The following is a 91,078-nucleotide window of genomic DNA, read 5'->3' as shown; positions in this document are numbered from 1 at the left end:
CCGCCCGCCCGCCCGCATCCGTCATCAGGGAGGACCGCATGGCGCACAAGCCCGATGCGGTCACCCGCTGGTGGCGGGGGATCAGCCTGCGCGCGAAGGTCACCGGCGTCACCGTGGCGGTGCTCGCCCTCGGCCTGCTCGCCGCCGGCATCGGCACGGTGCCGATCCTGCGCAACGCGCTCATCGCCAACATCGACGCGCAGCTGCCGGCGCTCGTGTCCCCCGACCTCGCCGACCGGTACTTCGACATCACCAGGGTCGACGGTGAGACCGTGTACACGCGGTCGGAGTCGCCGCGCGACTTCTTCGTCGCGATCTACGACGGCGAGGGCGTGCTGCAGACGACCACCGGCACGTCCGCCAACGGCGGCTCGCCGCTGTTCCCCTCCTCGTTCACGCTCCTCGACGTGCAGGCCAAGGGAGAGAGCGTGTTCACGCTCGACGGCACGAAGGGCGCCAGCTTCCATGCCGCCGTCGCCAGTCAGCCCGGTGAGGGCGGAGGATCGCTGCGGATCCAGATGGTCGCGATGCCGCTCGACTCGGCCGACCGGATCATCGGCCAGTACTTCGGCATCTATCTCACCGTCGCCTTCGTCACGATCTTCATCGCCGCCGCGCTGACCCGCGGGCTGGTCACGCTGACGTTCCGACGACTCGGGCAGGTCGAGTCGACGGCGATGTCGATCGCCGCCGGCGACTTCAGCCAGCGTCTCACCGACCTCGAGCCGACCACGGAGGTCGGCCGCCTGAACGCGGCGATCAACACCATGCTCGATCGCGTCGACGGCTCGCTCGCTCAGCGCGACCGCACCGTCCGCCACATGCGCCGATTCATCGGCGACGCCAGCCACGAGCTGCGCACACCGCTCGTGAGCGTCCGCGGCTACGCCGAGCTGTACCGGATGGGCGCCATCAAGGGCGAGGAGGACACCGCCCGGGCGATGGAACGGATCGAGAAGGAGGCCATCCGGATGGGCGTCCTCGTCGAGGATCTGCTCGCGCTCGCGCGCCTCGACGAGGAGCGAGAGCCGGAGATCGAGGCCCTCGACCTCCGGCCGATCGCCAGGGACGCCGCCCTCGACCTCCGCGCCGCCGCGCCCGCACGCACCGTGACCGTGGTCGATCGCACGGTCGAGGCTCCGCTGATCGACGTGACGACCAGGACGACGCCGATCATCCCCGCGCCGAGCCTCCCGGCGCCGCGCGGTCTCTCGCGCGGCACGCTCTCGCGGCTCCGCCGGCGCCCGCGGGCATCAGAGAAGGTGCCTGCGATCGACTTCACCGAGGCGACGGACATCCCGGTGCGCACGCCGCCGATCGTGCTCGGGGAGGAGAACAAGGTCCGCCAGGTCGTGACGAACCTGCTCGGCAACGCCCGTCGGTTCTCGCCCGAGGAGAGCCCGATCGAGCTCGTGGTGGATGCCGATCGCGTCCGCGGCACCGCGAGCATCGCGATCGTCGACCACGGCGAGGGCATCCCGCCGCAGATCCGCGAGCAGATCTTCGAGCGCTTCTGGCGGGCCGACACCTCGCGAGCGCGCGAGACCGGCGGATCGGGGCTCGGCCTCGCGATCGTGTCGTCGATCGTCAAGGCTCTGCACGGCGATGTCACCGTGTCGGAGACCCCGGGCGGCGGAGCGACCTTCACGGTCACGCTCCCCCTCGCCCCGTCCCGTGCGACGCCCGCGCATCTGCTCGAGGACACGCAGCCCCTCGAGCCGCTCGATCTCGACCTCTGAGACCTGACCGCTCCTCCACGGTCGACGCGGCACACCCCTTGCCCACAGCCCCTGAGATCCTCGGGCCGGGCGGGCGGTCCTGTCGCGGCGCGACTCCTATCGTCGGAACCCCATCGAAAGGAGTTCTCATGTCCGTCTTCACCGTCGACACCGAAGCCGTGGGTGCCGCGCAGTCCTCGACGCTCGCCACCATGGAGCGCGTCAGGGCCGAGTCGGCGACCCTCATGGCGCAGCTGTCGCAGCTGCAGTCATCGTGGGTCGGCACGGCCTCGACCGCGTTCCAGTCGTGCGCCGAGCAGTGGCGAGGCGCGCAGCTGCACGTCGAACAGGTGCTCGAGTCCATCGGCACCTCGCTGGGGAGCGCCGCGACGCAGTACGCCGACGCCGATCAGTACTCGGCCAGCCTGTTCCGCTGATCGCGTTCCGCCGCCGAACGCAGAAACGCCCCGACCGAGGTCGGGGCGTTTCCGCTGCTACGGGACGCTGGGTCCCTGAGCCTGTCGTGGGATCAGAAGTCCATGCCACCCGACGGGTCGCCGACGGGAGCGGCGGCCTTCTCGGGCTTGTCGGCCACGACGGCCTCCGTGGTGAGGAACAGAGCCGCGATCGAGGCCGCGTTCTGCAGCGCCGAGCGCGTCACCTTGGCGGGGTCGATGATGCCGGCCGAGAACAGGTCGACGTACTCACCGGTGGCCGCGTTGAGTCCCTCGCCCGCGGGGAGCTCGGAGACCTTGTTGGCGACGACGCCCGGCTCGAGACCGGCGTTGAGGGCGATCTGCTTCAGCGGAGCCTCGATCGCCACGCGGACGATGTTCGCACCGGTCGCCTCGTCACCCGAGAGCGAGAGGCTCTCGAGGGCCTTGGTGCCCGACTGGATGAGCGCGACGCCACCACCGGGGACGATGCCCTCCTCGACGGCTGCCTTCGCATTGCGGACGGCGTCCTCGATGCGGTGCTTGCGCTCCTTGAGCTCGACCTCGGTCGCCGCACCCGCCTTGATGACGGCCACGCCACCGGCGAGCTTCGCCAGGCGCTCCTGCAGCTTCTCGCGGTCGTAGTCGCTGTCGGTGTTCTCGATCTCGCGACGAATCTGCGTGACGCGACCCTCGATCTGGTCCGCCTCGCCGGCACCCTCGACGATGGTCGTCTCGTCCTTCGTGACGATGACCTTGCGAGCGCGACCCAGCAGGTCGAGCGTGGCGTTCTCGAGCTTGAGGCCCACCTCTTCGGTGATGACCTGGCCACCCGTGAGGATCGCGATGTCCTGCAGCTGAGCCTTGCGACGGTCGCCGAAGCCGGGAGCCTTGACGGCGACCGACTTGAAGATGCCCTTGAGCTTGTTGAGCACGAGGGTCGCGAGAGCCTCGCCCTCGACGTCCTCGGCGATGATGACGAGCTCCTTGCCGTCCTGGATCACCTTGTCGACGATGGGCAGAAGGTCCTTGATGTTCGAGATCTTCTGGTTCGCGATGAGGATGTACGGGTCCTCGAAGACGGCCTCCTGGCGCTCCGGGTCCGTGACGAAGTACGGGTTCAGGTAGCCCTTGTCGAAGCGCATGCCCTCGGTGAGCTCGAGCTCGGTGCCGAAGGTCTGCGACTCCTCGACGGTGACGACGCCTTCCTTGCCGACCTTGTCGATCGCCTCGGCGATCAGCTCGCCGATCGCGGGGTCAGCGGCCGAGATGGACGCGGTCGCGGCGATCTGCTCCTTGGAGTCGATCTCCTTCGCGCTGGCGAGGAGCTCCTCGGTGATGGCGGCGACGGCCTTCTCGATGCCGCGCTTCAGCGAGATCGGGTCGGCGCCGGCCGCGACGTTGCGCAGTCCCTCGCGGACGAGGGCCTGGGCGAGCACCGTGGCGGTGGTGGTGCCGTCACCGGCGACGTCGTCGGTCTTCTTCGCGACCTCCTTGACGAGCTCCGCGCCGATCTTCTCGTACGGGTCGTCGAGCTCGATCTCCTTGGCGATGGACACACCGTCGTTCGTGATCGTGGGGGCGCCCCACTTCTTCTCGAGCACGACGTTGCGACCGCGCGGGCCGAGCGTCACCTTGACGGCGTCGGCGAGGATGTTGAGGCCGCGCTCGAGGCCGCGACGGGCCTCCTCATCGAAAGCGATGATCTTTGCCATGAGTTTTGTCGTCCCTCCTGGACGTAGACGGTGGGTTTAGCACTCAGAGTGAGAGAGTGCTAACGCCATTCTGGCACTCGACCCCATCGAGTGCAAGCCGCCGGAGGGACTACGGGGCGGGGGTGTCCTCAGGGGCGGACGGGGCCTCGTCCGTGCGGTCGAGACCGATCACGACCGTGAGCTGCTTCTGGGCGGTGTCGTTGAGATCGGCGTAGAAGTCGCTCTGCTCGACCTCCGCGCCGCCGATCAGGCCCGCGAGCCCGATCGCCGCCAGCTCGTCCTCCGCGGCGACGTAGTAGACGGTCGTCGTCGAGAAGTCCTGGCTCGTGCTGTCGCTCGCGAAGACGGTCTCGGCCGGCCAGCCGTTGTTGATCAGGACGTCGCGCATCTGCTCGTCGAGGCCCTCGTCGGCGGTCGCGTTGAGGATCATGACCGAGAACGTCGTGTCGATGACGCCCGTCTCCTCCGGCACGGGCGTCGACGACGCCACGGGCTCGGGGAAGAGCGAGATGCGCCCCATCACGACCAGCGATCCGAAGATGCCCGCGATGATCAGCACCAGGGCAGCGACGAAGGACCACAGCAGCACGACCCATCCGTTCATCCCCGGGGCCTCGGCGCGGTGGGCGCCCACGCGTCCCGAGGAGCGGGGCACGTCGTCGAATCGGTCTCGGATGGGCTTTGACACCCCTCGATGCTAATGGCACGCGCCTGGGGATCCGCGCCGGGCGCGCTGGCGCGCGGTGCCGCTCGTGGTCAGCCGACGAATCCGGGAGTGCGCGCGGATCGCTGGACCGCACGCGCATCGCGGATCCGGCGCAGACGACGCACGAGCATCGGGTCGTACTCGAGCGCCCGCTCGGACTCGATCAGTCGCCCGAGCAGCTGGTAGTACCGCGCGGCGCTCATGCCGAGCTGCGCGCGGATGACCTCCTCCTTGGCCCCGCCGTGCCGCGGCCAGGCGGTCTCCAGCGCGAGGATCGCGCGATCGCGCTCGGTCAGCTCTCCCAGCATGGGATCAGACTAGGTCGACGGGGCGCCGTCTTCCGCGCGCCACTCCCACCATCGCCCGAGTGGGTCGGCCGCGGCGCGCACCCTGCCGTCGAGGGCCACCACGAAACCCGGCCACGTCCCTGCGTCCACCGGCGGCTGCCAGACGTCGAGGAGCGCAGGCGGGTCGATCGTCACCCATCTCGCCGGGAGGCTGCGGATGCGATCGACCAGCGCCTCGCGCGCGGCGCGGGGGATGTGCACGAGCACTCCCGGGGTCGTGATCACGAGCGTCGCCCCGGCGGGCGCCTCGGCGGCGAGCGCCGCGATGCGGTCGAGCGCATCCCCCTCGACGAGCAGCGGCGGGTCGAGCGCCGCGATGTCGAGAGCGGCCAGGACGCGCTGCTCCCTCCCCTCCTCCCCCGGCCAGACGAGACCCTGCAGCCAGCGACGATCGCGCTCGTCCCTGGCGTCGAGCGGGGCGAGGTCGATCCCCGCCCGCCAGACGACGCGCGGGATCCGCAGCGGCGGGAGATCCCCCTCTACGCGGCTCTCCAGGACGACCGTCGACTCGCCGCCCTCCGGGTCGAGCGATGCCCGCACGGCTCCCGACGCATCCGTGAACCGATACGAGTAACGATCGGGGAACAGGCAGAGTCCGGCCGACGCCCCCACCTCGAGGAGCGCGAGGGGCCCCTCGATCTCGGCGAGCACGGCCAGCAGCGGCGCCAGGCGCAGCGGCTCGTTGGTCTGCAGCCGGCGGGACGTGCACTCCTCGACCAGCTCGTCGGCGTGGGCGTGCACGAACGACCGCCAGCGCGCGTAGTCGACGAGGCCGACCCCCAGCATCCGGCTCACCGCGAACACCAGCGGAGGCTGCCGTCGCTGCTCGGGGATGCGGGCGAGCACGGCGCGGATCTCCGCATCGGCCGCGACGCCCGCCGCCCACTCGGCGTACAGCGCGCTGCGTTCCGGCGCCTCCTCCTCCGCGAAGCGGGCGTAGCGCTGCTGCACGGCATCCGTCATGCCTCCATTGTGACGCGACCCCGACGGCGCCAGGACACGAGAGAATGGAATCCAGACCCCAGGAGGACCGATGTCGTACAGCGTGGACAAGACCGAAGACGAGTGGCGTGCGGAGCTCGGCGACGAGCAGTACGCGGTGCTGCGCCAGGCCGCGACCGAGCGCGCCTGGACGGGCGAGCTGCTCGACGAGGGACGGGCCGGCCTCTACACGTGCGGCGCATGCGGCGCCGAGCTCTTCAAGAGCGGCACGAAGTTCGACTCCGGATGCGGCTGGCCCAGCTTCTACGAGTCCATCCGCCCCGAGGCGGTCGAGCTGATCGAGGACACGAGCCTCGGCATGGTGCGCACCGAGGTGCGCTGCGCCACGTGCGGCTCGCACCTCGGCCACGTCTTCCCCGACGGATTCGGCACGCCGACCGGCGACCGGTACTGCATGAACTCGATCGCGCTGAACTTCACCCCCGACGAGTCGTGAGCGCGCTCGACGCCGTCCGCGCCCGGCAGTCCTGGTCGAAGGTCACCGACGAGGCCCCCTCCCGCGACGAGCTGCTCGAGCTCGTCGCGGCGGCCGGTCGCGTGGCCGACCACTCCTCGCTCCGTCCGTGGCGGCTGATCGAGCTGCGCGGCGCCGACCGCGAGCTGCTCGGCGCCGCGATCGCGAAGGCCGAGGGCGACCGTTCTCCGTCGTCGAAGCCGCTCAGGGCTCCGCTGCTCATCGCGGTCGTGGCGAGCTTCCGCAAGAGCGAGAAGGTGCCCGCGTGGGAGCAGGAGGCCGTGGCCTCGGGTGTCGCGCACGTGCTGAGCCTGCTGCTCGACGAGGCCGGGTGGGGCGTGCTCTGGCGCACCGGCCACTACACGCGCTCGAAGGCGGTCGCGAAGGCGCACGGTCTGAAGAAGAACGAGGTGCTGCTGGGCTGGCTGTACGTCGGTCGGAAGCCCGCCGGGCGCCGGGCCGGACGCCGCAAGCCCGTCGATGCGCGCCCGCTGCTCACGCGGATGCCCACGAAGAAGAGCGGGAAGAAGAAGTAGCGAGCGCGGGTCCGCCGCTCATCGCCGCCGACGGCGGGGCAGCGCGACGAGCACCGAGGCGACCGCGGCGACGGTCATCCCGATGATCTGCCAGAGTTCGGGACCCGACTGCGCGGGCCAGACGAGATCGATCACGACGGATGCCGCGAGCTGCCCGAGCACCGACCCCAGCCCCAGGAGCAGCACGCCGGTGTGCGCCACGATGAGGGCGCCGAGCAGGATGTATGCGAAGCCGAGGAGCCCGCCCAGGTACAGCCAGGGCTCGGCAGGAGGCGGCTCCGGGAGCCCCCGCACCAGGATGCTGATCGCAGCGGCGAGCGCCAGGGCGGCCGTCCCCGCGACGAAGCTCATGAAGGTCGCGGTGATCGGAGACCGCACGCGCTGCGCGAGACGCCCGTTGGTCGCGGCCTGCCAGGCGATGCCGACGCCCGCGGCGAAGGGCAGCAGGAGCATCCACAGCGGAGCGGTCGCCAGCACGTCGCCGCCGAGCGACACCCCGACCGCGGCGAGCGCGAGCACCCCGCCGAGCACGCGGCCCGGTGTCACCGCCACGACTCCCGCCGGACCGAACCCGATGCGGTCGAGCACGAGGCCGTGGAGCGTCTGCCCCGCCACCACGCCGACGGTGAAGAGGGAGACGCCGAGGACGCCGGCCGTCAGACCCTGGGTCGACACCGTGAGGGCCCCGCAGGCGCCGCCGAGCAGCATCCACGGCCGGATCGAGCGATCTCGGACACCGCGGCGCAGGCGGCCGACTCCGCGACGGGCGGAGGGGATGCACGCGATCACGACGATCAGCGCCGCGAGACCGACCGAGAAGGAGATCAGCCCGGCGACGATCCCGTCGTCGACGCGGACGCCGAGAACGCCGTTGATCCGGGCCTGCACCGCCGTCATGACGCCGATCGCGACCGCTCCGCCGAGTGCGACCGCAGCAGGCGGTCGGCGGGGCTCGGTCATCCGTCGACCCTATCGGAGCACGGCGGGCGCCCCTTCCTCCTCGGATGTCGGATCCCGGGCGTACGCTGGCCGCATGTGCGCGAGCTACGGACTGGATCCCCGCTTCACCGACACCGAGCTCCTGGAGGCGGCCGACGAGGCCGTGCTCGACGGGCTGCGGAGCTGGGCGGAGGAGAACGCGGGAGAGACGCTGCGCCCGACGGGGCGGAACCTCCGCAACCTCAACCCGATCGTGATGCCGTCCGAGAACGGGGGCGCGCCCGCGGTCGAACCCGCGTGGTGGGGGTTCCTGGTCGGCGGAGAGCCGTCGAAGTTCCCGTCGATCAACACCCGCTCCGAGAGGCTGCAGGACAAGCCCGGCGGGTTGAAGAGCCGGGCCCTCGTGCCGGCCACCCGCTGGTACGAGATGAAGAAGCCCGAGCGGGTCTGGCACGAGTTCCTCGTCGACGACGGCGCGCTGTTCGGCATGGCAGCCGTGACGCAGCGGGGCCGCACCGCCGACGGCGCCTCCTTCACGTGCTACTCCATCGTCATGCGGCCGGCTCCTGAGCATCTCGCCGACATCCATGACCGGATGCCTCTGCTGATCCCCGCATCGCTCAGCGAGGATTGGCTCACCGCCGAGCCCTCCCGCGAGATCATCGATGCGGCGATCGCCGCGTCGGACGAGGTGGCGGAGCGGGTGCGGACCACCCCGAGGTCGAACGACAAGGGCGCGGAACGGCTGTTCTGAGCGCATGGGACCGAACGAGCTGGTGGATGCCGCGTCGTCGCGCGCCGAGGAGCTGCCCGGGGCCGAGCGGGAGAACCCCTTCGGGCCGGAGTGGGACGTCTACAAGGTGCGCGGAAAGGTCTTCCTTCTGATCCCCCTCGACGACACCGGCCGCGTCACCCTCAAGGCCGACCCCGACGACGCGGTGGCCCTGCGCGAGACCTTCTCCGACATCGTCCCCGGCTATCACATGAACAAGAAGCACTGGCTGACCCTGCTCCCCGGGGAGTCTCTCGAGCGGGACCTCGTGAGCGAGCTGGTCACCGAGTCGTACCGACTGGTCGTCGAGAAGCTGCCCAGGGCGCGACGTCCGGTGGATCCCGACACGTTCGGCCGCACCGTCCTCTGAGCCGACACCGCCGCCTGCCGCCTCCGCCCCGCGGATGACCCGGGGTGCGCGCGGAACGGTACCCCGGGAGGACGCGGCGACCCGTCTCCGCCGCGTAGCGTCGACGACATGATCACAGCAGAGGGCCTCACGAAGAGGTTCGGAGACAAGACAGCCGTCCAGGACGTGTCGTTCACGGTGCAGCCGGGAACGGTCACCGGCTTCCTCGGGCCGAACGGCGCCGGGAAGTCCACCACGATGCGGATGATCGTCGGCCTCGACCGACCGACGTCCGGCAGCGTCACCGTCGCAGGACGCGAGTATCGCAAGCTCCGCGCGCCGCTCACGGAGGTGGGAGTGCTGCTCGATGCCAAGGCCGTGCACACCGGCCGCACCGCGCGCGACCATCTCCGCGCGATGGCGGCGACCCACGGCATCCCCTCCTCGCGCGTCGACGAGGTCATCGATCTCGCCGGCATCGGATCGGTGGCCCGCAAGCGGGCGGGCAAGTTCTCGCTCGGCATGGGACAGCGTCTCGGGATCGCGTCGGCGCTGCTCGGCGACCCGCACACCCTGATCCTGGACGAGCCGGTCAACGGCCTCGATCCGGAGGGCGTGCGCTGGGTGCGGCAGTTCGTGCGCCACGCCGCATCGGAGGGGCGCACGGTCCTGCTGTCCAGCCACCTCATGAGCGAGATGGCGCAGACCGCCGATCACGTGATCGTGATGGGCCGCGGACAGGTCCTGGCGGACGCGCCGCTGGCCGAGCTCGTCCGCGCGTGGACCACCAACACCGTGCGGGTCCGCACCCCGCGAGCGGCCGACCTCGCCGCGGCCGTCGGCGGCCCCTCCGTCGAGATCGTGAGCTCCGCGCCCGACCTGCTCGACATCGTCGGGCTCCCTGCGGCACGCATCGGCGACCTCGCGGCCGAGCGCGGCATCCCGCTGCACGAACTCACCCCGACCACGGGATCCCTCGAAGACGCCTATCTCGCCCTCACCGGCGACTCCGTCGAATACCGGACCAAGGAGATCGCATGACCGTCCAGGCTCCTCCCCGCACCCGGCAGTCCCTCGCCGACGGCCGCCGCCTGACCTTCCTCCGCGCCGTGCGCGGCGAGTGGATCAAGCTCGCGACGCTGCGCTCGACCTGGTGGTCGATCGGCATCGCCGCCGTGCTCACGATCGGCATCGCGGTTCTCATCGCGCAGGCGATCGACATGCCGGGCTTCGATCCGATCCAGGCCGTCGTGATGCCGATCCAGTTCACGATGCTGCTCGCCGGCATCCTCGGCGCCATCGCCGTGACCGGCGAGTACTCGACGGGCATGATCAGGTCGACGCTCGCCGCCAACCCGCAGCGGGGCTCGGTGCTCGCCGCCAAGGCCACGGTCGTCGCCCTGTTCCTCTTCGTCTCGTCCGTGGTGATCTTCGCCCTGGCGGCTGTCGCCGTGTCTGCCGTGGTCGCATCCCGCGACCAGAGCATCGACTGGGGCGACCCGGCCGCGTCCGTTCTGCCGATCCTCGTCTCGGCGGTCGCGATGGCCGTCTTCGCGCTGATCGGCGTCGCCTTCGGCTTCCTCCTCCGGTCGGGGGCCGGCGCGATCGCCGCCACCGTCGGGCTGCTGTTCGTCCTGCCCATCGTCGCGAGCTTCTTCGCGATCGCGGGAGAGGCGTGGGCCTGGGTGACGGATGCCGCGAACTATCTGCCGGTCGCCGCTGCGCAGAGCGCGATCCTGCCCGACGGCGCTGCTCTCGAGACGCCGGTCGCCTTCGCGACGCTGGCCGCCTGGGTCGTCGGCGGCATGCTCGCCGCCTGGGCCGTGCTGCGCGGCCGCGACGCGTGAGCGCGGCGCGCCGCCGAGCAGCCGCGTAGAGTCGGCCGGTGACCACCTCGCGCAGCCGCAGCTCCTCCGTCCGCGAGGACGAGGAGCTGCGGCTGCCGCGTCCTCCCGGCGTGCTGCGGCGCTTCTGGGCCCGGCATCCCATCGTCGCCGACGTCCTGCTCCTGCTGCTGTGCCTGGCGCTGTCGCTGCTGCCCGCCGCCACCTTCGGCCGCAACCAGCCGGACCCGGTCGCCGTCGCCCTCACCGCCGTCGCGCCGCTTCTGGTGGTCGCGGCGTGCGTGTCGCTGCTGTGGCGCCGTCGCGCGCCGCTCGTGCCGTTCGTCGCCTCGTTCGCGGTCGAGGCCGTCTTCCTCTTCGCCGAGCTGCCGGTCGGCACTCCGCTGATCTTGGTCACGAGCTACTCGCTCGCCGTCTACCGCTCGTCACGGCTCGCCTGGGCGGGACTCGGCATCGCGGTCGCCGCCGTCGCCGCGATCGCCTGGCTGCTGACTCTCGTCGGCGTGACCACGCTGCAGATCGCCGTCAACACCACCGTGTCGTCGATCGTACTCGGCCTGATCGGCACGCTGATCGGAGTGAACGTCGGCGGGCGCAAGCGCTACCTCGACGCCGTGATCGACCGCTCCCGACAGCTCCTCGTCGAGCGCGACCAGCAGGCGCAGCTCGCCGCCGCCGGCGAGCGCGCGCGCATCGCCAGGGAGATGCACGACATCGTCTCGCACTCGCTCACCGTGATCGTCGCGCTGTCCGAGGGAGCGGCGGCGACCACCGACCCGGCGCAGGCCCGGATCGCGGCCTCGTCGGCGGCGGACACCGCTCGGGGGGCGCTGACCGAGATGCGGGCCATGCTCGGCGTGCTGCGCGCCGACGATTCGCCGCTGCCGCTGGCACCGCTGGAGCCGACGTCTCCGCACGACACGGTGTCGGCCGCGCAGCGGGCGGGGTACCCCGTGACGATCGCCGTCGCGGGGACCGCCGACCTGTCTCCCACGGTCGCGCACGCGGTCGGGCGGATCGTGCAGGAGGGCGTGACGAACGCCATGCGGCACGCCCCGAGCGCGACGACGATCGCGGTCCGGCTGCTCTACTCCGCCGATGCCGTGGAGGTCGAGATCGTCAACGACGGCGTCGTGGGCGGAGACGACACCGCCGGCCGATCCGGGTTCGGCCTCCGCGGGCTCGCGGAGCGCGCGAACCACGCGGGCGGATCGATCGCGTCGTCGCGGCGCGACGACGGACACTGGGTGCTGCGCGCCACCCTGCCGGCGACGGCTCCCCCGGCGTCCGCGGACTCCCCGGACACGGCCTCCGTCGTGCTCGGCACCACCTCGAAGGAGACCCGACCGTGACCAGCCCGATCCGCCTCCTCCTGGTCGACGATCAGGAGCTCATCCGCCTGGGGTTCCGCATGGTGCTCGAGGCCGAGCCCGACCTCGTCGTGATCGGCGAGGCCCCCGACGGCCACTCGGCCATCGCGCAGGTCGCCGCGCTGCAGCCGGATCTCGTCCTCATGGACATCCGGATGCCGGGGCTCGACGGCATCGCGGCGACCGAGGCCATCGTGCGCGACCACCCGCAGACCCGGGTCCTCGTGCTCACGACGTTCGACCTCGACGAGTACGCGTTCGGAGCCATCCGCGCCGGCGCGAGCGGCTTCCTGCTGAAGGACGCGCAGCGTCACGAGATGATCGCGGCGGTGCGCGCCGTGCATCGAGGCGACGCCGCGCTCGCTCCCCGGATCACCCGGATGCTGCTCGAGCACGTCACGGCGCAGAGCGGTGGGATCACGGCGCCGAGCAGCGCGGAGCAGGTCGACGATCCCACGGGAGTGCTCACCGAGCGCGAGCGCGAGGTGTTCCTCGAGATCGCCCGCGGTCTGACGAACGCCGAGATCGCCCAGGCGCTGTACGTGAGCGAGTCGACCGTCAAGACGCATGTCGGGCGCGTGCTCGCCAAGCTCGGCGCACGCGACCGCATCCATGCCGTGATCCTCGCGCACCGTCTCGGGCTCGTGGACGACGACGCCCTGCCCCCGGGTCCGTGACCGAGGGCAGGGCGTCGTGGCGGGTCAGGCCTGAGCCGGCGTCCACTCCGAGACGCGGTTCAGAACGGCGATCTCGTCGGCCGTGAGCTGCAGTCGAGCGCCCGCCAGCAGGTCGGGCACCTGCTCGACGGTGCGTGCGCTCGCGATCGGGGCGGCGACCGTCGGCTGCGCGCGCAGCCAGGCGAGCGACGTCGCGGCGATCGACGCGTCGTGCGCCGAGCCGATCTCTTCGAGGGCGTCGATGATCCGCAGTCCGGCATCGGTGGCGTACTTCGCGGCACCCGCGGCTCGCGGCGACGACTGCCCCTCCGTCTCCACCGACCGGTACTTGCCGGTGAGGAAGCCGCTCGCGAGCGAGTAGTACGGCACCAGGCCGAGACCGAACTCCTCCGCCACCGGGATGATCGACTCCTCGACGTCGTTGCGGTGCACGAGGTTGTAGTGCGGCTGGATCGCGACCGGCCGGGGGACGCCGGTGCGCCCGGCGATGTCCATCCACTCGCGGATGCGCTCCGCCGAGTAGTTCGAGACGGCGACGTGGCGCACGAGACCGTCGGCGACCAGCCGGCCGAACGCGTCGACCGTCTCCTCGAGCGGCACGCTCTCATCGTCGAAGTGCGCGTAGTACAGGTCGATCTCGTCCACTCCGAGCCGAGCGAGGGAGGCCTCGGCCGCAGCGCGCACGTTCGACGCGGAGAGCCCGCGGAACTCGGGGTGCTGACTGACCTTGGTCGCCACCGTGACGCCGGCGGGCCGGCGCGACGCGAGCCACTCGCCGATGATCGTCTCGCTCTCGCCGCCCGAGTTGCCGGGCACCCAGGCGCTGTACGAGTCCGCGGTGTCGATGAAGTCGCCGCCGCCGTCGACGAACGCGTCGAGGACCGCGAACGAGGAGTCGCGGTCGGCCGTCCAGCCGAACACGTTACCTCCGAGCGCGAGGGGGAAGATGTCGAGGTCACTGGTTCCGATACGGGTCATGCTCGGCACAACCGCCGAGCGGCGCCGAGTATTTCGTCGCGACGGCGTACTGTGCTCACATGGGAACGCTCGAGTACAACAGCTCTCACCCCCCGATCGACATCGACGACACGACCCTCGCTCACGTGAAGGTGATCATCGGCACGAAGCTGCGGCGTCAGGAGAGCTTCATGATGAGCTGGCTGTCGCCGGCCGGCGGCTCGAGTGCGCGCATGACCGCCTGGGTGCACCCCAGCATCCCGCTCGTCCTGGCCTTCGACGAGGAGAACCCGCCTCCCGTCGACCGGGCGCGGATCGCCCGGATGATGGACAGCCTGAACGCCCGCGGCGAGCTCGTCATCGACTCACTGTCCGACACCGAGCGCCCGTAGTCGTCAGTCGACCTCGGGGAGCGCCTCGGGAGGCGTCTCCAGAGGGAGGGCCACCGGGGATTCGACGTTGCGCGCCGCCTGCAGCAGCCGCTCGACGAGGGCCGGGTCCTCGAGCTCCTCGTCGTCCGTGCCCACGCTGCGCGCGACGATCTGGCTCGCGGGACCCACGAGGAACTTCGCGATGGAGACGGCGCCGCCCTCTTCGCGGATCGGCACCTCGACGATCTCGGCCCGCTCGTTGTCGCCCAGCGCCCGGCTGTACACCAGCAGCGCATCCGCGATGTCGTCGCCCGTCAGATAGTCGTCGCCCGCGTACGTGATCACCTGCATGATCCTTTTGTACTGCAGGGCGGCGGGAAGGACCCGGTCCTTGTGTCGGCGCTCGGGTGCTGCTAGCGAGGCTCGCGCTGCGGAGGATGACCGGATCCGCGGAGAGCCGACTACGGGACTCGAACCCGTAACCCCCGTATTACAAGTACGGTGCGCTACCAATTGCGCCAAGTCGGCGGATGCCCCCAGCTTAGCGAGGGCGGCGGGCGACGCCGAACTAGGGCGCGGGCGTCTCGGTCGCGGTCGGCGCGGGTGACGGCGTCGCCGTCGAGTAGTACGCGTCGCTGGCGACCGTGAGGACGAACTGCGAGAACTCGCTCGGGTCGTCCAGGGCGCCGACGTACGCCTCGCCGTTGACGACGATCATCGGGGCCGAGGCGAGCACGAGGTCGTCCGACCCGTCGAGCGGGCCCTCGAGCGCACGGGAGGTGGCTTCCTTCGCCCAGGTGACGTAGTCCTTGTCCTCGATGCAGGAGCGGACCGTCTTCGCGTTGTCCGCGCCCACGGCGCCGGCGATGTCGGCGAGCTCGGCATCCGAGAAGCCGTCGGTGTTGACCTCGGGCTGGTCGTCGAGCAGATCGTGGTTGAACGCGTAGAACTGCGCTGGCGAGTACGTCGCCACGCAGGCGGCGGCCGCGGCGGCTCGCAGCGAGTACTTAGTGCCGTTCGAGCTCGCGGTGAGCAGGGCGACCGGGTGGTAGGTGACGCTCGCGGCGCCCTCCGTGATCCAGTTCACGAGCTGGCGGGCGTTCGCGCGCTCGAACTCCCCGGCATCCGGCGAGAGGTAGTCCACGTACACGTGGATGTCCACCGTGCTCGCGGTGGTCGGCTCAGGTGTCGGTGCGGCCTCGCCGCCCGCTTCGGTCGCCTCGGGACTCGGGGTCGCCGCTGCATCGATCGATGCGGCCGAGGCGCTGACCTCGGACACGAGGACGCCGTCGCCTTCCATCCCGGTGGGCGTGAGCTGCGGCTTCGACACCTGCGCCGACACGGCGAGGGTCACTGCGGTGCCTATCGCGCCGACGGCGACGATCGCGAGCACGCCGACGATGATCCGTCGCATGATCCGCGCCCTCGACTGCTGGGCGTGCACCTTCTGTGCCTTCTCCCGCACGACCTCGCGCGAATTGCGGGGGGTGGGGACGTTCGGCGTCTCGTCGCTCGACATCGTTCCTCTTGACAGTCTCGGTGGGGGCAGGGTGGCCCGTTCGCCACTCGGGCGGCGAACGCCGCGGAGACACGGCCGGGAACGATGTTAACCAGCCAGGCTGAGAAATACCCAGACGTGCTGGTTTCTGGCATACTGAACGCGACCCAACGACGGGTCACGGCGGGTCACTCCGCCGCTCTATCACTACGGATCGTCCGGCACGTACCTGCCGGTGAAGGAGAAACGCAATGGCATCTGTCACTTTCGACGAGGCGACCCGCCTGTACCCCGGCGGAACCCGTCCGGCCGTCGACAAGCTCAACCTCGAGGTCGGAGACGGCGAGTTCCTCGTCCTCGTCGGCCCCTCCGGATGCGGCAAGTCCACGTCCCTCCGCATGCTCGCCGGCCTCGAAGAGATCAACGCCGGCCGCATCCTCATCGGCGACCGCGATGTCACCGATGTGCCGCCGAAGGACCGCGACATCGCGATGGTGTTCCAGAACTACGCGCTCTACCCGCACATGACCGTCGCCGAGAACATGGGCTTCGCGCTCAAGATCGCCGGTGTCGGCAAGGAGGAGCGGGCATCGCGCGTCCTCGAGGCTGCGAAGCTCCTCGACCTCGAGCAGTACCTGACCCGCAAGCCCAAGGCGCTCTCGGGCGGTCAGCGTCAGCGTGTCGCCATGGGTCGCGCGATCGTCCGTCAGCCCCAGGTGTTCCTCATGGACGAGCCGCTGTCGAACCTCGACGCCAAGCTCCGCGTGCAGACCCGCACGCAGATCGCGTCGCTGCAGCGTCGCCTGGGCGTCACCACGGTCTACGTCACGCACGACCAGACCGAGGCCCTCACCATGGGCGATCGCATCGCCGTGCTGAAGGACGGCCTGCTCCAGCAGGTCGGCTCGCCGCGCGACCTGTACGAGAAGCCGAACAACGTCTTCGTGGCCGGCTTCATCGGCTCGCCCGCGATGAACCTGTTCTCGGCCGACCTCGCCGACGGCGGCGTCCGCTTCGGCTCGGAGATCGTCCCGCTCGACCGCGACACCGTCGGCCGCGCGAACGGCTCGCAGGTCACGGTCGGCGTGCGCCCCGAGGACATCACCGTCGGTCCCGCCGACGGCAAGGGCCTCTCGGTCGTCGTCGACCTCGTCGAGGAGCTCGGCGCGGACGGCTACCTCTACGGTCACACGGAGATCAACGGCAAGCGCGCCGACCTGGTCGCCCGCGTCGACGGCCGCAACCACCCGAACGCGGGAGAGACGGTCACCCTCGCGGCGAACGCGGGCCACGTGCACGCCTTCGACACCGAGTCGGGCGAGCGCCTGAACGACAAGCCGGTCGTCTCCGCCTGATCGGATCCACGGACGCGGCGCGGGCTGACTTCGGTCGCCCGCGCCGCTTCTTCTTTCCCCCCACCCCGTCAGGAGAGCCATGCAGGACGCCCTGCGCATCACCGCGAGCACCGTCGATCCCGGGCTGCTCGCCCTCCCCTGGTCGACCGGCCTCGCCACCTGGCCCTCCGAGCACATCGTGTCGCTTCCGAAGGGCCTCTCGCGTCACCTCGTGCGCTTCGCCGACCTCTCGGGACGCGTCGTCGCCGTGAAGGAGACGACCGACGAGATGGCGAAGCGCGAGTACGACATGCTCGGCAACCTGCGCCGCCTCGACGTGCCCTGCGTCGATCGGGTCGCGGTCATCGCAGGACGCACGGATGCCGACGGCGAGCCGCTGCCCGCAGCCCTGGTGACCTCGCATCTGCGCTTCTCGATGCCGTACCGCGCCCTGTTCACCCGCGTGCTCCGGCCGGACACCGCGACCCGGCTCGTCGACGCCCTGGCCGTGCTGCTGGTGCGCCTGCACAACGTCGGCTTCTACTGGGGCGATGTCTCGCTGTCGAACACGCTGTTCCGCCGCGACGCCGGCGCCTTCGCCGCCTATCTCGTCGACGCCGAGACCGGCGAGCTGCACGAGGAGGGGCTGACGGACGGCCAGCGCGCCTACGACCTCGACCTCGCCCGTACGAACATCGCCGGCGAGGTGATGGACCTCGCCGCCGGGGGCCGTCTGGAGCACGGGGTGGATGCCATCGCGATCGCCGACGGCATCGTGTCGTCGTACCGGTCGCTGTGGGCGGAGCTCACCGCCCAGGAGTCCTTCGCGGCAGCGGAGACCTGGCGCATCACCGAGCGCGTCGAGCGCCTGAACGCGCTGGGCTTCGACATCGACGAGATGTCGATGTCGACCACCTCCGACGGCACGGTCGTCGAGATCCAGCCGAAGGTGGTCGACGCCGGCCACCACCAGCGGCGGCTCATCCGTCTGACCGGCCTCGACGTCGAGGAGAACCAGGCCCGGCGTCTGCTCAACGACCTCGACGAGTTCCGCGCCCGCTCGACGAAGCAGTGGGCGGAAGAGGAGATGTACGCGCACGAGTGGCTGACCCGCGTCTTCGAGCCGGTCGTGCGGGCGATCCCCTACGAGCTGCGCGCCAAGCTCGAGCCGGCCGAGGTGTTCCACCAGGTGCTCGAGCACCGGTGGTACCTGTCGCAGGCGCAGGGCCGGTCGGTGCCCCTGGCGGAGGTGCTGACGAGCTACATCAACGAGGTGCTCCGCCATCGTCGCGACGAGGCCACGATCATGGGCCCGCCCACCGAGACGATGAGCCTCCCGGTGGTCACCGGCACGAACCCGGTGTCGGACGACGACGACGAGATCGACTGGCGCGACCTCGTCTGAGCGTCGGCGTCGGACGTCGGATCAGTAGCCGACGGTGAACCGTTCGCGGCGGTGCGCCGCCTGCTCGATCTCGTCGACGACGGCGACGGCGAAGTCGGCGCCGGAGATGAAGGACTTCCCCTCGGCATCCCGGACGAGCACGTCCCCGCCGTCCCGGTAGTGCCCGGTGCGCTCCCCCTCGGCCCACGGTCCGAAGACCTCGGCGGGGTGGATGAAGAACCAGTCCAGCGCCGGGTCCGTCTCCTCCAGCAGCGCGAGCGAGTCGATGCCGACCTGCGCCTCGTGCTTGTACTCCTCGGGGAAGTCCAGGTCGAACAGCCGCGGTCCCTCCGGGGCGACGAGACTGCCGCCCGCTCCGCCGACGACGCCGAGTCGGATCGGGGTGCCGGTCAGCAGCCCGACGACGCCGGTGAGCGCGTCGAGCACGCTGTCGGTCATGTCCCCGCGCGGCGAGAGGGCCGAGACCACGGCATCCGCCTCGGCGATCGTCGCGGCGAGCGGCGGCAGGTCGAGCGCGGAGCCCTGCACGTACGTCGCGCCCTCGACGGGGTCCGTGGGCGCCGATCGCGAGACGGCCGTCACGGCGTGTCCGCGACTCACCGCCTCCGCGACGATGTGCCGACCGGCGTATCCGGTTCCTCCGAGGACGACGATGCGCGCCATGATGCTCCTACTTCGCGTTGCGGACGGTCGAGACCTGGTACAGCGCGACCGAGGTCGCGATGCCGGCGTTGAGCGATTCGGTCGCGGTCGAGATCGGGATCGACACGATCTGGTCGCAGGTCTCGGCGACCAGGCGCGACAGCCCCTTGCCCTCGGAACCGACGACGATCACGACGGGGCGGTCGGCGAGCTGCAGATCGGGCAGCTGCACGTCGCCGCCGCCGTCCAGACCGAGCACGAAGACGCCCTGCTTCTTGAACTCCTTGAGCTGGGTCGTCAGGTTCGTGGCGAGGGCGACGGGCAGCCGCGCCGCGGCTCCGGCGCTGGTCTTCCATGCCGCGGAGTTGACGCCTGCCGAGCGGCGCTGCGGAAGGATGAGCCCGTGACCGCCGAACGCGGCGGCGGATCGGATGATCGCGCCGAGGTTGCGGGGGTCGGTGATGCCGTCGAGGGCGACGAACAGCGGCACCTCGCCGCGGTCGATGACCTGCTCGAGGAGATCCTGCGGGTGCGCGTACTCGTACGGCGGCACCTTGATGGCGACGCCCTGGTGCACGCCGTCGAACCCGGCCATGCGGTCGAGCTCCTGCCGGGTGACCTCGAGCACGGGGATGCCGCGGTGGGTGGCGATCGACAGCATCTCCTTGACGCGGTCGTCCATCTCGACGCGCTGGGCGATGTAGAACGCCGATGCGGGGATCTTCGCGCGCAGGGCCTCGAGCACCGAGTTGCGGCCGGTGACGACCTCGGTCTCGGTGGTGTTGTCCTTCGCGCGCGCGGAGCGGTTCGGGTTGCCGCCCGAGGCCTGACGCTGCCCGGGCCTTCCCCGTCCGCCGGCCGCGGCGTAGCGCTCGGCGGCGGCCTTGCGCTTGCCCGCCGGGTGCCAGGCGCGATCCTCCGCCTTCGGGGTCGGTCCGCGGCCCTCGAGCGAGCTGCGGCCCTTGCCGCCGGAGCCCTTGGTGGGGCCCTTCTTGCCCTTGCCTGCTGACGGGTTTCCTGGCTTAGCCATCGATACTCCAATGAGTTCCGGCCGGAGTGTCCTCCAGCGTGATTCCTGCGGCGGCGATCGCGTCACGGATGCGATCCGCCGCCGCCCAGTCCTTGTCTGCGCGCGCCTGCGCGCGCTGAGTGATCATCTCCTGCACCAGGGCGTCGAGAGCGGATGCCGTCGCGCCGCCGCCGGATGCATCCGGCGCCTCGTCGAGCCCGAGGACGGCGATCATGGCCCGCACCTCGATGAGCGACCGTTCGACGACGCCCGGGGCGTCTGCGCTGTCGAGCGCCTGATTGCCGCGTCGGACCCGGTCGTGCAGCACGGCGAGAGCCTGCGGCACGCCGAGGTCGTCGTCCATGGCGCGCGCGAACTCCTCCGGCAGCATCGGGATGTACTCGGCGTCCTCGGCATCGACGACGCCCGACGCGGCGAGCGCGCTCTGCGCCGGGGCGCGCTCCGCGACCCGCTCCGCCCGCTCGATGAAGGTCCGGATGCGCCCGAGCGCCGCCTCCGCCTCGGTCCACGACGACTCCGACAGGTCGAGACTCGAGCGGTAGTGCGCCGCGGCCAGCGCGTACCTGACGACGAGGGGGTCGCGTGCCGCGAGCACGTCGGCGGCCAGCGTGAAGTTGCCGAGCGACTTCGACATCTTCTGCCCGTCGACGGTCACCAGGCCGTTGTGCACCCAGTACCGGGCGAACGCGTCCCCCGCCGCCGTCGACTGCGCGAGCTCGTTCTCATGGTGCGGGAAGCGCAGGTCGAGACCGCCGCCGTGGATGTCGAACTCCGCGCCGAGGTACCGCTTCGACATGGCCGAGCACTCGATGTGCCAGCCCGGGCGGCCCGCTCCCCAGGGCGACTGCCACGTGGCGTCCGCCGGCTCTCCCGGCTTGGCGCCCTTCCACAGCGCGAAGTCCTGCGGGGCCCGCTTGCCGCGGGGGTCGGCGTCCTCCGCCGCCTCCATGGCGTCGACCGACTGATGCGTGAGCGAGCCGTACTCGGCCCATGAGCGCACGTCGAAGTACACGTCGCCGGAGCCGTCGGGAGCCGGGTACGCGTGTCCGCGCTCGATCAGGGCCGCGACGATCTCCTGCATCTGCGGGATGGAGGCCGTCGCCCGGGGCTCGTAGGTCGGGGGGAGGATGCCGACTCCGGCATACGCCGCCGTGAACTGCTGCTCCATGCGGAACGCGAGCGCCCACCACGGCTCGGCGTCCGTCGCGTTCGCGAGCACCTTGTCGTCGATGTCCGTGACGTTGCGCACGAACGTGACGCGTCCGAAGCGGTGGCGGAGCCACCGTCGCAGGAGGTCGAAGCTCAGCGCCGCTCGGACGTGCCCGATGTGCGGGCCGGACTGCACCGTGGGTCCGCAGACGTACATCGTGATGTTCTCGGGGTCGAGAGGCACGAAGTCGCGCAGCTGCTGTGCGCGGGTGTCGTAGAGGCGGAGTGTCACCGCACAAGCCTACCGGGCGCCCGCGTCGGAATCCTGGACGAGTCGGGCCTCAGCCCGCGACGAACGACAGCCGTCGGTTCGCGAACTCGCCGATGCCGAGGGGACCCATCTCGCGGCCGAAGCCCGAGCGCTTGACGCCGCCGAACGGCAGCTCGGCGGCCTCGGCCGCGATGATGTTGACGTGGGTCATGCCGACCTCGAGCTGCGCCGCCACGCGGGCCGCTCGGGCGTCGTCGGTCGAGAACACCGAGCCGCCGAGCCCCATGTCGCAGTCGTTGGCCAGCTCGAGGGCCTCCTCCTCGCTGGACACCCGGTACACGGTCGCGACCGGACCGAAGATCTCCTCGCGATACGAGTCGGACCCCCGGGGTACGCCGACGAGCACGGCGGGCGAGTAGTACGCGCCGGGACCGTCGGAGAGCACCCCTCCGGCCGCGAGGGTCGCGCCCGCCGCCACGGCGCGCTGCACCTGGTCGTGGACGGTCTCGGCCGCCGTGCGCGTGGACAGCGGCACGAACTCCCCGTCCGCGAGGTCGAGCTGGTCGCCGGGCACGAGACCGTCGGCGAGACGCACGAGCTCGGCGACGAACTCGTCGTGGATGTCGTCCATGACGATGAGGCGCTTGTTCGAGTTGCAGACCTGTCCGCCGTTGTAGACCCGGAAGTCCCAGGCTTTCCTTGCGACCGCGGCCACATCGTCGGCGTCCAGCACGATCATCGGATCGATGCCCCCGAGCTCCAGCACCGCCTTCTTGAGGTGACGGCCGGCCTGCGCTCCGATGATCGCTCCCGCCCGCTCCGATCCGGTGAGCGAGACGCCCTGGACGCGCGGATCGGCGATCATCGCGGCGATCTGGTCGTGGGACGCGAAGACGTTGCGGTATCCGCCCGCCGGGACGCCGGCGTCCTCCATGATCGTCTGGATGGCGAGCGACGATCGCGGACAGATCTCGGCGTGCTTGAGCAGGACGGTGTTGCCCAGGAGCAGGTTCGGCGCCGCGAAGCGGGCGACCTGGTAGTACGGGAAGTTCCAGGGCATGACCCCCAGCAGCACGCCGAGCGGGCGGTGCTCGATCACGGCCTTGCCGGGAATCGTGCTGGGGATCTCGTGGTCGGTGATCAGCGACGGTCCGTGGACGCCGTAGTAGTCGACGATGGATGCCGCGAAGTCGACCTCGTCGAGCGCCTCGGCGCGCGACTTCCCCATCTCGACGGCGATGTGCTCCGCGAGCTCGTCCCGACGTTCGACGAAGAGTGCGGCGGCCCGTCGGACCACCTCGGCCCGCTCCTGCACGCTGCGGCCGCGCCACCCGCGGTATGCGGAGTCGGCCGCTGCCACGGCATCCTCGATCTCCGCGTCCGTCGCGGTGTCGAACGACTCCACGACCTCGCCCGTCGCAGGATTCTGGACTCGGTACCCGCTCATATCGTTCCTCACTGTGTCAGGATCACGGCGCATCGTCGGGGCCGTCCGTCCGATCGTCGCGCGGGATCCCCGTCGGACGCAAGCCGATGGTCCGCGGCTCAGTCGACCGCGAAGACCCGACCGGTCTGCACGCCCAGCACGCTCTTGGCGTACGCCTGCCCCACCCGATGCGACGAGACCGGCACGAATCCCGGGAACGACGAGTGGTACGCCGGCGCGTCCTCGAGCACGGACGGGCTCACGGCGTTGATGCGGATGCCGCGGGGCAACTCCGCCGCCGCCGCGAGGACGAACGACTCCAGGGCGCCGTTCGCGAGCGACGCGGCCGCGCCGGTGGCGATCGGCTCGCGCGCGAGGACTCCGGAGGTGAGGGTGAACGAGCCGCCGTCGCGGACGAACGGCGTCCCGATGCGCACGACGTCGACCTGCGACAGCACCTTGCCGCGGAACGCCGACTCGTGATCGGCTGCCGAGAGCTCGGCGAGCGGGCGGAACGGCACGGAGCCGAGCGCGGAGATCACCGCGTCGACCTCGCCGACGGTCTCGAACAGCCGCTCGATCGACGCGGCGTCGGTGACGTCCACCGAGGGCTCGCCGCTGCGCGAGGCCTCGACGATCTCGTGGGCGCGCAGCGCGTCGACCGCCGTGCGGCCGACGTGGCCGCTCGCTCCGATGATCAGGATCCTCATGCCGACTCCCCGCCCTTCTCACGCGGGACGACCAGCGCGACCGCCGTCACCGCGACGCCTTCGCCGCGCCCCGGGAACCCGAGGCCGTCGGTCGTGGTCGCCGTCACGGTCACCGGCGCCCCTCCGAGCGCCTCCGACAGCACCTGCTCGGCCTCGCCGCGGCGCGCGCTGAAACGAGGCCTGTTGCTCTGGAACTGCGCCGAGACGTTGCCGATCGCGAAGCCGGCCTCCTCGACGAGCTGACGGGTGCGCGCGAGGAAGACGTCGGCGTGCGCACCGGCGTATTCGGGGTGCGCCGTGCCGAAGTGCTGTCCGATGTCGCCGAGCCCCGCTGCCCCGAGCAGGGCGTCGACGATCGCGTGGGCCACCGCGTCCCCGTCGGAGTGGCCGGAGAGCGCGGCCTCGTCCGGCCACTCGAGGCCGGCGAGCCACAGGCTCCCCTCGCCGCCGAACGCGTGCACGTCGGTGCCGAGTCCGATGCGGGGCAGGGCGCCCGACGGTCGCGCGCCGCGCACGGGCGACGAGTCGGCCTCGGCGGATGCCGCGGAGAGCAGGTGCCGAGCCCGGTCCAGATCGGCCGGAGTGGTGATCTTGAAGCCGCGCGCCGACCCCTCGATCCTCCGCACGGCGTGGCCCGCAGCGGCGAACAGCGCGGCGTCGTCGGTGTAGTCGGCGCCCGCCGTGCGCGCGGCGTCGTACGCCCGCTCCAGGAGCTCGCGCGGGAAGCCCTGCGGGGTCATCGCCGCCGCCAGCTCCGACCGGTCGACCGCGCCGACGACGTCGTCCTCGTTGACCCGCTTGAGGGTGTCGACGACCGGGAGCGCCGGGATCACCCCGGTCTCCGAGCCGACGGCCGCCACGACCGCGTCGATCGTCTCGGGCGGGGTCAGTGCCCGAGCGGCGTCATGCACGAGCACCGTGCGCACGTCGCCCCACAGTGCCGCGAGGCCCGCGGCCACGGACTGCTGCCGGGTCTCGCCGCCGGTCACGACGCGTCCGAGCTCGGCGCGATCACCGGCCGCCGCGCGGAGCTCCGCCTCGGCATCGCCCTCGAAGCCCGGCGGCGCGACGACGACGACCTGTGCGGGTGCGGCCGCGAACACGCCGTCGAGGGCATGACGCAGGATCGAGTGCGTGTCGATGCCGACGAACGCCTTGGGCGCTCCGGCATCCAGCCGAGTGCCGGAACCTGCGGCGACGACGATGATCGCGGTGTGCGGGACGGGAAGCATGCTCACGCCCCTCACGTTACCGGCGGAACGAAAGAAGGCGGATGCCGAAGCATCCGCCTTCCTCCACAGATCCGCTCAGGACGCGAGGACCTCGTCGAGCAGAGCGCCCGCCTTGTCCTCGTCGATCTTCTCGGCGAGCGCGAGCTCGGAGATGAGGATCTGGCGAGCCTTCGCCAGCATCCGCTTCTCGCCCGCGGAGAGCCCGCGATCCTGATCACGACGCCACAGATCGCGCACGACCTCGCTCACCTTGATCACATCGCCGGAGGCGAGCTTCTCGAGGTTCGCCTTGTAGCGGCGCGACCAGTTGGTGGGCTCTTCGGTGAACGGCGCACGCAGCACCTCGAACACATGGTCGAGGCCCTCCTTGCCGATCACATCGCGAACACCCACGAGATCGACGTTCTCAGCGGGCACCTCGATGATGAGGTCCCCCTGGGTGACGTTGAGCTTCAGGTACTTCTTCGCCTCGCCCTTGATGATGCGCTCCTTGACCTCGATGATGGTCGCAGCGCCATGGTGCGGATAGACGACAGTCTCGCCAACCTCAAAAAGCATAAAAACGTGTCCTTTCGGCAACCTCAAGGATACCACAGGGGTCATGCGCTAAGGTTCGCGCCTCCACGTCCTGAGGCGCTCCTCCGCGTACGCATAGAATGGATGCGGATATCCCGTCGGACCTCAGGAGGACCCGTGAAATCGCGCCTCGTCGCATCTGCCGCCATCAGCGCCCTCGTTCTTCTCGGCGCGACCGGCTGCACGTTCATCTCGCCCCAGGCGACGACGATCGAGTACTCCGCCTCCGACGGCGTCAACGTGTCGGACTCCGACGGCCCCATCGACGTGCGCAACGCCTTCATCGTCGCGAACGAGGACGGCTCGGTCGGCAACTTCATCGCCGGGGTCGTCAACCCCACGGGCGACGAGGCCACGCTGACCATCACGATCGCCGGCCTCGACCCGATGACCGTCACCGTGCCGGCGAACCGCACCATCAGCTTCGGCGCCGACGGCGAGGAGCCGCTGCGCATCGACGGCCTGGACACCATGCCGGGCGCCACGATCGAGATGCACTTCCAGTCCGGCGACGGGGCCGGCACCAAGACCGAGGTCCCCGTGCTCGACGGATCGCTGTCGTACTACGCCGACCTCGTGCCGACCGAGTCGACGCCGGAGCCCACTCCGAAGCCGATGCCGACCGACACGGCAGCACCTGCTCCGCAGGAGTGATCGCAGACCATCGCAGCGAAGAGGCCGGCACCCGTGGGTGCCGGCCTCTTCGCGTATCGCGGCCGCGGCGCGCGGTCGCCCGCCTCATCCCTCGAAGCGATACCCCAGCCCGCGCACGGTGACGAGCATCACGGGCTCCCCCGGGTTCTCCTCGATGCGCGAGCGGATGCGCTTGATGTGCACGTCGAGCGTCTTGGTGTCGCCGAAGTAGTCGCTGCCCCAGACGCGGTCGATCAGCTGGCCGCGGGTCAGCACGCGACCCGAGTTTCGCATCAGCACCTCGAGCAGCTCGAACTCCTTGAGCGGCATGTTGATCTGCTCGCCCGCGACCGACACCGTGTGCCTGTCGATGTCGAGCGAGACGCGGCCGCCGTCGAGGACCCGCTCATCGAGCTCGCTCTCGGCCTGCACGACGCGCCGCAGCACGGCGCGCATGCGGGCCAGCAGCTCGCGCGAGGAGTACGGCTTCGTGACGTAGTCGTCGGCACCGAGCTCGAGCCCCACCACGATGTCGACCTCGGAGTCCTTGGCCGTCAGCATGATGATCGGCACCGCGGAGGTCGAGCGGATCTGACGGCAGACCTCGGTGCCCGGCATCCCCGGCAGCATGAGGTCGAGGAGCACGATGTCGGCGCCCCGCTCGCGGAAGGCCGTCAGGGCGCCGGGGCCGTCCTCGGCGATCTCCACCTCGTAGCCCTCGCGGCGCAGGAGGTACGCCAGCGGGTCGGCGAGGTCGGGTTCGTCTTCGACGAGAAGGATGCGGGTCATGCGTTCTCTCCGTTTCGGACGCGGGCCGCGGCCTTCGCCGCCTTGCGCTCGCGCTTCTTCTTGCTCTTCCTGTCGCTCTCGATGCTCGGGGGAGCATCGATCCGCGGAAGCCTGATGGTGAAGGTCGATCCCCGGCCCGGCCGCGACCACAGCAGCACCTCGCCGCCGTGCCGCTGCGTCGCGTGCTTGACGATCGACAGGCCGAGTCCCGTGCCCCCGGTGCGGCGGGAGCGCGCCTCATCGGCGCGGTAGAAGCGCTCGAAGATCCGCTCCCGATCCGCCTCGGCGATGCCGATGCCCTGGTCGGACACCGCGATCTCGACCACGTCTCCGTCGGCCTTCACTCCGACGCCCACGCGCGACCCCTTCGGGGAGTAGACGATCGCGTTGGCGATGAGGTTGCCGAAGGCCTCGATGAGGATCTGCGAGTCGCCGCGCACCCACACGCCGCGGTCCCCACCCCGCGCGAGCTCCACCCCCGCGGAATCGGCCTGCACCACGTGCGCCTCGAGGGACGAGGCGATGACTTCGTCGATCGACACCGCACGGACCTCGGACAGGGCATCGTCGGCCTGCAGCCGCGAGAGGCTCATGATGCGGCCGGTCAGCTGGCCGAGGCGCGACGCCTCGGCGGAGATCCGCGTGGCGAAGTGACGCACCTGCGCCGGATCGTCGGCCGCCGACTCGATGGCCTCGGCCAGCAGCGTGACCGCGCCGACGGGCGTCTTCAGCTCGTGGCTGGTGTTCGCGACGAAGTCGCGTCGCATCTGGTCGAGGCGCTCCTGCTCGGTGACGTCGCGGATGATCAGCAGCGACATGCGCGGGCTGATCGCACTCGCGCGGGCCGAGACGAGCCGGGGGTCGAGGCTGAGCCCGCCGCGCGTGATGCGCAGCGACTCCGTGGCCGACCCTCCTTCGTTGCGCACGCCGCGCACGAGCTGTCGCAGCTCGGGATTCTCCAGGGGCGCGCCCACCTCGATGCCGAAGCGCGCCGCGGCCTTCGACGCCGCGAGCACCAGACCCGACGTGTCGACGACGCACGCCGCATCGTCCATGCTGCGCAGCACGGAGGAGACGCCGTCGGGGACGACGAGCGATGACTCGTCGGCGATCCGCGCCCTCGCGCGGTACGCCCAGATCACCAGGAGGGAGAGGCCGACGCCGATCACGAGGCCGGAGGCCAGCGCGAGCAGCGCGATCTGCGGCAGGGTCATGTACTCAGCGTAGAGTGCGTTCACCCGCGGATCGGCGGGTTGCCCGGCGCCTGCGGCAGCCGGAGAAGTACTATTCACGTGCTGGGCACCGTTCGTTAACCTTCGGAGCAGACAATCGCTTCGGGCCTGTGCGGGAGCGCGGACCTCCTCTCGCGCGGACGACTCAGCCGTCTCGCGCTGGCATCACAGCCGAGACCCGAATGAAAGGTTGCGCCCATCATGCGCGAAGTCTTCCACCAGTCCCTCGAGGACCTGCAGTCTCGCCTCGTCGAGATCGCGGACCTCGTCACGGTCTCGATCGACAAGGCCACGCGCGCGTTCGCGACGAGCGACGTCGCCCTCGCCGAGGAGGTCATCGAGGACGACGCGAAGATCGACGAGCTCGCGGTCGCCCTCGACGAGCAGGCCATTGAGATCCTCGCCCGTCAGCAGCCGGTCGCGCGCGACCTGCGCATCGTCGTCTTCGCCCTGCGCGTCAGCGCCTCGCTCGAGCGCATGGGCGACATGTCGGAGCACATCGCCCAGCTCGCCCGCCTGCGGTTCCCCGAGCGCGCCATCCCGCGCGGTCTCAAGGGCACGTTCACGAAGATGGGCGAGCTCGACGTCGAGATCGCGCGCACGCTCACCGAGCTGCTGCGCACGCAGGACCTGCGTCTCGCCGACACCATCCGCAACACCGACGACGACATCGACGAGCTGCACGCCAGCGTGTTCGAGAAGGTCCTCAGCGACAACTGGAAGGGCGAGGCGACCGCGACGGTCGACGCCACGCTCGCCAGCCGGTACCACGAGCGCTTCGCCGACCACGCGGTCGCCGTCGCCAAGAAGGTCGTCTACCTCGCGACGGGCGACTGGCACGTCGACGAGGAGGACATCCCCTTCGCCGCCGAGCAGCAGGAGCTCGGACACGCCTGACGCGCGCAGCGCACACGAAAGGGGGCGGATGCTGACAGCATCCGCCCCCTTCTCGTGTGTCTGCGACTACTTCTTGCCCTGCGCGGCGACCGCGGCGGCACCCGCAACGGCGGCCTCGGGGTCGAGGTAGCGGCCGGGACCCGTGGGCACGTTGTTCTCGTCCAGCTCGTAGACGAGCGGGATGCCGGTGGGGATGTTGAGCTCGGCGATGTCGGCGTCGCTGATGCCCTCGAGGTGCTTCACGAGGCCGCGCAGCGAGTTGCCGTGCGCCGTGACGAGCACCGTCTTGCCGGCCTCGAGGTCGGGGACGATCGCGCTCTCCCAGTACGGCAGCAGGCGGTCGATCACGAGCTTGAGCGACTCGGTGCGGGGCACCTCGCCGTCGATGCCCGCGTAGCGCGGGTCGTGCACCTGGCTGAACTCGCTGTCGTCGTCGAGCACGGGCGGCGGCACGTCGAACGAGCGGCGCCACAGCTGGAACTGCTCGGGACCGAACTCCTCGAGCGTCTGCGCCTTGTCCTTGCCCTGCAGCGCGCCGTAGTGACGCTCGTTGAGGCGCCACGAGCGGGTCACCGGGATCCAGAGACGGTCGGCCGCGTCGAGCGCGATGTTCGCGGTCTGGATCGCACGGCTGAGCAGCGAGGTGTGCAGGACATCGGGGAGGATGCCGGCCTCGGCCAGCAGCTCGCCGCCGCGACGGGCCTCGTTCCTGCCCTGCTCGTTGAGGCGGACGTCCACCCAGCCGGTGAAGAGGTTCAGTTCGTTCCACTCGCTCCGGCCGTGACGGAGCAGGATCAGGGTGCGGTTCGCAGTCATGGCCCCAGTTTATCGAGGCGGCGTCGTCGCGTCCGGCGACGTGCTGGGAGGATGGACGCATGGCGTCATCTCCTCTCGGTCGGCCCACCCGCGGCACCACCGGGACGAACCGGCTGCGGCGGAACGATCGCTGGATCGCGGCCGCGGACGCGTTCCGCCGTGCGGCCGATCCGCTCGTCGTGGATCTCGGCTACGGCGCGAGCGGCGTCACCGCGTTCGAGCTCGCGACCCGGCTGCAGCGCGTGCGCGCGGACGCCGAGGTGCGCGGCCTCGAGATCGATCCCGCGAGGGTCGCGACCGCCACGGCGCAGCTGGAGGAGGTGCGCGCCGGTGCCACGTCGTTCCCGGCGGACCTCCGCGTCTCCTTCGCGCGCGGCGGCTTCGAGGTGCCGCTGCCGGACGGACGCCGTGCCGCCGTGATCCGCGCGATGAACGTGCTCCGGCAGTACGACGAGTCGGATGTCGCCGCCGCCTGGCGCGCCATGGCCGCTCGGCTCGCTCCCGACGGACTCCTCGTCGAGGGCACCTGCGATGAGATCGGCCGCGTGGCGAGCTGGATCGACGTCGACGCCGCCGGAGCACCGCAGCGCTTCACGCTCTCGCTGCGACTGGCCGACCTCGAGCGACCGAGCATCGTGGCCGAGCGCCTGCCGAAGGCGCTGATCCATCGCAACGTCCCCGGCGAGCGGGTGCACGCGCTGCTCGTGGACCTCGATCGCGAATGGGACCGCGCCGCCGCGCTGTCGACCTTCGGGGCGACGCAGCGGTTCCTCGCCGCGGTCTCGGCCCTGCGCGACCAGGGCTGGGCGGTGCAGGGCGGCCGGAGCCGGTGGCGTCTCGGCGAGCTCACGCTCCCCTGGGCCGCGGTCTCGCCACTGCCGTGAGGTAGCCGGTCAGCCGGCGTTCCGGGGGTCCGGCGCGCTCGGACGGCGCGACAGGCGCGTGATCCGGGGGATGTCGGCCGTGGCCCCGGCGTCGGCGGGGACGATCACCTGCTGGGCGGCGGCGACGTCCGCGCCCTCCGTCCGCACGATCAGATCGCCGACCGGAGCGCGGCGCGACAGGATCGCGAGCGCGATCGGCCCGTCCTCGTGGTGTCGCGCCACCGAGGTGATGCGGCCCACCTCGTCGTCTCCGGCGAACACGGCGTCGCCCGAGGCGGGCAGCACGGCCTCGCTGCCGTCGAGCTGCAGCGCGGCGAGCCGGCGCGGCGGGTGGCCGAGGTTGTGCACCTTCGCGACGGTCTCCTGGCCGCGGTAGCACCCCTTGTTCAGGTGCACGGCGGTGCGGATCCAGTCGGACTCGTGCGGCAGCGAGCGCTCGTCGACCTCGGCCGACCACCGGGGTCGCCAGGCCGCGACGCGCAGCGCCTCGGCGGCGAGCAGGCCCGCCAGCTCATCGGCCGCGACCGTCGTCGCGAGCTCGTCGGCGGCGTCGCCGGAGACGATCGCCACGCGCCAGGCGAGCTGCGCGCCGGGATGCTCGGCGACCTCCGCGTACTGGTGACCCCCCGCGCTCACGTGCTGCCAGGGATCGCTCCAGACCAGCGGGACACCCGCGGGTGCGGCGGCCGCGGTCATCGCGCGCGCCGCCGCGGCGCCGCCGTCGACGAAGCCGAGGAGCACGAGGTCGGGGCGCACGTCGACCGTCGCCTGGGTGCGGAACTTCATGCGCTGGAGCCAGGCGGCGAGCGCCTCGGCATCCGCGGCGTCGGCGATGAGCCAGGTCGACGATCCGTCGTCGAACACCCCGGCGGCGTGCTCCACCCGACCCTGCGGATCGAGGACGAGCAGCTCGGTGCTCTCGCCCGCGGCGAGCCTCCCCACCGACTGCGACGTGATGGAGTCGAGCCAGCTCAGGCGCTCGGGCCCTGCGACCTCGATGACGGTGCGGTCGGCGAGCGGTGCGAGGGCGGCGCCGTCCTGGAGACGACGCTGCTCACGGAACGCGTCGCCGAAGTGCTCGACGCCGCGCTCTCCGGAGATCGCGCCGGGGACGTCCGCGAAACCGGTCATGTCAGACCCTCGCCAGACGGGCCGACGCGTGCGAGCGCAGCGGCGTGCCGAGAGCGGCGATGTCCCACGCCCACAGCAGATGCGCGTCGACGAGGCCGTACATGCGCGATGCGCTGCCGTACTCCTTGGCACCGGCGCCGCGGACCACGGCATCCGTCGCGATGTCGATGCGCGGCCCGTTGATCTCGCCGAGGTAGAGCTCGAGCATTCCGTCGGAGTGGGCGATCGAGACCTCGAGCGGGAAGCCGCCGGATGCCGCGCGCAGGGCCTCGACGTCGTCGACGCCGCGCTCCACGGCATCGCCCGAGGGCGGGAGAAGACCAGGGCCGGCGTCCGCCTCCGTCGCCGCGCGGCTGACGCGCCAGAAGCCGGACTCGGCCACGAGCGGGACGGCGGTCGATCCGGCGTCGCCGGTGAAGGTCGCGGTCGCCGCGTAGTTCAGGAAGGGGCCGCCGTCATGGCTGAAGCTCACGCGGTGCGTGAACTCGCCCTGCAGCCGCTCGTCTCCGACCGGGTAGTCGATGACCCCGGTGCCCTCCCACACGCCGATCAGCCACGCCAGCGGCGCGAGGTCGGCGGGGAGGTCGGTGGGCAGCTCGAGCACGGTGCGCTCAGCGCTGGCCGCGGAAGAGGTTGCGCAGCACCACGACCGAGACGAAGGCGATCGCGAGGCTCGCCAGGCCCAGGAGGCCGATGTAGAAGAGTTCGAGCGCCATGAGGTCCATGGCTCCACACTACCCTCCGCGCGGGCGGGTGTCTCGCGGGGCCTCCGTGACGCGCGGCGTCAGGAGACGAGCGCGGCGAGCGCGAAGCCGACCGAGATCACGCCCATGAGCAGCAGGGCTCCGATCGCGCTTCCGCCGACCCGGAAGATGAATCCCTGCGTGCGTCCGTACCAGAGCTGCACGGCGAACGAGAGCAGGACGACCGCCCCGAACGCGACCAGGAGCCACGGGATGCGCCACTCCTCGGGCACGAAGATGCCGACGCCGACGGATGCCACGAGCGCGACCGCCCAGACGACGAGCACGCCGACGAGCGCGTTGCGCGGAGCGAGGGCTGGTTCCGTCATGCCTCCATTGTGACCCATCGGCGCCCGGTATCATTGCGGCACGGCGTCCCCCAGCCGTCCGGAAGGAGTGCGTGTGGCCCAGGTCCTGGTGTTGACCAACGCTCCGGTCTCGGAGCAGGTCCTGCCCGCCCTGGAGCTTCTCAGCCACCGCGTGCGTCAGATCCCCGCCGAGCCCGCTCAACTCGTCAGCGCGCCCGAGTGCGACATCGTGATCGTCGACGGACGTCTCGACCTCGTCGGCGCCAAGTCGCTGTGCCGCCTGCTGCGCGCGACGGGGCAGGACGCGCCGCTGCTGCTCGTGGTGACCGAGGGCGGCATGAGCGCCCTGTCCGGCGACTGGGGCATCGACGACGTCCTGCTCGCGACCGCGGGCCCCGCCGAGACCGATGCCAGGGTGCGGCTCGCGCTCGCCCGTCGCGACGAGGCCGCCGAGCCGACCCGCGTGCAGGCGTCGGGCGTGTCGATCGACGAGCAGTCGTACTCCGCGAAGCTGCACGGAAGGCCGCTCGACCTCACCTACAAGGAGTTCCAGCTGCTGCACTTCCTGGCGACCCACCCGTCGCGGGTGTTCACCCGAGAGCAGCTGCTCAGCGAGGTCTGGGGCTACGACTACTTCGGCGGCACGCGGACCGTCGACGTGCACGTGCGACGACTGCGCGCCAAGCTCGGCGACCAGGAGCAGATCATCGGCACGGTGCGCAATGTCGGGTACCGATTCAACGTGTACGACGACGAGACGATGGCGGCGGCGCGGTAACCGAGCGGGTCCGTTCACACGCGCGTCACCTCTCGGTGCTTAGATGTACCCCATGATCGATCCCGCTCTCGCCGACGCAGGTCTCGGCGACGCCGAAGACGACGACTTCGACGCCATCGAGTCCCCGGATTCGCTGCTCCCCGACCACCGCTACCTCGACCGCGAGATCAGCTGGCTCGCGTTCAACCAGCGCGTCCTGGAGCTCGCTGAGGATCCCTCCCTGCCGGAGCTGGAGCGGGCGAACTTCCTGGCGATCTTCGCGAGCAACCTCGACGAGTTCTTCATGGTGCGCGTCGCCGGGCTCAAGCGCCGCATCGTCACGGGGCTCGCCGTGCCGACGAACATCGGCCGCTCCCCCGTCGACGCCCTCGCCGACATCTCGCGCGAGGCGCACGCCCTGCAGCTGCGCCACGCCGACGCGTGGACCTCCCTCGTGCGGCCCGCTCTCGCGGACGCCGGCATCGAGATCACCGACTGGTCGGAGCTCACCGACGAGGAGCGCGCCAAGCTGTCGGAGTACTTCGGCGCCCAGGTGTTCCCGGTGCTGATGCCGCTGGCCGTCGACCCCGCGCATCCGTTCCCCTACATCTCGGGCCTGTCGCTGAACCTCGCGATCCGCATCCGGAACGCCCGCACCGGGCGCCAGGAGTTCGCGCGCCTGAAGGTCCCGCCCATGCTCCCCCGCTTCGTCGAGGTGCCGGGCGCCGGCGAGATCAAGCGCTTCCTCCGCCTCGAGGAGCTCATCGCGAACCATCTCGGCGATCTGTTCCCCGGCATGGAGGTGCTCGACCACCACGCGTTCCGCCTCACCCGCAACGAGGACGTGGAGATCGAGGAGGACGAGAGCGAGAACCTCATCCAGGCGCTCGAGGCCGAGCTGCTGCGCCGGCGCTTCGGTCCGCCGATCCGCCTCGAGATCACCGACGACATGGACGAGGTCACGATGGACCTCCTCGTGCGCGAGCTCGACATCACCGACCAGGAGGTCTACCGCCTCCCCGGCCCGCTCGACCTGCGCGGGCTCTTCGACCTGTCGCGCATCGACCGTCCGGACCTGCGCTACCCGCCGCACCTGCCCACCACGCCCGTGGCGTTCCAGCCGACCGGCAGCAACACCAGGGCCGACATCTTCAAGGCCATCCGCAAGTCGGACGTGCTCGTGCACCACCCGTACGAGTCGTTCACCACGAGCGTCGTGGCGTTCCTGCAGCAGGCCGCGCGCGATCCGCACGTGCTCGCCATCAAGCAGACGCTCTACCGCACCTCGGGCGACAGCCCGATCGTCGAGGCGCTGATCGACGCGGCCGAGGCCGGCAAGCAGGTCCTCGCTCTCGTCGAGGTCAAGGCGCGCTTCGACGAGGCGAACAACATCGTCTGGGCCCGCAAGCTCGAGAAGGCGGGCGTGCACGTCGTGTACGGCCTCGTCGGGCTCAAGACGCACTGCAAGCTCGCACTCGTGATCCGCGAGGAGGAGGGCGTGCTGCGCCACTACTCCCACATCGGCACGGGAAACTACAACCCCAAGACCAGCCGCATCTACGAGGACTTCGGCCTGTTCACCACCGACCCGCAGGTCGGCAAGGACCTCACCCGGCTGTTCAACGAGCTCAGCGGCTACGCGATCGAGAAGAAGTTCAAGCGCCTGCTGGTCGCCCCGCTGCACCTGCGCAAGGGCCTCGTGCGGCAGATCGACCACGAGCGCCGCAACGCGGAGGACGGCAAGCCGGCGAGCATCCGCATCAAGGTGAACTCGATGGTCGACGAGGAGGTCATCGACGCCCTGTACCGGGCGAGCGCGGCCGGTGTGAAGGTCGACGTGTGGGTGCGCGGGATCTGCAGCCTGCGCACCGATCTCGAGGGCATCAGCGAGAACATCACGGTGCGCAGCATCCTCGGCCGCTATCTGGAGCACTCGCGCATCTTCGCGTTCCACAACGACGGCGACCCGCAGGTGTACATCGGCAGCGCCGACATGATGCACCGCAACCTCGATCGTCGGGTCGAGGCGCTGGTGCGCGTCACCGAGCCGAACCACATGACGGAGCTGCTCGCGTTCTTCGATCTGGCGATGGACCCGGGCACGACGTCGTGGCACCTCGGCCCCGAGGGGGTCTGGACGCGCCACGCCGAGGATGCCGACGGCACGCCGCTCGTCGACCTGCAGGATAAGACCATGGGGTTGATCCAGCGGCGTCGCCGCGCACGGGCGGTTCGATGACCCGGGCGCAGCCGCAGGCCAAGGACGCGACGCGCTCGAAGTGGACCGACAAGGCCGTCTACGCGGCCGGGGCCGTCGTGTGGCGGCTCGTCGACGGCAAGCTGCGGGTCCTCCTGATCCATCGCACCAAGTACCGCGACATCACCCTGCCCAAGGGCAAGGTGGATCCCGGTGAGATGCTCGCCGAGACGGCCGTGCGCGAGGTGCACGAGGAGACCGGCATCCGGGTCTCTCTCGGCGTCCCGGTCGGCGTGAGCCGCTATCACCTGCCGTCGAACAAGCAGAAGGTCGTGCACTACTGGGCGGCCGAGGCGACGGACGACGCGATCCGCGAATCGACCTTCGTGCCGAACCGCGAGATCGCGGCCGTCGAGTGGGTGAGCGTGAGCAAGGCGCGGTCGCGGCTCAGCTACCCCGTGGACCTCGAGATCCTCGACTTCTTCGCCCGGCTCGTCGACGACGGCGTGCTGCGCACCTTCCCCGTCATCGCCCTGCGGCATGCGAAGGCGCTCTCCCGCGGCGACTGGGACGGCCCGGATGCCGAGCGGCCGCTCACCGACCGCGGCCTGCGCCAGGCCGAGTCGATCGTCGGACCGCTGCGCGCCTTCGGCGTCCGTCGCATCGTCACGAGCGACGCCGTGCGCTGCGTGCAGACCGTCAAGCCGCTCACGAAGGCCCTCGAGCGCAAGGCCGTCAAGACCGCCAAGATCAGTCAGGATGCCTGGGAGGACGGCCAGGACGACCTGCGGTCCGTGATCGGACGCCGCGTCCGATCGGGCAAGCCCGCGGTGGTCTGCAGCCACGGCCCCGTACTGCCCGGCATCCTCTCGGAGATCGCCCTCGCGACCGGCACGATCCAAGGGTCGTACGTGGGCTCCGCCGCCGATCTCGAGCCCGCCGCCTTCTCGGTCGTGCATCTGTCCGCGACCAACCCCGGCTCGGGGATCATCGCGATCGAGACGCACGTCCCGAAGGTCTGACCGCCCTCTCTCGCCTCGCGGAGGCCCGGAAAACCGCGGGTGCCGCCCCAGAGAGACGCGCGCCGTTCACCTTCCGTTCACCTGCGCGGGAGAGTCTCGTTAACCGCCGCACCTAGCGTCACTGTGTGCCCTGCACCGGGCCCCACCCATCCATGATCGAAGGATCCACAGTGAAGATCTCCCGAATCGCACGTATCGGCGCCATCGGCGCCGTCGCCGCTCTCGCTCTCGCCGGCTGTGCCGCGAACGAAGGCGGCAACACCGGCGGCTCGACCGAGCCGTCCGAGTCCACGCTCTCCGGCAGCCTCGACGCCACCGGCGCGTCCTCGCAGGAGGCCGCTCAGCAGTCCTGGGTCGCCGCGTTCCAGACGGCCAACCCCGACGTCACCATCAACTACACCGCCACCGGCTCCGGCACGGGCCGCGAGAACTTCATCGCGGGCTCGTCCAACTTCATCGGCTCCGACCGCGCGTTCAACGCCGACGAGCTCGCTGCGGGCGGCTTCGGCTCCTGCGCCTCCGACGAGATCGTCGAGATCCCCGTCTACATCTCCCCCGTCGCCGTCGCCTTCAACCTCGAGGGCATCGACGAGCTGAACCTCGACGGCGCCACTCTCGCGGGCATCTTCTCGGGCACCATCACCAAGTGGAACGACCCGGCCATCGCCGACCAGAACGAGGGCGTCGATCTCCCCGATCAGGGCATCGTGCCCGTGCACCGCGCCGACGCGTCGGGCACGCAGGAGACCTTCACCAAGTACCTCAGCGCCGTCGCTCCCGATGTGTGGACCTACGAGGCCAGCGACGAGTGGCCGCTCTCGACCGGCGAGGCCGGCGACGGCACCTCGGGCGTCGTCGACGCGATCACCAACGGCTCGGGCTACATCGGCTTCGCCGACGCCTCCCGCACCTCCGACCTCGGCCAGGTCGCCGTCCAGGTCAACGGCGAGTACGTCGCATACTCCGCCGAGGCGGCTGCCGCGCTCGTCGAGGCGTCGCCGCTCGAGGAGGGCCGCTCCGACAACGACCTCGCCTTCGACGTCGACCCGGCAGCCGCACCGGCCGGCTCGTACCCGATCGCGCTCGTCTCCTACCTCATCGGCTGCGTCGAGTACGACGACGCAGAGACGGCCGGCCTCGTGAAGGCGTACTTCGAGTACGTCGCCTCGGCCGAGGGCCAGGACGCGGCGGCCGAGGCCGCCGGCAGCGCCCCGATCTCGGACAGCCTGCGCGAGCAGATCACCACCGCGATCGACGCCATCGTCACGGAGTGACCGGGCGCTCAGCACACCGCTGAGCTCCGGCACCGACGCCCCCGGGTGTCGGTCGAAGGAACTCGACCGACACCCGGGGGCTCCCGCATGAAAACACCGAAAGTCCCTCAGAGCCTGGAGCCGCTCAGATGACCACCACCACAACGGGTCCCGAGACCACCCGTTCCCCCGGGTCGCGCACCTCTCTGCGTCGACGGGGCGACCTCGTCTTCTCCGGTACCGCGCTCGCGGCGGGGATCACGATCCTCGTGACACTCGCGGCAGTCGCCATCTTCCTCATCGTGCAGGCGATCCCCGCTCTGTCCGCCGACACCACGGGCAACCAGATCCTCGAGGGGCAGTCGTTCCTGTCGTGGGTCTGGCCGTTCGTCTTCGGAACCCTGTGGTCGAGCCTCATCGCGCTCGTCATCGCAGCGCCGGTCGCCATCGGCATTGCGCTGTTCATCTCGCACTACGCTCCCCGCAAGCTCGCCGGCGTGCTGGGCTACATCATCGACCTGCTGGCCGCCGTCCCCTCGGTCGTCTTCGGCCTCTGGGGCGCGCTCACCTTCGCCCCGATGCTCGTGCCCTTCTACAAGTGGCTGAACGAGAACCTCGGATGGATCCCGCTCTTCAGCGGCACCCCCTCCGGCACAGGAAAGACCATCCTCACCGCATCCCTCGTGCTCGCTGTGATGATCCTGCCGATCATGACGGCGATCTGCCGCGAGGTCTTCCTGCAGACCCCCAAGCTCCACGAGGAGGCCGCCCTCGCCCTCGGCGCCACGCGCTGGGAGATGGTCCGCATGGCCGTGCTCCCCTTCGCCCGCAGCGGCATGGTGTCGGGCGCGATGCTCGGCCTCGGCCGCGCACTCGGCGAGACGATGGCCGTGACCCTCGTGCTCTCGCCGCTCGGCATCATCACCTTCAACCTGATCAACCCGGAGAACCCGACGACGATCCCCGCGATCATCGCCCTGCGGTTCCCCGAGGCCCACGACGAGGGCGTCAACACCCTCGTCGCTGCGGGTCTGATCCTGTTCATCGTGACCTTCGCGGTCAACTTCATCGCCCGCTGGATCGTCTCGCGTCGCGCCGAGTTCTCGGGAGCCAACTGACATGACCGCCACGCTCACCCCCACCCCCGTGGCGCAGTCCACGCACACCACCTCGGCGGGCCACTTGCCGAAGTGGGCGCCGTGGGCCCTGCTGCTCGTCGCCTTCGTCGTCTCGGGAACGATCTTCGCCTTCGTCAACGCGGGCGGCGACCCGGCCGATTTCAACATCGCCATGACCCTGGTCGTCGGCCTGCTGTTCTACATGGCGCTGATCTTCGTGATCTCCACGGTCATCGAGAGCCGCCGTCACGCGGTCGACCGGCTGATGACAGCCCTCGTCTCCGGTGCCTTCGTCATCGCGCTCCTGCCGCTCATCTCGCTGCTGTACACGGTCGTCATCAACGGCCTGGCGCGCTTCGACGGCGAGTTCTTCAGCTTCTCGATGCGCAACATCGTCGGCGAGGGCGGCGGCGCGATCCACGCCGTGTGGGGCACGCTGCTCATCACCCTCGGGGCCACTCTCATCTCGGTGCCGATCGGTCTCATGACCTCGATCTACCTGGTCGAGTACGGCGAGGGTCGCAGACTCGCCCGCGGCATCACGTTCCTCGTCGACGTCATGACCGGCATCCCGTCGATCGTCGCCGGTCTGTTCATCTACTCGGTGTTCGCGCTCATCGTGGGTCCGGGTACGAGAATGGGCATCATGGGCTCCCTCGCCCTGTCTGTGCTGATGATCCCGGTCGTCGTGCGCGGCTCCGAGGAGCTCCTTCGCATCGTGCCGAACGAGCTCCGCGAGGCGGCCTATGCGCTGGGTGTCCCCAAGTGGCTGACGATCATCAAAGTCGTCCTGCCGACGGCCATCGCCGGCATCACGACCTCGATCATGCTCGCGATCTCGCGCGTGATCGGCGAGACCGCGCCGCTGCTGCTCACGGTCGGCATCGTGCAGGGCATGAACACGAACATGTTCAGCGGGCAGATGGCGACACTGCCCGTGTTCTCCTACATGCAGGCCAAGTACCCCGGCATCCCGGTCGACGCCTACCTCGAACGCGCGTGGGCCTCGGCTCTCACGCTGATCGTGATCGTCATGGTCCTGAACCTGCTCGCGCGCATCATCGCCAAGGTGTTCGCCCCCAAGACCGGCGGCCGCTGAGCGCGCCGCTCCCCGAACTGACTGACTGACTGACTGAACAAGAAGGATCTCCCGTGTCCAAGAGCATCGAAGTCAACGACCTCAACGTCTACTACAGCGACTTCCTCGCCGTCGAAGGCGTCAACATCGACATCAAGCCCAACACCGTCACCGCGTTCATCGGGCCGTCGGGCTGCGGCAAGTCGACCTTCCTCCGCACCCTCAACCGCATGCACGAGGTCATCCCCGGCGCCCGCGTCGAGGGCGAGGTGCTGATCGACGGCAAGAACCTCTACGGCTCCAGCGTCGACCCGGTGCTCGTGCGTCGTCAGGTCGGCATGGTGTTCCAGCGCCCGAACCCGTTCCCCACGATGTCCATCAAGGAGAACGTGCTCGCGGGCGTCAAGCTCAACAACACGCGCATGGCGAAGAGCGACCAGGACGCGCTCGTCGAGAAGTCGCTGCAGGGCGCGAACCTCTGGAACGAGGTCAAGGACCGCCTCGACAAGCCGGGCTCCGGCCTCTCGGGCGGCCAGCAGCAGCGTCTGTGCATCGCGCGTGCGATCGCCGTCTCCCCCGACGTCATCCTGATGGACGAGCCGTGCTCGGCCCTCGACCCGATCTCGACCTTCGCGATCGAGGAGCTCATCGCCGAGATCAAGAACGAGTACACGGTCGTGATCGTGACGCACAACATGCAGCAGGCGAGCCGCGTGTCCGACAAGACCGCGTTCTTCAACATCGCCGGCACCGGCAAGCCCGGCAAGCTCATCGAGTACGACGACACGTCGACGATCTTCACGACGCCGTCGGTGCAGGCGACCGAGGACTACGTCTCGGGCCGCTTCGGATAAGCATCCGCCGGTCTGGACTCCCGATCCCGGGCGTCGGCCTCGCCGGGCCAGTTCCACCGGGCACAGTCCACCGGGCACAGTCCACCGGGCACAGTTTCGGACCTCAGCACGGACACGCCGTGCGATCCTCGGATCGCACGGCGTGTCGTCGTCCTGGCCCGAAGCTGTGCCCGGTATGGGCCTCCGAGGCGGCGAAGGACTCGGTCTCCACATCCGAGGCCGACTGGGAGTACTGCACGATCGCCGGTGATCGTGTGCACGACGGATGCCGCGGGCGTACACACTGTGGCGATGTGCGTGGGTCCCGGGATCGAGGTCTGGACGTGGCGTGAGCTCCGTGAGCACGCGTCGCGCCGGGCGATCGAGGGACGGCTCCGTCGCGGCGAGCTCCGTCGAGTCAGGCGGGGGGTGTACGCGGCGTCCTCGGCTTGCGCGGGTGCCGTCGAGGCCGCCGCGCACGGCGGATCGCTCGGTTGCGAGACCGCTGCCCGACATCTCGGCATCTGGGTTCTGGACGACACCCTGACGCATGTGTGGCTCCGCCGGGACCGGCACCACCGAACGGCTCCGAGCCCGGACTGCGACTGCATCCGTCATTGGGATGCCGGACCGTCGACCTCGACCTTCGCGCTGCCGTCGGTCGCTCGGATCCTGCTGCAGATCTACAGATGCCGCGGCGCCGAGGCCTTCTTCGTCGCCCTCGAGTCCGCTCGACGGCGGGGGCTGCTGCCGCGACGCGCGCTGCGCTGGCTGAGCGGCGCACTGGATCGGGCGGGTCGGGACCTCGTCGCGTTCTCTCGTTCGGACGCGGACAGCGGGCTCGAGTCGCTGACCCGGTTGCGCCTTCGACGGTTCGGCTGGGATGTGCGTACACAGACGCAGGTGGTCGGAACAGGTCGGGTCGATCTCCTGATCGACGGGTGGCTGATCATCGAGACCGACGGCCGAGAGAACCACGAGAGCGCGGAGCATCGCCACCGCGACCTCGTCCGCGATGCGACATCGGCGTCATGGGGTCACGTCACGCTGCGGTTCGACTACGCGATGCTCCTTCACGACTGGGAGCTGGTGGAACGCGCGATCATCGGACTCATGGCGCTCCGGCCATGACGCTTTCACTGCGGTCGGGCGGTGTGCGCGCCGGCACAGATTCGGATCCGCACGCAGACACGCCGGGTGAAGGATGCCGGCCCACGGCGTGTCATCCTCGGCGTCCGAAGTTGTGCCCGCAGGGCGGGCGGGGAAGGGTCCTGCCCGTAGAGCGGGGCAGAGAAAGGACGGGTCAGTCGCGGGGCGACAGCAGGTACTGGTTCAGCTCGGCCGTGAACGCCGCGTCCACCGGCAGGGAGACGTCGTCTATCGCGGTGATCGGGGCGGCGAGGCGGACGCTCGACACCAGCCACGCGGCATCCGCCGTGGTGAGCGCGGATGCCGGAACCTGCTCGTACGCGACCTCGAAGCCCTGTGCGGTCAGGTGATCGAAGACGCTCAGCTGGGTCGTGCCGTGCAGGATGCCGCCGTTCGGCGCAGGAGTGACGAAGCGGTCGCCGGAGCGCAGGATGAGCGAGGCCGTCGGCGCCTCCAGCACGTAGCCGTCGCGGGAGAGGAAGATGGCGTCGTCCGCGCCGCGGCGGTGCGCCTCCCGGAGTGCCGCCATGTTGACGGCGTACGACAGGGTCTTCGCGCCGAGCAGCAGCCAGGGCGCGCGCTCCGCGATGTCGAGGTCGTATCCGCGATCGAGCGTCACGACGCGGACGCCCGCCTCCCGCACGGCGGAGAAGTCGGATGCCGGAGCCACGGTCACCCATGCGGTCGGCGTCGGGCCGTGCTCCACTCCCCTGCTCAGGATGAGCTTGATGACGTACTCCCCCTCGCCGCAGTCCGCCGCCGCCTGCTCGATCGCCTGACGCCACTGCTCCTGGTTCGGCACCGGGAGGTCGCAGAGCTTCGCGGAGTGCGCGAGCCGCTCGAGATGGGGGACGACCTCCTGCGCGTGCCGGTCCACCACTCCGATGGACTCGAAGACGCCGTCGCCCCGCTGCGTGCTGAGCTCGCCGACGCTCAGCGCCGGAGCCGCGGCGTCGACGCGCGTGAACGTGTCGGCGAAGTCGTCGCGGACGGCATCCGCCGTGGCCGGGTCGATCATGAGGGCGAAACGTCGGGTCATGCACAGAGCCTACGACGCCGGGAATAGCCACGGCCGCAGCGCGTTACACTGGAGTGGCCGGGCCGCATAACCCCGGGCTCCATTTTTCGCCGCTGCGAGCGGCCTTCCGCCGAGAGGCGTTCTTGCGGCCCGGTCTTTCTCTGTCCGGCGTCAGGCGAGCGCACCCGCGCGCCACAGTGCGGCGGATGCCGTCAGATCCTGCGCGTAGCTGCTGAGCCGCAGCGCCCTCGTGGTCAGCTCGCTGGCTCTGGCGGGCTCCGTCGGCTCGTAGTCGTCGGCCGTGTGCGTGGCGCCCGAGGACTGCACGCGGCAGAACGCCGCGGCGCGGTCGAGGGCCACGGCGAAGTCACCGCGGAACGCCCCCCGCAGGATCGTGTCGATGAGGACCACGAGCTCGTCGGGATTCGCGGGAATCGGTGCGCCGGCGATCACCGCGTCGGCCGAGGCGAGCTCGATGCGGCCGCGTTCGTACAGCAGGGCGGCCGTCTGCGGGTCCGCATGGATCGCGAGCTGCAGCAGGTACAGCCGCCACAGGGCGCCGGGGAGCGTCCTCGACGGAGCCTTGGACCAGAGCTCGGCGATCTCGTCGATGCCGTGCTCCGCCGTGAACGCGACGAGCCGCTCGGCGCTCACGCCGCTCTCGTCCGCGCGCACGCGGGTGAGCAGTGCGGATGCCGTCGCGTGCGCCACCCGGGTCTCCTCGACGGGATCGTGCGTGCCGACGATGTTGTCGAACGCGCTGGTGGGACGGCGCACAGGGCGCGGGAACTGCTCGGGCATCACTCCAGGGTACGCGGGATCATCGGCCCTCGGGACGCTGTCCCCGTGCCGCGACGCGCGTGCCGGCGCCGGTCAGGCGGTCGGGATGACGATGACCGGATCGGTCGTCGGCGCACCGGACGGAGAGCCGCCGGCCTGCTCGATCGTGACCGCGATGACATCGCCCTCGTGCATCTCGCCGGCGAGGACCGTGGTGGCATCGCCGTCCACGGCGTCGAACACACCCGCAGACACCGGGGTGTCGCCGCGGACGTACCAGAGCTCGTAGGTCTCGCCGTCGGCGAGGGCCGGGATGCCGTCGGTCACCAGGACCGACTTCCCGAGCGAGGCCGACCAGTGCGCGGTCGCGGCGCCTCCGTCGGCGAGTTCGATCGTCGCCTGCTGCGCGTCGTCCGCGGCCGTGATCTCATCGAGGGCCACGACGCTCGCCGGACGGTTGAGGTGCTCGTTGAGGGCGACGGTTCCGACGCCGACACCCACGAGGAGCGCGAGGCAGGCTGCGAGCGCGAACAGGATGCGCAGCGGATGCGCCGGGGCCTTGCGCGCCAGCCCGTCGGAGCTCGCCCTCGGGGTCTCCGGCGCGGGCGCGGATCCTGCATCCGTCGGCGCGGCTGACGAGGGATCGACGTCGATCGCGTCGCCGTCCTGCGGCGTCTGCGCGATACGGGCGAGGAGCGACGAACGGATGTCGATCGGGGGCGCCACGGGCATCGCGCCCTCGGCCAGCAGCGCAGCGGTCACGGCATCCGCATCCGCGATGCTCTGCCATTCCGGGTGCGCGACCAGCGCGGCGTGGTACCGCTGCTGCTCGTCGGGCGACAGCGCGTCGAGTGCCGCTCCTGCCGCGAGTTCTGCGAATTCCTGCTCGTTCATGCCGTCACCCCCAGTGCTGTCCGGAGACGGGTGAGCCCGTCTCGCATCCGTGTCTTGATCGTCCCCAGCGGTGCCCCCACGAGCACTGCCACCTCGTTCTGACTGTAACCGCCGTAATAGGCGAGGACGAGCGCTTCGCGCTGCGCCTCGGGAAGCCCCTCGAGGGCGCCTCTGACCTTCTCGCCCTCGATGCCCAGTTCCACCCGTTCCGCGACACTGTCGTGCGCGACCCCGATATCCCTGAACCCGGCCTTCACGTCCCGGTCCGCGCTGGACTGGGATGCTCGGACCCGGTCGACCGCACGGCGGTGAGCGATCGTCATCACCCAGGTTCTTCCCTGCCCCTTGTTCGGAGCGAACCTCGAAGCGGATTCCCAGATCTCGAGGAAGACCTCCTGGAGCACTTCCTCGCTCTGGGACCGGTTGACGAGCACCCGGAGGATGAGGCCGAAGACGCGGGAGGAGAGCATGTCGTACAGCTCGGCGAACGCGCGCTGGTCGCCGCCACCGATGCGGACGAGCAGGTCGGCGACAGCATCACGCGCCGTACCGTCCTCGGGTACGTCCATCCCATCGATGACCATCTCCACCAGCATGCCGTACCGTCACCCCTTTTCCGCGCAATCACGTCCCAGACACGATGAATCCCGCGCGCGTCCCCCGCGCGCACACCCGCCCGATCCTTCTCTCTGCGGAATGGTTCGTCGCGGTGGCCCGGTTCGGATTGGACGCGGGACGCGAGAACTTTTCTCGAGATTTCTCCCATCCGTTCCCAGAGGTGCTCCGAACACCTGTCAACGCCACGGAGAGGCCGTGGCACAGTTCTGAAGGAGCTCGAGATGTTCAGCACCAAGAAGAAGGTCACCGCAGCGATCACCCTCGGACTTGCGAGCGCATTCGTGCTCGCCGGTTGTTCCATGGGCGGCACCTCCACCGACGAGCCGTCGGAGTCGACGGCTCCGGAGACGTCCGAGGAGACCACGGCCCCCGAGACGATGGACCCGGCCGCGAACCTCGTCGGCCCCGGCTGCGCCGCATACGCAGAGGCCGTCCCGGACGGCGACGGCTCGGTCGCCGGCATGGCCCAGGACCCGGTCGCGGTCGCCGCCTCGAACAACCCGCTCCTCACCACCCTGGTGTCGGCGGTCAGCGGTCAGCTCAACCCCGACGTGAACCTGGTCGACACGCTCAACGGCGACGAGTTCACGGTCTTCGCCCCCGTGGACGAGGCCTTCGCGAAGATCGACCCCGCGACCATCGAGGCCCTGAAGACCGACAGCGCGACGCTGAGCTCGATCCTCACGTACCACGTCGTCCCCGGCCAGATCTCGCCCGATGAGATCGACGGCATGCACACGACGGTCCAGGGTGCGGACCTCGAGGTCACCGGCAGCGGCGACAGCATCATGGTCAACGACGCGAACGTCATCTGCGGCGGCGTCCAGACCGCCAACGCGACCGTGTACCTGATCGACTCGGTCCTGATGCCCCCGGCTGCGTAATCAGTCGGGACGCCGAGCTGGGACCTCGGCACACCCCGCTCATCCCTCAGGGGGAGGAAGGCGAGCGGGAGGAAGGGACCGCCGGCGAGGCACTTCGTCGGCGGTCCCTTCCGTGCGCCCTAGACTGGGAGCGCGGGCCTCTAGCTCAGTTGGCAGAGCATCGGACTTTTAATCCGCGGGTCGTGGGTTCGAGCCCCACGGGGCCCACCGCGTAGCATCGCCGGTCGGATCCGGCCACCCCCTTCACGGCATCCGTCCGCCGCGGAAGGGTCGAGGTGTCCCCATCAGGGACTCGACCCTCAACGAAAGGACGCATCATGGCGACTCTCACCGACAGCCGAGTGGCATTCCTGGCGACAGACGGATTCGAGGACAGCGAGCTGACCAGCCCGTGGGAGGCGGTGCAGGGCGAAGGCGCGAGCGCGACTCTGATCGCCCCGGACGGCGAGCAGATCAAGGGGAAGAACGGCCACGTCCAGCACGTCGACCTCACGTCGGCGGATGCCAAGGCCGACGAGTTCGACGCGCTCGTGCTGCCGGGCGGCGTCGTGAACGCCGATCACCTGCGCCTCGACAAGCCCTCGATCGAGCTCGCGCGCTCGTTCTTCGAGCAGCACAAGCCGGTCGCGGTCATCTGCCACGGCGCCTGGATCCTCATCGAGGCCGGGGTGGTCGACGGGCGCACGCTCACGAGCTACCCGAGTCTCGCGACCGATCTCCGCAACGCGGGGGCGAGCTGGGTCGACGAGGAGGTCGTGGTGGATCAGGGCCTGGTCTCCAGCCGCACCCCCGACGACCTCCCCGCCTTCAACGCGAAGCTCGTCGAGGAGATCTCCGAAGGACGTCACGCCGGCCAGACCGCGTGAGCTGATCCCGCGGATCCTACGGCGGTCCGGTGTCAGGCGCCTGTGCGCGCTCGATGACGCCGGACCGCCGCTCTGTTCGCGCACCGCACCGAGCAGAAGCGCTGACGTCCGTTGCGGGTGACGTCGACCACCACTCTCGTGCACGGCGACGCCGCGCACCGGCCGAGTCGGTCCATCCCTCGCGTCACGAGGTGCAGAGACGTGCCGACCGTGATGATGGCGCGCAGCACGAACGGGAGCGACTGCACATCGTCGCGATAGTGCAGATGCCAGCCTTCCCCGTCGTGGTTCGTGAGGCGCGGGTAGGCGGCGGCCTCCGCCATCTGCGCGTTGAGGAGCTGCGCCCGCTCGTCCGCGCCCGGGGCGTCGACGATGCGCAGCCAGTCCTCGACGACGCGCCGCACCTGCGCGTGGTCGTCGGCAGCGGGCGGGAAGACCATCGTCATCCCCTTCTCCAGCGTCCGCCGCTCGATGCCCTCGCGGTCGTCGGGGAAGTCGTCGGCGAGCGACGCCGCGAGCAGCACCGCGTATTCGCCGTAAGGGTTGAGATGCATAAGGCCATTACATCACGCTGGATGCATGACCTCGCCGCACACTCTTCCGATCCCTCAGCACGTCGCTCCGGCTCACGAGCACTCCTGGGTCGCCGAGTCGCGGCATCCGACCTCCGACGGCGTGATCGTCTACGTGCGCTGTGCGGCCTGCGGCACACGTCGCGTCGATCTGCAGGCGCGCACTGCGATGCCGCCCGCCGCCCTCAGCGCGGAGATCGTCGGCTGACCTCCGCAGTGCCGCGGGTACGGGCCGGAGGGATCGGCCCGGCGCCGCTCAGACCTCGACGATCTCTCCGTTGCGCGGGACCCAGGGCTCCCCGCCCGGGCGCAGGAAGACGAGAGGGATGCCCTGACCGTCGCGCGCCACGGAGTCCGATACCTGGACGTGCAGGTGCGGTTCGGTGCTGTTGCCGGAGTTGCCGCACTCCCCGACCGGATCGCCCGCGCGCACCTCGTCGCCCGCCCTCACCCGCACGCTGCCCGACCGCAGGTGCGCCAGCAGCACGAGAGAGCCTCGCGACCGGATGACGACATGGTTGCCGGCCACCGCCGCCGCTCCCTCGCGGACCCGCGACGCCTGGGTGAGCGCGTACCATACGGATGCCACGAGGCCGCGCCGCGCCCCGTGATCGGGCTCTCCGTCGTGAGCGATCACCACCTCGCCGGGGGCCGGGGCGAGGAGGGGCCGACCGAACCCGATGAACGTCTCCGGCCGTTCCGTCGCGAAACGGCCGGCGAGCGTGCGCGGAGCGCTGCGTCCCTCGGCATCCACCGGGACGAAGTCGATCGCGTGCGCGGTGCCGAAGAGCGCAGTGCCGTGACTGGGCACGCGCGACGCCGGACTGTTCTGCACGAGCCACCGGCCGGTGAACGGCAGCTCGAGCGCGAACGGACCCTGCGTCATGCGGTGAGGTCGATGAGCGCGCGCACGGTGCGCAGATTGCGAGCGGTGCCGGCCACACCGAGGACTCGGTCCAGAACGGCCTTCGTGAGTCTCGTCGACTGGACACCGCCCTCGCCGTAGTCGATCCACAGATCGTCTCCGATCAGAGCGATCCGCTCGTCCGGACTCAGCCTCGGAGTGAGCCCGTCGATCGCCCCGGAGGCCGCCGGCGCCTCGAGGAACATGGCGTGGAGCATCTTCTCGGACGCATCGGGGAACGGCAGCGCCTCGAGCGCCGCGCGGAGCTCCTCATGCCGGCGGATGATCACCGGGGTGTCCACATCGAACTCCGCGGCGATCAGGGAGCGCACGCGGGTGCACGCCGCCGCAGGGTCAGCGGGGTGCGCGCAGATGATGTTGCCGCTCGCGATATAGGTCGAGACCTCCCCCACCTCCGGTTCGAGGATCTCGCGGAGTCGCGCCATCGGCACGCGGCTGCGACCGCCGACGTTCACGGCCCTCAGGAGCATCACGCTCCGCGTCATGCGGCGTCGCCCTCGACCAGCTCGGCGCCGGCATGCGCGAGCTCCGCGAGGGCCGCTGCGCTCGGCTGCGGCGCGACGCCCGCGACCAGGTCGGTGAGGACGCGTACCCGGACGCCGTGAGCGATCGCATCGAGTGCGGAGGCCCGCACGCAGTGGTCGGTCGCGATGCCGACGACGTCGGCGCTGACGATCCCCGCCGCGGAGAGCAGAGCCCCCACGGTCTCGCCCGACTCCGCGACGCCCTCGAACATCGAGTACGCCGGTGCACCCTGCCCTTTGCGCACGTGATGGGTCACGGCATCCGTCGCCAGCAGAGGGTCGTAGTCGGCACCCGGTGTCCCGGCGACGCAGTGCACTGGCCAGGAGTCGACGTAGTCGGGCTCGTCGGCGAAGTGACCTCCGTTGTCGCCCTCCGGATCGTGCCAGTCGCGGGACGCGATGATGAGCTCGTAGTCGGCGGCGTGCGCGGCGAGATGCGCCGAGATGGCGGATGCCACGGCATCCCCTCCGGAGACGGCGAGCGCACCGCCCTCCGTGAAGTCGTTCTGGACGTCGACGATCAGAAGCGCTCTGCTCATGAGTCGAGGGTACGCCCGCGGAGACCGGCTCCGGGAACCAGAAGGCCCCGTGATGTTCTTCGCATCACGGGGCCTGGTGGAGCCGCTTGTCAGAATCGAACTGACGACCTTTTCATTACGAGTGAAATGCTCTGCCGACTGAGCTAAAGCGGCGCGATCATCGATATTACCCGAGCAGGGCCGTCATCGCGAATCGAGCGTCGACACGCCGAGGGGTGCCGGGCGGCTACTCGCACCGCAGCCCGTCCTCGGGCACCGTGCCGTCGAGGAAGAACGCCTCGACGGCCCCGTCGACGCACGAGTTGCCCTTGTTGTAGCCCGTGTGCCCCTCGCCGACACGCGTGATGAGGACGCCCTCCTCGAGCTGCGCGGCGAGCGACTCCGACCACTCGTAGGGGGTGGCAGGGTCGTTGGTCGTACCCACGACGACGATGGGGCCGGCGCCCTCCGCGGTGATCTCGCCGCGGGTGCCGGTGGGCGGGTAGGGCCATACCGCGCAGGAGTCGGGGCCCGACCAGTACGGCGCGATCGTCGGCGCGCCCTCGGCGATCTTCGCGTCGGTGGCGGCCTCCGCGGCCGGGTCGTCCTCGACGGGGTAGTCCATGCAGTTGTACGCACGGAACGCCTCGCTCGAGTTGTCGATGTAGGCGCCGTTCTCGCGACCGTTGTAGAAGTCGGCGAGGAGGAAAGCGGTGGACGGGTCGCCCTGGAGCGTCTCGTCGAAGGCCTGCGTCAGGTAAGGCCAGCTGTCCGCGGAGTACAGCGCGGCGATGATCGCGGTCATCAGGGAGTCCGCGCCGAGCATGCGACCGTCGCCGTTCTCCAGCGGGACCGCGTCGACGCTCGCGAGCAGAGCTCCGAGGTCGGCCATCGCCTCGTCGACGGAACCCGCGAACGGGCACTCCCCCGAGTCCAGGCAGTCCTGCATATAGGCGCGCAGGGCGGATTCGAAGCCGAGCGCCTGGGTGGCGCCGACGTCGAGACCCGAGACAGCGGGATCGATGGCGCCGTCGAGCACGAGCCGTCCGGCCTTCTCGGGGTAGAGGGAGGCGTAGGTGGCTCCGAGGAAGGTGCCGTAGGAGTAGCCGAGGTAGTTGAGCTGCGTGTCGCCCAGCACTGCGCGGATGAGATCCATGTCGCGCGCCGCGTTCACGGTCGTGATGAACGGCAGGATGCCGTCGCTGTTCGCCTCGCACGCGTCCGCGAATCGCTGGTGGCCCTCGAGCAGCTCGGCCTCCCACGCGGGCGTGCCGCGCTCTGCGGTCGGGATCGAGTAGAGGTAGTCGTCCATTCCCGCGGCGTCGAAGCACGCCACCGCGCTGGACTGACCCACGCCCCGCGGGTCGAAGCCGATCACGTCGTAGTTGTCGATGAGCTCCGCGCCGACGGCGAAGTCGAGACTGTCGCGGATGAGCTCGACACCGCTCGCCCCGGGGCCGCCGGGGTTCGTCAGCAGCGAGCCCTTCGCCGTCCCGGTCGCCTGGTGCCGCACGACCGACAGCGTGATCTCGCCGTCTCCGGGGTTCTCCCAGTCGAGGGGCGCCGTCACGTCGGTGCAGTCGAAGCCGGTACCGCACTCGCTCCATGCGAGCGTCTGCCCGTAGTACGGCAGCAGCTCCTCGGCGACGCCCTCGGTGTCGGGGGCGTGCGTGACGGACGGCTTCGGCTCGGCGCCCTCCGGGATCATCGCGTAGAGGCATCCGGACAGCACGACGGATGCCGCGGCGAGCCCGGCGATCACGGCGACGGCACGGCGGATGCGGGAAGTCGATCGGTTGTTCACGGTGTCCTCCCGCTCGTGACTGTCACGAGCAAGCTCTCCAGGGCGAGCAGCGGAGCGACGTTGCGCTCCAGCGACTGACGCGTCTCGGCAAGGTGGTCGAGTACGACAAGCGTACGGGTCTCGGGCCAGGCGGCCGCGAGGGCGGCGAGCTCGTCGCGGAGCTCGCGGTTGATCAGAGCGTCGTCCCTGCCGAACTGCAGCATGACGACGTCGCGGAACAGGGACTGCAGGTCGGTCAGGACACGATCGATGCCGTCGCGCAGGCTGCGGGTCGCCCGCTTCTTCTGATCGTCCTCGAGCGCCGAGATCTGCGTGCGGAGGGCGGGTGGGACCGCCTGCCCTTCGGCGATGCCCACGGTGCGCAGGAGCGTGGCGCGTTCGGCCGCGTCGCGCTCGGCCGTCAGCGCCTTCGCGTCGTCGGTCGCGGCCTGGATGATCCGACCGGCCACCTCGACGGCGTCGTTGACTCCCCGGACTCCGAGGACCGACCGCAGCGTCTCATCCCGCCGACGGCGAGCGGCGTCGTCGGTGGCGAGTCGCTGGGCCATGCCGATGTGCCGCTGCGCGTGTCGGGCGGCCTGCTCGGCGACGTCCTCGTCGACGCCCGTCCGGAGCGTGATGAGCCGTGCGACGTCCGCGACGTCCGGCTCGCGCAGCCGCAGAGAGCGCACCCGTGAGCGGATGGTGGGCAGCAGGTCTGCCTCGCTCGGAGCGCACAGGATCCACACGGTCTGCTCCGGCGGCTCCTCGAGCGCCTTCAGGAGCACGTTCGAGGTGCGCTCGACCATGCGATCGGCGTCCTCGACGACGATCACCCGGTAGCGCCCGGCGGAGGGCGCGAAGTACGACCGCTCGACGAGCGAGCGCGCCTCGGCGATCGTGATGATGACCTTGTCGGTGCGGAGGGCCGTCACATCCGGATGCGTGCCGACGAGGACCTGTCGCATCGTCGCCTCGTCATCGGGATGATCGGCGATCAGTGCCGCGGCGAAGGCGTACGCGAGAGTCGACCGGCCGGACCCGGGAGGACCGGTGATGAGCCACGCGTGCGACAGCGCGGCAGGATCGGACGCGGCGGTGCGCAGTGTCTCGACCGCGGCATCCTGCCCCCAGACATCGGCCCACGGAAAAGGGGCGGCGACGGTCTGGGGCATGCACTCAGCCTAATCGGGAGCACCGACGTCCGCGGCGACCCCGATCCGAGGTGAGGATCGGGACCCGCCCGCTCAGCCGAGCAGCGCGGTGACGCGCTCTCTGATCTGCGCGGCGATGACGTCGGGCGCCGCGGCGGCGTCGAGGACGAGGAAGCGCTCGGGCTCCGCGGCGGCGAGGCCGAGATAGCCGTCGCGGACCCGCGCGTGGAAGTCGTTCTTCTCGGCCTCGAGACGGTCGAACGGCTTGTCGGCGGAGTCGAGCCGCACGCGCGCGGCCTCGGGCGACAGGTCGAGGAGCACCGTGAGATCGGGGAGCGCGCCCTCGGCGGCCCACAGGGAGAGGTCGCGGATCTCGTCGCCGTCGAGCACTCGGCCCGCCCCCTGATAGGCGACGGACGAGTCGAGGTAGCGGTCCTGCAGCACGACCTCACCGCGCTCCAGCGCCGGCCGCACGACCGTCGAGACGTGATGAGCACGGTCGGCGGCGTAGAGCAGCGCCTCGGCGCGAGGAGCGATGTCCCCTCGGTGATGCAGAACGATGTCGCGGATCAGCTGCCCGACCTCGGATCCACCCGGCTCGCGGGTGCGGACCACGGTGCGGCCCGCACCCTCGAGCCACTCCGCGAGCAGGTTCGACTGGGTCGTCTTCCCCGAGCCGTCGCCGCCCTCGAGTGTGATCCAGACTCCGCCCCCGGAGTTCACGGACGAGCCTCCATCCGCGCGGCTCACTCGGAGAGGCGCTTCGCCGCGTTGGCGGCCCGGGTCGCGGCCGCCTTCTTGGCCGCCGCCGAGCGGGCTGCCGCCTTCTCGGCATCCGTCGCCGGCTTCTTGGCTGCCGGCTTCTTGGCAGCCGGCTTCTTGGCCGGTGCCTTCTTCGCCGGCGCCTTCTTGGCCGGCGCCTTCTTCGCCGCACCGCGCTTGGGTGCCGGGCCCTTGGCGCGCTTGTCGGCGAGCATCTGCACCGCGATCTCGAACGTGATGTCCTCGACCTTCTGGCCGCGCGGGATCGTGACGTTCGTCTCGCCGTCGGTGACGTACGCTCCGAACCGGCCGTCGCGGATGCGGATCGGCTTGTTGCTGACCGGGTCGGCGTCGAACTCCGCGAGTGCGCTCGAGGCGCGACGGGATCCCGCTCCGTACTTCGGCGCCTTGTAGATCTCCAGCGCCTGCTCGAGCGTGACGTCGAAGATCTGCGACTCGCTCTCCAAGGATCGGGAGTCCGTGCCCTTCTTGAGGTACGGGCCGAAGCGTCCGTTCTGAGCAGTGATCTCCTCGCCGCTCTCGGGGTCCTGCCCCACGACGCGCGGAAGGCTCAGCAGCTGCAGGGCGGTGTCGAGGTCGATCGTGTCGACCGACATGGAGCGGAACAGCGATCCGGTGCGCGGCTTGGGCGCCGCCTCCTTCTTCGCTCCGCGCTTGGGCTTCGGAGCCTCGACGACCTCACCGGTGGCCTCGTCGACCGCTGCGTCCTCGGACACGGGGTCGTTCTCCTGCACGTACGGCCCGAACCGGCCGTCCTTCACCACGATGACCTTGCCGTTCTCGGGGTTCGTCCCGAGCACGCGGTCGCCGGCGACGGGGGCGTCGATGAGCTCCTGCGCCTTCGCGGCAGTCAGCTCGTCGGGAGCGAGGTCCTCGGGGACGTTCACGATCCGCGGCTTCTCGTCGGGTGCGTCGGGGTTCGCCACCTCGAGGTACGGACCGTACTTGCCGAAGCGGAGGGTGGCGGTGTCGGTGATCGGCGTGGAGTTCAGCGCACGGGCGTCGATCTCACCGAGATTGTCGACGACCTGCCGGAGTCCGACCTGCGAATCCGAGCCGTAGTAGAAGGAGCGCAGCCATTCGACGCGCTTCTGCTCTCCACGGGCGATGGCGTCGAGATCGTCCTCCAGGGCGGCGGTGAAGTCGTAGTCGATGAGATCTGCGAAATGCTCCTCGAGCAGTCGCACGACGCTGAAGGCGAGCCACGTCGGCACGAGCGCCTGACCGCGCTTGGTGGCATAGCCGCGGTCGATCACGGTGCCGATGATGCTCGCGAACGTCGAGGGACGGCCGATGCCGTGCTCCTCGAGCGCCTTGACCAGCGATGCCTCGGTGTAGCGGGGCTTGGGAGTGGTGCGGTGGCCCTTGGCCTCGGCGTCCGACATCCGCAGCTCGTCGCCGATCGCGACGACGGGAAGCGACTGGTTCTCGTCGGCGTCCTTGTCGTTGCGCTTCTCGTCGCGTCCCTCCTCGTAGGCCTCGAGGAAGCCCTTGAAGGTGTAGACGGTGCCCGATGCGGTGAACTCCGCCTTCTGCCCCGCGGCGTCGACGTCGATCGTCACCGTCGTCGTCTCATACTTCGCATCGGCCATCTGGCTCGCGACCGTGCGCTTCCAGATGAGGTCGTAGAGACGGTGCTCTTCACGATCGAGCTCGCCGGACACGGACTTCGGCGTGCGGAAGTTCTCACCCGAGGGACGGATCGCCTCGTGCGCCTCCTGCGCGTTCTTGCTCTTCGACTTGTACACCCGCGGCTTGAGCGGCACGGCGCTGTCGCCGTAGAGCGCGACGGCCTGGCTCCGGGCAGCCTGCACCGCCTGGGTGCTGAGCGCCACGGAGTCGGTGCGCATATAGGTGATGTACCCCTTCTCGTAGAGGCGCTGGGCGACGCTCATCGCCTGCTTCGCGCTCATCGAGAGCTTGCGCCCGGCCTCCTGCTGCATCGTGGAGGTCGTGAAGGGTGCGTAGGGGCTGCGGGTTCCCGGCTTGGCCTCGACCTTGGTGACGGTGCCGGAGCCGGCGGCGTCGACGGCCTGGGCGAGGGCGGCCGCCTTCTTCTCGTCGAGGATGACGACGGCCTTCTTGAGCTTTCCGGTGTCGTCGAAGTCCGTGCCGCGGGCCAGCTGACCCCCGTCGACGCGGACGAGTCGAACGCGGAAGCCGGACGAGGACGACGCGAGAGCCTCGACGTCCCAGTACTCGGCCGACACGAACGCCATGCGCTCACGCTCGCGCTCCACGATCATGCGGGTGGCGGCGGACTGCACGCGCCCGGCGGACAGGCCCGTCTTGACCTTGTACCAGAGCACCGGCGAGACGTCCCAGCCGTACAGCCGGTCGAGGATGCGTCGGGTCTCCTGCGCGTCGACGAGGTCGGTGTCGAGCTCGCGGGTGTTGCCGATCGCGGCCTGGATCGCGTCCTTGGTGATCTCGTGGAAGACCATGCGCTTGACCGGGACCTTGGGTTTCAGGGTCTCGAGCAGATGCCACGCGATGGCCTCGCCCTCGCGGTCCTCATCAGTGGCGAGCAGGAGCTCGTCGGCGGTCTTGAGCGCGCGCTTCAGCTCGGCGACCGTCTTCGTCTTGCGATCCGAGACGACGTAGTAGGGGTCGAAGTCGTTGTCGACGTCGATGGAGTACTTGCCGTAGGCCTGCTTGTCGGAGGCCGGGATGTCCTTCTTGTCCGCCAGATCGCGGATGTGGCCGACGGAGCTGAGCACCTCGTAGCCGTCGCCGAGGTAGCCCTGAATCGACCGCATCTTCGTCGGGGACTCGACGATGACGAGCTTCTTGCCTTCAGCCAAGGGTTCGTCCTTTCTTCGAAGCACACCATACACACCGCCGTGATGGGTTGCTCACGGAGGTCGCCTGCGTTTTCGCCGGAGAGTGGCTCGCGCCGCCGTCAGCTCCCCTCGGGTGGCCCTGCACGGGCTCGGGAGACGGCAGCGAGTCCAGCGTACGCCGCCTCGACCTGCACGGTCGCCACGAAGCCCTCGAGCCGGCACCCGGTGAGGGTGGCGCCGGATGCCGACGCCACCCTCGCGGCGAGCGCGCACGGTGCGTCCGCCGCCGCGATCGCACCGGTCGCCGCGTCGGCGGCGGCGAGCGCCGCGGCGTCCGCGGCACCGGCCGCGCGCTGGGCCGTGACGGCGGCTCCCCCGACGGCGGCGAGGCCGATCGAGAGCGCCGCGGCCACGGCGAGGACGCTCGCCGCGAGCGCCGACCCCGCCATCAGGGACCTCCTTCGACCGTCGGCGCCATCACAGCCCTCCGGCGAGTGCGCAGCTGGACGCCCGGAGCGGCAGTCGGATGACGGCGCCGACGGCGACCTCGGCCTGCGTCGTGACGCACACCAGGTCGCCCGATCCTCCGCGGGTCATGCGCGCACCGGGGACGGCCGTCGCGACGACGCGCGCGGCGTCGCCGTCGCTCTGACCGCGTCCGAGCAGTCGGGCCGCATCAGCGGCGGCATCCTGGAGCGCCACCTGCTGCGCGGCCGCCCCGAGGGCGCCGGCGCCCAGGAGCAGGGTGAGGACGACCGCCGGCAGAGCGAGCGCGAGCTCGGCCGCCACGGACCCTCGCTCGTGGTCGCCGGCCGGTGCGCCGACGGGGACTCGCATGCGGGTCACGACACCGTGAGCGCCCGACGCACGAGATCGGTGAGGATCCCGCGGACCTCGCCGGAGCGCAGGATCACGACGAGGAGGCCGGCGAACGCCACGGCCGCCATGGTCGTGATCGCGTACTCGGCGGTGGCGGCGCCGGTCTCGTCGCCGAACAGCTCCGCGGCGCGGCGACGCGTGAGAGTGGGGATGGTGTTCATGAGGTGTTCCTCTTTCTCTGTGGGGATGCAGGGCATCCGGTGGTCGTCGCCGTCAGAGCGGCAGCGGGGTGGAGGCGAGCACGCTGAGCATGAGCGGTGCCACGCCGAGGAGCAGGAAGGCGGGCAGGGTGCACACGCCGAGGGGGATCAGCAGCTGCGTCGAGAGCTTCGCCGCGCGCAGCCGGCCCTCGATGCGCGAGCGGTGCCGATCCTGTGCGGCCGACGCCCGCAGCAGCTCCCCCGACGGGACACCCGCCGTCCGGGAGAGCGCGAGCACGGATCGGATGCGCTCGTCGTCGCCGACCCGTGACGACGAAGCGTCCCCGACCAGTCGGAGCGCCCTCTCGATGGACGCTCCGCCGGAGAGCGCCACGGCGACGAGCTCGGCGCGCATCCCCGGAGTCCCGGGCTGCGGTCGCGCTCGCCTCAGCAGGCGCGCCGTCCACATCCTCGCTGCGAGCACGAGCAGGAGTCCGACGACGAGGCACCCCGTGCCGAGCGGGTTCCCGAGCACCACCCCGAGCGTGTCGAACCCCAACGCGAACCCGAGCAGCAGTCCGGCGAACGGCATCCACAGCAGCAGACGGGCGGTACCGGCCGGCTCGGCGAGCGCGATGCGCACGTCGTCGGCCGCGGAGGCGGCATCGCGCAGCGTCTCCGCGATCGTGCGCAGCACCTCCGCGAGGGGTGCACCGACGGTCGTGGCGACCTCCCACGCCGCGGCGAGGTCCTGCCAGGCGCCGCCCTCGGCCTCGATCGCGGCGAGAAGGGGCTGCCCGCTGTCGATTCGCTCGACGACGGCGACCGCGTGCGCGTCTCCGGTGTCGGCGAGGTGCCGCCACGCGGTGCTCGGGATCGCACCGGCCTGCAGCAGCACGGCGAGAGTCTGGACGGAGGTCGCAGGGTCGTCGCCGATCTCGATCGCCGCACCTCGGCGCCTGCTCACCACGGCCGGACCTCCTCGATGCCGAGCCGCTCTCCGACGAGTCCGAAGCGCCCCGCCTGCGCGATGCGCCGCCGCCCGTCCGGTGACCGCTCGAGGTGCAGCACGACCGTGAAGGCGCTGACCACCTGGCGCGCGAGCGCGACGGAATCCATCCCTGCGAGGGCTCCGAGCGCCTCCATCCGGGCAGGGACGTCGGCGAGTCCGCTGGCGTGCAGTGTTCCCGCTCCTCCGTCGTGTCCGGTGTTGAGCGCGGTGAGGAGCTCACGGACCTCTTCGCCGCGGCACTCCCCGACCACCAGGCGGTCGGGTCGCATCCGCAGCGACTCCCTCACCAGGCGCGCGATGCTGATGCCGCCCGCGCCCTCGAGGTTGGACTGCCGTGCCTCGAGGGCGACGTGGTGGGGATGACCGGGCCGGAGCTCCGCGACGTCCTCGATCGTGACGATCCTCTCGGTGGGCGATGCGCTGGCGAGGAGCGCCGACAGCAGTGTGGTCTTGCCGGTGCCGGTGCCGCCCGTGATGAGGACGTTGGCCCGATCCGTCACGAGCTGGAGGAGCCAGCTCTGCTGCCGAGTGTCGAAGGTCCCGAGGGCGGCGAGCGCGTCGAGGTCGGCGGCGCGCACGCGCGGGACGCGGATGGACAGCGCCGTCCCCGAGATCGAGACGGGCGAGAGCACGGCGTGGACGCGGATGCCCGAGTCGAGCCGCACGTCGACGCAGGGCGACTGATCGTCGAGATGCCGTCCACCCAGACCCACCAGCGCCACCGCGAGGTCGCGGACCTCCCGCTCCGACGCCGTCCATCCGGGCACGGCCTCCGCTCCGCGGCCCCGGTCGACGAACAGCCCGGCCGCGCCGTTGACGAAGATGTCGGTGATCTCCTCGTCGTGGACGTGTTCGGCGAGGGCCCCGAACACGGGGTCGACGCTCAGCGCTGCGGCGCGCTCGGCCACGGCTTCCACGGCTGTGTCGGCACGGGGCCGGATGACGAACGAGGCGGGCATGCATCGACGGTAGGCACGGCGTCCGGCGTCCGGCGGCGGGCGTGCGCTGCCATCCCGGCTCCTGTGCGGAACGGGATCCGCCGCGGATCCGTGCAGAGGAGGACCGGCGTGCGGCGCGGAGCCTCGTCGCGGCCGGGAGCGCTCCCACACTGAGAAGGGCGGCACCTCACGGGGGGAATGAGATGCCGCCCACGGCGGTCCCCGATCGGGGGAATCGGGCACGCCAAGGCCGGAATGAGAATTCGGCTGTCGTCGAGCTTACGCAAGGCGACCGTCCTGACAAAACCGGCCGGAGTACCGACTTTCGGCAGTATGCGGCACCTGTGCCCGAGACTAGATTCGCCCTGACCTGATCGTGTCCACCCGCACGGTCATGCCTGCACGACCTGCCACGCCGCAAAGGAGCGCCTGCCGATGAGCAGCCAGATCGATCATCTTCTCGATGAGACCCGCCAGTTCCCGCCCTCCGAGGAGTTCGTCGCCCAGTCGATCTCGTCACCCGCCCTGTACGAGAGCGCGACCGCCGATCGAGAGGCCTTCTGGGCCGAGCAGTCGCGCGAGCTGCTCGAGTGGAGCACGCCGTTCACCCGCGTGCTCGACTGGTCGACCCCGCCGTTCGCGAAGTGGTTCGACGACGGCGAGCTCAACGTCGCGTACAACTGCCTCGACCGCCACGTCGAGGCGGGCAACGGCGACCGCGTCGCGCTGCACTGGGAGGGCGAGCCGGGCGATTCCCGCAGCATCACCTATGCGGAGCTCACGGAGGAGGTCAAGCGCGTCGCGAACGTCCTGGAAGGGCTCGGCATCGGCCACGGCGACCGGGTCGCGATCTACCTCCCCATGATCCCGGAGGCGGTGGCCTCGATGCTCGCGGTCGCACGCGTCGGCGCGATCCACTCCGTGGTCTTCGGCGGCTTCAGCGCCGACAGCCTGCGCTCCCGCATCGACGACGCAGGCGCCAAGCTCGTCATCACCGCGGACGGCGGCTACCGCAAGGGGCGGGTGTCCGCCCTCAAGCCGGCGGTCGACCAGGCGCTCGCCGACCGCGGCGACGGCGAGCAGCAGACCGTCGAGCACGTCCTCGTCGTCCGGCGGGGCGAGAACGACGTCGACTGGGAGGACGGACGCGACCTCTGGTGGCACGACGTCGTCCCCGCGGCATCCGCCGAGCACACCGCCCGGGCCTTCCCCGCCGAGAATCCGCTGTTCATCCTCTACACCTCGGGCACCACCGGCAAGCCGAAGGGCATCATGCACACGTCGGGCGGATACCTCACCCAGGCGGCGTACTCGCACAAGTACGTCTTCGACCTGCACCCCGACACCGACGTCTACTGGTGCACGGCCGACATCGGCTGGATCACGGGCCACACCTACGTCACCTACGGTCCGCTCGCGAACGGCGCGACCCAGGTCATCTACGAAGGCACGCCCGACACTCCGCACCCCGGGCGCTGGTGGGAGATCATCGAGAAGTACAGGGTCTCGATCTTCTACACCGCGCCGACAGCGATCCGCTCGTTCATGAAGATCGGCCGCACCGTGCCGAAGAAGTTCGATCTGTCGTCGCTGCGCCTGCTCGGCTCGGTCGGCGAGCCGATCAACCCCGAGGCGTGGATCTGGTACCGCGACGTGATCGGCGCCGGCACGACCCCCATCGTCGACACCTGGTGGCAGACCGAGACCGGAGCCATCATGGTCTCCGCTCTGCCGGGCGTCACGGCGACCAAGCCCGGCTCGGCGCAGGTGCCGCTCCCGGGCATCTCGATCGACGTCGTCGACGAATCGGGCGTCGAGGTCGGCAACGGCAACGGCGGACTCCTGGTCGTCACCGAGCCGTGGCCGAGCATGCTCCGCGGCATCTGGGGCGACCCCGAGCGCTTCGCGGAGACGTACTGGGAGAAGTTCGAGCAGCAGGGCTACTACTTCGCCGGAGACGGCGCGCGACTCGACGCCGACGGCGATCTGTGGCTGCTGGGCCGGGTGGACGACGTCATGAACGTGTCGGGTCACCGGCTCTCGACCGCAGAGATCGAGTCCTCCCTCGTGGCGCACGAGGCCACCGCCGAAGCGGCGGTCGTCGGCGCGGCGGACGAGACGACCGGTCAGGCGGTGGTCGCGTTCGTCATCATCAAGGAGAGCTACCTGTCGGCCCACGATCCCGCGGGGCTCGCGCAGCAGCTGCGCCTGTGGGTGGGCGAGCAGATCGGCGCCATCGCACGGCCGCGGGACGTGTACATCGTCGGCGAGCTGCCCAAGACCCGATCGGGGAAGATCATGCGCCGCCTCCTCCGCGACGTCGCGGAGGGCCGCGAGGTGGGCGACACCACGACCCTCGCCGACACGGCCGTCATGAGCATCATCTCGGCCCAGGTGAAGTAGGCGGATGTGCAGAACGCCCCCTCCCGATCGGGAGGGGGCGTTCTCGTGGGGGCTCCGGATCAGGCGAGGATGAAGGTGACCTCGACCTCGACCGGGCTGTCCAGCGGGAGCACCGGCACGCCGACGGCGGCACGCGCGTGACGTCCCGCGTCGCCGAAGATCTCGCCGAGCACCAGGCTCGCTCCGTTGATCACACCCGGCTGGCCGGTGAAGTCCGGGGTGGATGCGACGAAGCCGCCGACCCGGAGCACGCCCGCGATCCGGTCGACCCCTCCGGCCGCATCGGCGGCGGCTGCCAGGGCGTTCAGCGCGCAGGTGCGCGCGTAGGCGTTCGCGTCGTCGGCGTCGACCTCGGCGCCGACCTTGCCCGTCGCGGGCAGGGACCCGCCCGTGAACGGCAGCTGGCCGGATGTGTACACGAGGCCCGCGTGCACGACGGCGGGGACGTAGGCGGCGACGGGGGCGGCGACGAGGGGCAGCTGGATGCCGAGTTCGTCGAGGCGTTCGGACACGCTCACGCGGCACCCCCCTCGAACTGGCGGGATGCCTGCTCGGCGGCGGCCAGGCCGGCGGCGTTGCCTGCGCCGTCCGCCGACACCGCCCGCTTGAAGTAGGCGACCAGGCCGCCCTCCGGGCCCTGGACGACCTGCACGAGCTCCCACCCCTGCTTGCCCCAGTTGTTGAGGATCGCAGCCGTGTTGTGGATCAGCAGCGGCGTGGTGAGGTATTCCCACGTGGTCATGGCACTCCTGTCTGGCGGCATCCGCACGCAGATGCGTCAAAGGCGGTATTCAGGGAACTCCCCTACGATCAAGCGTATGCCTCAAAAGAATCGCACGGTGAAGGGTGCGCTCGGCGGGATCCTCGGACTCGTCGGGCTGAGCGCCGTCGCCGGCCTCCTCGTCACGGCCAGCGTCACCCCGGTCCTCGCCATGACCGGCATCGCCGGCTCCCAGGCACTGACGATCTTCGACCAGCTCCCGACGAACCTCGACGTCACCGCGCCGATGGAGCAGTCGACCATCTACGCGACCGCCTCCGACGGCACCCCGGTCGAGCTGGCCTCGTTCTTCGAGCAGAACCGCATCCCGGTCACCTGGGAGCAGATCAACCCGGTCGTCTACGACGCGATCCTCTCCAGTGAGGACAAGGACTACTTCTCGCACGGCGGCATCAACGTCGGCGCCACGGCGAAGGCCCTCGTCGACAACCTCCGCGGCACCGACGACCGCGGCGCGTCGACCATCACCCAGCAGTACGTCAAGAACGTGCTGATCCAGGAGTGCGAGCAGAAGGCCGATCCTGCCTCCGGGACCTACGCCGACGACCTGCAGCAGTGCTGGCTCGACGCCACCAACGCGGTCGGCGCCAAGGGCGTCGAGCGCAAGCTCCAGGAGATGCGCTTCGCGCTGCAGATCGAGAAGGAGTACTCGAAGAACGACATCCTCCTCGGATACCTCAACATCGCGAACTTCGGCGGCACGGTCTACGGCATCGAGTCCGCCGCCAACCGCTACTTCTCGACCACCGCGGCGAACCTCACGCTCGCGCAGGCCGCGACGATCGCCGGCATGGTGCAGAACCCGAACCAGTACCGCATCGACAGGCCGGAGGGCACGTGGACGGACGGCGACGGCGTCGCCCGCAACGGCGAGGCCGACGGCTATGCGGCGACCATGGACCGTCGCAACTACGTGCTGAACCGCATGCTGACCGACGGCAAGATCACCCAGGCGCAGTTCGACGAGGCTGACGCGTCGCCGATCGTGCCGGCGATCACGGCTCCGACTCAGGGCTGCGTCGCCGCGAACGACATCGCCCGCAGCGCCTACTTCTGCGAGTACGTGAAGTCGGTCGTGCTGAACGACCCCGCCTTCGGCGACACCCCGGAGAAGCGTCGCGACCTGCTGCGCCAGGGCGGCCTGCAGATCTATTCGACGATGAACATCGACATCCAGAACGCGGGCGCGCAGGCGATGCTCGAGACCGTTCCGGGCAACTACGACAACCAGCGCTTCGGCGCCGCCGGCGTCTCGCTCGAGACGAGCACAGGACGGGTCCTCGCGATCACGCAGAACACCACGTTCAGCGAGACTGTCGTCGACGACCAGGCGTACACCTCGCTCGTCTTCGCGACCGACAAGGCGCACGGCGGATCGAACGGCTTCTCGGTCGGCTCGACGTACAAGCTCTTCACGCTGATCGACTGGCTCGAGGAGGGCAACTCGGTCCGCGAGACGCTCAACGGCACCAACCGTGTCTTCACCAAGTTCAAGTGCGGCGACGACAACATCACCAACAAGACGAAGATCCAGAACTTCGGCAACCAGGGCGGCTACACGGGCACCGTGATGAAGTTCACCGCCGACTCGCTGAACAGCGGATACCTGGCGATGGCGGAGAAGCTCGACCTGTGCAAGATCAACGCCGTCGCGGACCGCATGGGCGTGACGCTGTCGAACGGCGGCAAGACGACCGACGGCAACGCCGCCCCGTACGACATCCTCGGGCCGAAGTACATCTCGCCGCTGGCCATGGCCGGGGCATACGCCACGGTGGCGAACGGCGGCATCTACTGCACGCCGAAGTCGATCGACCGGGTCGTCGACGCGCAGGGCAACGAGCTCCCCATCCCGGAGTCGAAGTGCTCGCAGGTCATCGACCCCAAGGTCGCGGCGACCGCCGCCTTCGCGCTGCAGGGCGTCATGAACGGCGGGACCGGCGCCAAGGCGAACACCCGTGACGGCACACCGCTGATCGGCAAGACCGGCACCCACGAGTCGTGGGGAACCATGATGATCGAGTCCAGCACCAAGGTCACGACCGCGGTCTGGGTCGGTCGCTCGGAGGGCCAGGCGAGCATCCTGCGTCAGAGCTGGGGCGGCACCCCGCTGAACGAGATGCGCTACAGCCTCGCCCGGACCATGCAGAGGACCGCGAATGACATCTACGGCGGAGATGCCTTCCCCGCACCCGACGACAACCTCAGCCGGCAGGTGCTGACGGAGGTGCCGAGCGTCATCGGCAAGTCGGTGGGCGAAGCGACCTCCCTCCTCGAGGCGGCCGACTTCCAGGTCGTCGTCGGCCCGCCCGTCGACGGACCCGCGGGTGACGTCGTCGTGGCGCAGGACCCCGTGGGCCAGGCCCCGAGCGGAGCGACCGTCACGATCTCGCCGAGCAACGGCCAGGGCGCGACCGTGCCCGACATCACCGGACAGTCCAAGGCCAATGCCCAGAGCGCGCTGTTCGGCGCAGGATTCTCGTCGATCTCGTTCGAGAACTCCTGCAACCCGCCGACCGCGACCGTCGCATCGACGAACCCGGCCGCGAACACCGCGACGAACAAGAGCACCGAGATCACGGTCACATGCCAGTGACCGGCTCCCGCGCCGCACACCCGGCCCTCATCGCGCTCGGCGCGGTGGGGGCCGCTGGTGCTGCAGCCGCCGTCTGGGGCATCGGCATCGAGCGCTATCTCTTCACCGTGCGCGAAGTCGCGGCATCCGCCCTCGCGCCCGGCTCCGCGCCCCTGCGCGTGCTGCACATCTCCGACGCCCACATGGCGCCGTGGCAGCACCGCAAGCAGGACTGGCTCGCGTCGCTCGCGCAGCTGTCCCCCGATCTGATCGTCAACACCGGCGACAACCTCGGGCACCGCGACGGTCTCGACGGCATCCGACGCGCCTTCGAGCCGTTCGCCGGCATCCCCGGGGTCTTCGTGCACGGTTCGAACGACGTCACCGCTCCGTCGCCGCGCAACCCGTTCCTCTACTTCGCCGGGCCCTCGCGGAAGAATCGCGCTCCGGCGCCGTCGCTCGACACCGAGGCGATGGATGCGTTCTTCACCGACGAGCTGGGCTGGACGGACCTGAACAACACCGCGGCGCGGCTGTCGGTCGGAGGTCGTTCACTCGACCTCTTCGGCGTGGACGACGCGCACCGCGACTGGGATCGCCTCGACGACCTCCCGGCTGCGCTCGAGAAGCTCGGCCCGCGGGAGGAGGGGACGTCGGTCCTCGGGGTCACGCACGCGCCCTACCGACGCGTGCTCGACGGGTTCGTCGACCTCGGCGCGGACGCGATCCTCGGCGGGCACACGCACGGCGGGCAGGTCTGTCTGCCCGGCTACGGCGCGCTGGTCGCGAACTGCGACATCCCGCTGAAGCAGGCGAAGGGGCTCAGCACCTGGACGCACGGCGGCCGCCCGGTGCCGCTGAACGTCAGCGCCGGATGCGGACACTCGATCTACGCGCCCGTGCGCTTCGCGTGCCGCCCCGAGGCGACCCTCCTGACTCTCACGGCACGCGGGTGACCGCTCGATTCGGCGCTGCGGACTTTTCCTTGTAGACTCGGAGGGTTGCAAAACGGGGTGTGGCGCAGCTTGGTAGCGCGCTTCGTTCGGGACGAAGAGGTCGCAGGTTCAAATCCTGTCACCCCGACCAGTGACACCGGAAGGCCGCCCTCGGGCGGCCTTCTCTGTACCGGGATTCGAGCGAAGGGGACCGCGTGGGTCGACTGCTACCGCCGCCGCGCCCTGTGACGCGCGGCGTGGCGATCGCTCTCGGCATCCCGTTCCTCGCCGGCCTGGTGTTCCTGACGCTGACTCCCCGACGCGTCGAGGAGGTCATGCCCAACCTGCTCGACCTCGCGCTGAGCGCCGCACACCGGATCGGCTGGGAATCACTCGACTTCACCCGCCTGGAGATCATCGCGAACGTCCTGGTGTTCGTGCCCGTCGGCATCCTGTCGTTCCTCTTCGTGCCCCGTCGCTGGTGGCCTATCGCGCTCATGCCGGGCCCGGCGCTCTCCCTGTCGATCGAGATCGCCCAGCGCCTGGCGCTCCCCCATCGCGCCGCCACGGTGACCGACGTCGTCGCCAATTCCGGCGGCGCGCTGATCGGCGTCTTCGTCGCGATCGCCTGCACCCTGCTCTTCGCCCCGCGGAGCACTCGGAATCCGTCTCGTACCCTGGAAGTATCATGACTTCACCTGCCCTCGTCGCCTTCGACCTCGACGACACGCTCGCCCCGTCGAAGGGCGCCATCAGCCCGCGGATCGCCGCACAGCTGCTCGCCCTGCTCGAGGCCGTCGACGTCGCGATCATCTCCGGCGGCAACGAGGAGCAGTTCCGGTCGCAGGTGATCGCCCGGCTCGGCGCCGCCGACGCGGCCGCCGTGGCTCGGCTGCACCTGCTGCCCACCTGCGGCACGCGCTACCTGCGTCACGACGGCACCGACTTCGCCCCGCTGTACGCCCACGACCTCAGCGCCGACGAGAAGCACGCCGCGCTCTCGGCACTGCGAGAAGAGGCCGAACGGCTGGGGCTCTGGGAGGCCGAGCCGTGGGGCGAGATCCTCGAGGACCGCGGATCGCAGATCACCTTCTCGGCGCTCGGCCAGAAGGCCCCGCGCGACGCGAAGCACGCGTGGGATCCGGACGGAGCGAAGCGCGAGGCGCTGCGGGATGCCGTGGCAGCGCGTGTCCCCGGCCTCGAGGTGCGCTCCGGCGGTTCGACGTCGATCGACATCACGCGCGCCGGCATCGACAAGGCCTACGGCATGCAGCAGCTCGCCGAGCACACCGGCATCGCCCTCGACGCGATGCTCTTCTTCGGCGACCGCCTCGACGAGGGCGGCAACGACTACCCCGTCCTCGCTCTCGGGGTGCCCTCCGTCGCCGTGGACGGCTGGGAGGACACCGCCGACAAACTCGACGAGCTGCTGAAGACGCTCTGACGCCCGGCTCGTCGGGGCATCAGAGCGTCATCCGCGGTTCAGCCCACGACGACGTCGGAGGCCGAGCGGGACACCGGCACCAGTCGCGTCAGCTGCGTGACGTGCGCGGGCTCGAGCTCCGCGAGCGACGCCACTCCGAGCAGGCGCATCGTGCGCTCGATCTCCGTGCGCAGGATCGCGATGGTGCGGTCGACGCCCGCGCGTCCGCCGGCCATGAGTCCGTAGAGGTAGGCGCGCCCGATGAGGGTGAAGTCGGCGCCCAGCGCGACCGCCGCGACGATGTCGGCGCCGTTCATGATGCCCGTGTCGATCATGACCGTGAAGTCGTCGCCCACGGCGCTGCGGACGCTCGGCAGGAGGTGGAACGGGATGGGCGCGCGGTCGAGCTGGCGTCCGCCGTGGTTGGAGAGCACGATGCCGTCGACCCCGGCGTCGCGCAGACGCACCGAGTCCTCCACGTTCTGCACGCCCTTGATGACGATCCTGCCGGGCCACAGGTCGCGGATGACGGCGAGATCGTCGTAGCTGATCGTCGGGTCCATCGCCGCGTCGAGCAGCTCGCCGACCGTCCCTCCCGTGGTGCTGAGCGACGCGAACTCGAGCTTCGGCGTCGTGAGGAAGTCGATCCACCACCACGGCCGCGGGATGGCGTTGATGATCGTCCCGAGCGTGAGCTGCGGCGGGATGCTGAAGCCGTTGCGCTTGTCCCGCAGGCGCGCCCCGGCCACCGGGGTGTCGACCGTGAACTGCAGCGTGTCGAAGCCCGCCGCGGCGGCACGACGGGTGAGCTCGTAGGAGATCTCCCGGTCGCGCATGACGTACAGCTGGAACCAGTTGCGCCCGTGCGGGTTCGCCGCCTTGACGCCCTCGATCGAGGTGGTGCCGAGCGTCGAGAGGGTGAACGGGATGCCGGCCGCCGCGGCCGCGCCGGCGCCCGCGACCTCGCCCTCGGTCTGCATGAGCCGCGTGAAGCCGGTCGGGGCGATGCCGAACGGCAGGGCCGACGGACCGCCGAGGATGTCGACCGACGTGTCGACGTCGGGAGCCGGCTTCAGGATGCCGGGGTGGAACTCGACGTCCTGGAACGCCTGACGAGCGCGGGTCAGCGACAGCTCGCCCTCGGCGGCGCCGTCGGTGTAGTCGAACGCCGCCTTCGGCGTGCGGCGCTTCGCGATCGTCCGCAGGTCGTCGATGGTGAGCGCGGCATCCAGGCGGCGCTTCTTCCCGTCGAACTCGGGCTTCTTGAACTGCATCAGCTCGAGCAGCTCGGCGGGATTGGGCAGCTGGCGCTTGACCATGGCGTGTCCTCTCAGTGGGCGGATGGGATGCCGCGGGTCAGGCCCGCAGCGGTGTAGTAGCCGGTGATGTGGGCGCGCACGAGCGCACGAGCGGCGTCGGCATCTCCGGCGTCGACGGCCGCGATGATCGCCCGATGCTCGGTGCGCAGCGTGTCGGCCATCGCATCCCAGTCGTCGATCAGGGCGGCGCCCTGCAGGACGTAGGACTCGATCGCGGTGCGCAGTCCCGCCATCGTCGCCGCCACGACCGTGTTGCCCCCCGCCTGTGCGAGAGCCAGGTGCAGCTGCGCGTCGAGCGCGAGGAACTCGGCCGCGGACAGGCCGGCGGCGTCCATCGCGTCGAGCACCCGGTGCGCGGCGCCGAGGTCGCGGTCGGGCGCGGTGGCGAGGGCGGCGACGACCGCGTCTTCGAGCAGCAGTCGGGTCTGCACGATGTCCTCGAGCGGGAAGCCCTGCGCGGCCACCTGGAGCCGCAGGAGGGTCGACATGCCGCCGCTGGGCGTGGCGATGACGATCGCGCCCGACTGCGGGCCCGATCCGGTGGCCGTGCGGATGAGGCCCATGACCTCGAGCACCCTCAGCGCCTCGCGCACGCTCGATCGGCCGACGCCGAGATCAGCGGCGAGGTCGCGTTCGGACGGAAGACGGTCCCCCGGGCCGAGGCGTCCGTCGAGGAGATCTCGTTCGACGTGCTCGAGGACGAGCCGCCAGGCGCGGGCGGGCTGCTCCGGCATCCGTTCACTCCTCCATCGCGAGCCGATCTGTGGTCTGACCACAGTAGCGCGTGTGGTCAGACCACGCAAGGAGTGGGCGGTTCTCCGCAGAGAACGAGCGTTCCTAGGCGGGGAAGCCGTCGATCGGCGATCGCATCGACATCCATGCTGAATCGTGCACGCGTCGGGCGGGCACGCGGMGSGGCGGGCACGCGGCGGGGCGGACGGGTCAGCCCAGGCGGCCGCCGGACTCCCCGAGGTAGCAGCTGCCGCAGAGAGACTCGTACGTGGTGACCTCGGGTGCCGCGGAGCCGTCGGCACCCTCGTCGATCGCCACCTGGTCGCCGTCGAAGACGAAGCGGCCACCGATCACCCGACCGTTGAAGACGGCCTTGCGACCGCAGCGGCAGATGGTCTTGAGCTCTTCGAGCGAGTGCGCGATCGCGAGCAGACGCGCCGACCCCGGGAAGGCATGGGTGAGGAAGTCGTTGCGGATGCCGTAGGCGAGAACGGGGATGCCGTCCTCCACCGCGATGCGGAACAGGTCGTCCACCTGCTCGGCGGTGAGGAACTGCGCCTCGTCGATCAGCAGGCAGGCGATGTCGCGGCCGCGGTTCCGCTCGGCGAAGAGGGCTCTCGCGTCATCGTCCGCCCCGATGAGGAAGTCGACCTCGCGGGTCATCCCGAGGCGGCTGTCGATCTGCGAGACACCCTTCGTGTCGATCGCGGGCTTCGCGAGCAGCACGTGCTGACCGCGCTCCTCGTAGTTGTACGCCGCCTGCAGCAGCGACGTGGACTTCCCGGAGTTCATCGCTCCGTATCGGAAGTAGAGCTTGGCCACCGGTCCGCTACTCGTTGATGCCCAGCGTGGCGGCCGTGGCCGTCGTGGACTTCTCGGCCAGCGCGGCATCCTTGTTCAGCTGCTCCCCGAAGGTCGGGATGAGCTCGCGCAGCTCCGCCTCCCAGCCCGGATACTCCTCGGGGAAGCACTTCTTGAGCAGGTCGAGCATGATCGGCACGGCGGTTGACGCCCCGGGGGACGCCCCGAGCAGGCCCGCGATGGAGCCGTCAGCGGCGGCGACGACCTCGGTGCCGAACTGCAGGATGCCGCCCTTCTTGGCATCCTTCTTCATCACCTGAGCGCGCTGCCCGGCGTTGATGAGCGTCCAGTCCTCGCCCTTCGCCGTCGGCATGAAGGTGCGGAGGCTGTCGACCTTCTTGGAGTGGTTCTTGAGGAGCTCGCCGACCAGGTAGGTGATGAGGTCGGGGTTGGCGAAGGCCACCCGCAGCATCGGCCACAGATTGTGGGGACGCACCTGCGTGACGAGGTCGAGCATCGAGCCGTTCTTGAGGAACTTCGGGCTGAACGTCGCGAACGGACCGAACATCAGCGACGCCTCGCCGTCGACCACTCGGGTGTCGAGGTGCGGCACCGACATGGGCGGCGCACCCACGGACGCCTGCGAATACACCTTCGCCTTGTGCTGGGCGACGATCTTCGGGTTCGAGGTCTTCAGGAACTGCCCGCCGATCGGGAAGACGCCGTAGCCCTTGATCTCGGGGATCCCGGAGCGCTGCAGCAGCTTGAGAGCCCAGCCGCCGGCGCCGACGAACACGAAACGCGCCTTGATCTCGTTCGGCGTGCGACCGATCGTCGTGCGGTACTTGATGAGCCAGTCGCCGTCCTTCTGCTTCTTCAGCGACTGCACCTCCTGGTTGGTGCGCAGGGAGACGCCGGAGGCCGTGAGGTGGTCGAACAGCTGATGGGTGAGCGCGCCGAAGTCGACGTCGGTGCCCGCCGGAACGCGGGTCGCCGCGAACGGCTCACCCTTGCGGCGCTTCTGCATCAGCAGCGGCGCCCACGTGTTGATGACGCGCGAGTCGTCGCTGTACTCGATGCCCTCGAAGAGCGGCTGCTCCTTGAGCACCTCGTAGCGCTCCTTCAGATACGCGACGTCCTTCTCGCCGCGCACGAAGGTCATGTGCGGGGTGGCGTTGATGAACGTCGACGGCTCGTCTAGGACGCCCCGCTCTACGAGGGAGGACCAGAACTGGCGGCTCTGCTGGAACTGCTCGTTGATCGAGATCGCCTTCGCGGGGTCGAGCGGCGCGCCCTTCTGCTGCGGCATGTAGTTCAACTCGCAGAGCGCCGCGTGGCCCGTGCCCGCGTTGTTCCAGGGGTTGGACGACTCCTGGGCGACATCGGAGAGTCGCTCGAAGGCGACGATCTTCCAGTCCGGCTGCAGCTCGTGCAGCAGGGTACCCAGGGTGGCGCTCATGATGCCACCACCGATCAAGACGACATCGACGGTTTCGGTCACCACGACAGTCTAGTTCGCGGCCGCGACACGACCGACCACGGCGACCGCTCCGAGCAGACCGGTTCCGCATCGCGGGGATGCGGTGCGGCTATGACGTCCGGCGGCCGTGGCTGCACTCAGGCGGTGACGACGAGACGCTCGGCGAGGATCTCCGCGATCTGCACCGCATTGAGCGCCGCACCCTTGCGAAGGTTGTCGTTGCTGATGAAGAGCACGAGGCCCTTGTTCTCGGGCGCCGACTGGTCGGCGCGGATGCGACCCACGAAGCTCGGGTCCTTGCCCGCCGCCTGGAGCGGAGTCGGCACCTCGTCGAGGACCACGCCGGGAGCGCTGCTCAGCACCTCGCGGGCGCGCTCGGGGGTGATGTCCCGCGCGAACTCGACGTTGATCGACAGCGAGTGCCCGGTGAAGACCGGCACGCGCACGCAGGTGCCCGCGACGCGGAGGTCCGGGAGCTCGAGGATCTTGCGGCTCTCGTTGCGGAGCTTCTTCTCCTCGTCGGTCTCGTTGAGGCCGTCGTCGACGAGGTTGCCCGCGAACGGGATGACGTCGAAAGCGATCGGCGCGACGTACTTCTCCGGCTCCGGGAAGTCGATCGCCGCGCCGTCGTGGACGAGACGCAGCGTGTCGCCCTGAGCCAGCACGCCCTCGACCTGACCGAGGAGCTCCTGCGCGCCGGCGAGACCCGAGCCGGACACGGCCTGGTATGTCGACACGATGAGACGCTCGAGGCCGGCCTCGGCATCCAGCGCCTTCAGCGCCGGCATCGCGGCCATGGTCGTGCAGTTCGGGTTGGCGATGATGCCGCGCGGGCGGTCGTCGATCGCGTGGGGGTTGACCTCGCTGACGACCAGCGGCACCTCGGGATCGTTGCGCCAGGCGCTGGAGTTGTCGACGACGACGGCTCCAGCCTCGGCGAAGCGCGGCGCGTACGCGCGGCTCGCGGTGGCGCCGGCGGAGAAGAGGGCGATGTCGATGCCCGCGGCATCCGCCGTCTCGACGTCCTCGACGATGACCGTCGCGCCGCCGAACTCGATCGCCGTGCCCGCCGAACGCGCCGACGAGAACAGGCGGAGCTCGCGGATCGGGAACGACCGCTCGGCGAGGATGTCGCGCATGACGGTGCCCACCTGGCCGGTGGCGCCCACGATGGCGACGGAGAGTCCTGAGTCGGAGATGCGGGTCATGAGATTCCTTGGCGTCGAGCAGTGGTGCACGGCTTCGGCGCGACGTGGGGCGGATGCCGCGCCTGTCGCCGATGTCAGGGTTTCGGTGAGTCTACCGTGTGGCGGGGGCAGGCGATCGCGCGAGAACAGGCGGATGCTGCGCCGGATCGCCTGGGCTCGCGCCGTGGCCTGTTCCGGTGCCGCCGTGACGCCGCGGTCAGCGGCCGGTGCCGGCGTGGACGGTCGCCTCGGCCTCGCCGTCGAGCCCGTATGCGGTGTGCACGGTGCGGGCCGCCTCGGCGAGGTCGGTGTCGCGCAGCACCACGGAGATGCGGATCTCCGACGTCGAGATCATCTCGATGTTGATGCCGCCCGACGACAGCGCCTCGAACAGGGTCGCCGAGACTCCGGAGTGCGTGCGCATGCCCGCGCCGACGACCGACAGCTTGCCGATCTGGTCGTCGTGCACGAGGTTCTGGAATCCGACGTCGGACTGCTCGGCCGCGAGCGCCTTGAGGGCCGCCGCGGCATCCGCCTTGGGGACCGTGAAGGAGATGTCGGTGCGTCCGGTCGACGCGGCCGACACGTTCTGCACGATCATGTCGACGTTGGCTCCGGACTTGGCGACGATCTTGAAGATCTCCGCGGCCTTGCCCGGGACGTCGGGCACGCCCGCGACGGTGATCTTTGCCTGGCCGAAGTCGGTGGCGACACCGGCGACGATCGGTTCTTCCATGGCTGCTCCCTCGGCTTCGCGAGGGTTCTTCATACCCTCGCCCAGAACGTAGGTGCCCTCCGACGACGAGAACGTCGAACGGGCGTGGATCAGGACGCCGTGACGGCGTGCGTACTCGACGGCGCGGATGTAGAGCACCTTCGCGCCGTTGGCGGCGAGCTCGAGCATCTCCTCGCTCGAGACGTGGTCGAGCTTCTGCGCCTTCGGGATGACGCGCGGATCGGCCGTGAAGATCCCGTCGACGTCGCTGTAGATCTCGCAGACGTCGGCGGAGAGCGCGGCGGCGAGGGCGACGGCGGTCGTGTCCGACCCGCCGCGTCCGAGCGTGGTGATGTCGCGGGTGTCGCGGTTGAAGCCCTGGAAGCCGGCGACGATCACGATCGCGCCCTCGTCGAGGGCCTCGCGCAGGCGCACGGGGGTGACGTCGACGATGCGGGCGGCGCCGTGCTGGGAGTCGGTGATCATGCCGGCCTGGCTGCCGGTGAACGAGCGGGCCTCGAAGCCCATCGAGTGGATCGCCATCGCGAGCAGCGCCATCGAGATCCGCTCGCCGCTCGACAGCAGCATGTCGAGCTCGCGGGGCGCGGGGATCGGGGCGACCTCGTTCGCGAGGTCGAGCAGCTCGTCGGTGGTGTCGCCCATCGCGCTGACGGCGACGACGACATCGTGCCCGGCACGACGGGTGTCGACGATGCGCTTGGCGACGCGCTTGATGCTCTCTGCGTCGGCGACAGACGAGCCGCCGTACTTCTGCACGATGAGGGCCACGTTCACTCCCTGGGATGTCGGGCGGATCCGCCCACGCTCATTCTACGATCGGCGCATATGCCCTGCCTCGCATGTGACGGCGGTCCGGGCGCACGGGCGGGCACAGCTTCGGAATCGAGACGACGACACGCCGGAACGACGACGGATGCTGCGGCGAGGCGCACCCGGCATCCGAAACCGTGCACGGCGGGGACCGGTGGGCAGGGTGCACGGCGGGTGGGGAAGACGGGTGGCCAGGACGGGTGGCGGCGACGGGTGGTGAACACGGGTCGCGGGCGCACGGGTGGCGGGCGCACGGGCGGGCACAGCTTCGGAGCCGAGACGACGACACGCCGGAACGACGACGGATGCTGCGGCGAGGCGCACCCGGCATCCGAAACCGTGCTCGGCGAGGACCGGTGGGGACGCCGGGCACCGGGGCGGGGGCGACGAGTCAGAGGGCCGGCGGGACGGGAGCCGAGGCGAGGCCGGGCGGGGCGGATGCCGGAGGGCGGAGCCGTCCGCCGGTCGCGGCGAACCAGCATCCGACGATGATGAGCGGGAATCCGAGGAGGAGTCCCGGTGTGAGCGGCTCGGAGAGGACGATCGCGCCGAGGATGATCGCGACGACCGGGTTGACGTATGTGAACAGCGGCGCGCGCACGGGACCGACCTCGCGGATCAGGGCGAAGAACGCGAGGAACGCGACAGCAGTGCAGATGACGGCGAGCGCGAGGAGCGCCCCGATGGAGGGCAGAGTCGGCACCCGATGCTGCGTCAGCAGGCCGATGGGCAGATAGATGAGCCCGATCATCAGGAGTGACAGGGTGATGGTGCCCAGCGACGGCACGTCCGCGAGCTTGCGGGCGACGATGAACGGTGCGATCGCGTACAGCACGGCGACGAGCAGCACCTCCCCGGCTGCGAGGAGGCTGACCTCGCCGCCGAACAGCCCCGGCCCGGCGACGACGATCGCGACGCCGACGAAGCCCACGAGGAGGCCGATGCCGCGGGCGGGTCGGAGCACTCCCCTGTCGCCGCCTCCCAGCGCGATGAGGGCGGCGAACAGCGGCACGGTCGCGACGAGCAGCCCCGTCATGCCCGACGGCAGGGTCATCTCGGCATGGCCGAGCAGCACGAACGGCCCCGCCATCTCGATCGCGCCGAAGGCGAGGACCCACGGCCAGACCTTCCATGCCTGGCGCAGCGCGCCGCCGCGGATCGCGAACGGCAGCAGGAGCAGCGCCGCGATCAGCGTGCGTCCCGCCACGATCGCCGGCGGCGAGAACGATTCGACGGCGACGCTGATGAAGAGGTAGGGCACACCCCACAGCAGCGCCATCGCGCCGAAGAGCAGCCAGCCTCGGCGAGAGAACCCGCCGTGCGCGTTCACAGCACGCGCCGACCCTCGAACGCGCGCCCGAGGGTGACCTCGTCGGCGTACTCGAGGTCGCCGCCGACCGGCAGACCGGACGCGAGCCGCGAGACCGTGATCTGCATCGTGGTCAGCAGGCGGCTGAGGTAGCTCGCGGTGGCCTCGCCCTCGAGGTTGGGGTTCGTGGCCAGGATGACCTCCTGCACCGTGCCGTCGGCGAGCCGGGTCATGAGCTGCGCGATCCGCAGGTCGTCGGGGCCGATGCCGGCGATCGGGCTGATCGCGCCGCCGAGCACGTGGTACAGACCGCGGAACTCCCGTGTGCGCTCGATGGCGGCCACATCCTTCGCGTCCTCGACCACGCAGATGAGGGCGCCGTTGCGTCGGGGGTCGCGGCAGATCGCGCAGCGCTCCTGCTCGGCGACGTTGCCGCAGACCTCGCAGAAGCGCACCCGGACGCGGATCTCGGTGAGGAGCTCCGACAGGCGTGCGACGTCGAACGTCGGCGTCTGGAGGATGTGGAACGCGATGCGCTGCGCGGACTTCGGGCCGATGCCCGGCAGGCGGCCGAACTCGTCGATCAGCTCTTGGACGATGCCGTCGTACATCAGGAGAACCTCGTCGGGGGCTCGTAGGGCTCTTCGCGCACGAACGTCGCGCCGAGCACCTGGCGGATCACGGCCTCGCCGTAGCGCTGGACTCCCCCGCCGGGGGTGCGCTCGGTGACGACCGGGGCGGATGCGGCGGGTGCCGCCTTCACGGAGGGGGCCGCCGTCGCAGCCTGCGGGACCGGGGCGGTCGGAGCCTGCGACGGGGCGCTCGGTCGGCCGCCCGGCGCCGGCTCGAACGACGGGTCGTACGGCGGCTCGTCGTCGAAGTACGGCGGCTCGTCGTCGATCGGGTACGGCGGCTCATCGTGCGCGGTGGAGCGAGATGCCGGAGACGGGACGGTCGTCGGCGACACGGGCGAGGCCGCGCCGGCAGGCGACACGGCCGGGGCCTCCCCGGCGGACGGCGCGGACGAGGGTGCGCCGGCGGGCGCGGCGACCGGGGCCGCGGATGCCGGGATGGGCGCCACCGCCCACTCGGTCACCGGCGCGGCGGATGCGCTTCGGGTCTGCGGACGGGACGACCCCGCTGACGCAGGCTCCGATGCAGGCGCGTCGCCCGACGGCGCGCCGGACGGCGATGTCGCGGGCTGACGCGGGGCGCCGCCGACAGGCATCGGCGCCGGGCGGTACTTGACCGTCACTCCGAGCTCCTGCTCGATGGCGCTGCGCAGATGGTCGGAGGGCCCCGAGCCGGGCGTGCTGCCCTTGAACTTCGCCACGTCATGCTGACTCGTGAACCCCAGGGTGAGCACCTCGGTGTCCGTCGCATAGGCGAGCGGCTGCACCGCGGTGGCCAGCAGCCACGAGGTGCGGCTGATGCTCTCGAGCCGCTTGAGGACGGCCGGCCATGCCGCGGTCACCTGGTCGAACACCACGGGGCCGCTCGGCACGGATGCGGTCGGGTCGGCGGGCGGCGTCTGAGCGGTGCCGGTCGCGGGTTCGCGAGCGGCATCCGGCGTCGCCGACGCGGAGGAGCCTGCGGGCGCGGCACCGGCCGAGGTCACGATGCCCGGAGCCGCGGCGGCGGCACCGGCACCGGCACCGGTCGATCCATCGGCGGTCGACGCGGGCGCCGATGCAGCGGGCGCCGATGCAGCGGGCGCAGCCGCTCCGGCAGGCACCGCCGGCCCCGTCGCAGCCGCGCGTGCGGAGGGCGTCGTCGGCACGCCGGTCGTGGGAGCCCCCGCATCCGCCGCACCGGCGAGCACGCGGGCGACCATGAGCTCGAGGTGCAGACGCGGCGAGGTCGCACCCGACATGTCGTCGAGGGCGGCGCTGACGACATCGGCCGTGCGCGACAGACGGGCTCCGCCGAACGCCTCGGCCTGACTGCGCATGCGCGCCAGCTCGTCTTCGGCGATGCCCCGGAGCACCGAGGACGCACCGGCGCCGACAGCCGCGATGACGATGAGGTCGCGCAGGCGCTCGAGCAGATCGTCGACGAAGCGTCGCGGGTCCTGACCCGTCTGCACCACGCGATCGACCGCGGGGAATGCCGCCGCGGCGTCGCCGGCGGCGAGCGCGTCGACGATCTCGTCGAGCAGCGTCGCGTGCGTGTAGCCGAGCAGGGCCACCGCGCGCTCGTAGGAGACCGTCACGGTCTCGGAGCCCGCGGGAGAGTCGGATCCCGCGATCAGCTGATCGAGCAGCGAGAGCGTGTCTCGCGGCGAGCCTCCGCCGGCGCGCACGACCAGGGGCAGCACGCCGCGCTCGGCGACGACCCCCTCTTCGGCGCAGAGCTTCTCGACGTACTCGAGCATGGCCGCGGGCGGCACGAGGCGGAACGGATAGTGGTGCGTGCGCGAGCGGATCGTGCCGAGCACCTTCTCGGGCTCGGTCGTCGCGAAGATGAACTTCACGTGCGGCGGGGGCTCCTCGACGAGCTTGAGGAGCGCGTTGAAGCCCTGGGGCGTCACCATGTGCGCCTCATCGAGGATGAAGATCTTGTAGCGGTCACGGCTCGGCGCGAAGGTCGCACGCTCGCGGAGATCGCGCGCGTCGTCGACGCCGTTGTGGCTCGCGGCGTCGATCTCGACGACGTCGAGCGATCCGCCGCCCGCGCGCGACAGCTCGACGCAGCTCGGGCAGGTGCCGCACGGCACGTCGGTGGGCCCCTCGGCGCAGTTCAGGCAGCGCGCGAGGATGCGCGCGGAGGTCGTCTTGCCGCATCCCCGAGGACCGGAGAACAGGTAGGCGTGGCCGACGCGATCGCCGCGCAGAGCGGTCATCAGCGGATCGGTCACCTGGGACTGCCCGATCATCTCGCCGAACGACTCGGGGCGGTAGCGGCGGTAGAGGGCTGTGGTCACCACAACAGCCTACGGCGTGCCACCGACACCGAGGTGGGCGGGGTGCACAGCATCCCGCCCACCGAGCTCAGTCGATCGTCTCGATCACCGGGATCGCGGTCGTGATGACCGGCACGGACGCCGAGAGGCGCGTGCCGTCCTCGCGCAGGGCGTCGGCGAACTGCCGCAGGGTCGGGCGCCCGGGGATGAGCGGGCCCTGGTCGGCGAGGGCGACCACGACATCGGCATCCGTCGTCGCGATGAAGGCCTCGTCGCGCACGGTGAAGGCCACCGGCTCGCCGGAGCGCACCTGCACGCGCAGCTCGTCCTTCGTGACCGTGACCTGCAGCTCTGACCCCTGCCACTGCAGCGGATACGACAGCGACGGCCAGCCCGCGGGCAGGCGCGGATCGAAGCTCAGCTCGCCCGCGTAGTCGCGCATGCCGCCGAAGCCGCAGACCAGCGCCGTCCAGACGCCACCCGCCGACGCGACGTGCACGCCGTCGGCCGCGTTGTGGTGCAGGTCGTGCAGATCGACGAACAGCGACTGCTCGAAGTACCGCAGCGCGAGGTCCTGATAGCCGACCTCCGCCGCGAGGATCGACTGCACCACGGCCGACAGCGTCGAATCGCCCGTGGTGAGCGGGTCGTAGTAGTCGAAGTCGGCCTTCTTCTCCTCGGGGGTGAAGTGGTTGCCCTGCAGGAACAGGGCGAGCACGACATCGGCCTGCTTCAGCACCTGGAACCGGTAGATCACGAGCGGGTGGAAGTGCAGGAGCAGCGGGCGCTGGTCGGCGGGCGTGTGCGCCAGATCCCACACCTCGCGCTCGAGGAACAGGGAGTCCTGCGGGTGGATGCCGAGGCTCTCGCTGAACGGGATGAACATGGCGTCGGCCGCGCGCTCCCAGCCCTCGGCTTCGCCGGGCGCCAGACCCGTGCGCTCGACGACGCGGTCGAACTCCTCGCCGTCGGCTTCCTCCGCCTCGCGCACCACCCTGGCGGCGTAGCGCAGGTTGTAGCGCGCCATGACGTTCGTGTACAGGTTGTCGTTGACGACCGTGGTGTACTCGTCCGGTCCGGTGACGCCGTGGATGTGGAACGTCTCGATGCCGTCGTCGTCCGCGGAGCCCGCCACGACGCGCGACGTGCGCCAGAAGCCGAGGGTCGCCCACAGCCGCGCCGTCTCGATCGCGATGTCGATGCCCTCGCGGCGGAGGAAGTCCTCGTCGCCGGTCGCCCGCACGTACTTGCCGAGCGCGAAGCTCACGTCGGCGTTGATGTGGTACTGCGCCGTGCCGGCGGCGTAATAGGCCGAGGCCTCCTCGCCGTTGATCGTGCGCCACGGGAACAGCGCGCCGGCCTCGTTGAGCTGCGCCGCGCGACGACGGGCCGCCGGGAGCATGAGCGCCCGGGCCCGCAGCGCGTTGCGCGCCCACTGCGGCGACGTGTACGTGAGGAACGGGAGCACGTAGATCTCGGTGTCCCAGAAGTAGTGGCCGCTGTAACCCGAGCCCGAGACGCCCTTCGCCGGGACGCCGGTGCCGTCGGCCCTGGCGGATGCCTGTGCGAGCTGCAGCAGGCACCAGCGCGTCGCCTGCTGGATGTCGTCGTGACCGCCGATCTGCACGTCGCTGCGCTCCCAGAAGGCCGCCAGCCACTCGGCCTGGCGGCGGAACTGGGTCTCGATGCCCTCGAACCGCACCCGGTCGAGCGAGCGCCGGCAGCGGTCCACGAGCTCGCGCGGCGGCACGCCGCGGGACGTGTGGTAGCTGACGAGCTTCGTCACCGTGATCGGCACGCCGGCCTTCGCCTGCACGCGGAACACGTTCTTGGAGATGTCCTCCTCGATCAGCGTGCGCGACGTGTAGTCGTTCTCGGTCTCGATGAGGTGGTCGGCGACGACCGCGACGGTCATGCCGGAGGCGGCGACGCCGTACGAGAGCGCCGAGCGCAGTCCGTCCTGCCAGTGCTCGGCGGGGATGAGCACCCGCTCGGCGATCTTCTCGGACTTGCGCGGGTCGAAACCCGCTCCGCCCTTGGCCTCGGCGGGCGTGCCCTCGTAGACCCCGGCGCCGTCCTGGCGGTTGATCATCTGGCAGCTCACGGTGACGGGGGCGTCGGAGTTCTCGACGACGACCTCGAGGCGCAGGATCGCGAGGTGGCGCTCCTCGAAGCTGACGATCCGCTCGTCGCGCATGCGCACGCGCTTGCCCGACGGCGTCTCCCACACGACCAGGCGCTCGAGCACGCCGGTGCGCATGTCGAGCGTGCGCCGGTACTCGCGCACGTCGGCCTCGTCGAACGAGATCGGCTCGTCGTCGACGTACACGCGCATGACCTTGGCATCCGGCGCGTTGACGATCGTCTGGCCGACCTCGGCGAAGCCGTAGGCCTGCTCGGCGTGACGGATCGGCCACGTCTCGTGCAGACCGTTGATGAACGTGCCGTGCTCGTGCGCGCCGCGACCCTCGATGTGATTCCCGCGCAGGCCGAGGTAGCCGTTGCCGACGCTGAACAGGGTCTCGCCCACCCCGCTCTCGGAGTAGCGCGTCTCGATGAGGCGCCAGGGGTCGACGGGGAAGCGATCGCGGTCGATCATGCGGTCTCCTCGGAATCGGAGTCGGAGCGGGTGCTGTCGGAGCGGGTGCTGTCGGAGCGGGTGCTGTCGGAGGGGGATGCGGTCGCGGCGTCGGACGGCCCGTCGGCGAGGAAGGCGTCGAGATCGGTCACCACGATCGTGGCTCCCGCGGCGCGCAGCGCGTCGGCACCGGTTCCGCGATCGACGCCGACGACCGTGGCGAATCCGGCGGCGGCAGCGGATGCGGCGCCGGAGGTCGCGTCCTCGACGGCGACGCTGCGTGCCGGGTCGACGCCGAGCGCCGCTGCTCCCGCCGCGAACATGTCGGCCGCGGGCTTCGACGCGAGCCCGTCGCGCTCGGCGACCACTCCGTCGACCACGACGGGGAAGAAGTCGCGGATGCCGGCGGCGGCCAGCACCTCCTCGGCGTTCTTCGAGCTCGACACCACTCCGATCGGGACGCCGGCGGCGGCGAGCCTCTCGATCAGTGCCAGCGAGCCGGGGAAGGGCGCGATGCCCTCGCTGCGGAGCGCCGTCGCGAAGGCGGCGTTCTTGCGGTTGCCGATCCCGCAGACGGTCTCGGCCTCCGGCGCGTCGTCGACCGCGCCCCACGGCACCTCGACGTTGCGGCTATGCAGCAGGCTCGCCACACCGTCGTAGCGCTTCTTGCCGTCGACATAGTCGAAGTAGTCGGCGTCGGAGTAGGGAGGCGTGATCCCCCAGCGCTCGAACACGTCGTCGAAGACGACCTTCCACGCGCGCATGTGCACCTCGGCGGTCGGCGTGAGCACGCCGTCGAGGTCGAACAGGACGCCGTCCGCGCTGAGCAGATCGGGCAGGGCATCGGGCACAGGAGCCTCCAGGAGAAGGACGATGGTTCCGGCACCTCTCCGTGCCACTGTGCAAGCGTAGTTGCGGCGACGTGTCGGCGGTAACCCCCGTCGGGGTTTCGGTCAGAGCATCCGGGCGGTCTGGCGTGCGATCTCCAGCTCCTCGTTCGTCGGGACGACGAGGACCGTCACCGCGGAGGCATCCGTCGAGATGCGCCGGATGCCGCGGCCGCGGGCGGAGTTGCGCGCCCGATCGACCTCCACGCCGGCGAAGCCGAGCGTCGCCATGGCCTCGGCGCGCACGGCGGCGGCGTTCTCGCCGACGCCCGCCGTGAACGAGATGACGTCGACCCCGCCGAGCTGGGCGATGTAGGCGCCGGCGTATGCGCGCAGCCGGTGGATGTAGACGTCGAACGCGAGCGTCGCCGCGTCGTCCCCGGCATCCCGTCCCGCGAGGATGTCGCGCATGTCGCTGCGGCCGGCGAGTCCCTTGAGGCCGCTGCGGGTGTTGAGCAGCGCGTCGAGATCGTCGATCGACAGACCGGCGCGACGCGACAGATGCACGAGCGCCGCGGGGTCGAGGTCTCCCGATCGCGTGCCCATCACGAGCCCCTCGAGCGGAGTGAGGCCCATCGAGGTCTCGACCGAGCGACCGCCGTCGATCGCCGTGACGGATGCGCCGTTGCCCAGGTGGAAGACGAGCTGCCGCAGCGTCGCGGGATCGCGGTCGACGAACGCCGCGGCGGCCTCGCTCACGAACTGGTGGCTCGTGCCGTGGAAGCCGTAGCGGCGCACGCGGTGGGCGGCCGCGAGCTCGGCGTCGATCGCATACGTGTACGCCGCGGGGGGAAGGGTCTGATGGAAGGCGGTGTCGAAGACGGCCACGTGCGGCACGGCCGCGAACACGGCTCGAGCCGCCACGATGCCCGCGAGGTTCGCGGGATTGTGCAGCGGAGCGAGGACCGCGAGCTCCTCGATCTGCCTCTCGACGTCGGCCGTCACCAGCGTGGGCGCGTAGAAGCGCGCCCCGCCGTGCACGACGCGGTGCCCGACGGCGGCGGGCGGATGCTCGTCGAGCGACGGCCCGTGCGCCGCGAACTGCTCGAGCATCACGGCGAAGGCGGCATCGTGATCGGCGACCGGCCTCTCGTCGTCGAACGTCGCCTCGAGCATGGTCACCACGGCCTCCGTCGAGGTGTCCGGTCGCACGGTGTGCGTGATCGCGCTGACGTCCTGGCCGATCCGCTCGACGAGCCCGCTCGCGAGCTCGTTCTCGTCCTCGATGTCGATGAGGCTGTACTTCAGCGAGGAGGATCCGCTGTTGATGACGAGGATCGCACTCACGACGCCGCCCCTTCCGCCTGCGCCTGCGCCTGGATCGCCGTGATGGCGACCGTGTTCACGATGTCGTCCACCAGCGCTCCCCGCGAGAGATCGTTGATCGGCTTGTTGAGCCCCTGCAGCACCGGGCCGATGGCGACGGCGCCCGCCGAGCGCTGGACGGCCTTGTAGGTGTTGTTGCCGGTGTTGAGGTCGGGGAAGACGAACACCGTGGCCCGTCCCGCGACCGCGGAGTCGGGCAGCTTCGCCTTGGCGACGGCGGCGTCGGCCGCGGCGTCGTACTGGATCGGGCCCTCGACGAGGAGCTCCGGCGCCCGTTCGTGCACGATCGCCGTCGCGGCGCGGACCTTGTCGACGTCGGCGCCCGACCCCGACTCCCCCGTGGAGTACGAGAGCATCGCGACGCGCGGGTCGATGCCGAACTGCCGCGCGGTCGCCGCCGAGGAGATCGCGATGTCGGCGAGCTGCTCGCTCGTCGGGTCGGGGATCACCGCGCAGTCGCCGTAGACGAGCACGCGGTCGGCGAGCGCCATCAGGAAGACGCTCGAGACGACCTCGACGCCCGGCTTGGTCTTGATGATCTCGAAGGACGGGCGGATCGTGTGCGCCGTCGTGTGCGCGGCGCCGGACACCATGCCGTCGGCGAGCCCCAGGTGCACCATCATGGTGCCGAAGTACGACACGTCCGTCACGGTGTCCGCCGCCTGCGCGAGGGTGATGCCCTTGTGCGCGCGCAGACGCGCGTACTCGGCGGCGAAGCGCTCGACGAGCTCGGGGTCGGAGGTGCTCACGACCTGCGCGGCGCCGATGTCGATGCCCAGCTCGACGGCCCTCGCCCTGACGGTCGACTCGTCGCCGAGGATCGTGAGGTCGGCGACCTCGCGCGCGAGCAGGGTCGCCGCGGCGCGAAGGATGCGGTCGTCGTCGCCCTCCGGGAGGACGATGCGCCGACGGTCGGCGCGGGCGCGCTCGATGAGGCCGTACTCGAACATGAGGGGTGTGACGACCCGCGACTCGGCGAGGCCGAGCTGCGTGGTGAGCTCGGCGATGTCGACATGCGTCTGGAAGAGGCCGAGCGCGCGGTCGTAGCGGCCGCGCGACTCGGGAGAGATGCGCCCTCGCGCGCCCATCACCCGCACCGCGGTGTCGTACGTGCCGAGATCGGTCGTGATGATCGGCATGGTCGAGGGGAACCCGTCGAGCAGCTGCACGATCGGCTCCGGCAGCGGGAAGGGGCCGTTGAGGATGATCCCGGCGACGCGGGGGAAGGTGCCCGATGCGTCGGCCAGGAGCGTCGCCAGCAGCACCTCGGTGCGGTCGGCGGGGATCACGACGACCGCCTCCTCCGTCAGCCGCGGCAGCACGTTCACCATCGACATGCCGGCGACGACGATGGTCAGCGCCTCGCGCGCCAGGCGGTCGGGATCGCCCTTGATGAGGCGTCCGTCGACGACGGACAGGATGCCGTCGATCGACGGCGCGACCAGGGTGCGATCCTCCGGGATCGCCCAGACCGGCGTCCTGCGGTCGGGACGCACGGCGACGACGGCCGCCTCGATGTCGGCGAGCGCGTCGGGGTCCGCGCGGTTGACGGCGACCGCGAAGAGCTCGGCTCGCTCCACCTCGAGCTCGGACAGCGCGAGCGCGGCGATCTGCCCGACCGCCGCGGGGGTGCGGGCCGTGGTGGTCCCCAGCTGCTCGGCCTGACGCTGCTGATCGCGTCCGCTGAGCACCAGCAGCACCGGCGCCGCGAGGTTCGCGGCGATCCGCGCATTGTAGCCCAGCTCGGCGGGGCTCGCGACGTCGGTGTAGTCGCTGCCGACGATCACGACCGCGTCGCAGCGGGCCTCGACCGCCTTGAACCGGGCGACGATGGTCGACAGCGCGCGATCGGGATCGTCGCGGACGTCGTCGTAGGTGACGCCGACGCAGTCCTCGTAGTCGAGGTGCACCCCGTCGTGCGCGAGGAGGAGCTCGAGCACGTCGTCGCGGTCGGACACCGATCGCGCGATGGGGCGGAAGACCCCGACGCGCGGCGTGACGCGCATCAGCGCATCCAGCACGCCGAGGGCGATCGTCGACTTCCCGGTATGGCCTTCGGCCGAGGTGATGTAGATGCTCTGCGCCACGAGACCCAGCCTAGGTGCAGCTCGATATGGACGCGCTGGGTTGACAGCCGTGCGAAACCCCGCTCAGCAGGGCGTCGAGAGCGCGTCGACGACGGCCGCGGCGTCGGCGGCATAGCGCGAGTAGTACTGGGGATCGAGGTTGATCTGCACGCGGTGGATGGCCAGGGACTGCGGCAGGGACTGCCAGTCCGGCACGCGGGCGAGGCGCTCATAGAACAGGGTCGCGGCGGTCGCCGGATCCATCCGCTGCTCGACGCTCCCCCACCAGTCCTGCTGCTGGAACAGCCCGATGCTCGTGGTGCGGCTGCCGTCCGGGTTGGTGAAGCCGCTCGTCTCCCAGTCGCCGTAGTCGATGTTGATCAGGCTGCTCTCGCCCATCGCGGTCATCACGCCGAGGATCTGGCCGTCACGGCCGAATCCGAGCGACGCGGCGGTCTGCATGACGGTCGCGGCATTCTCCAGCTGCTCCCCCTCCCAGCCCGCCACGCCGGACGAGGGGAACGTCGAGGGGTCGCTGAGGCACACCGCGAGCGGCTTTTCGTGGGCGAGCGTGAAAGGGATCAGGACGGCGACCGCCGTGACGACGGCGACCAGGCCGACAGCGAGGGCGATCCGCCGCAGAAGGCGGCGGCGCTGCATCCGCTTCTGCGCGCGGCGCCGCGGGGACGTCCTGCGGGTGCGCGGTCGTCCGCGGGATCGGGTGCGGGCCGAGCGTGTCGTCGAGGCGCGCGACCTCCCCCGGCCGCCGTTCCTCGTCGTCGTCACGGGCGGCGCACCCTGGATCTGCCGACGAACGCGGCGAGCGCACCGCCGATCGCTCCGAACAGGTGCGCCTGCCAGGAGATGCCGTCGCGCACACCGACGACCCCGGCGAGCATCGAGCCCCCGTAGACGCCGATCACGACGAGGGCGATCACGGCGTACAGGATGCGGTGCGAGGTCCGGCCCGGCGCGAAGACGCGGGCGACGGTGTAGCCGAAGTATCCGAACACGAGTCCCGAGGCACCCACCGTCAGGGTCCCTGGCGCGTTCACCAGCCAGGTGCCGAGTCCTCCGATCACGGCGGCGAACGCCGTGACGGCCCAGAATCGGCGGCTGCCCTCGACCGCCACGAGACAGCCGAGCACGAGGAACGGCACGGAGTTGGCGATGAGATGAGCCCAGGTCGCGTGCAGCATCGGAGCGAGCACGATGCCGGCGAGTCCGGCGGGATCCCACGACCGCAGACCGAAGCCCGTGAACGACCCCGGCAGCACGGCGTCGGCGAGCTGCACAGCCCACATCGCGGCGAGAAGCAGCACGGGCGAGGCGAAGCGCGCCAGCGGATGCGGGGCGTCGGCGGTGCGGATCAGGTCTGGCCTCGTCACGTCACGATCCTGGCAGGCTCATCCCGGAGGATGCTGACAGAAAGAAAACGACCCTCCGCGCACCCAGCAGAGCCCGGTTACCCTTGCTGCGTTTCCGCCCTGGGGGAATTGGCCTGGATGCCGCCACGCGGAGAGCCGTGGACCAGTCTAGCCGATCCCGGAGCGAACCCCTGCCGCGCGGGTTACGATCGGTTCACGCGCACCGCAGCGCCGACGTGAGAGGGAACGCATGCCAGACACCCCGCCCCCGGCACCCGCCGTCGTCAGCGCCGAGCAGTTCGCCGCGCAGACGTCGGCCATCCTCGCGTCGGTGGGCCGGGTGATCGACGGCAAGCCAGAGGCCGTGCGGAGCGCGCTCGTGTGCCTGCTCGCCGAGGGGCACCTGCTCATCGAGGACGTCCCCGGGGTGGGCAAGACCATGCTCGCCCGCGCTCTCGCGGCGAGCATCGACGCGACCGTGCGCCGCATCCAGTTCACGCCCGACCTGCTCCCCGGCGACGTGACCGGCGTCAGCGTGTACAACCCCGTCGACCGCGAGTTCGAGTTCAAGCGCGGCGCCGTGTTCGCGCACATCGTGATCGCCGACGAGATCAACCGCTCCTCCCCCAAGACGCAGTCGGCGCTGCTGGAGGCGATGGAGGAGGGCCAGGTGACGGTCGACGGCTCGACGCACCTCCTCCCCGACCCGTTCCTCGTCGTGGCGACGCAGAACCCGCTCGAGATGGAGGGGACGTACGCCCTGCCCGAAGCGCAGCGGGACCGCTTCATGATGCGCATCTCGATGGGGTACCCGGATGCCGCGGCCGAGGCCGAGATGCTCCGCCAGCGCGACACCGTGAACCCGCTGGCCGCGGTGACCGCCGTCGCAGACGCCGCCTCGATCTCGAGCCTCATCGCCTGGGCGCGCGCCGTGCACGTCGCCCCCGCGATCGAGGAGTACACCGTCGCGCTCGCCCAGGCCACCCGTGCCGACCCGAACCTGCATCTCGGTGCGAGCCCGCGCGCCACCCTCCAGCTCATCCGCGCGGCCAAGGTCTCGGCGGCGCTCGACGGCCGCGAGTTCGTGATCCCCGACGATGTCACGGCGCTGCTCATCCCCGTGCTCGCCCACCGACTGCTGCCGGCGCGAGGCGCGCACCGGGCGGGCGCCCAGCCCGTCGAGTCCGCCCTGCGGCAGATCGTCGACCGGGTGCGCGTCCCCGTCGCCGTCCGCTCCTGACCTCGCCCCGCCATGCCTCGCCGTCGCCTCCTCACCCTGCGGGGCACGGCTGCGCTCCTCGCCGGGATCGGATGCGTGATCGCGGCGAACATGCTCGGCGCGGCGATCCTGCTGCACGTCGGCATCCTGCTCCTCGCGCTGACCGTGCTCGCGATGATGGTGGTCGCGCTGCCGCGCCGGTCCGGGACGGTCGCGCGCCAGATCTCGACGGACCTGCTGACCGTGTCGGAGACCTCGCGTGTGACTCTGCGCTTCGGACTGCGTGCGCTGCGGGTGCCGCGCGGACTGTGGCGCGATGTGCTGCCGCCGGCGGTCGCGGGAGACTCGGCCGGCGAGTATCCGCCCGAGTCGGGGAAGCTCGGCTATCTGATCACCGGGGTGCGCCGCGGCGTCTGGCCGATCGGCCCCCTGGTGCTGCGCACGGTCGACCCGTTCGGCCTCGCGCAGCGCGAGCAGGCGTTCGGGGACACCCGCACGGTGACCGTCGTGCCCGAGGTGTGCACGCTCGCGCCGCTCACGGTCCGCGTCGGCGCCGCAGGCGGCACGGCGCAGACCTCGTCCAGCCGCCTGGGTCAGGGCAGCGACAACCTCTCTCCGCGGCGCTACATCCCGGGCGACTCCATGCGCCGCATCCACTGGCGCACGACCGCGCACCGGGGCCAGCTCATGGTGCGTCAGGAGGAGGAGGAATCGAGCCCGGATGCGCTCGTGGTGCTCGACCGCGCCGCCTCCCGCTGGGCTCGACTGGGTGACGCCGAGGACCCGGCGTTCGAGGCGGCGGTCTCGCTCTGCGCCTCGGTGGCCGTGCACCTCGTGCAGGAGGGCTACGGCGTCGACGTGATCGACAGCTCGGGAGCTCTGCTCGGCACGCTGCGCGGTCACGAGGACGACAGGGACGGACTTCTCGTGGCTCTGGCCCTCGTCGCTCCGCGCGGCGAATCCCGCGATCTCGGCATCCTCGTCGGGGGCACCCCGCCGGGGCCGCTCGTCTACATCACCGGTGACATCGACGAGGAGGAGGCCGGCCTGCTCCGCCCCGCGGGCGCCGCCGCTCCCCTCCTCTTCGCGACCGCCGCGCGGCCCGGCGCCGCAGAGGCGGCGACGCAGCACGGCTGGCGCTTCTCGGCGCTCGGCGACGACGTGGCCGCCGCGTGGGAGGACGCCCTCCCCGACAGGATCGGCGTCGCGCCGTCCGGGACCCCCGCCTCATCGGCGCCCGCCGGATCCTCGGATGCCGGATCCTCGGATGCGAGGGGACGCGCGATGTACAAGGCTGAGAGCACGGTCGGCGCGAAGCGGCCGCGGCTCGAGTGGCACCGTGAGCACGAGGTGCCGTCGAACCGGGTCGTCCCCGCCATGCTGGCCGCGGCGGCGGGTCTCGTCGCCATGTGGCCCTTCACCGCCGTGATCGCCCCGGGGGCATGGTCCTTCGCCGTCCTCGCGGTGATCGTCGTGACAGCCCTCACGGGAATGGCGATGCGGACGCTGCTCCGACGCCGTGCGGCCTGGCTCCGCGATCTCGCGACGATCTCGGCCCAGATCCTCGTCGCCGCCGGCACCGTCACGCAGCTCGTCGCGGGCGACACCGCGATCTTCGGCGTGGTCCCCACCGAGCTGTCGCTGCGCGCGTTCCAGGGTCTCGCGGCCGCGGCATGGGAGGAGGTCGTCTTCGGCTCCGCCCCGCTGGAGGCGACACCGGCGCTGGAGGCCAGCATGGCCGCGGGATTCGCGGTCGTCGCGATCCTCCTCGACCAGCTGGTCGCCCAGCGCGGCGCGGTGATCGCGTCTCTCCTCACGGCGACGGTCGGCGCGATGCCGATGATCGTCACGCTCGGCGCGACCGACGTCGTGTGGTTCGTCGGCCTCGGCATCCTCGTGCTCGTGCTGTTCCGCTACACGGCCGCGCAGGATCCCGAGTCCCCACGGCGCTCGTCCGGAGCGGTGGCGGCCGGCGTCGGCGTCGCCGCCCTGGCCTCGACGCTCATCATCGCTCCGGCGCTCCCCGTGTCGACCACGCTCGCCGGCACCGGCGTGGGCGTCACCGTCGACGCGTCGCTGCGGCTGGGCGACGATCTGCGCCGGCCCGATCCGGTCGAGGTGCTGACGCTCGCCACCACCGCGAACTCCGCGCCTTACCTGCGCCTCACCACCCTGTCGCGGTTCGACGGCCGCGTCTGGCAGCCCGATCGCGGCGACCTCCAGGCCCAGAGCGAGGGGTTCGGACCCGACGAGTGGTCCTCCGACATCGCCACGGAGGACCAGAGCACCTCGATCCGCATCCTGCGGATGTCGAGCTCCTGGCTGCCGGTGCCGTACCCGGCCCTGAGCGTGCAGGGACTGCCGCCGGCATGGGGCCTGAACCCCGAGAACCGCACCATCGCCTCCCGCGACGCGGATGCCGTCGGCAATGACTACACCGTCCGATCGATGCGCGTGGCCCCCACGCTCGAGCAGATCAGGGCGCTGTCCGCGGCGGACCCCGTGGTCGACCCCGGCACGGATCCCGTGGACCTCCCCGACGTGATCGGCGAAACCGCGCGCGAGGTGACCGCCGAGGAGACGAACGACTACGACCGGCTCATCGCCATGCAGTCGTGGTTCCGCAGCCAGTTCACCTACTCGCTCGAGACGCCCGTCGACGAGGGCTTCGACGGGACAGGGGCCGATGCCGTCGCCCGGTTCCTCGACGTGCGCTCCGGCTACTGCATCCACTTCGCCGGCGCCTTCGCGCTCATGGCGGAGAGCCTGGGCATGGAGGTGCGCATCGTGGTGGGGTACCTGCCCGGCGTGCGGACGGACAGCACGCGCGGGGACGAGGCCGTGTACTCGGTGTCGAGCGATCAGCT

At 70.6% G+C, this 91,078-nt stretch carries 89 protein-coding genes, 4 tRNA genes and 1 other RNA gene (1 of these 94 cut by a window edge); 36 read left to right on the top strand and 58 right to left on the bottom strand.

The features are described 5' to 3' along the window. Positions 1-38 precede the first annotated feature (38 nt). Together A4X16_RS13725 and A4X16_RS13720 are read left to right on the top strand one after the other, a co-directional pair. Positions 39-1,739, top strand: a complete 1,701-nt coding sequence (locus A4X16_RS13725) for a sensor histidine kinase (protein ID WP_067121429.1) — start codon at positions 39-41, stop codon at positions 1,737-1,739. Between the two features lie 128 nt (positions 1,740-1,867). Further along, complete coding sequence (locus A4X16_RS13720; RefSeq protein WP_067121427.1) at positions 1,868-2,155, top strand: WXG100 family type VII secretion target; 288 nt, start codon at positions 1,868-1,870, stop codon at positions 2,153-2,155. A gap of 92 nt (positions 2,156-2,247) precedes the next feature. Here the strand turns inward: A4X16_RS13720 and groL are convergent, their stop codons facing one another. The 4 genes from groL to A4X16_RS13700 all read right to left on the bottom strand — a co-directional run bounded on the left by groL (position 2,248) and on the right by A4X16_RS13700 (position 5,883). After that, on the bottom strand, positions 2,248-3,867 hold the full coding sequence (gene groL, locus A4X16_RS13715) for a chaperonin GroEL (protein WP_067121425.1): 1,620 nt from the start codon (positions 3,865-3,867) through the stop codon (positions 2,248-2,250). A 109-nt stretch (positions 3,868-3,976) separates the two neighbouring features. Further along, the gene (locus tag A4X16_RS13710) at positions 3,977-4,555 is read right to left on the bottom strand and encodes a LytR C-terminal domain-containing protein (protein WP_231880371.1); all 579 of its coding nucleotides are present in this window, start codon (positions 4,553-4,555) and stop codon (positions 3,977-3,979) included. Positions 4,556-4,623: 68 nt separating this feature from the next. Continuing rightward, entirely contained in the window at positions 4,624-4,881 is a 258-nt protein-coding gene (locus A4X16_RS13705) for a DUF3263 domain-containing protein (RefSeq protein WP_067121421.1), read from the bottom strand. A 9-nt stretch (positions 4,882-4,890) separates the two neighbouring features. Then, positions 4,891-5,883, bottom strand: a complete 993-nt coding sequence (locus A4X16_RS13700; RefSeq protein WP_067121418.1) for a DUF2332 domain-containing protein — start codon at positions 5,881-5,883, stop codon at positions 4,891-4,893. Between the two features lie 70 nt (positions 5,884-5,953). Between A4X16_RS13700 and msrB the strand changes: the two genes are divergently transcribed. Together msrB and A4X16_RS13690 are read left to right on the top strand one after the other, a co-directional pair. Further along, positions 5,954-6,358, top strand: coding sequence for a peptide-methionine (R)-S-oxide reductase MsrB (msrB, locus tag A4X16_RS13695; protein WP_067121416.1), 405 nt, complete (start codon positions 5,954-5,956; stop codon positions 6,356-6,358). After that, positions 6,355-6,912, top strand: coding sequence for a nitroreductase family protein (locus A4X16_RS13690; RefSeq protein WP_067121414.1), 558 nt, complete (start codon positions 6,355-6,357; stop codon positions 6,910-6,912). The genes msrB and A4X16_RS13690 overlap by 4 nt, the downstream gene beginning before the upstream one ends. Positions 6,913-6,930: 18 nt before the next feature. On the opposite strand, the gene A4X16_RS13685 is transcribed toward A4X16_RS13690, so the two are convergent. Then, a complete protein-coding gene (locus tag A4X16_RS13685) occupies positions 6,931-7,872 on the bottom strand; it encodes a DMT family transporter (protein WP_067121412.1) in 942 nt (313 codons plus the stop codon). A gap of 73 nt (positions 7,873-7,945) precedes the next feature. Here A4X16_RS13685 and A4X16_RS13680 point away from each other — a divergent pair, with 73 nt between their 5' ends. The 6 genes from A4X16_RS13680 (at position 7,946) to A4X16_RS13655 (ending at position 12,863) form a co-directional block, all read left to right on the top strand. Further along, complete coding sequence (locus A4X16_RS13680; RefSeq protein WP_067121410.1) at positions 7,946-8,605, top strand: SOS response-associated peptidase family protein; 660 nt, start codon at positions 7,946-7,948, stop codon at positions 8,603-8,605. 4 nt (positions 8,606-8,609) lie between these two features. Continuing rightward, complete coding sequence (locus A4X16_RS13675) at positions 8,610-8,993, top strand: MmcQ/YjbR family DNA-binding protein (RefSeq protein WP_067121408.1); 384 nt, start codon at positions 8,610-8,612, stop codon at positions 8,991-8,993. Positions 8,994-9,101: 108 nt separating this feature from the next. Further along, complete coding sequence (locus tag A4X16_RS13670; protein ID WP_067121406.1) at positions 9,102-10,013, top strand: ABC transporter ATP-binding protein; 912 nt, start codon at positions 9,102-9,104, stop codon at positions 10,011-10,013. Beyond that, positions 10,010-10,819, top strand: a complete 810-nt coding sequence (locus tag A4X16_RS13665; protein WP_067121404.1) for an ABC transporter permease — start codon at positions 10,010-10,012, stop codon at positions 10,817-10,819. Before A4X16_RS13670 ends, A4X16_RS13665 begins: the two co-directional genes overlap by 4 nt. A 38-nt stretch (positions 10,820-10,857) precedes the next feature. Next, the gene (locus tag A4X16_RS13660) at positions 10,858-12,168 is read left to right on the top strand and encodes a sensor histidine kinase (protein ID WP_067121402.1); all 1,311 of its coding nucleotides are present in this window, start codon (positions 10,858-10,860) and stop codon (positions 12,166-12,168) included. Continuing rightward, the gene (locus A4X16_RS13655; RefSeq protein ID WP_197491840.1) at positions 12,165-12,863 is read left to right on the top strand and encodes a response regulator transcription factor; all 699 of its coding nucleotides are present in this window, start codon (positions 12,165-12,167) and stop codon (positions 12,861-12,863) included. Before A4X16_RS13660 ends, A4X16_RS13655 begins: the two co-directional genes overlap by 4 nt. 24 nt (positions 12,864-12,887) lie before the next feature. On the opposite strand, the gene A4X16_RS13650 is transcribed toward A4X16_RS13655, so the two are convergent. Continuing rightward, positions 12,888-13,841 carry an aldo/keto reductase gene (locus A4X16_RS13650; protein WP_067121400.1) on the bottom strand — a complete coding sequence of 318 codons (954 nt, stop codon included), beginning with the start codon at positions 13,839-13,841 and terminating at the stop codon, positions 12,888-12,890. Positions 13,842-13,900: 59 nt separating this feature from the next. Here A4X16_RS13650 and A4X16_RS13645 point away from each other — a divergent pair, with 59 nt between their 5' ends. Then, a complete protein-coding gene (locus A4X16_RS13645) occupies positions 13,901-14,212 on the top strand; it encodes a DUF7882 family protein (protein WP_067121398.1) in 312 nt (103 codons plus the stop codon). A gap of 3 nt (positions 14,213-14,215) precedes the next feature. Here the strand turns inward: A4X16_RS13645 and A4X16_RS13640 are convergent, their stop codons facing one another. The 3 genes from A4X16_RS13640 to A4X16_RS13630 all read right to left on the bottom strand — a co-directional run bounded on the left by A4X16_RS13640 (position 14,216) and on the right by A4X16_RS13630 (position 15,710). Further along, complete coding sequence (locus tag A4X16_RS13640) at positions 14,216-14,542, bottom strand: hypothetical protein (RefSeq protein ID WP_067121396.1); 327 nt, start codon at positions 14,540-14,542, stop codon at positions 14,216-14,218. 104 nt (positions 14,543-14,646) lie between these two features. Beyond that, positions 14,647-14,719, bottom strand: a tRNA-Thr gene (locus A4X16_RS13635). 40 nt (positions 14,720-14,759) lie between these two features. Continuing rightward, entirely contained in the window at positions 14,760-15,710 is a 951-nt protein-coding gene (locus tag A4X16_RS13630; protein WP_067121394.1) for a DsbA family protein, read from the bottom strand. A gap of 230 nt (positions 15,711-15,940) precedes the next feature. On the opposite strand from A4X16_RS13630, the gene A4X16_RS13625 reads away from it, so the two are divergent. Both A4X16_RS13625 and A4X16_RS13620 read left to right on the top strand, forming a co-directional pair. Next, entirely contained in the window at positions 15,941-17,044 is a 1,104-nt protein-coding gene (locus tag A4X16_RS13625) for an ABC transporter ATP-binding protein (protein WP_067121392.1), read from the top strand. Between the two features lie 79 nt (positions 17,045-17,123). Further along, the gene (locus tag A4X16_RS13620; protein WP_067121390.1) at positions 17,124-18,428 is read left to right on the top strand and encodes a DUF4032 domain-containing protein; all 1,305 of its coding nucleotides are present in this window, start codon (positions 17,124-17,126) and stop codon (positions 18,426-18,428) included. A gap of 21 nt (positions 18,429-18,449) precedes the next feature. Here A4X16_RS13620 and A4X16_RS13615 read toward each other — a convergent pair whose 3' ends face one another. The 7 genes from A4X16_RS13615 to A4X16_RS13585 all read right to left on the bottom strand — a co-directional run bounded on the left by A4X16_RS13615 (position 18,450) and on the right by A4X16_RS13585 (position 25,446). Continuing rightward, complete coding sequence (locus A4X16_RS13615; protein ID WP_067121389.1) at positions 18,450-19,091, bottom strand: NAD(P)-dependent oxidoreductase; 642 nt, start codon at positions 19,089-19,091, stop codon at positions 18,450-18,452. Positions 19,092-19,098: 7 nt separating this feature from the next. Beyond that, on the bottom strand, positions 19,099-20,100 hold the full coding sequence (rlmB, locus tag A4X16_RS13610; protein ID WP_067121387.1) for a 23S rRNA (guanosine(2251)-2'-O)-methyltransferase RlmB: 1,002 nt from the start codon (positions 20,098-20,100) through the stop codon (positions 19,099-19,101). Further along, positions 20,093-21,541 (bottom strand): cysteine--tRNA ligase, encoded by a 1,449-nt coding sequence (gene cysS / locus A4X16_RS13605; protein ID WP_067121385.1) that lies wholly within the window; start codon positions 21,539-21,541, stop codon positions 20,093-20,095. Before cysS ends, rlmB begins: the two co-directional genes overlap by 8 nt. A 49-nt stretch (positions 21,542-21,590) precedes the next feature. Continuing rightward, positions 21,591-22,967 (bottom strand): aldehyde dehydrogenase family protein, encoded by a 1,377-nt coding sequence (locus A4X16_RS13600; RefSeq protein ID WP_067121383.1) that lies wholly within the window; start codon positions 22,965-22,967, stop codon positions 21,591-21,593. Between the two features lie 98 nt (positions 22,968-23,065). Further along, a complete protein-coding gene (locus tag A4X16_RS13595) occupies positions 23,066-23,656 on the bottom strand; it encodes a short chain dehydrogenase (RefSeq protein WP_067121381.1) in 591 nt (196 codons plus the stop codon). Beyond that, positions 23,653-24,888 (bottom strand): bifunctional 2-C-methyl-D-erythritol 4-phosphate cytidylyltransferase/2-C-methyl-D-erythritol 2,4-cyclodiphosphate synthase, encoded by a 1,236-nt coding sequence (locus A4X16_RS13590; RefSeq protein WP_067121461.1) that lies wholly within the window; start codon positions 24,886-24,888, stop codon positions 23,653-23,655. The genes A4X16_RS13595 and A4X16_RS13590 overlap by 4 nt, the downstream gene beginning before the upstream one ends. Before the next feature lie 75 nt (positions 24,889-24,963). Further along, the gene (locus A4X16_RS13585; RefSeq protein ID WP_045255828.1) at positions 24,964-25,446 is read right to left on the bottom strand and encodes a CarD family transcriptional regulator; all 483 of its coding nucleotides are present in this window, start codon (positions 25,444-25,446) and stop codon (positions 24,964-24,966) included. 135 nt (positions 25,447-25,581) lie between these two features. Here A4X16_RS13585 and A4X16_RS13580 point away from each other — a divergent pair, with 135 nt between their 5' ends. Further along, entirely contained in the window at positions 25,582-26,118 is a 537-nt protein-coding gene (locus tag A4X16_RS13580; protein WP_067121379.1) for a DNA modification methylase, read from the top strand. Between the two features lie 84 nt (positions 26,119-26,202). On the opposite strand, the gene A4X16_RS13575 is transcribed toward A4X16_RS13580, so the two are convergent. Both A4X16_RS13575 and A4X16_RS13570 read right to left on the bottom strand, forming a co-directional pair. Continuing rightward, positions 26,203-26,886 carry a response regulator transcription factor gene (locus tag A4X16_RS13575; protein ID WP_067121377.1) on the bottom strand — a complete coding sequence of 228 codons (684 nt, stop codon included), beginning with the start codon at positions 26,884-26,886 and terminating at the stop codon, positions 26,203-26,205. Continuing rightward, complete coding sequence (locus A4X16_RS13570) at positions 26,883-28,100, bottom strand: sensor histidine kinase (protein WP_067121459.1); 1,218 nt, start codon at positions 28,098-28,100, stop codon at positions 26,883-26,885. Before A4X16_RS13570 ends, A4X16_RS13575 begins: the two co-directional genes overlap by 4 nt. Positions 28,101-28,319: 219 nt before the next feature. Here A4X16_RS13570 and phoU point away from each other — a divergent pair, with 219 nt between their 5' ends. Then, a complete protein-coding gene (phoU, locus tag A4X16_RS13565; protein ID WP_067121375.1) occupies positions 28,320-29,015 on the top strand; it encodes a phosphate signaling complex protein PhoU in 696 nt (231 codons plus the stop codon). Between the two features lie 66 nt (positions 29,016-29,081). Here the strand turns inward: phoU and A4X16_RS13560 are convergent, their stop codons facing one another. Next, entirely contained in the window at positions 29,082-29,831 is a 750-nt protein-coding gene (locus A4X16_RS13560) for a phosphoglyceromutase (RefSeq protein WP_067121373.1), read from the bottom strand. Positions 29,832-29,890: 59 nt separating this feature from the next. Here A4X16_RS13560 and A4X16_RS13555 point away from each other — a divergent pair, with 59 nt between their 5' ends. Then, positions 29,891-30,715, top strand: coding sequence for a methylase (locus A4X16_RS13555; protein WP_067121371.1), 825 nt, complete (start codon positions 29,891-29,893; stop codon positions 30,713-30,715). Between the two features lie 9 nt (positions 30,716-30,724). Here the strand turns inward: A4X16_RS13555 and ygfZ are convergent, their stop codons facing one another. The 3 genes from ygfZ to A4X16_RS13540 all read right to left on the bottom strand — a co-directional run bounded on the left by ygfZ (position 30,725) and on the right by A4X16_RS13540 (position 32,918). Next, complete coding sequence (gene ygfZ / locus A4X16_RS13550; RefSeq protein WP_067121369.1) at positions 30,725-31,846, bottom strand: CAF17-like 4Fe-4S cluster assembly/insertion protein YgfZ; 1,122 nt, start codon at positions 31,844-31,846, stop codon at positions 30,725-30,727. 1 nt (position 31,847) lies between these two features. Then, on the bottom strand, positions 31,848-32,450 hold the full coding sequence (locus A4X16_RS13545; protein WP_067121367.1) for an FABP family protein: 603 nt from the start codon (positions 32,448-32,450) through the stop codon (positions 31,848-31,850). A 180-nt stretch (positions 32,451-32,630) separates the two neighbouring features. Next, positions 32,631-32,918 carry a hypothetical protein gene (locus A4X16_RS13540; protein ID WP_067121365.1) on the bottom strand — a complete coding sequence of 96 codons (288 nt, stop codon included), beginning with the start codon at positions 32,916-32,918 and terminating at the stop codon, positions 32,631-32,633. A gap of 73 nt (positions 32,919-32,991) precedes the next feature. On the opposite strand from A4X16_RS13540, the gene A4X16_RS13535 reads away from it, so the two are divergent. From A4X16_RS13535 to A4X16_RS13500, 8 genes are all read left to right on the top strand, one after another. Beyond that, positions 32,992-33,675 (top strand): winged helix-turn-helix transcriptional regulator, encoded by a 684-nt coding sequence (locus A4X16_RS13535; protein WP_067121363.1) that lies wholly within the window; start codon positions 32,992-32,994, stop codon positions 33,673-33,675. A 52-nt stretch (positions 33,676-33,727) separates the two neighbouring features. After that, positions 33,728-35,893 carry an RNA degradosome polyphosphate kinase gene (locus tag A4X16_RS13530; protein WP_067121361.1) on the top strand — a complete coding sequence of 722 codons (2,166 nt, stop codon included), beginning with the start codon at positions 33,728-33,730 and terminating at the stop codon, positions 35,891-35,893. Continuing rightward, positions 35,890-36,873 carry an NUDIX hydrolase gene (locus A4X16_RS13525; protein ID WP_067121359.1) on the top strand — a complete coding sequence of 328 codons (984 nt, stop codon included), beginning with the start codon at positions 35,890-35,892 and terminating at the stop codon, positions 36,871-36,873. Before A4X16_RS13530 ends, A4X16_RS13525 begins: the two co-directional genes overlap by 4 nt. Before the next feature lie 170 nt (positions 36,874-37,043). Then, positions 37,044-38,147: a phosphate ABC transporter substrate-binding protein PstS gene (gene pstS / locus A4X16_RS13520; RefSeq protein ID WP_067121357.1), complete on the top strand. Its 1,104-nt coding sequence runs from the start codon at positions 37,044-37,046 to the stop codon at positions 38,145-38,147. A gap of 128 nt (positions 38,148-38,275) precedes the next feature. Beyond that, positions 38,276-39,244 (top strand): phosphate ABC transporter permease subunit PstC, encoded by a 969-nt coding sequence (pstC, locus tag A4X16_RS13515; RefSeq protein WP_067121355.1) that lies wholly within the window; start codon positions 38,276-38,278, stop codon positions 39,242-39,244. A gap of 1 nt (position 39,245) precedes the next feature. After that, positions 39,246-40,343 carry a phosphate ABC transporter permease PstA gene (pstA, locus tag A4X16_RS13510; protein ID WP_067121353.1) on the top strand — a complete coding sequence of 366 codons (1,098 nt, stop codon included), beginning with the start codon at positions 39,246-39,248 and terminating at the stop codon, positions 40,341-40,343. 53 nt (positions 40,344-40,396) lie between these two features. Next, a complete protein-coding gene (gene pstB, locus A4X16_RS13505; RefSeq protein WP_067121351.1) occupies positions 40,397-41,176 on the top strand; it encodes a phosphate ABC transporter ATP-binding protein PstB in 780 nt (259 codons plus the stop codon). Between the two features lie 291 nt (positions 41,177-41,467). Further along, positions 41,468-42,286, top strand: a complete 819-nt coding sequence (locus A4X16_RS13500; RefSeq protein ID WP_067121457.1) for an endonuclease domain-containing protein — start codon at positions 41,468-41,470, stop codon at positions 42,284-42,286. A 172-nt stretch (positions 42,287-42,458) separates the two neighbouring features. On the opposite strand, the gene A4X16_RS13495 is transcribed toward A4X16_RS13500, so the two are convergent. From A4X16_RS13495 to sigK, 4 genes are all read right to left on the bottom strand, one after another. Beyond that, complete coding sequence (locus A4X16_RS13495) at positions 42,459-43,343, bottom strand: aminodeoxychorismate lyase (protein ID WP_067121349.1); 885 nt, start codon at positions 43,341-43,343, stop codon at positions 42,459-42,461. 150 nt (positions 43,344-43,493) lie between these two features. Then, positions 43,494-44,123 (bottom strand): DNA-directed RNA polymerase subunit beta, encoded by a 630-nt coding sequence (locus A4X16_RS13490; protein ID WP_067121347.1) that lies wholly within the window; start codon positions 44,121-44,123, stop codon positions 43,494-43,496. A gap of 72 nt (positions 44,124-44,195) precedes the next feature. Further along, on the bottom strand, positions 44,196-44,996 hold the full coding sequence (locus A4X16_RS13485; RefSeq protein WP_067121345.1) for an anti-sigma factor: 801 nt from the start codon (positions 44,994-44,996) through the stop codon (positions 44,196-44,198). Next, positions 44,993-45,592: an ECF RNA polymerase sigma factor SigK gene (sigK, locus tag A4X16_RS13480; RefSeq protein WP_197491839.1), complete on the bottom strand. Its 600-nt coding sequence runs from the start codon at positions 45,590-45,592 to the stop codon at positions 44,993-44,995. The genes A4X16_RS13485 and sigK overlap by 4 nt, the downstream gene beginning before the upstream one ends. A 243-nt stretch (positions 45,593-45,835) precedes the next feature. Here sigK and A4X16_RS13475 point away from each other — a divergent pair, with 243 nt between their 5' ends. The 3 genes from A4X16_RS13475 to A4X16_RS13465 all read left to right on the top strand — a co-directional run bounded on the left by A4X16_RS13475 (position 45,836) and on the right by A4X16_RS13465 (position 47,364). Further along, positions 45,836-46,498, top strand: a complete 663-nt coding sequence (locus A4X16_RS13475) for a fasciclin domain-containing protein (protein WP_067121343.1) — start codon at positions 45,836-45,838, stop codon at positions 46,496-46,498. A gap of 134 nt (positions 46,499-46,632) precedes the next feature. Next, positions 46,633-46,705, top strand: a tRNA-Lys gene (locus A4X16_RS13470). A 110-nt stretch (positions 46,706-46,815) separates the two neighbouring features. Further along, on the top strand, positions 46,816-47,364 hold the full coding sequence (locus A4X16_RS13465) for a type 1 glutamine amidotransferase domain-containing protein (RefSeq protein ID WP_067121341.1): 549 nt from the start codon (positions 46,816-46,818) through the stop codon (positions 47,362-47,364). Positions 47,365-47,396: 32 nt separating this feature from the next. Here the strand turns inward: A4X16_RS13465 and A4X16_RS13460 are convergent, their stop codons facing one another. Then, entirely contained in the window at positions 47,397-47,918 is a 522-nt protein-coding gene (locus A4X16_RS13460) for a CGNR zinc finger domain-containing protein (protein WP_067121339.1), read from the bottom strand. Between the two features lie 25 nt (positions 47,919-47,943). Here A4X16_RS13460 and A4X16_RS13455 point away from each other — a divergent pair, with 25 nt between their 5' ends. Beyond that, entirely contained in the window at positions 47,944-48,144 is a 201-nt protein-coding gene (locus tag A4X16_RS13455) for a hypothetical protein (protein ID WP_067121337.1), read from the top strand. Positions 48,145-48,192: 48 nt separating this feature from the next. Here the strand turns inward: A4X16_RS13455 and A4X16_RS13450 are convergent, their stop codons facing one another. The 13 genes from A4X16_RS13450 to A4X16_RS13390 form a co-directional block, all read right to left on the bottom strand. Then, complete coding sequence (locus tag A4X16_RS13450) at positions 48,193-48,822, bottom strand: M23 family metallopeptidase (RefSeq protein ID WP_067121335.1); 630 nt, start codon at positions 48,820-48,822, stop codon at positions 48,193-48,195. After that, complete coding sequence (locus A4X16_RS13445) at positions 48,819-49,346, bottom strand: DUF1697 domain-containing protein (RefSeq protein ID WP_067121334.1); 528 nt, start codon at positions 49,344-49,346, stop codon at positions 48,819-48,821. The genes A4X16_RS13450 and A4X16_RS13445 overlap by 4 nt, the downstream gene beginning before the upstream one ends. Further along, a complete protein-coding gene (locus A4X16_RS13440) occupies positions 49,343-49,924 on the bottom strand; it encodes an isochorismatase family protein (RefSeq protein ID WP_067121331.1) in 582 nt (193 codons plus the stop codon). The genes A4X16_RS13445 and A4X16_RS13440 overlap by 4 nt, the downstream gene beginning before the upstream one ends. 77 nt (positions 49,925-50,001) lie before the next feature. Continuing rightward, positions 50,002-50,077: transfer RNA gene (locus A4X16_RS13435), tRNA-Thr, on the bottom strand. Between the two features lie 73 nt (positions 50,078-50,150). Then, entirely contained in the window at positions 50,151-51,707 is a 1,557-nt protein-coding gene (locus A4X16_RS13430; protein WP_067121329.1) for an alpha/beta hydrolase, read from the bottom strand. Continuing rightward, positions 51,704-52,861, bottom strand: a complete 1,158-nt coding sequence (locus A4X16_RS13425; protein WP_067121327.1) for a DNA polymerase III subunit delta' — start codon at positions 52,859-52,861, stop codon at positions 51,704-51,706. The genes A4X16_RS13430 and A4X16_RS13425 overlap by 4 nt, the downstream gene beginning before the upstream one ends. A 72-nt stretch (positions 52,862-52,933) precedes the next feature. After that, positions 52,934-53,563, bottom strand: a complete 630-nt coding sequence (gene tmk, locus A4X16_RS13420) for a dTMP kinase (RefSeq protein WP_067121325.1) — start codon at positions 53,561-53,563, stop codon at positions 52,934-52,936. A 23-nt stretch (positions 53,564-53,586) separates the two neighbouring features. Next, a complete protein-coding gene (gene topA, locus A4X16_RS13415) occupies positions 53,587-56,427 on the bottom strand; it encodes a type I DNA topoisomerase (protein WP_067121323.1) in 2,841 nt (946 codons plus the stop codon). A gap of 98 nt (positions 56,428-56,525) precedes the next feature. Next, positions 56,526-56,855: a helicase gene (locus A4X16_RS13410; protein ID WP_067121321.1), complete on the bottom strand. Its 330-nt coding sequence runs from the start codon at positions 56,853-56,855 to the stop codon at positions 56,526-56,528. Between the two features lie 28 nt (positions 56,856-56,883). Further along, positions 56,884-57,243, bottom strand: coding sequence for a TadE family type IV pilus minor pilin (locus A4X16_RS13405; RefSeq protein ID WP_067121454.1), 360 nt, complete (start codon positions 57,241-57,243; stop codon positions 56,884-56,886). Between the two features lie 5 nt (positions 57,244-57,248). Next, positions 57,249-57,446, bottom strand: a complete 198-nt coding sequence (locus A4X16_RS13400; RefSeq protein WP_067121319.1) for a DUF4244 domain-containing protein — start codon at positions 57,444-57,446, stop codon at positions 57,249-57,251. 52 nt (positions 57,447-57,498) lie between these two features. Then, positions 57,499-58,395 carry a type II secretion system F family protein gene (locus tag A4X16_RS13395; RefSeq protein ID WP_067121317.1) on the bottom strand — a complete coding sequence of 299 codons (897 nt, stop codon included), beginning with the start codon at positions 58,393-58,395 and terminating at the stop codon, positions 57,499-57,501. Continuing rightward, positions 58,389-59,396 (bottom strand): TadA family conjugal transfer-associated ATPase, encoded by a 1,008-nt coding sequence (locus tag A4X16_RS13390; RefSeq protein WP_082914460.1) that lies wholly within the window; start codon positions 59,394-59,396, stop codon positions 58,389-58,391. Before A4X16_RS13390 ends, A4X16_RS13395 begins: the two co-directional genes overlap by 7 nt. Before the next feature lie 414 nt (positions 59,397-59,810). On the opposite strand from A4X16_RS13390, the gene acs reads away from it, so the two are divergent. Beyond that, complete coding sequence (gene acs / locus A4X16_RS13385) at positions 59,811-61,778, top strand: acetate--CoA ligase (protein WP_067121315.1); 1,968 nt, start codon at positions 59,811-59,813, stop codon at positions 61,776-61,778. A gap of 59 nt (positions 61,779-61,837) precedes the next feature. Here acs and A4X16_RS13380 read toward each other — a convergent pair whose 3' ends face one another. After that, the gene (locus A4X16_RS13380) at positions 61,838-62,296 is read right to left on the bottom strand and encodes a RidA family protein (RefSeq protein ID WP_067121313.1); all 459 of its coding nucleotides are present in this window, start codon (positions 62,294-62,296) and stop codon (positions 61,838-61,840) included. After that, a complete protein-coding gene (locus A4X16_RS13375; RefSeq protein ID WP_067121311.1) occupies positions 62,293-62,520 on the bottom strand; it encodes a hypothetical protein in 228 nt (75 codons plus the stop codon). Before A4X16_RS13375 ends, A4X16_RS13380 begins: the two co-directional genes overlap by 4 nt. 76 nt (positions 62,521-62,596) lie before the next feature. Between A4X16_RS13375 and A4X16_RS13370 the strand changes: the two genes are divergently transcribed. The 5 genes from A4X16_RS13370 (at position 62,597) to A4X16_RS13350 (ending at position 67,513) form a co-directional block, all read left to right on the top strand. After that, positions 62,597-65,155, top strand: a complete 2,559-nt coding sequence (locus tag A4X16_RS13370; RefSeq protein ID WP_067121309.1) for a transglycosylase domain-containing protein — start codon at positions 62,597-62,599, stop codon at positions 65,153-65,155. Beyond that, a complete protein-coding gene (locus A4X16_RS13365; RefSeq protein ID WP_067121307.1) occupies positions 65,146-66,090 on the top strand; it encodes a metallophosphoesterase in 945 nt (314 codons plus the stop codon). The genes A4X16_RS13370 and A4X16_RS13365 overlap by 10 nt, the downstream gene beginning before the upstream one ends. A gap of 53 nt (positions 66,091-66,143) precedes the next feature. Next, positions 66,144-66,220: transfer RNA gene (locus A4X16_RS13360), tRNA-Pro, on the top strand. Positions 66,221-66,326: 106 nt separating this feature from the next. Next, positions 66,327-66,761 (top strand): VanZ family protein, encoded by a 435-nt coding sequence (locus A4X16_RS13355; RefSeq protein WP_157560193.1) that lies wholly within the window; start codon positions 66,327-66,329, stop codon positions 66,759-66,761. Then, positions 66,758-67,513 carry an HAD-IIB family hydrolase gene (locus A4X16_RS13350; RefSeq protein ID WP_067121302.1) on the top strand — a complete coding sequence of 252 codons (756 nt, stop codon included), beginning with the start codon at positions 66,758-66,760 and terminating at the stop codon, positions 67,511-67,513. The genes A4X16_RS13355 and A4X16_RS13350 overlap by 4 nt, the downstream gene beginning before the upstream one ends. A gap of 38 nt (positions 67,514-67,551) precedes the next feature. Here the strand turns inward: A4X16_RS13350 and A4X16_RS13345 are convergent, their stop codons facing one another. From A4X16_RS13345 to ffs, 16 genes are all read right to left on the bottom strand, one after another. Beyond that, positions 67,552-68,811, bottom strand: a complete 1,260-nt coding sequence (locus A4X16_RS13345; protein WP_067121300.1) for an alpha-hydroxy acid oxidase — start codon at positions 68,809-68,811, stop codon at positions 67,552-67,554. Positions 68,812-68,822: 11 nt separating this feature from the next. Continuing rightward, a complete protein-coding gene (locus A4X16_RS13340; RefSeq protein WP_067121298.1) occupies positions 68,823-69,545 on the bottom strand; it encodes a FadR/GntR family transcriptional regulator in 723 nt (240 codons plus the stop codon). 208 nt (positions 69,546-69,753) lie between these two features. Beyond that, on the bottom strand, positions 69,754-70,365 hold the full coding sequence (locus A4X16_RS13335) for a thymidine kinase (RefSeq protein ID WP_067121297.1): 612 nt from the start codon (positions 70,363-70,365) through the stop codon (positions 69,754-69,756). 7 nt (positions 70,366-70,372) lie between these two features. Further along, positions 70,373-71,845 (bottom strand): malate:quinone oxidoreductase, encoded by a 1,473-nt coding sequence (locus A4X16_RS13330; RefSeq protein ID WP_067121451.1) that lies wholly within the window; start codon positions 71,843-71,845, stop codon positions 70,373-70,375. Between the two features lie 116 nt (positions 71,846-71,961). Beyond that, positions 71,962-73,032, bottom strand: coding sequence for an aspartate-semialdehyde dehydrogenase (locus tag A4X16_RS13325; protein WP_067121295.1), 1,071 nt, complete (start codon positions 73,030-73,032; stop codon positions 71,962-71,964). Positions 73,033-73,228: 196 nt separating this feature from the next. Next, positions 73,229-74,515, bottom strand: coding sequence for an aspartate kinase (locus A4X16_RS13320; protein WP_067121448.1), 1,287 nt, complete (start codon positions 74,513-74,515; stop codon positions 73,229-73,231). A gap of 433 nt (positions 74,516-74,948) precedes the next feature. Continuing rightward, on the bottom strand, positions 74,949-75,887 hold the full coding sequence (locus A4X16_RS13315) for a DMT family transporter (protein WP_082914459.1): 939 nt from the start codon (positions 75,885-75,887) through the stop codon (positions 74,949-74,951). After that, complete coding sequence (recR, locus tag A4X16_RS13310) at positions 75,884-76,477, bottom strand: recombination mediator RecR (RefSeq protein WP_067121293.1); 594 nt, start codon at positions 76,475-76,477, stop codon at positions 75,884-75,886. Before recR ends, A4X16_RS13315 begins: the two co-directional genes overlap by 4 nt. After that, complete coding sequence (locus A4X16_RS13305; RefSeq protein ID WP_197491838.1) at positions 76,477-78,789, bottom strand: DNA polymerase III subunit gamma and tau; 2,313 nt, start codon at positions 78,787-78,789, stop codon at positions 76,477-76,479. Before A4X16_RS13305 ends, recR begins: the two co-directional genes overlap by 1 nt. 67 nt (positions 78,790-78,856) lie before the next feature. After that, positions 78,857-81,367, bottom strand: a complete 2,511-nt coding sequence (locus A4X16_RS13300) for a glycoside hydrolase family 65 protein (protein WP_067121289.1) — start codon at positions 81,365-81,367, stop codon at positions 78,857-78,859. Continuing rightward, on the bottom strand, positions 81,364-82,245 hold the full coding sequence (locus A4X16_RS13295) for an HAD-IA family hydrolase (protein ID WP_442922915.1): 882 nt from the start codon (positions 82,243-82,245) through the stop codon (positions 81,364-81,366). The genes A4X16_RS13300 and A4X16_RS13295 overlap by 4 nt, the downstream gene beginning before the upstream one ends. A gap of 54 nt (positions 82,246-82,299) precedes the next feature. Then, entirely contained in the window at positions 82,300-83,520 is a 1,221-nt protein-coding gene (locus A4X16_RS13290) for an acetate/propionate family kinase (RefSeq protein WP_067121287.1), read from the bottom strand. After that, on the bottom strand, positions 83,517-85,646 hold the full coding sequence (pta, locus tag A4X16_RS13285) for a phosphate acetyltransferase (protein ID WP_067121285.1): 2,130 nt from the start codon (positions 85,644-85,646) through the stop codon (positions 83,517-83,519). Before pta ends, A4X16_RS13290 begins: the two co-directional genes overlap by 4 nt. A 63-nt stretch (positions 85,647-85,709) precedes the next feature. Continuing rightward, positions 85,710-86,285 carry a hypothetical protein gene (locus A4X16_RS13280; RefSeq protein WP_082914457.1) on the bottom strand — a complete coding sequence of 192 codons (576 nt, stop codon included), beginning with the start codon at positions 86,283-86,285 and terminating at the stop codon, positions 85,710-85,712. A gap of 122 nt (positions 86,286-86,407) precedes the next feature. Next, entirely contained in the window at positions 86,408-87,013 is a 606-nt protein-coding gene (locus A4X16_RS13275) for a rhomboid family intramembrane serine protease (protein ID WP_067121281.1), read from the bottom strand. A gap of 43 nt (positions 87,014-87,056) precedes the next feature. After that, an RNA gene (gene ffs / locus A4X16_RS13270) (signal recognition particle sRNA small type) lies at positions 87,057-87,153 on the bottom strand. Positions 87,154-87,242: 89 nt separating this feature from the next. On the opposite strand from ffs, the gene A4X16_RS13265 reads away from it, so the two are divergent. After that, the gene (locus A4X16_RS13265) at positions 87,243-88,232 is read left to right on the top strand and encodes an AAA family ATPase (protein WP_067121279.1); all 990 of its coding nucleotides are present in this window, start codon (positions 87,243-87,245) and stop codon (positions 88,230-88,232) included. Positions 88,233-88,244: 12 nt separating this feature from the next. Beyond that, a protein-coding gene (locus tag A4X16_RS18340) for a transglutaminaseTgpA domain-containing protein (RefSeq protein ID WP_231880368.1) crosses the window boundary here: on the top strand, positions 88,245-91,078 show its 5' portion. Its footprint extends 676 nt past the window's final position; the window shows 2,834 of its 3,510 coding nt (coding positions 1-2,834); its start codon is at positions 88,245-88,247; its stop codon lies beyond the right edge, outside the window.

The organism is Microbacterium sp. H83, from assembly GCF_001650405.1.
Classification (GTDB): Bacteria; Actinomycetota; Actinomycetes; order Actinomycetales; family Microbacteriaceae; genus Microbacterium.
This window is presented reverse-complemented; position numbering and strand designations above follow the sequence as displayed.

Bases quoted from the DNA above. Each gene is read 5' to 3' on its own strand.
- recR (WP_067121293.1), bottom strand. From the start codon at position 76,477: ATGTACGACGGCATCGTCCAAGAGCTGATCGACGAGTTCGGCCGCCTG.
- A4X16_RS13465 (WP_067121341.1), top strand. From the start codon at position 46,816: ATGGCGACTCTCACCGACAGCCGAGTGGCATTCCTGGCGACAGACGGA.
- A4X16_RS13405 (WP_067121454.1), bottom strand. From the start codon at position 57,243: ATGCGAGTCCCCGTCGGCGCACCGGCCGGCGACCACGAGCGAGGGTCC.
- pstC (WP_067121355.1), top strand. From the start codon at position 38,276: ATGACCACCACCACAACGGGTCCCGAGACCACCCGTTCCCCCGGGTCG.
- A4X16_RS13725 (WP_067121429.1), top strand. From the start codon at position 39: ATGGCGCACAAGCCCGATGCGGTCACCCGCTGGTGGCGGGGGATCAGC.
- A4X16_RS13460 (WP_067121339.1), bottom strand. From the start codon at position 47,918: ATGCATCTCAACCCTTACGGCGAATACGCGGTGCTGCTCGCGGCGTCG.
- A4X16_RS13280 (WP_082914457.1), bottom strand. From the start codon at position 86,285: ATGCAGCGCCGCCGCCTTCTGCGGCGGATCGCCCTCGCTGTCGGCCTG.
- A4X16_RS13575 (WP_067121377.1), bottom strand. From the start codon at position 26,886: ATGACCCGCATCCTTCTCGTCGAAGACGAACCCGACCTCGCCGACCCG.
- A4X16_RS13560 (WP_067121373.1), bottom strand. From the start codon at position 29,831: ATGACTGCGAACCGCACCCTGATCCTGCTCCGTCACGGCCGGAGCGAG.
- A4X16_RS13525 (WP_067121359.1), top strand. From the start codon at position 35,890: ATGACCCGGGCGCAGCCGCAGGCCAAGGACGCGACGCGCTCGAAGTGG.
- A4X16_RS13675 (WP_067121408.1), top strand. From the start codon at position 8,610: ATGGGACCGAACGAGCTGGTGGATGCCGCGTCGTCGCGCGCCGAGGAG.
- A4X16_RS13265 (WP_067121279.1), top strand. From the start codon at position 87,243: ATGCCAGACACCCCGCCCCCGGCACCCGCCGTCGTCAGCGCCGAGCAG.
- A4X16_RS13445 (WP_067121334.1), bottom strand. From the start codon at position 49,346: ATGACGCGGAGCGTGATGCTCCTGAGGGCCGTGAACGTCGGCGGTCGC.
- A4X16_RS13585 (WP_045255828.1), bottom strand. From the start codon at position 25,446: ATGCTTTTTGAGGTTGGCGAGACTGTCGTCTATCCGCACCATGGCGCT.
- A4X16_RS13425 (WP_067121327.1), bottom strand. From the start codon at position 52,861: ATGCCCCAGACCGTCGCCGCCCCTTTTCCGTGGGCCGATGTCTGGGGG.
- A4X16_RS13450 (WP_067121335.1), bottom strand. From the start codon at position 48,822: ATGACGCAGGGTCCGTTCGCGCTCGAGCTGCCGTTCACCGGCCGGTGG.
- A4X16_RS13345 (WP_067121300.1), bottom strand. From the start codon at position 68,811: ATGGTCAAGCGCCAGCTGCCCAATCCCGCCGAGCTGCTCGAGCTGATG.
- A4X16_RS13530 (WP_067121361.1), top strand. From the start codon at position 33,728: ATGATCGATCCCGCTCTCGCCGACGCAGGTCTCGGCGACGCCGAAGAC.
- ygfZ (WP_067121369.1), bottom strand. From the start codon at position 31,846: ATGACCGGTTTCGCGGACGTCCCCGGCGCGATCTCCGGAGAGCGCGGC.
- A4X16_RS13390 (WP_082914460.1), bottom strand. From the start codon at position 59,396: ATGCCCGCCTCGTTCGTCATCCGGCCCCGTGCCGACACAGCCGTGGAA.
- groL (WP_067121425.1), bottom strand. From the start codon at position 3,867: ATGGCAAAGATCATCGCTTTCGATGAGGAGGCCCGTCGCGGCCTCGAG.
- A4X16_RS13570 (WP_067121459.1), bottom strand. From the start codon at position 28,100: ATGACCCTGCCGCAGATCGCGCTGCTCGCGCTGGCCTCCGGCCTCGTG.
- A4X16_RS13705 (WP_067121421.1), bottom strand. From the start codon at position 4,881: ATGCTGGGAGAGCTGACCGAGCGCGATCGCGCGATCCTCGCGCTGGAG.
- msrB (WP_067121416.1), top strand. From the start codon at position 5,954: ATGTCGTACAGCGTGGACAAGACCGAAGACGAGTGGCGTGCGGAGCTC.
- A4X16_RS13625 (WP_067121392.1), top strand. From the start codon at position 15,941: ATGGCATCTGTCACTTTCGACGAGGCGACCCGCCTGTACCCCGGCGGA.
- A4X16_RS13720 (WP_067121427.1), top strand. From the start codon at position 1,868: ATGTCCGTCTTCACCGTCGACACCGAAGCCGTGGGTGCCGCGCAGTCC.
- A4X16_RS13615 (WP_067121389.1), bottom strand. From the start codon at position 19,091: ATGGCGCGCATCGTCGTCCTCGGAGGAACCGGATACGCCGGTCGGCAC.
- A4X16_RS13490 (WP_067121347.1), bottom strand. From the start codon at position 44,123: ATGCCCGAGCAGTTCCCGCGCCCTGTGCGCCGTCCCACCAGCGCGTTC.
- A4X16_RS13600 (WP_067121383.1), bottom strand. From the start codon at position 22,967: ATGAGCGGGTACCGAGTCCAGAATCCTGCGACGGGCGAGGTCGTGGAG.
- A4X16_RS13365 (WP_067121307.1), top strand. From the start codon at position 65,146: ATGCCAGTGACCGGCTCCCGCGCCGCACACCCGGCCCTCATCGCGCTC.
- A4X16_RS13665 (WP_067121404.1), top strand. From the start codon at position 10,010: ATGACCGTCCAGGCTCCTCCCCGCACCCGGCAGTCCCTCGCCGACGGC.
- A4X16_RS13370 (WP_067121309.1), top strand. From the start codon at position 62,597: ATGCCTCAAAAGAATCGCACGGTGAAGGGTGCGCTCGGCGGGATCCTC.
- A4X16_RS13650 (WP_067121400.1), bottom strand. From the start codon at position 13,841: ATGACCCGTATCGGAACCAGTGACCTCGACATCTTCCCCCTCGCGCTC.
- A4X16_RS13375 (WP_067121311.1), bottom strand. From the start codon at position 62,520: ATGACCACGTGGGAATACCTCACCACGCCGCTGCTGATCCACAACACG.
- A4X16_RS13680 (WP_067121410.1), top strand. From the start codon at position 7,946: ATGTGCGCGAGCTACGGACTGGATCCCCGCTTCACCGACACCGAGCTC.
- A4X16_RS13500 (WP_067121457.1), top strand. From the start codon at position 41,468: ATGTGCGTGGGTCCCGGGATCGAGGTCTGGACGTGGCGTGAGCTCCGT.
- A4X16_RS13340 (WP_067121298.1), bottom strand. From the start codon at position 69,545: ATGCCGGAGCAGCCCGCCCGCGCCTGGCGGCTCGTCCTCGAGCACGTC.
- sigK (WP_197491839.1), bottom strand. From the start codon at position 45,592: ATGCTGGTGGAGATGGTCATCGATGGGATGGACGTACCCGAGGACGGT.
- A4X16_RS13620 (WP_067121390.1), top strand. From the start codon at position 17,124: ATGCAGGACGCCCTGCGCATCACCGCGAGCACCGTCGATCCCGGGCTG.
- A4X16_RS13540 (WP_067121365.1), bottom strand. From the start codon at position 32,918: ATGACGGAACCAGCCCTCGCTCCGCGCAACGCGCTCGTCGGCGTGCTC.
- A4X16_RS13640 (WP_067121396.1), bottom strand. From the start codon at position 14,542: ATGCAGGTGATCACGTACGCGGGCGACGACTATCTGACGGGCGACGAC.
- A4X16_RS13630 (WP_067121394.1), bottom strand. From the start codon at position 15,710: ATGTCGAGCGACGAGACGCCGAACGTCCCCACCCCCCGCAATTCGCGC.
- phoU (WP_067121375.1), top strand. From the start codon at position 28,320: ATGCGCGAAGTCTTCCACCAGTCCCTCGAGGACCTGCAGTCTCGCCTC.
- A4X16_RS13325 (WP_067121295.1), bottom strand. From the start codon at position 73,032: ATGACCCGCATCTCCGACTCAGGACTCTCCGTCGCCATCGTGGGCGCC.
- A4X16_RS13410 (WP_067121321.1), bottom strand. From the start codon at position 56,855: ATGGCGGGGTCGGCGCTCGCGGCGAGCGTCCTCGCCGTGGCCGCGGCG.
- acs (WP_067121315.1), top strand. From the start codon at position 59,811: ATGAGCAGCCAGATCGATCATCTTCTCGATGAGACCCGCCAGTTCCCG.
- A4X16_RS13685 (WP_067121412.1), bottom strand. From the start codon at position 7,872: ATGACCGAGCCCCGCCGACCGCCTGCTGCGGTCGCACTCGGCGGAGCG.
- A4X16_RS13555 (WP_067121371.1), top strand. From the start codon at position 29,891: ATGGCGTCATCTCCTCTCGGTCGGCCCACCCGCGGCACCACCGGGACG.
- pstA (WP_067121353.1), top strand. From the start codon at position 39,246: ATGACCGCCACGCTCACCCCCACCCCCGTGGCGCAGTCCACGCACACC.
- A4X16_RS13485 (WP_067121345.1), bottom strand. From the start codon at position 44,996: ATGAACGAGCAGGAATTCGCAGAACTCGCGGCAGGAGCGGCACTCGAC.
- A4X16_RS13455 (WP_067121337.1), top strand. From the start codon at position 47,944: ATGACCTCGCCGCACACTCTTCCGATCCCTCAGCACGTCGCTCCGGCT.
- rlmB (WP_067121387.1), bottom strand. From the start codon at position 20,100: ATGGCTAAGCCAGGAAACCCGTCAGCAGGCAAGGGCAAGAAGGGCCCC.
- A4X16_RS13400 (WP_067121319.1), bottom strand. From the start codon at position 57,446: ATGAACACCATCCCCACTCTCACGCGTCGCCGCGCCGCGGAGCTGTTC.
- A4X16_RS13440 (WP_067121331.1), bottom strand. From the start codon at position 49,924: ATGAGCAGAGCGCTTCTGATCGTCGACGTCCAGAACGACTTCACGGAG.
- A4X16_RS13590 (WP_067121461.1), bottom strand. From the start codon at position 24,888: ATGCTTCCCGTCCCGCACACCGCGATCATCGTCGTCGCCGCAGGTTCC.
- A4X16_RS13300 (WP_067121289.1), bottom strand. From the start codon at position 81,367: ATGATCGACCGCGATCGCTTCCCCGTCGACCCCTGGCGCCTCATCGAG.
- A4X16_RS13475 (WP_067121343.1), top strand. From the start codon at position 45,836: ATGTTCAGCACCAAGAAGAAGGTCACCGCAGCGATCACCCTCGGACTT.
- A4X16_RS13670 (WP_067121406.1), top strand. From the start codon at position 9,102: ATGATCACAGCAGAGGGCCTCACGAAGAGGTTCGGAGACAAGACAGCC.
- A4X16_RS13645 (WP_067121398.1), top strand. From the start codon at position 13,901: ATGGGAACGCTCGAGTACAACAGCTCTCACCCCCCGATCGACATCGAC.
- A4X16_RS13700 (WP_067121418.1), bottom strand. From the start codon at position 5,883: ATGACGGATGCCGTGCAGCAGCGCTACGCCCGCTTCGCGGAGGAGGAG.
- A4X16_RS13495 (WP_067121349.1), bottom strand. From the start codon at position 43,343: ATGACCCGACGTTTCGCCCTCATGATCGACCCGGCCACGGCGGATGCC.
- A4X16_RS13350 (WP_067121302.1), top strand. From the start codon at position 66,758: ATGACTTCACCTGCCCTCGTCGCCTTCGACCTCGACGACACGCTCGCC.
- A4X16_RS13595 (WP_067121381.1), bottom strand. From the start codon at position 23,656: ATGAGGATCCTGATCATCGGAGCGAGCGGCCACGTCGGCCGCACGGCG.